The 114,989-nt window shown below is 47.9% G+C and carries 120 protein-coding genes, 1 tRNA gene and 1 pseudogene; 57 read left to right on the top strand and 65 right to left on the bottom strand.

The window, feature by feature from the left end; genetic code table 11:
- Positions 1-576: 576 nt before the first annotated feature.
- A complete protein-coding gene (locus G445_RS09630) occupies positions 577-1,182 on the bottom strand; it encodes a hypothetical protein (RefSeq protein WP_022866238.1) in 606 nt (201 codons plus the stop codon).
- 176 nt (positions 1,183-1,358) lie between these two features.
- Positions 1,359-1,434: transfer RNA gene (locus G445_RS0103795), tRNA-Ala, on the bottom strand.
- A 607-nt stretch (positions 1,435-2,041) separates the two neighbouring features.
- Between G445_RS0103795 and G445_RS0103800 the strand changes: the two genes are divergently transcribed.
- Positions 2,042-2,866: an HAD-IIB family hydrolase gene (locus G445_RS0103800; RefSeq protein ID WP_169511059.1), complete on the top strand. Its 825-nt coding sequence runs from the start codon at positions 2,042-2,044 to the stop codon at positions 2,864-2,866.
- 168 nt (positions 2,867-3,034) lie between these two features.
- A complete protein-coding gene (locus G445_RS09635; RefSeq protein ID WP_022866240.1) occupies positions 3,035-4,390 on the top strand; it encodes an NAD(P)/FAD-dependent oxidoreductase in 1,356 nt (451 codons plus the stop codon).
- A gap of 368 nt (positions 4,391-4,758) precedes the next feature.
- On the opposite strand, the gene G445_RS0103810 is transcribed toward G445_RS09635, so the two are convergent.
- Positions 4,759-5,427, bottom strand: a complete 669-nt coding sequence (locus tag G445_RS0103810) for a metal-dependent transcriptional regulator (RefSeq protein WP_022866241.1) — start codon at positions 5,425-5,427, stop codon at positions 4,759-4,761.
- 241 nt (positions 5,428-5,668) lie between these two features.
- On the opposite strand from G445_RS0103810, the gene G445_RS11460 reads away from it, so the two are divergent.
- Both G445_RS11460 and G445_RS0103825 read left to right on the top strand, forming a co-directional pair.
- The gene (locus G445_RS11460) at positions 5,669-6,148 is read left to right on the top strand and encodes a hypothetical protein (protein WP_156825544.1); all 480 of its coding nucleotides are present in this window, start codon (positions 5,669-5,671) and stop codon (positions 6,146-6,148) included.
- 155 nt (positions 6,149-6,303) lie between these two features.
- Positions 6,304-6,993: an HAD hydrolase family protein gene (locus G445_RS0103825; RefSeq protein WP_407636589.1), complete on the top strand. Its 690-nt coding sequence runs from the start codon at positions 6,304-6,306 to the stop codon at positions 6,991-6,993.
- A 4-nt stretch (positions 6,994-6,997) separates the two neighbouring features.
- Here the strand turns inward: G445_RS0103825 and G445_RS0103830 are convergent, their stop codons facing one another.
- Entirely contained in the window at positions 6,998-7,438 is a 441-nt protein-coding gene (locus tag G445_RS0103830; protein ID WP_022866245.1) for an HIT family protein, read from the bottom strand.
- A gap of 391 nt (positions 7,439-7,829) precedes the next feature.
- On the opposite strand from G445_RS0103830, the gene G445_RS0103835 reads away from it, so the two are divergent.
- The 7 genes from G445_RS0103835 (at position 7,830) to pntB (ending at position 19,167) form a co-directional block, all read left to right on the top strand.
- Positions 7,830-10,742, top strand: a complete 2,913-nt coding sequence (locus G445_RS0103835; RefSeq protein ID WP_026420932.1) for a leucine--tRNA ligase — start codon at positions 7,830-7,832, stop codon at positions 10,740-10,742.
- Between the two features lie 145 nt (positions 10,743-10,887).
- A complete protein-coding gene (locus tag G445_RS0103840; RefSeq protein WP_084676472.1) occupies positions 10,888-11,898 on the top strand; it encodes an aldose 1-epimerase in 1,011 nt (336 codons plus the stop codon).
- 172 nt (positions 11,899-12,070) lie between these two features.
- A complete protein-coding gene (locus G445_RS10805; RefSeq protein ID WP_169511060.1) occupies positions 12,071-12,907 on the top strand; it encodes a ComEA family DNA-binding protein in 837 nt (278 codons plus the stop codon).
- 111 nt (positions 12,908-13,018) lie between these two features.
- Positions 13,019-14,866 (top strand): ComEC/Rec2 family competence protein, encoded by a 1,848-nt coding sequence (locus tag G445_RS10810; protein ID WP_022866249.1) that lies wholly within the window; start codon positions 13,019-13,021, stop codon positions 14,864-14,866.
- A 160-nt stretch (positions 14,867-15,026) separates the two neighbouring features.
- Positions 15,027-16,010: a DNA polymerase III subunit delta gene (gene holA / locus G445_RS0103860; RefSeq protein ID WP_022866251.1), complete on the top strand. Its 984-nt coding sequence runs from the start codon at positions 15,027-15,029 to the stop codon at positions 16,008-16,010.
- A 174-nt stretch (positions 16,011-16,184) separates the two neighbouring features.
- Complete coding sequence (locus G445_RS0103865; RefSeq protein ID WP_022866252.1) at positions 16,185-17,711, top strand: Re/Si-specific NAD(P)(+) transhydrogenase subunit alpha; 1,527 nt, start codon at positions 16,185-16,187, stop codon at positions 17,709-17,711.
- 4 nt (positions 17,712-17,715) lie between these two features.
- Complete coding sequence (gene pntB / locus G445_RS0103870; protein ID WP_022866253.1) at positions 17,716-19,167, top strand: Re/Si-specific NAD(P)(+) transhydrogenase subunit beta; 1,452 nt, start codon at positions 17,716-17,718, stop codon at positions 19,165-19,167.
- A gap of 211 nt (positions 19,168-19,378) precedes the next feature.
- Here pntB and G445_RS0103875 read toward each other — a convergent pair whose 3' ends face one another.
- Entirely contained in the window at positions 19,379-20,770 is a 1,392-nt protein-coding gene (locus tag G445_RS0103875; protein ID WP_022866254.1) for an FtsX-like permease family protein, read from the bottom strand.
- A gap of 2 nt (positions 20,771-20,772) precedes the next feature.
- Complete coding sequence (locus G445_RS0103880; RefSeq protein ID WP_022866255.1) at positions 20,773-21,474, bottom strand: ABC transporter ATP-binding protein; 702 nt, start codon at positions 21,472-21,474, stop codon at positions 20,773-20,775.
- Between the two features lie 173 nt (positions 21,475-21,647).
- Here G445_RS0103880 and G445_RS0103885 point away from each other — a divergent pair, with 173 nt between their 5' ends.
- Positions 21,648-22,499: a sensor histidine kinase gene (locus G445_RS0103885; protein ID WP_245855207.1), complete on the top strand. Its 852-nt coding sequence runs from the start codon at positions 21,648-21,650 to the stop codon at positions 22,497-22,499.
- Positions 22,500-22,578: 79 nt separating this feature from the next.
- Positions 22,579-23,229: a response regulator transcription factor gene (locus tag G445_RS0103890; protein WP_022866257.1), complete on the top strand. Its 651-nt coding sequence runs from the start codon at positions 22,579-22,581 to the stop codon at positions 23,227-23,229.
- A gap of 280 nt (positions 23,230-23,509) precedes the next feature.
- On the opposite strand, the gene rpsT is transcribed toward G445_RS0103890, so the two are convergent.
- From rpsT to G445_RS0103910, 4 genes and pseudogenes are all read right to left on the bottom strand, one after another.
- Positions 23,510-23,770, bottom strand: coding sequence for a 30S ribosomal protein S20 (rpsT, locus tag G445_RS0103895; protein WP_022866258.1), 261 nt, complete (start codon positions 23,768-23,770; stop codon positions 23,510-23,512).
- Between the two features lie 186 nt (positions 23,771-23,956).
- Positions 23,957-24,178, bottom strand: a pseudogene (locus G445_RS09650) (ADP-ribosylglycohydrolase family protein); the annotation flags it as partial.
- Positions 24,179-24,334: 156 nt separating this feature from the next.
- Positions 24,335-24,874: a PH domain-containing protein gene (locus tag G445_RS10815; RefSeq protein WP_102165821.1), complete on the bottom strand. Its 540-nt coding sequence runs from the start codon at positions 24,872-24,874 to the stop codon at positions 24,335-24,337.
- A 262-nt stretch (positions 24,875-25,136) separates the two neighbouring features.
- Positions 25,137-26,114, bottom strand: a complete 978-nt coding sequence (locus G445_RS0103910) for an LLM class flavin-dependent oxidoreductase (RefSeq protein ID WP_022866261.1) — start codon at positions 26,112-26,114, stop codon at positions 25,137-25,139.
- Positions 26,115-26,364: 250 nt separating this feature from the next.
- On the opposite strand from G445_RS0103910, the gene G445_RS0103915 reads away from it, so the two are divergent.
- From G445_RS0103915 to hemW, 6 genes are all read left to right on the top strand, one after another.
- Positions 26,365-27,285, top strand: a complete 921-nt coding sequence (locus G445_RS0103915) for an ABC transporter substrate-binding protein (protein WP_022866262.1) — start codon at positions 26,365-26,367, stop codon at positions 27,283-27,285.
- Positions 27,286-27,296: 11 nt separating this feature from the next.
- Positions 27,297-28,286 carry an amino acid ABC transporter permease gene (locus G445_RS0103920; protein ID WP_022866263.1) on the top strand — a complete coding sequence of 330 codons (990 nt, stop codon included), beginning with the start codon at positions 27,297-27,299 and terminating at the stop codon, positions 28,284-28,286.
- Positions 28,283-29,092, top strand: a complete 810-nt coding sequence (locus tag G445_RS0103925) for an amino acid ABC transporter ATP-binding protein (RefSeq protein WP_022866264.1) — start codon at positions 28,283-28,285, stop codon at positions 29,090-29,092. Before G445_RS0103920 ends, G445_RS0103925 begins: the two co-directional genes overlap by 4 nt.
- Before the next feature lie 465 nt (positions 29,093-29,557).
- Positions 29,558-31,378: a translation elongation factor 4 gene (gene lepA, locus G445_RS0103930; protein ID WP_102165835.1), complete on the top strand. Its 1,821-nt coding sequence runs from the start codon at positions 29,558-29,560 to the stop codon at positions 31,376-31,378.
- Complete coding sequence (trmB, locus tag G445_RS09660) at positions 31,365-32,216, top strand: tRNA (guanine(46)-N(7))-methyltransferase TrmB (protein WP_022866266.1); 852 nt, start codon at positions 31,365-31,367, stop codon at positions 32,214-32,216. Before lepA ends, trmB begins: the two co-directional genes overlap by 14 nt.
- Positions 32,217-32,238: 22 nt before the next feature.
- Positions 32,239-33,438: a radical SAM family heme chaperone HemW gene (gene hemW / locus G445_RS0103940; protein ID WP_022866267.1), complete on the top strand. Its 1,200-nt coding sequence runs from the start codon at positions 32,239-32,241 to the stop codon at positions 33,436-33,438.
- Between the two features lie 338 nt (positions 33,439-33,776).
- On the opposite strand, the gene G445_RS0103945 is transcribed toward hemW, so the two are convergent.
- Positions 33,777-34,523: an SDR family NAD(P)-dependent oxidoreductase gene (locus G445_RS0103945; protein ID WP_022866268.1), complete on the bottom strand. Its 747-nt coding sequence runs from the start codon at positions 34,521-34,523 to the stop codon at positions 33,777-33,779.
- A gap of 170 nt (positions 34,524-34,693) precedes the next feature.
- Between G445_RS0103945 and G445_RS0103950 the strand changes: the two genes are divergently transcribed.
- Positions 34,694-34,948: a hypothetical protein gene (locus G445_RS0103950; RefSeq protein ID WP_156825545.1), complete on the top strand. Its 255-nt coding sequence runs from the start codon at positions 34,694-34,696 to the stop codon at positions 34,946-34,948.
- Positions 34,949-35,100: 152 nt separating this feature from the next.
- On the opposite strand, the gene G445_RS0103955 is transcribed toward G445_RS0103950, so the two are convergent.
- From G445_RS0103955 to G445_RS0104145, 40 genes are all read right to left on the bottom strand, one after another.
- Complete coding sequence (locus G445_RS0103955; protein ID WP_022866270.1) at positions 35,101-36,849, bottom strand: ABC transporter ATP-binding protein; 1,749 nt, start codon at positions 36,847-36,849, stop codon at positions 35,101-35,103.
- Positions 36,850-38,637 (bottom strand): ABC transporter ATP-binding protein, encoded by a 1,788-nt coding sequence (locus G445_RS0103960; RefSeq protein ID WP_022866271.1) that lies wholly within the window; start codon positions 38,635-38,637, stop codon positions 36,850-36,852. It lies immediately after the preceding gene.
- A gap of 117 nt (positions 38,638-38,754) precedes the next feature.
- The gene (locus G445_RS0103965) at positions 38,755-39,717 is read right to left on the bottom strand and encodes a helix-turn-helix domain-containing protein (protein WP_022866272.1); all 963 of its coding nucleotides are present in this window, start codon (positions 39,715-39,717) and stop codon (positions 38,755-38,757) included.
- Entirely contained in the window at positions 39,714-41,183 is a 1,470-nt protein-coding gene (locus G445_RS0103970) for an ABC transporter ATP-binding protein (protein ID WP_022866273.1), read from the bottom strand. Before G445_RS0103970 ends, G445_RS0103965 begins: the two co-directional genes overlap by 4 nt.
- Positions 41,180-41,908, bottom strand: a complete 729-nt coding sequence (locus G445_RS0103975) for an energy-coupling factor transporter transmembrane component T (protein WP_022866274.1) — start codon at positions 41,906-41,908, stop codon at positions 41,180-41,182. The genes G445_RS0103970 and G445_RS0103975 overlap by 4 nt, the downstream gene beginning before the upstream one ends.
- A gap of 6 nt (positions 41,909-41,914) precedes the next feature.
- Positions 41,915-42,505 (bottom strand): MptD family putative ECF transporter S component, encoded by a 591-nt coding sequence (locus G445_RS0103980; protein WP_022866275.1) that lies wholly within the window; start codon positions 42,503-42,505, stop codon positions 41,915-41,917.
- A gap of 135 nt (positions 42,506-42,640) precedes the next feature.
- On the bottom strand, positions 42,641-44,224 hold the full coding sequence (locus tag G445_RS0103985; protein WP_022866276.1) for a recombinase family protein: 1,584 nt from the start codon (positions 44,222-44,224) through the stop codon (positions 42,641-42,643).
- Positions 44,209-45,975, bottom strand: coding sequence for a recombinase family protein (locus tag G445_RS0103990; RefSeq protein ID WP_022866277.1), 1,767 nt, complete (start codon positions 45,973-45,975; stop codon positions 44,209-44,211). The genes G445_RS0103985 and G445_RS0103990 overlap by 16 nt, the downstream gene beginning before the upstream one ends.
- 28 nt (positions 45,976-46,003) lie before the next feature.
- Complete coding sequence (locus G445_RS0103995; protein ID WP_084676473.1) at positions 46,004-46,186, bottom strand: SHOCT domain-containing protein; 183 nt, start codon at positions 46,184-46,186, stop codon at positions 46,004-46,006.
- The gene (locus G445_RS11160) at positions 46,176-46,583 is read right to left on the bottom strand and encodes a helix-turn-helix domain-containing protein (RefSeq protein ID WP_084676480.1); all 408 of its coding nucleotides are present in this window, start codon (positions 46,581-46,583) and stop codon (positions 46,176-46,178) included. Before G445_RS11160 ends, G445_RS0103995 begins: the two co-directional genes overlap by 11 nt.
- A gap of 199 nt (positions 46,584-46,782) precedes the next feature.
- Complete coding sequence (locus G445_RS0104000) at positions 46,783-47,703, bottom strand: GH25 family lysozyme (RefSeq protein WP_022866279.1); 921 nt, start codon at positions 47,701-47,703, stop codon at positions 46,783-46,785.
- A 2-nt stretch (positions 47,704-47,705) separates the two neighbouring features.
- Entirely contained in the window at positions 47,706-48,119 is a 414-nt protein-coding gene (locus tag G445_RS0104005; protein ID WP_022866280.1) for a phage holin family protein, read from the bottom strand.
- Positions 48,120-48,197: 78 nt separating this feature from the next.
- A complete protein-coding gene (locus G445_RS0104010; RefSeq protein ID WP_022866281.1) occupies positions 48,198-49,106 on the bottom strand; it encodes a hypothetical protein in 909 nt (302 codons plus the stop codon).
- Positions 49,078-49,317, bottom strand: coding sequence for a hypothetical protein (locus G445_RS0104015; protein ID WP_022866282.1), 240 nt, complete (start codon positions 49,315-49,317; stop codon positions 49,078-49,080). The genes G445_RS0104010 and G445_RS0104015 overlap by 29 nt, the downstream gene beginning before the upstream one ends.
- Positions 49,314-49,547: a hypothetical protein gene (locus tag G445_RS0104020; protein ID WP_022866283.1), complete on the bottom strand. Its 234-nt coding sequence runs from the start codon at positions 49,545-49,547 to the stop codon at positions 49,314-49,316. Before G445_RS0104020 ends, G445_RS0104015 begins: the two co-directional genes overlap by 4 nt.
- 17 nt (positions 49,548-49,564) lie before the next feature.
- Positions 49,565-51,562, bottom strand: a complete 1,998-nt coding sequence (locus tag G445_RS0104025; protein ID WP_022866284.1) for a phage tail spike protein — start codon at positions 51,560-51,562, stop codon at positions 49,565-49,567.
- The gene (locus G445_RS0104030) at positions 51,562-52,302 is read right to left on the bottom strand and encodes a hypothetical protein (protein ID WP_022866285.1); all 741 of its coding nucleotides are present in this window, start codon (positions 52,300-52,302) and stop codon (positions 51,562-51,564) included. The genes G445_RS0104025 and G445_RS0104030 overlap by 1 nt, the downstream gene beginning before the upstream one ends.
- Positions 52,299-55,217: a phage tail tape measure protein gene (locus G445_RS0104035; RefSeq protein ID WP_022866286.1), complete on the bottom strand. Its 2,919-nt coding sequence runs from the start codon at positions 55,215-55,217 to the stop codon at positions 52,299-52,301. The genes G445_RS0104030 and G445_RS0104035 overlap by 4 nt, the downstream gene beginning before the upstream one ends.
- A gap of 43 nt (positions 55,218-55,260) precedes the next feature.
- Positions 55,261-55,425: a hypothetical protein gene (locus G445_RS11655; protein WP_019190627.1), complete on the bottom strand. Its 165-nt coding sequence runs from the start codon at positions 55,423-55,425 to the stop codon at positions 55,261-55,263.
- Positions 55,426-55,439: 14 nt separating this feature from the next.
- Positions 55,440-55,796, bottom strand: a complete 357-nt coding sequence (locus tag G445_RS0104045) for a hypothetical protein (RefSeq protein ID WP_022866287.1) — start codon at positions 55,794-55,796, stop codon at positions 55,440-55,442.
- 2 nt (positions 55,797-55,798) lie between these two features.
- A complete protein-coding gene (locus G445_RS0104050) occupies positions 55,799-56,398 on the bottom strand; it encodes a major tail protein (RefSeq protein WP_022866288.1) in 600 nt (199 codons plus the stop codon).
- A 6-nt stretch (positions 56,399-56,404) separates the two neighbouring features.
- Positions 56,405-56,722 carry a hypothetical protein gene (locus G445_RS0104055; protein WP_022866289.1) on the bottom strand — a complete coding sequence of 106 codons (318 nt, stop codon included), beginning with the start codon at positions 56,720-56,722 and terminating at the stop codon, positions 56,405-56,407.
- The gene (locus G445_RS0104060) at positions 56,715-57,098 is read right to left on the bottom strand and encodes an HK97 gp10 family phage protein (RefSeq protein WP_019190623.1); all 384 of its coding nucleotides are present in this window, start codon (positions 57,096-57,098) and stop codon (positions 56,715-56,717) included. Before G445_RS0104060 ends, G445_RS0104055 begins: the two co-directional genes overlap by 8 nt.
- A complete protein-coding gene (locus tag G445_RS0104065; RefSeq protein ID WP_022866290.1) occupies positions 57,098-57,430 on the bottom strand; it encodes a phage head closure protein in 333 nt (110 codons plus the stop codon). Before G445_RS0104065 ends, G445_RS0104060 begins: the two co-directional genes overlap by 1 nt.
- Before the next feature lies 1 nt (position 57,431).
- Complete coding sequence (locus G445_RS0104070; protein WP_002563688.1) at positions 57,432-57,695, bottom strand: head-tail connector protein; 264 nt, start codon at positions 57,693-57,695, stop codon at positions 57,432-57,434.
- A gap of 75 nt (positions 57,696-57,770) precedes the next feature.
- Positions 57,771-58,961 (bottom strand): phage major capsid protein, encoded by a 1,191-nt coding sequence (locus G445_RS0104075; protein ID WP_022866291.1) that lies wholly within the window; start codon positions 58,959-58,961, stop codon positions 57,771-57,773.
- Positions 58,962-58,975: 14 nt separating this feature from the next.
- Positions 58,976-59,803: a head maturation protease, ClpP-related gene (locus G445_RS0104080; protein ID WP_022866292.1), complete on the bottom strand. Its 828-nt coding sequence runs from the start codon at positions 59,801-59,803 to the stop codon at positions 58,976-58,978.
- Entirely contained in the window at positions 59,739-61,049 is a 1,311-nt protein-coding gene (locus tag G445_RS0104085; protein WP_022866293.1) for a phage portal protein, read from the bottom strand. Before G445_RS0104085 ends, G445_RS0104080 begins: the two co-directional genes overlap by 65 nt.
- A 14-nt stretch (positions 61,050-61,063) precedes the next feature.
- Positions 61,064-62,665 (bottom strand): terminase large subunit, encoded by a 1,602-nt coding sequence (locus G445_RS0104090; RefSeq protein ID WP_022866294.1) that lies wholly within the window; start codon positions 62,663-62,665, stop codon positions 61,064-61,066.
- A gap of 113 nt (positions 62,666-62,778) precedes the next feature.
- Positions 62,779-62,961, bottom strand: coding sequence for a DUF6900 domain-containing protein (locus tag G445_RS0104095; protein ID WP_026420939.1), 183 nt, complete (start codon positions 62,959-62,961; stop codon positions 62,779-62,781).
- Between the two features lie 93 nt (positions 62,962-63,054).
- Complete coding sequence (locus G445_RS0104100; RefSeq protein ID WP_019133527.1) at positions 63,055-63,315, bottom strand: hypothetical protein; 261 nt, start codon at positions 63,313-63,315, stop codon at positions 63,055-63,057.
- An 11-nt stretch (positions 63,316-63,326) separates the two neighbouring features.
- The gene (locus G445_RS0104105; protein WP_019133526.1) at positions 63,327-63,530 is read right to left on the bottom strand and encodes a hypothetical protein; all 204 of its coding nucleotides are present in this window, start codon (positions 63,528-63,530) and stop codon (positions 63,327-63,329) included.
- Positions 63,527-63,889, bottom strand: coding sequence for a DUF7698 family protein (locus G445_RS0104110; protein WP_022866296.1), 363 nt, complete (start codon positions 63,887-63,889; stop codon positions 63,527-63,529). The genes G445_RS0104105 and G445_RS0104110 overlap by 4 nt, the downstream gene beginning before the upstream one ends.
- Before the next feature lie 107 nt (positions 63,890-63,996).
- Entirely contained in the window at positions 63,997-64,170 is a 174-nt protein-coding gene (locus G445_RS0104115; protein ID WP_002563695.1) for a DUF5049 domain-containing protein, read from the bottom strand.
- Entirely contained in the window at positions 64,155-64,391 is a 237-nt protein-coding gene (locus tag G445_RS0104120; protein WP_022866297.1) for a DUF4314 domain-containing protein, read from the bottom strand. The genes G445_RS0104115 and G445_RS0104120 overlap by 16 nt, the downstream gene beginning before the upstream one ends.
- The gene (locus tag G445_RS0104125; protein ID WP_022866298.1) at positions 64,388-65,032 is read right to left on the bottom strand and encodes a hypothetical protein; all 645 of its coding nucleotides are present in this window, start codon (positions 65,030-65,032) and stop codon (positions 64,388-64,390) included. The genes G445_RS0104120 and G445_RS0104125 overlap by 4 nt, the downstream gene beginning before the upstream one ends.
- A 70-nt stretch (positions 65,033-65,102) precedes the next feature.
- Positions 65,103-66,602 carry a DNA (cytosine-5-)-methyltransferase gene (dcm, locus tag G445_RS0104130; RefSeq protein WP_022866299.1) on the bottom strand — a complete coding sequence of 500 codons (1,500 nt, stop codon included), beginning with the start codon at positions 66,600-66,602 and terminating at the stop codon, positions 65,103-65,105.
- Complete coding sequence (locus tag G445_RS0104135; RefSeq protein WP_022866300.1) at positions 66,595-67,857, bottom strand: site-specific DNA-methyltransferase; 1,263 nt, start codon at positions 67,855-67,857, stop codon at positions 66,595-66,597. The genes dcm and G445_RS0104135 overlap by 8 nt, the downstream gene beginning before the upstream one ends.
- Complete coding sequence (locus G445_RS0104140; protein ID WP_022866301.1) at positions 67,858-68,640, bottom strand: S-adenosylmethionine synthetase N-terminal domain-containing protein; 783 nt, start codon at positions 68,638-68,640, stop codon at positions 67,858-67,860.
- Between the two features lie 9 nt (positions 68,641-68,649).
- Positions 68,650-69,225, bottom strand: a complete 576-nt coding sequence (locus G445_RS0104145; RefSeq protein ID WP_019190608.1) for a hypothetical protein — start codon at positions 69,223-69,225, stop codon at positions 68,650-68,652.
- A gap of 199 nt (positions 69,226-69,424) precedes the next feature.
- On the opposite strand from G445_RS0104145, the gene G445_RS0104150 reads away from it, so the two are divergent.
- Positions 69,425-69,721 carry a type II toxin-antitoxin system RelB/DinJ family antitoxin gene (locus G445_RS0104150; protein WP_019190607.1) on the top strand — a complete coding sequence of 99 codons (297 nt, stop codon included), beginning with the start codon at positions 69,425-69,427 and terminating at the stop codon, positions 69,719-69,721.
- Positions 69,721-70,053: a type II toxin-antitoxin system RelE/ParE family toxin gene (locus tag G445_RS0104155; protein ID WP_019190606.1), complete on the top strand. Its 333-nt coding sequence runs from the start codon at positions 69,721-69,723 to the stop codon at positions 70,051-70,053. Before G445_RS0104150 ends, G445_RS0104155 begins: the two co-directional genes overlap by 1 nt.
- 12 nt (positions 70,054-70,065) lie before the next feature.
- On the opposite strand, the gene G445_RS0104160 is transcribed toward G445_RS0104155, so the two are convergent.
- The 13 genes from G445_RS0104160 to G445_RS0104220 form a co-directional block, all read right to left on the bottom strand.
- Entirely contained in the window at positions 70,066-70,464 is a 399-nt protein-coding gene (locus G445_RS0104160) for an HNH endonuclease (RefSeq protein WP_456151100.1), read from the bottom strand.
- Positions 70,465-70,580: 116 nt separating this feature from the next.
- The gene (locus tag G445_RS0104165; RefSeq protein ID WP_019190604.1) at positions 70,581-71,015 is read right to left on the bottom strand and encodes a DUF1492 domain-containing protein; all 435 of its coding nucleotides are present in this window, start codon (positions 71,013-71,015) and stop codon (positions 70,581-70,583) included.
- A gap of 71 nt (positions 71,016-71,086) precedes the next feature.
- The gene (locus G445_RS0104170) at positions 71,087-72,457 is read right to left on the bottom strand and encodes a DEAD/DEAH box helicase (RefSeq protein ID WP_022866302.1); all 1,371 of its coding nucleotides are present in this window, start codon (positions 72,455-72,457) and stop codon (positions 71,087-71,089) included.
- A complete protein-coding gene (locus G445_RS0104175) occupies positions 72,454-72,828 on the bottom strand; it encodes a VRR-NUC domain-containing protein (RefSeq protein ID WP_019190602.1) in 375 nt (124 codons plus the stop codon). The genes G445_RS0104170 and G445_RS0104175 overlap by 4 nt, the downstream gene beginning before the upstream one ends.
- A gap of 175 nt (positions 72,829-73,003) precedes the next feature.
- Complete coding sequence (locus G445_RS0104180) at positions 73,004-75,208, bottom strand: phage/plasmid primase, P4 family (RefSeq protein WP_022866304.1); 2,205 nt, start codon at positions 75,206-75,208, stop codon at positions 73,004-73,006.
- Entirely contained in the window at positions 75,205-75,606 is a 402-nt protein-coding gene (locus G445_RS0104185; RefSeq protein ID WP_022866305.1) for a DUF7768 domain-containing protein, read from the bottom strand. The genes G445_RS0104180 and G445_RS0104185 overlap by 4 nt, the downstream gene beginning before the upstream one ends.
- Positions 75,606-76,277: a Rha family transcriptional regulator gene (locus G445_RS0104190; RefSeq protein ID WP_022866306.1), complete on the bottom strand. Its 672-nt coding sequence runs from the start codon at positions 76,275-76,277 to the stop codon at positions 75,606-75,608. The genes G445_RS0104185 and G445_RS0104190 overlap by 1 nt, the downstream gene beginning before the upstream one ends.
- Positions 76,278-76,546: 269 nt before the next feature.
- Positions 76,547-78,520: a DNA polymerase gene (locus G445_RS0104195; RefSeq protein ID WP_022866307.1), complete on the bottom strand. Its 1,974-nt coding sequence runs from the start codon at positions 78,518-78,520 to the stop codon at positions 76,547-76,549.
- Between the two features lie 68 nt (positions 78,521-78,588).
- A complete protein-coding gene (locus G445_RS11465) occupies positions 78,589-78,729 on the bottom strand; it encodes a hypothetical protein (RefSeq protein ID WP_022866308.1) in 141 nt (46 codons plus the stop codon).
- Between the two features lie 10 nt (positions 78,730-78,739).
- The gene (locus tag G445_RS0104205) at positions 78,740-79,303 is read right to left on the bottom strand and encodes a DUF2815 family protein (RefSeq protein WP_019133508.1); all 564 of its coding nucleotides are present in this window, start codon (positions 79,301-79,303) and stop codon (positions 78,740-78,742) included.
- Positions 79,304-80,431: a DUF2800 domain-containing protein gene (locus G445_RS0104210; RefSeq protein ID WP_022866309.1), complete on the bottom strand. Its 1,128-nt coding sequence runs from the start codon at positions 80,429-80,431 to the stop codon at positions 79,304-79,306.
- Entirely contained in the window at positions 80,421-80,735 is a 315-nt protein-coding gene (locus tag G445_RS0104215; RefSeq protein WP_019133506.1) for a hypothetical protein, read from the bottom strand. Before G445_RS0104215 ends, G445_RS0104210 begins: the two co-directional genes overlap by 11 nt.
- A gap of 214 nt (positions 80,736-80,949) precedes the next feature.
- Positions 80,950-81,480, bottom strand: coding sequence for an RNA polymerase sigma factor (locus tag G445_RS0104220; protein WP_019133505.1), 531 nt, complete (start codon positions 81,478-81,480; stop codon positions 80,950-80,952).
- Between the two features lie 398 nt (positions 81,481-81,878).
- Between G445_RS0104220 and G445_RS0104225 the strand changes: the two genes are divergently transcribed.
- The 18 genes from G445_RS0104225 to G445_RS0104300 all read left to right on the top strand — a co-directional run bounded on the left by G445_RS0104225 (position 81,879) and on the right by G445_RS0104300 (position 97,517).
- Positions 81,879-83,042, top strand: coding sequence for an ABC-three component system protein (locus tag G445_RS0104225; protein ID WP_040430573.1), 1,164 nt, complete (start codon positions 81,879-81,881; stop codon positions 83,040-83,042).
- 34 nt (positions 83,043-83,076) lie between these two features.
- Positions 83,077-83,253: an ABC-three component system middle component 7 gene (locus G445_RS12055; RefSeq protein ID WP_396334976.1), complete on the top strand. Its 177-nt coding sequence runs from the start codon at positions 83,077-83,079 to the stop codon at positions 83,251-83,253.
- Positions 83,238-84,887, top strand: coding sequence for a DUF2326 domain-containing protein (locus G445_RS0104235; protein WP_019133502.1), 1,650 nt, complete (start codon positions 83,238-83,240; stop codon positions 84,885-84,887). Before G445_RS12055 ends, G445_RS0104235 begins: the two co-directional genes overlap by 16 nt.
- Positions 84,863-85,099, top strand: a complete 237-nt coding sequence (locus G445_RS0104240; RefSeq protein ID WP_317642047.1) for a helix-turn-helix domain-containing protein — start codon at positions 84,863-84,865, stop codon at positions 85,097-85,099. The genes G445_RS0104235 and G445_RS0104240 overlap by 25 nt, the downstream gene beginning before the upstream one ends.
- Complete coding sequence (locus tag G445_RS09665; protein WP_022866312.1) at positions 85,096-86,613, top strand: RNA-binding domain-containing protein; 1,518 nt, start codon at positions 85,096-85,098, stop codon at positions 86,611-86,613. Before G445_RS0104240 ends, G445_RS09665 begins: the two co-directional genes overlap by 4 nt.
- 27 nt (positions 86,614-86,640) lie before the next feature.
- Positions 86,641-88,542, top strand: a complete 1,902-nt coding sequence (locus G445_RS0104250; protein WP_022866313.1) for an HsdM family class I SAM-dependent methyltransferase — start codon at positions 86,641-86,643, stop codon at positions 88,540-88,542.
- Positions 88,536-89,633, top strand: a complete 1,098-nt coding sequence (locus tag G445_RS11660; RefSeq protein ID WP_019133498.1) for a restriction endonuclease subunit S — start codon at positions 88,536-88,538, stop codon at positions 89,631-89,633. The genes G445_RS0104250 and G445_RS11660 overlap by 7 nt, the downstream gene beginning before the upstream one ends.
- The gene (locus G445_RS09675) at positions 89,603-90,121 is read left to right on the top strand and encodes a restriction endonuclease subunit S (RefSeq protein ID WP_084676481.1); all 519 of its coding nucleotides are present in this window, start codon (positions 89,603-89,605) and stop codon (positions 90,119-90,121) included. The genes G445_RS11660 and G445_RS09675 overlap by 31 nt, the downstream gene beginning before the upstream one ends.
- 217 nt (positions 90,122-90,338) lie before the next feature.
- Positions 90,339-90,554, top strand: coding sequence for a hypothetical protein (locus G445_RS0104265; protein WP_022866315.1), 216 nt, complete (start codon positions 90,339-90,341; stop codon positions 90,552-90,554).
- Positions 90,538-90,681 (top strand): hypothetical protein, encoded by a 144-nt coding sequence (locus G445_RS11470; protein WP_156825546.1) that lies wholly within the window; start codon positions 90,538-90,540, stop codon positions 90,679-90,681. The genes G445_RS0104265 and G445_RS11470 overlap by 17 nt, the downstream gene beginning before the upstream one ends.
- A complete protein-coding gene (locus tag G445_RS0104270) occupies positions 90,678-90,932 on the top strand; it encodes an LPXTG cell wall anchor domain-containing protein (protein WP_022866316.1) in 255 nt (84 codons plus the stop codon). Before G445_RS11470 ends, G445_RS0104270 begins: the two co-directional genes overlap by 4 nt.
- A gap of 398 nt (positions 90,933-91,330) precedes the next feature.
- On the top strand, positions 91,331-91,429 hold the full coding sequence (locus tag G445_RS12060) for a 4Fe-4S binding protein (protein WP_084676474.1): 99 nt from the start codon (positions 91,331-91,333) through the stop codon (positions 91,427-91,429).
- Positions 91,430-91,447: 18 nt separating this feature from the next.
- Entirely contained in the window at positions 91,448-92,734 is a 1,287-nt protein-coding gene (locus tag G445_RS0104275) for an ABC transporter permease (protein ID WP_022866317.1), read from the top strand.
- 10 nt (positions 92,735-92,744) lie between these two features.
- Positions 92,745-93,389, top strand: a complete 645-nt coding sequence (locus G445_RS0104280) for an ABC transporter ATP-binding protein (protein ID WP_022866318.1) — start codon at positions 92,745-92,747, stop codon at positions 93,387-93,389.
- 10 nt (positions 93,390-93,399) lie between these two features.
- Positions 93,400-94,779 (top strand): ABC transporter permease, encoded by a 1,380-nt coding sequence (locus G445_RS0104285; RefSeq protein ID WP_022866319.1) that lies wholly within the window; start codon positions 93,400-93,402, stop codon positions 94,777-94,779.
- Between the two features lie 126 nt (positions 94,780-94,905).
- Entirely contained in the window at positions 94,906-95,562 is a 657-nt protein-coding gene (locus G445_RS0104290) for a response regulator transcription factor (protein WP_022866320.1), read from the top strand.
- Complete coding sequence (locus G445_RS0104295; RefSeq protein WP_022866321.1) at positions 95,559-96,899, top strand: HAMP domain-containing sensor histidine kinase; 1,341 nt, start codon at positions 95,559-95,561, stop codon at positions 96,897-96,899. Before G445_RS0104290 ends, G445_RS0104295 begins: the two co-directional genes overlap by 4 nt.
- Before the next feature lie 369 nt (positions 96,900-97,268).
- Positions 97,269-97,517 (top strand): ATP-binding cassette domain-containing protein, encoded by a 249-nt coding sequence (locus tag G445_RS0104300; RefSeq protein ID WP_156825547.1) that lies wholly within the window; start codon positions 97,269-97,271, stop codon positions 97,515-97,517.
- Between the two features lie 45 nt (positions 97,518-97,562).
- Here G445_RS0104300 and G445_RS0104305 read toward each other — a convergent pair whose 3' ends face one another.
- On the bottom strand, positions 97,563-98,405 hold the full coding sequence (locus G445_RS0104305) for a DUF3097 family protein (RefSeq protein WP_022866323.1): 843 nt from the start codon (positions 98,403-98,405) through the stop codon (positions 97,563-97,565).
- A 99-nt stretch (positions 98,406-98,504) separates the two neighbouring features.
- On the opposite strand from G445_RS0104305, the gene hrcA reads away from it, so the two are divergent.
- The 17 genes from hrcA (at position 98,505) to rplT (ending at position 114,823) form a co-directional block, all read left to right on the top strand.
- On the top strand, positions 98,505-99,674 hold the full coding sequence (hrcA, locus tag G445_RS0104310; RefSeq protein WP_306718302.1) for a heat-inducible transcriptional repressor HrcA: 1,170 nt from the start codon (positions 98,505-98,507) through the stop codon (positions 99,672-99,674).
- 262 nt (positions 99,675-99,936) lie between these two features.
- On the top strand, positions 99,937-101,043 hold the full coding sequence (dnaJ, locus tag G445_RS0104315; protein WP_022866325.1) for a molecular chaperone DnaJ: 1,107 nt from the start codon (positions 99,937-99,939) through the stop codon (positions 101,041-101,043).
- Between the two features lie 65 nt (positions 101,044-101,108).
- Positions 101,109-102,083 carry a 16S rRNA (uracil(1498)-N(3))-methyltransferase gene (locus G445_RS09680; RefSeq protein WP_022866326.1) on the top strand — a complete coding sequence of 325 codons (975 nt, stop codon included), beginning with the start codon at positions 101,109-101,111 and terminating at the stop codon, positions 102,081-102,083.
- A gap of 6 nt (positions 102,084-102,089) precedes the next feature.
- A complete protein-coding gene (locus tag G445_RS0104325) occupies positions 102,090-103,070 on the top strand; it encodes a PhoH family protein (protein ID WP_022866327.1) in 981 nt (326 codons plus the stop codon).
- 38 nt (positions 103,071-103,108) lie between these two features.
- Positions 103,109-103,594, top strand: a complete 486-nt coding sequence (gene ybeY, locus G445_RS0104330; protein ID WP_022866328.1) for an rRNA maturation RNase YbeY — start codon at positions 103,109-103,111, stop codon at positions 103,592-103,594.
- A 9-nt stretch (positions 103,595-103,603) separates the two neighbouring features.
- Positions 103,604-104,857 (top strand): hemolysin family protein, encoded by a 1,254-nt coding sequence (locus tag G445_RS0104335; RefSeq protein ID WP_022866329.1) that lies wholly within the window; start codon positions 103,604-103,606, stop codon positions 104,855-104,857.
- Complete coding sequence (gene era, locus G445_RS0104340; RefSeq protein WP_245855204.1) at positions 104,844-105,770, top strand: GTPase Era; 927 nt, start codon at positions 104,844-104,846, stop codon at positions 105,768-105,770. Before G445_RS0104335 ends, era begins: the two co-directional genes overlap by 14 nt.
- Positions 105,771-107,483, top strand: a complete 1,713-nt coding sequence (locus G445_RS09685; protein ID WP_022866331.1) for an alpha/beta hydrolase family protein — start codon at positions 105,771-105,773, stop codon at positions 107,481-107,483.
- 172 nt (positions 107,484-107,655) lie between these two features.
- A complete protein-coding gene (leuA, locus tag G445_RS0104355) occupies positions 107,656-109,410 on the top strand; it encodes a 2-isopropylmalate synthase (RefSeq protein ID WP_022866332.1) in 1,755 nt (584 codons plus the stop codon).
- 138 nt (positions 109,411-109,548) lie between these two features.
- Complete coding sequence (gene recO / locus G445_RS0104360; RefSeq protein ID WP_022866333.1) at positions 109,549-110,280, top strand: DNA repair protein RecO; 732 nt, start codon at positions 109,549-109,551, stop codon at positions 110,278-110,280.
- Complete coding sequence (uppS, locus tag G445_RS09690; RefSeq protein ID WP_022866334.1) at positions 110,277-111,191, top strand: polyprenyl diphosphate synthase; 915 nt, start codon at positions 110,277-110,279, stop codon at positions 111,189-111,191. Before recO ends, uppS begins: the two co-directional genes overlap by 4 nt.
- A 31-nt stretch (positions 111,192-111,222) precedes the next feature.
- Entirely contained in the window at positions 111,223-111,741 is a 519-nt protein-coding gene (locus G445_RS0104370) for a YbhB/YbcL family Raf kinase inhibitor-like protein (RefSeq protein ID WP_022866335.1), read from the top strand.
- 49 nt (positions 111,742-111,790) lie between these two features.
- Positions 111,791-112,327 carry a hypothetical protein gene (locus tag G445_RS0104375; protein ID WP_022866336.1) on the top strand — a complete coding sequence of 179 codons (537 nt, stop codon included), beginning with the start codon at positions 111,791-111,793 and terminating at the stop codon, positions 112,325-112,327.
- 118 nt (positions 112,328-112,445) lie between these two features.
- Entirely contained in the window at positions 112,446-113,189 is a 744-nt protein-coding gene (locus G445_RS0104380) for a HisA/HisF-related TIM barrel protein (RefSeq protein WP_022866337.1), read from the top strand.
- 288 nt (positions 113,190-113,477) lie between these two features.
- A complete protein-coding gene (gene infC / locus G445_RS0104385) occupies positions 113,478-114,146 on the top strand; it encodes a translation initiation factor IF-3 (RefSeq protein ID WP_022866338.1) in 669 nt (222 codons plus the stop codon).
- Positions 114,147-114,215: 69 nt separating this feature from the next.
- Positions 114,216-114,410, top strand: a complete 195-nt coding sequence (gene rpmI, locus G445_RS0104390) for a 50S ribosomal protein L35 (protein ID WP_022866339.1) — start codon at positions 114,216-114,218, stop codon at positions 114,408-114,410.
- A 29-nt stretch (positions 114,411-114,439) separates the two neighbouring features.
- A complete protein-coding gene (rplT, locus tag G445_RS0104395; RefSeq protein WP_022866340.1) occupies positions 114,440-114,823 on the top strand; it encodes a 50S ribosomal protein L20 in 384 nt (127 codons plus the stop codon).
- The last annotated feature ends 166 nt before the right edge of the window (positions 114,824-114,989 follow it).

Genomic DNA, 114,989 nt, shown 5'->3' on the forward strand with positions numbered 1-114,989 from the left:
GTCTTTCAATAATCTGATTAAAAGAATTAAACGTATAGGGTTTGGGTTTACCAATTTCATGAACTATAAAATTCGTGTTCTTTTATATGCGGGGAAACCTAACTGGCGTATCCTTAACAACATTTTCCCTGAATAAAAATACCCTCGGCCACACAAAGCAATGTAAGGGCGGGCACAAGCCTGCCCTTTTAACACCCAAACATGACGGGAATCCTTATAAACACACACCAACACCCCTGCAAACCACCTCTAATGGAAAACACGGAACCAATCCCTCAAACACACCCACTCACAACACCACCAAAACACCACCCCAACAACCCCAAAAACCCCCCCCACCCCACCAAAATCCGAAGAGCCGATTTAGTAGATACCTACACCTTTACCTGAAAAAGAAATGCACTACGGGTTTTCTTCATTGGGCATATGGCAATACTGCCCGTGCGGCAAGGTTTCATTACGGGAGATGCGATAGCGTTAGCTGCGCACCAAGAAGCTGAGGTGTGATGCAGAAAAAACAGATCGCAGATTATAAAAAATCTACGATCTGAAAATGTAGTGATTTTAGAGGCTGAGTTAATTCTCTTGCTGTGGTTGCTGTGAATTTTGTATATTTGCCTGCTGCATTTGATGCAGTTGCATCTGCTGTAATTGCGCTTGCATGAGGCGCGAAGACATTGCTTCATCGTGACGAGTGGCTTCAAGGTCGGCAAACACGCGATTTTGAAGCTCTTTAGCAAATTTTTGAAGTGCGCCTTTTTCTAATATTGAAACAGTTACACTTGTTATTCCTCCTGCGTGATTCACAACGTTTAATGAAGCGGGAAAGCTCATTGCAAGTAAGATAGCCGCAATAATAAGGAGAATAATCACTGTTCCTAGTGGTAATGAACTGATGGAACTTAAGCCGACGATTAAAAGGATAAGTCCGATAAGTAGACGTGCAAGTTTTAATTTAACAGAAGTATTAACAGAGGCAATTGATTTGAGTGGAATCGTATTTTCCTCAGAGCCAAGTGGAATAAGACCTAAAAGTGTGTTTGGTACTTTGTAGACTAGGCGAGTAGAGGAACACATTAATTCACCCCTGAGGTATGGAGTAAGTAAAGAAGGTGAAACTTTTACGCCAGATACATTACTTTCTCCGGGCGCTAGCATAAACGAAGTTGCGTAGTCAGCCATTTTTCTCCCATGTGATAAAGGCGTTGAGTCGAATTGATTTGCGTCTGATTCGAATCAACTTTTCAAGTTTTAAGCAGAATCTATGTGCTATATCTGCAGATTCTTAAAGACGATTGTATAGCTGGGGGGGGGTGAGTCAAGGTTTTGAATAATGTCACCTAAGTAGGATTACTATATGGTGGAGCTAAGGGGATTCGAACCCCTGACCTCTTCCATGCCATGGAAGCGCGCTACCAACTGCGCCATAGCCCCGAAGGACTTCATTAATGTTACAGAGAAAGCACATAAAGCGCAAACTCTCCTGAAAAACCACACAGAGGTTTATGTCACACAGCCGGTAAAATTCTCAGCAGAGCCTCGTCGTCACAAAACAACACCACAAGCCGTCACCTTCCTAAGAAGCCACCACGTCGTCGCCCTTTCGTCGTGCCCTTGGAGCCAACCGGGCAGAATTTAAGATAAAGAAACTCTCGGAACCCACGTGAATAGTAGCTGCAAGGATAGGGGAGAGCAATCCGAAAGCGGCCAGTGCGATACCGGCAACAATAATCCTGAGAATATCGCCTTTATCAATGAGGGATAGCGCAGATGTGCTGTGAGGTTGGAAAAGTGGCTCGTATTTTTCTTCCTGAAAAACCGGGTTTCCATTACTATTGTCTGTGGATAATAAAGAGGATTGTTCGTCTGTATCGACCTGGTGAGCATTTACGTTTCGTCCGGGGTTGGTATGAGAAGTTTTGATGGTAACTCCTTGATAGGGCGATATTGAGAAATGTCGGTATTGCGTTAGGGTGTGTGCGTTACCTAACGAATGCGTACACGTAGTTATTTAATCAGCACATGTGGAAAAAATAGTAAGGTGAGCATAACCATGGAAGAAATGTTGCGTCAGGCACGGAAAAACGTGACTAATTTTGTGTTCGACGTCGATGGAACTCTTACGGATGAAACATCTCGTGTTCTTCCTCAAAATATTGAAGCTCTTCAGAAGATACATGAAGCTGGTTATCCGATTACCCTAGCAACCGGCAGAACCCTTCATGGCGCACGTAATATTTTGGATCGTATAGGTGTGCCCGGTTGGGTTGTGGCGTGCACGGGCGCGGTTGTGTGGGATGGAGAAAAAATTGTTACGGTGCATGCGCTACCCGTCGAAGAATATCGCTTGGCAATAGAATTCGCGAAAAAATACGGTATGGCTATTTTTGCGTCGAGCGCAGAGGGCTACTACGAACAAAGTTTTGGAACCTATATAGATCCAGATATTATATTGAACGCAAATGAAGGTGTTGCTCCGGTAGGTGTTGATTTAGAATCGCTCGATCCGAACACGATTTCTAAACTCTCTTTTGCGGGGGACCTGGAAACTGTAAATAATACGGAGTCGGAGTGGAGCACGCTTTTTGAGGGTGCGGTACGTGGACACGAATTATTTATCGACGTGGTTGCGCCGGATGTCACAAAGTGGCGGGGAATTGCGGACATGCTTGAGGCAAGAGGTTTACACGCCGACGGCGTTGTGGGCGCGGGGGACACGGATAACGATATTTCGTGGCTTAAGAATGTTGGGGCGGGGTTCGCTATGCCTCATGCGCAACCGGGGGTTATTGATGCTTCACGTGGGGTTCTTCCGGATGTTGAAGCGCCGGTAGCGTGGTTGGTTTCTCAAATTTTGGACAGCTAATTTCCTTGTAGGCGAGTTCTCATAATTTCCTTGTAGGCGAATTCTCAAAATGTTTGTGTGCAGTTTTCTTGAGAATAACAAGTAAAATTGCCTCATTCCAGATAAGGCGTGATTTTTTGTAACGCGGAAAATGTAGAAATGTGACATAGGATGCATTAAATTTGAATCATGTCTCAGGAAAAATTTGGTGCGCTTGCGCACGTCGTTATTGTTGGTGGTGGGTTTGCCGGTATTGCGGCTGCCCGGGGTCTGCGTAAGGCTCATGTCCGTGTTACGTTAATTGATCGAAATCCTTACAGTACGTTTAAACCGCTGTTGTACCAGGTTGCAACAGGCGCTCTTAACGCAGGCGATATTAACTATTATTTGCGCGCATTGCGTGCAAAGCAGAAGAATCTTCGTTTTGTTATTGGTGAACTTCAGCATGTTGATACCGAAAATAAGGTTATTGAGCTCGATGATGAGCGCACAATGTCCTACGACTACCTTGTTTTGGCCACCGGCGTAGGTGCTGCTTTCTTCGGCATTCCAGGTGCTGAAGAGCATACACTTCCTATGTATACATCCGACGAAGCTATTGAAGTTCGTTCCCGTTTGTTTGGTTTGCTCGACGGTGTTGACTTTGCAGAACGTGGCGAACCTTTCCGGGTGGTTATTTGTGGCGCTGGCCCGACAGGTGTGGAAACTGCAGGAGCTATTGCCGAATTAAGAAATAAGAGCTTTGAAGATATTTTCCCCGGTGTGGATCGTGATCTCTTTGAGGTTTGCCTTGTTGATATGGCGCCTTGCGTTCTTGGCCCATTCCATGAAGATAGCCAGAAGGCAGCTTTGGAGGCTCTGCGTGCACGTGGCGTAAAGGTGAAACTCAACGAGGCCGTGAAGAAGGTTGAAGAAAACCGTATTCTCATCAAAAATAATGTGACCGGTGAGGAAAAGTGGGAAGACGCTTCTCTTATTGTTTGGTCTTCCGGTGTTGGTGTTCCGCCGGCAGTAAAGAACTGGGGTGTTCCGCAGGGAGCACGCGGGCGAATTCAGGTTGACGAACATCTTCGTGTTCCCGGTGTCGACGGCGTTTTCGCTGCCGGTGACGTCGCTGTTATTGGTGAGAAAGGGCTTCCGCAGTTGGCTCAGCCAGCCAAGCAGGGTGGGGCACACATTGCCAAGGTTATTAAGAACGAACTGGAAAGCGGAGCGCCACTTAAGCCCTTCTCCTACTTCGATAAGGGAACAATGGCAATTGTTGGCGCAGGTAGTGCTGTTGCCGAAGTTCGTCCTTTGAAGCCAATGAGCGGTAAGTTTGCATGGCTCATGTGGAATGCTGTTCATATTCAGCAGCTTCAATCCATTCGCGAAATGCTTGCAACAACCGTTAATTTGTCCACCAAGTACTTTATTGCACCGCATAAGAGCGACCTCATCATGGGTGGAGAAATCAAGCGTTTCTCCAAGCGTGCACGCGACGGTAAAGTGACGGCAACAAAGGCTCTGGACGTTAACGAAATCAAGGCTAATCTGCAAGATTAATATCCTGGCTTAAGCGTGGCTTAAGCGTTGTGGGCTGGTGTGAAACCGAAAGTTTCACACCAGCCCACATTAATCTACGCCAAATCTAAGAATGAAATGGGCCTCTCATTTTGTCGCATCGTCCGATATAGACAATAGGTGGTTTTTAAATTAGCTGGTCTATGTAGTTAAGCGAAGTTCGACGAAAAAATAGTGCGGGAGCTATGTGTCACCATGAAGTATGGAAATACAAATCAAGCTCATCATTGCGCTTTTACAGCGCATCACATTCTCTATTCGTGAGGTACATGTTGAAACACGCGTGTATTCGCGTGGGGATGCACACTATATTTACCTACCACCTCAAAGGAAGGAAAGTAGAAGAGTCTTTAATTATCAACGATGGAAACAAGGATGCTTTCAGCCATGGTTAAGCTAATTGCCGCTTTATTCGTTTCGCTACTGATTTCAATTAGTCCCGGGCCGGAGTGTGTATTTGCAGTAATAATTGTTCCAGGAATCATGCCCTCGCTTGCCAAATAGGATAGTAAGTCCGGGAGCTGGTCTGAAACACGCTCAATACGCATTTTCACATTATCGGGTGCACTAGCTAAATGTATGCCGGGTGCGGTGCTTCGAGGAGTAGCGTCATCTCCGCGAGGAATAATATCTCCGTGGGGATCGCGTTCAGGATGGCCAAGAGCTTCATCTAAACGGGTAATAAATTTCTCCGAAACGGCATGTTCAATAGAACCGGCCTCTTCATGAACCTCATCCCAGCTGTAATTAAGAAAGCGAACAAGTGCTGTTTCAATAACTCGGTGGATTCGAACGATCCGTGCGGCAGCCATGCTTCCCTTGTCTGTAAAAGAAACTGCCCCGTAGGGTTCATGGTAAACAAAACCCATTTTTGCAAGTTTACTTACACCTTCAGACACTGTTGATGCTGAAACACCCAAGGTTTTAGTGAGCTGTCCGGTTGTTACAGGAGCATCATTCCATTCCTTAAGCTTCCATAACGCAGCCAAGTAGTCTTCATGCGAAGAAGAGAGTTGCATGTTTCCCCTTAATAAATATGTGTTATGTGAAGAGTATCAAGGCAGAGTGAATAAAAAGCACTACTGAGCCTACCTCTCTATAATAGGTAAAGTTCGATTCGCGTGGACTTAGATTACACCTTTTGAGCGTAATTTCTAATATTTTCGCCACTATCTTCAAGCGTGTGGTCATCACGCGACACTGTGAATAATTTTTGTTATCATTCAATTATTGTTACTTACCGAGATAAGGATTTGAACAATGAGCGAAAACCCATTAAATGCTCAGCAAAGCTCTAACGCAGGCGGATATCAGCCGCCTGCTTACAATAATCCAGAACCTCCTCAGCCAGGATATAACCCGAATTTTGCTCAACCCCAGCAACCAGTTCCAGGTCAGCAGCAGTGGGCTCCTTCAGCCTACTCAGCACCAGCCACCGGTGGTTATCAGATGCCTGCTACTCCTAAAGCTCCGGGTGTGGGAAGCGCATTTGCAGGTCTTTTTGCCTTTAATTTCGAGAAAAAATTCGGTGTAAACCTTGCTAAACTTCTCATGCTCTTCGCCTATATTTATGGCGGTTGCCGAGTTGTCTACACCATTTTTGTTATGGCCCAAGGTTACGGTGGGGCGGCCTTCTACTTCTCCCAGCTTATTGAAATGGTTGCGGCCATCACCTTCGCAGCAATCGTTGCGGGAATTGCACGTCTCCTCGGAGAACTCGTCGACGCTAAAAAAGAATAAAAACGCGGTAACACACCTCTAAGAACCTTCTGTTTTACCTAAAGGTGTGTACGGACATAGTCACCTCTACATGATTTATGTATTCTGTAGGGGTGACTTTTTATTCTCTTATTGCCTTCGACCTTGACGATACGCTCGCACCCTCAAAATCTCCTATGCCACAGCGCATGGCACGAGCCCTCTCCTCACTCCTTGACACAACCCAGGTGTGCATTATCAGCGGTGGCCAATTCAGCCAGTTTGAGCAACAAGTTCTCAATGCCCTGACAGCCACAGAAAAACAACTAGAAAATCTCCACCTCATGCCAACCTGTGGAACACGGTACTTCATTCGTCGTCGTGAAACATGGGAAAACGTGTACGTACGAAACTTAACCGATGCGGAACGCAACGACGCAACCATCGCCCTACGCGAAGAAGCAGAAAAACTCGGACTGTGGGAAAACAACCCCTGGGGCGAAGTGATTGAAGACCGCGGCTCCCAAATAACCTTCTCCGCGCTCGGGCAAGAAGCACCACTTGAGAAAAAACGCGAATGGGATCCCACGGGGGAAAAGAAAAACATCTTGCGGACAGCTGTAGCGAAACGCTTACCCACGCTCGAAGTTCGCACCGGCGGATCAACATCCGTTGATATTACGCGAAAAGGGGTCGATAAAGCATACGGAATCACTGAGCTATCCACAGTTACCGAAATTCCCATAGCGGACATGTTGTTTATTGGGGACAGGCTCGATCCGGACGGGAACGACTACCCGGTTACGCGCCTCGGAATCGCGACAATACATGTTTCGGGATGGGAAGAAACCGCAGAAATTATCGAAAAATACCTCGCCAAGATGTAAGGGCTTACTGTAGGCTACCCATATTTTCCGGGACAAAAGCGCCCCAACCCTGGTTGCGAAGAGCCTCACGCAACTTTTCAGTGGAAGCATCGAGCTCCTCGCCTGGCACATCGGTGCGCGCCGAAGCAAAATCGAGAACCTTCTGAGAATCAGCCGGAATGACATGCAGATGCGTATGCGGAACATCCAGACCCGCAATAATCAGCATTGCACGAGCAGTCCCAAAAGCTTCAATCTGAGCCTTGCCAATACGTTTTGCGACGACGAAAAGATGCGCTGCAGTTTCGTCGTCGAGATCTGTGAAACGATCAATTTCTACACGCGGAACAACGAGGGTGTGGCCGTCGGCGTGGGGGTTCACATCGGAAAAGGCGACGCAGACATCATCGGCCCACACGAAACGCCCAGGAATAACACCATCAATAATTTTAGAAAAAATGCTCATACGTTTATTTTAACTCCCAGGCTCCCCGAGAGTGCATCTGGCGCGTAAGGTGAGGAGCTCCTCGGGGGCCGATGCGGAAAATGTTGGGGCGCATGTGGTGTTGAAAGTTTTGGGCGGGCGCGGTTCAGAAAACTTTGGGGCGGGAGTGTTGCAGAAAATGTTGTGGCTGGTGTGTGATTTGTGAAGGTGCGGTGGTGAAATTGGGCGGGCGCGCAGCGGTTGCGAATGTGCGGGTGTGAGTGCGGACGGTGTGAGCGTGTGTACCGGAATCGTCGTCGAAAAAAATGTGAGTAAAACATAGCGGTGTGAACGATCATATACGTGGGCAGAAGCGAGAAAAAAACAGGGGCGCGCTAAAATGGTACGCAGGAAAATATAGCAAGGAGTGGCTTTGAACGCTGAGGATACAACCCAGTACCGTTACGACGCGAAACTCGCGGGAGAAATCGAACACAAATGGCAGGCAGAATGGGAAAAGCAGGGGGCTTTTTACGCGGCTAACCCCGTCGGGGAGCTCGCAGGAGATGTGTCTGCACCGAAATTCTTCATTCTTGACATGTTCCCATACCCCTCGGGGCGCGGTTTGCACGTTGGTCACCCTCTCGGATATATTGCGACGGATACCGTGGCGCGCTACCACCGCATGAAGGGCGAAAACGTCCTCTACACCATGGGTTACGACGCTTTCGGCTTGCCCGCTGAACAGTACGCCGTTCAAACCGGCCAGCATCCGCGAATTACCACGGAAGAAAATATTGCGAATATGAGTTCCCAGTTGCATCGTTTGGGGCTTTCGCACGATTCGCGTAGAAGTTTTGCGACGACGGACGAGGATTACGTTCGCTGGACACAATGGATTTTCCTTCAGGTCTACAACTCCTGGTTTGACCCGGATGCGCCACGCAAGGATGGGCGAGGAAACGGGGCTGCCCGGCCTATTGCTGAACTTGAAGAACTCTTTGCGAGCGGTAAAAAGGACACGCCGGACGGCAAACCGTGGGCTGAGATGAGCGCGAAGGAACGTGCCGATCTTCTCTCCGAATACCGTTTGGCATATGTGGCGCAGGCTCCCGTGAACTGGTGTCCAGGTTTGGGAACTGTTCTTGCCAATGAGGAAGTCACGGCTGAAGGTCGCAGTGAACGCGGAAACTTCCCGGTGTTCCGCCGTAACCTCTCCCAGTGGATGATGCGAATTACCGCCTATGCGGATCGCCTTGTTGAAGATTTGGACACTATTGATTGGCCCGATAAAGTCCGCGCCATGCAAACCCACTGGATTGGACGCTCCGAAGGCGCAACAGTGCGTTTCAACGTCCCCGAAAATAATGCACAACTTGAGGTGTACACTACCCGTCCGGATACGCTTTTCGGCGCAACCTTTATGGTTGTTGCTCCAGAACACTGGCTTTTGGGCGGAACTGAGGGCGGAAGCGCGAATGACGTAGCAACTCTTACCGTTCCCGATACCTGGCCAGAAGGAACACGTGAGGAATGGACGGGCGGTTATACAACGCCCCGCGAAGCCGTTGCGGCATATCGCGCGCAGGCAGCGCAAAAATCCGATACAGAGCGCACAGCTGATGCCCACGAAAAAACAGGTGTTTTCTCCGGTCTCTTCGGTATTAACCCGGTTAATGGGGGACAGGTTCCGATTTTCGTCGCCGATTATGTTCTCATGGGATACGGAACGGGTGCCATTATGGCGGTTCCTGCTCACGATGATCGCGATTGGGAATTTGCGAAGAAATACAATCTGGATATTATTCGCACCATCGGCCCAAAGGAAGATCCCTATGGGCACGATCTTGATGAAAGTGCCTACACGGGCGACGGTATTATTGTCGGCAGTGCCAATGAAGAGATTTCCCTCAACGGAATGGACAAGGCCGAGTCGATTGCCGCAATAACCGCGTGGTTAGAAAGCAAGAACGCCGGTTTTGCTACAGTTACACACCGTTTGCGTGACTGGCTCTTCTCGCGTCAACGCTACTGGGGCGAACCGTTCCCAATCCTCTGGGATGAGGACGGTGTTGCACATAGTGTTCCGGAAAACATGCTTCCCGTTTCCCTCCCGGAGATTACAGATTACTCGCCCGTCTCCTTCGACCCCGAGGATGCGGATTCTTCCCCGACTCCGCCCCTGTCCAAGGCAGAAGAGTGGGTGAACGTTACTCTCGATTTAGGAGACGGGCCGAAACAGTATCGTCGTGAAACAAATACGATGCCACAATGGGCCGGTTCTTGCTGGTACGAGTTGCGTTATGCGGACCCTTTGAACGACGAGGCAATGTGCGCACCCGACAACGAATCCTATTGGATGGGGCCACGCCCGGATCAAGGCAACGTTTCAGGTGGCGTAGATTTGTACGTCGGAGGTGTGGAACACGCGGTTCTTCACCTGCTCTACGCACGTTTCTGGCATAAGGTGCTCTTCGATTTGGGTTACGTTAGCTCCTCCGAACCCTTCCACAAACTCTTCAACCAGGGCTACGTTCAGGCGTACGCCTACACGGATTCGCGCGGACAATACGTTCCTGCAGACGAAGTGGAAGAAAAGGACGAAAACGGGGAAACTGTTTTCTACTACAAGGGCGAAAAAGTTAACCGCGAATACGGCAAGATGGGTAAGTCCCTCAAGAATATGGTGACACCCGATGAAATTGCCGACGAATACGGTGCCGATACGTTCCGCGTCTACGAAATGTCTATGGGGCCACTCGATGTTTCACGTCCGTGGGAAACGCGCGCAGTTGTTGGTTCCCAGCGATTCCTCCAGAGGTTGTGGCGCAATATTCTTGACGAAACCACGGGTGAAGTGACGGTGAGCGACGAAGCGCCCGATGCGCAAACGGAAAAGTTGCTTGCGCGAACCATTCACGAGGTTGGTGAAGAATACGAAAATATGCGTATTAACACCGCGATCTCGAAAATGATTGTTCTCAACAACCACCTCACAAAGTACAAAGTTGTTCCGCGCGAAGCTGCCCAGGCGCTTGTGCTGATGGTTAGCCCGGTTGCCCCACATATTGCTGAGGAACTGTGGGCAAAACTTGGGCATACGGATTTGGTGTCCGGCCAGCCTTTCCCGGTTGTCAAGGACGAATCGTTGCTCGTGGACGATACTATTACCTGCATTATTCAGGTGATGGGCAAGGTTCGGGCACGCATGGAGGTTTCCACAGCTATTTCTGCTGAGGAACTCGAAAAGCTCGCTTTGGCTCATGACCGAATCCAGCAATATCTTAACGGGGAACCTCGTAAAGTTATTGTTCGTGCGCCCAAGCTCGTAAATATCGTTCCCTAAGGTTGCACGTATGCACGTATTTATGTTTCGTGCGGATGAATCGACATCTAACGGTGATGCGCACGAAACGTAACTACGAAAAAAGCGTATGTGCCGTCGCCCCAAGGTGTATGCGCAAAGATTTTCATAACTGTTGTGTTTCGTAATGTCTAGAACGGAAGGCAAAAACCTTCCCTACCACGAAAGGAGTGCCGTGGCTCGCACAGTGATTTCTCTTGAAAGATTTGATGGAGAACGCGCGTGGCGGTTAACCTCACCTACGGGGGCAACTGCTCTTGTTGCAGAACGAGGTGCCACGCTACTTTCGTGGACAACACGCGAAAATCGCGAACTTATCGACGGTTACGATACTGCCGAACAGTTGCGTCAACAGCTTGGCGGGAAAAGCCTCATCGAATTGCCGTGGATTGGGCCAAGTGCGCAGAGCACATACACCTTCGAGGATGCCGAAGGCAGTTTAGATGCGAACGGTTTGGGGGACTGCGTACGTGTTGGTTCCTTGTTATTTAGCAGAGAACGAAGTGGTGATGTGCTTGTGTTGAAAGCACAAAAACCGGCCGATGCCGAATATCCGTGGCCTTTAGATATTCGAGTTGTGTTTGCTTTAGGTGAGAGCAACTTTGGGGACGAACATATTTCGATTTCGATTAGTGCGAGGAATCGTGGAGCGTTTACCGCGCCGATAGCTATCGGATGGAATCCTTACCTGCAGTTTGGAAACATGCCTTCCGTGTCAAAAATGGCTGCGAAAGTTATGGCGCGAACACGTTTGGCGACGGATGAAAAAGGACACCCGGCTCCGGGAGATGCGGCCCGAACAGGTGTTACTTCCCCGGTCGAATGGTCCATTATCGGTACGCAAGAAATTGATAGCACATACACGAGCCTTATTCCTAACAATGAGGGAGTTGTTGTAACGGAAATTCTTGATCCGGCACGTGACGCAAAAATATTTGTGACGCAAGAACCTGCAGAAGCTCCCTATGTTCGTTTGTGGACAGGGGATAGGTTGGACGACGGTGCACGGCAAGGGCTTCTGGTGAGCCCGCGAAGTGCAACACCGGATACCTTCTTCCGTTACGACCAAATCGGCCGTATTTCTGTTCCCGCTGGGGGCACCAAGGAACTCACGGCAACAATAACCTACCAGGGGTAACGAACTACCAGGATAAGGAAGTGGACGTATCCGCAACGGATGTGGGCTAAGTTTTTCACTGTGTATGTGAGTTATTCACAGGAAGGGCGACGATATAGGTTATCCACAGTTCGCGATTCTGTGACAACACGAAGCTCCTTCTTTTCCCATAATGGGGAAAGAAGGAGTTGTTATGTCACGAGATATTCCGCCACCACATTCTTTGAGGCGAAGTTATGCCTCAATTGCTTTAGCATCTGGCACAGGTGAAGATGTTGCTGCGCTTCAAGAACGTGGCAAAAAACAACGTTGGGCATGGGATATGCGTTCAGTCCTGGCTTTCGGAACGCTGTGCATCGCGGGAATCCTTGTTGCCCTCTGGTTATCGTGGGGCGGGAAAGGGAGCGAAGCGAATGATGCTGGGATAGACGTAGATAGCGGGCAAGAAACACGGCAAAGTTCACACAGTCAAGATAGCGCTGAAAAAGGTGAAAAAGAAGAAATGCCGGCCGGCGCTACAACAATCACGATCTATATTTCCGGGCAGGTGAATAAACCCGGAGTATATACCGTTGGGAAAGATGCCCGAGTGAATACCGTCGTCGAACAGGCAGGCGGGTTAACAAACGATGCGGCGCAGTATGCGATTAATCTTGCCGCACCCATGAAAGACGGGGAACACGTTCATATCCCGCATAAAAACGATGTTTCGTCCGGATCAATTCCATTCAAGCAGGCTAACTCTGGAGGAGGAAGCGTAGCAGGCGGGGCGCAAGATGGTGGCCAGGGCGGAAATATGAATAGTGGCGGAGGAGAAAAACAAGGAGGTAAAAACGGTAGCAATATTAATATCAATACAGCCTCGCAGGCTGAACTCGAAACATTACCTGGTGTCGGGCCTGCTACTGCGAACGATATCGTGCAGTGGAGGCAAAGCCACGGGCAGTTTAAAACACCAAGCGACCTCATGAAAATTCCCGGAATCGGTAAAGCTAAATTCGAGAAAATACGTAGCAGAATCACTGTATAAATAGCCGATAAGTATCTGTGCCTCAAGGGATTCCTTCGTGATTGGTTGGTGTGCTTTATTGTTCGATAAATGCACCGAGAAAACTATTGACGTTGGAGGGTAACAACGGTTATGCGTCGAAATAATGTTGGATACGGTGTGGAGGGCAAGATTGTGTATAAAGCAAGAAATGCTCATAGTATGCACAATGGCGGTAGGAATAAAGCGGAGGACGGGGAAATATCGCCACAGGGATGGCAGGATATGCGTTTAATTGCGCCAACTTTCTCAATGCTTGCCGCGCTGTGGTCCGTTATGGGTGGCGGTTGGTTCATCATGTGTCGAGTATGGATACTCGCCGGAATCCTATGTTGTGGTATCGCTGTATTCATCAAGATTACCCAGAAGTCGAGTGTTGACCGTAGCAGGTATAAAAACTATAAAAACACAGAAATACTTGGCAAACTTCATCTCGCACTTATTGCATGCTTGATAGCAAGCCTTGCCGGAGGACTGAGCGCGAGAATCGCGCGAAGTTCGTCGTACATTAATATTCCGAAAGAAAAGGTGATGCTCATAGCGCACCTGGACGAACGAGCACAGCCCTCACCGCTCGCCTTCGGTAAAGAACGCTGTGTAACAACCGTGAGTCCCGAGGTTCTTCGCACAGTTTCCGGAAATAATGTTTTCGACCCAAAACGCGGAAAGCGGGGTAATGCTTCAGGAAAAAATGGGATGCAGGGCGATGTTTCGGGTAAATACAGCGTCTCGAACAGTGCGGTGCTGTTCAATCAGAAGGGGAAATCTGACTCAAGGAAAATATTCGGGGAAGGCACGCATAAGGGCAATGTTCCATACGGGCATCGCGCAAGAATCCGCATACCTGTGGACTGCTCGGCTCTCGAAGGACAAGGCGTTCGCGCAACGGGAACCTTAACGCCCTCAACCGGTTGGCGTCACAGTGCCCAGCTGCGCGCAGACTCCTCAATATATGGCGAACCGTCCCCAACAGCGTCGCTGGTGAACACCATATCGCACGCATTAAACAGCCAGTTAGCCTTTTCCCCAGAACACGCGCGTGGCCTCATCCCCGGTGTCGCCCTCGGGGACGATAGCAACGTTGAGGATGACCTTAAACAAGCCATGAAACTCACCTCCCTTACCCACCTCATTGCGGTATCCGGCGGGCACGTTTCCCTTGTATTAACTCTCGTCGTTCTCATCATTGGCAGAAAATCGCCACCCATCACCTTTATCGCGTCCTCACTCGCCCTCGGCGCCCTCGTTATCCTCGTCGGCCCGAGCCCATCGGTTCTCCGCGCCACATTCATGGGTTGCATGGTGATTCTCGCGACCCTTCTGGGCAAACAAAGCCAAGGCGTAAGTAGCCTATGTTGTTCGGTTATGATTGCCTGTTTTGTGAGTCCCTGGCTTGCCATCAGTTACGGTTTTCTACTTTCAGTGTGCGCATGTTTCGGAATTATTGTGTGGGGTTACCCGCTAAGCCTTCACTGCGAAAAACTCATGCCTGCAATGCTCGCGCAGGGAATCGCAATACCGCTTGTTGCGCAACTATCTTGCATACCTGTTCTTCTCCTGTTTACGGAGGTAAGTTCCATCTGGGGTGTCCTTGCGAACGCCCTGGTTGCTCCGGTTGTTGCACCCCTAACGCTCGCGGGCATTATTGGCGCATTATCTGCGCCGGTATCACATTTCTTCGCGTCAATTTTCTTGTGGTGTGCGCAGTGGTGTACGTGGTGGATTGCCTGGGTTGCGCAGTTCTTGGCGGAATTACCAGGTTCAGGGATTTCGCTACTCGTGGCCAGTGTGGTTGATGTTTTCCTGGTGTGCGCAATCTTTTCTCTTGTGAGCTTTCGAGAAAAGTTCACAAGAAAAAGGTTGTTTTTCAGGGACGACGAGGACGTGGCATCACTGTTTCACAACGATAGAACAAGGCGGGGCGAGAACAAAAGGCGATGAACCTTCAGAAAAAAGTGGAAGAAACAATGGGAAAAGTCGAAGAAACAACGAGAAGAAAGGAAGGAAAACATTTGAGGTATCAAGAAGAGACGTGCGTTAAGGAAAGCTAGGAACGGTAATAGATTAAGCGTGAGAAATACGAGCATGAGATACTAGACATATGGCACGAGCACGAAAAAATGAAGTTCCGGCTTCACGCATAAAACCTGCACCCGTCGTCCTTATCGTGGGAAAAGAAGCGGTGTTAGGGGAGCGGATGGCTCGGCGTGTTCTGGACCAGGCAGTTTCGGACAATCCCCAACGGGTCGTGGTGAAAGTAGATGCGCGTAGCTACCAGGCGGGATCTTTGGCAATGCATTCAACCCCCTCACTTTTCGGCGACGTTCCACTCATCTATGCCACGCATTGTGAGGCAATGAATGACGCTTTTCTTGCAGATATGTTGGCGTATTGTGAACACCCGCAACCGGATGTCGTCGTCGTTCTTCTTCACGGGGGAGGAGTGCGTGGAAAGAAACTTCTGGACACTATAGCAAAACATGGGTATCCGCAAACAACCCTAGAACGTGTTACAAAAGATTCCGATAAAGCGGCACTTATACGTGGGGACGTACGTGCAGCGAAACGGAAAATTACGGATGGGGCCGTCGAACATCTTGTTGACGCCTTCGGGCAAGATGTGCGTGAACTCTTATCAACCGTGGCGCAACTTTTAGCCGACGTTGACGGCATGATTACGGAAGATGACGTCCGAGTTTTTTCCGCAGGGCGTAGCGAAGCAACACCCTTTGATGTGGCAGAACTTGCGGTGAATGGAAAAACGGGGGAGGCGCTCGTTGCTGTTCGTCATGCTTTTGCCAACAGAGTTGATCCGGTTCCTCTAGTTTCAGCTATGGCGGTGAAATTGCGGCAACTTGCTCTCGCCCAGGGCGCGACTCGCGGGCGTAGCGATACGGGGATGGCGCCCTGGCAGTTGGATCGTGCTCGCAGGCAGTTGCGTTTCTGGAGCGGGGAAGGACTGGCTCAAGCTATTTGTGCCGTTGCCACTGCGGATGAACAAGTTAAAGGCGCTTCACGCGACCCGCAATATGCCGTTGAACATGCTATTGTCGCCATTGGCGAGGCGCGAAATAAACGTTTTTAGCCGACCCTACGACAATGAAAACTGGTGCGGTACGCCACTAAAAAGTGCGGTAATCTGGGCAACAGCTGAATTATTCCTGAGATAATGCGATAATTGGGGGTGGTTGAAAAGCATGACGCTTTTACCTTATCCATGTGCTATGAAGCACACATAATCCCTCTCTCAGGAGAACAGATGCAGGTAGGAATACCAAAAAATCCCAGAACGGGTAGCCCGCTGGTTGCGGGCACTCCCGATACTGTCACAAAGCTCATTAAGCTTGGCTACACTGTGGCAGTAGAATCCGGAGCAGGTTCTGAATCGGCATACCCGGATTCACAGTATGAAGCTGCTGGAGCCACCATTGTTGGTGCTACGGAAGCATGGCAGGCCGATATTGTGCTTGTACCCGACGCACCAGAAACACAACAACTCGATATGATGAAAAGTGGTTCCACACTGATTTCTCGTATTGAACCAGGAAATAATCCTGATTACGTGGACGCATTAGTAGCGCGCAAGATCACGGCATTGGCGATGGACGCCATTCCGCGTATCTCCCGTGCACAATCCATGGACGTTCGGTCCTCAATGGCGAACATTTCCGGCTATCGAGCGGTTATTGAAGCGGCCTCGCACTTCGGGCGCCTCTTCACCGGCCAGGTGACAGCAGCAGGTAAGGTTCCACCCGCAACAATCTATGTTATTGGTGCAGGTGTTGCCGGACTCGCCGCTCTCGGTACAGCAAACTCCATGGGTGCAATCGTTAAAGCAACAGATGTCCGTTCCGACGTTGCCGAACAGGTCCAGTCCATGGGTGCAGAATTTGTGGAAATCCCTGTTACCCAGGAATCCGCAGACGGTTACGCCCGTGAAATGACGGCAGACCAAGCAGATGCGGCCGGTGTAGTGTATGCACGCGAAGCCCAGGCTGCAGATATTGTTATTACGACGGCATTGATCCCCAATCGCCCCGCGCCCATCCTTATTTCCAAGGAGACCGTGGCGAAAATGAAGCCGGGTAGCGTTATTGTCGATTTGGCGGCAGCCAACGGCGGAAACGTTGAAGGAACAGTTCCTGGTGAAGTTGTTGTGACGGATAATAACGTCACCATTATTGGCTACAAAGATTTGGCGCTTCGCCTCCCCGGCCAAGCATCCCAGCTTTTCGGCCAAAACCTCGTGAACTTCTTGAAGCTCATTACGCCTGAAAAAGATGGGGAACTTGTTCTCGATCTTGAGGACACCATTGTTCGTGGCGTGACGGTCACACAAGAAAGCACAATTATGTGGCCACCGCCGCCCGTCCAGGTTTCCGCAGCACCCGCCACGAAACCGGCCGCACCGGCAGCCGCAGAAGCGGTTGAAGAAAAAGCTCCATCTCCCATGCGTTTCGTGTGGTTCGGCATTGCAGCGCTCATTGCCCTCGCTATTGTCTTTACCGCACCAGCCCACATGGCAGGCCATTTCACGGTGTTCATGCTAGCCTGCGTGGTTGGTTTCTACGTTATTACCAACGTTACCCACGCCCTACATACGCCGTTGATGTCCGTAACAAATGCTATTTCCGGCATTATTGTTGTGGGTGCGGTTCTTCAATTAGCAACAGGTAGCATTGCGGTTCTCGTGATGGCCGCCATCGCTATTGTTATCGCATCCATCAACATCTTTGGTGGATTTACCGTGACGGCACGCATGCTGTCCATGTTCAAGAGGAGCTAAGCACATGTCAACTATTTTTGCATCAAAAGCTGTAGCCCTCGGTGGCATGATGGTCAGTGTTCAGAGCGTGGCATATCTTGTTGCCGCAATTCTCTTCATTCTGGCTCTCGCGGGACTCTCAAAACAGGAAACGGCTGCACGCGGTAATATTCTCGGCGCTATCGGTATGGTGATAGCTCTTATTTCCACCATCGCAGTTGTCTGTATCGTTGCAAAACCCCACCAACTCGGAATCATCGTTGGAATTGTGGGTGGCACGCTACTTATTGGCGCCATTATTGGTATTTGGCGTGCACGTACCGTCGAAATGACAGGGATGCCGGAACTTATCGCCATCCTTCACTCCTTCGTCGGTGCCGCCGCCGTTTTTGTTGGCTACAACTCCTTCCTCGAACAGCCCGGTGCAGATACGCCGGATAATGCGTTCCATATGGGTGAAGTTGGGCTTGCCGTGTTCATCGGTGCCCTCACCTTCACGGGTTCCGTTGTTGCCTACCTGAAACTCGCCGCGAAAATTAAGGGACGCCCCCTCACAATCCCGGGACGCAATATTCTTAACCTTATTGCGATCCTTGGCTCACTTGCCCTGATTGTGTGGTTTGCGTTCACACGTTCCATTGCTGAAGGCTTGGTTCCCCTCGGTATTTTGACGGCAATTGCGCTCCTCCTCGGTGCCCACATGGTTCTCGCCATTGGTGGCGGGGATATGCCCGTCGTCGTATCAATGTTGAATTCGTATTCCGGTTGGGCCGCCGCCATGGCTGGCTTCACCCTCGGAAACGATTTGCTCATTATTACGGGTGCTTTGGTTGGTTCCTCCGGTGCCTACCTCAGCTACATTATGTGCCAGGCAATGAACCGTAGCTTCATTTCCGTTATCCTCGGTGGTTTTGGTTCCGACGGAGCTGTTACTGCCGATGACCGCGATTACGGCGAGCACCGTGAGACGACGGCATCCGACGTTGCAGAAATGCTCTCCAATGCATCCAGCGTCATTATTGCCCCCGGTTACGGCATGGCGGTTGCGCAGGCACAGTACCCGGTTGCTGAGCTCACCAGTAAGCTACGCGAACGTGGTGTTGAGGTTCGTTTCGCAATCCACCCGGTTGCTGGGCGACTCCCAGGCCACATGAACGTGCTTCTTGCGGAAGCTAAAGTTCCTTACGATATTGTCGAAGAAATGGACGATATTAACGACGATTTTGAAAACACCGATGTCGTTCTCGTTATTGGCGCTAATGACACCGTTAACCCCGCAGCAGATGAGCCAGGTTCGCCGATTGCCGGAATGCCGGTTCTTCACGTGTGGGATGCGAAGAATGTTGTGGTCTTTAAGCGAAGCATGGGTAATGCCGGTTATGCCGGTGTTCAAAACCCGTTGTTCTTCAACGAAAACACACAGATGTTGCTCGGCGATGCAAAGACATCCGTTGTTGCGATTAATGCAGCGCTCTAGGTAGCAATTTCGCTGTTATAGATAGCTGTTTCGCTGTCATTATTACATAGAGTGTGCCCGTCAGGTTTTCGGCCTGGCGGGCACACTCTTATGCATAAGCGATACCGTTATCCTTGGGTGTTGGGTGTTTTGCCGTGTTCGGGTTTCGTTGTGTTGTGTTTTTCGTTCTGCTGTGGTTTCCTCGTGTTGTGTTTTTCGTCGTGCTGAGAAATTAATCGTTATCGCGGCCGAGGCTCTTAAGAATTTTTCTCTCAAGAGGCGTCACAAGTAGAATCGCAAGCAAACAGATACAGATACCTCCGCCGAGTGTCCACACAAATGGTTCCACGTTATTCATCAGTGAAGCTGATTTTCGTGAAGCCGACGCGAGAGTCACAGAAATAAGCCTGCCAAGCCCAGCACAAAGAAGTGTTGACGCAAGTAGAGGAACAAAGTTCTGGAAGATACGAATTTTTCCGAAAATATCAGCGGGGAAACCCATAGCTTTTAATGCGCGAGTTTGCGGGAGGCGATCGCATACTTCGGATGCCTGGTTCATAAAGGTGGAGAGTGCTGCAATCATGAAACCAAAGACGATAGTAATAATAACGCCGGTGAGGATATCGTGGTTAAGTATGATGGAAATGGTATCGTCATCCCAGGAAATACTGAAGCTTATGAAGCCACCGATGAAGGACAGAAGAGAGATCGAACCGATAGATCTCCATGATGCCACCGGGCGATAAATAATTCGTCGTGCGGCGATAAGGACCGACGTATGGTGTGTGTACGTTGCTAGACGGGCACATACCTGAAGAATGAAACCGCCCGCGAAAGACAATGCGCCTAAAATAACGGACACGGAAACTACGGAAATAATAACCTGGAAGAGAATTCCTTCTCTCGTAGGCGAGACACCTGTGAAAACAAGGACGAAAAACATGATGAGAACGAGGAGAAGAATAATGAGACGCCAGAAACTCAATGCCTTACCGGAAGATTTTTTTGCCACACCGAGTGGCGAAATATTCACCCTCATTAAGCCGAAAATGCCCGATGTTAGTGCCGTGAGGAAGAGGAAAAGGAGAAGGAGAAGAAGGAAGTGGAGCGGGAGAATCATCTCCCTATAAGAAATAGGTGAGCCACCGAAACTGACGTTATTCCACAACGGAAGAGTGAGGAAATACAGCCCAACACCGGCAGCTGTGCCCAGAATCCACTGGATACAGGTTTCTGCCAGTGAAATAACAATGGTTTGCGATCGAGTTGTGCCAATCAGACGCAAGGAGGCCAGACGCTCAGAACGCCCCTGCGCACCTAAACGTACAGCTTGGGAGGCAAGCGAAAAAATAGGAATGACAAGAAGCGCACCGGCGAAGAGAGCCAAAACGAAATAGACGGTAAACACATCCCAGAGATCGTTTGCATATTGCGCCCTTGTGGCATTCAATTCAGAAGGGAAGTATGCCCAGCGGTAGAACATCCAGATTCCGCCACTGACCGTGAGCGCCATGAAGGAGGAGAGGAGGAAGCTCAATACCGCGCAGGTATCAAGCCACGCATCACCAATTCGTGCGGAGAGGCGGGCAACAGTGAGGCGGCGTGCAAGAGATAGGGTAGTCATGATTACTGGTCTTTCTCGTAAGTGTCCGCGTGGATAACTCCGTCGCGAATCTCGATAATCCTTTCACACCACTGGGCGACTTTCGGATCATGTGTCACCATAACCAGTGTGGCGCCACGCATTTGCGTTGCCATGCTGAGAATTTGGATAACTTCATGTCCCGTGGATTGATCCAGCGCGCCCGTTGGTTCGTCGGCAAACACAACATCGGGTTCGGGAGCGAGCGCACGCGCAATCGCAATACGCTGCATCTGCCCACCGGACATATCCCCAGGACGGCGATCCTTCTGCTCAAAAATCCCCAAACGATCCAACCACTGATCAGCTATTGTGAAGGCTTCCGTCCGTTTCTTTCCTTGCAAAAGCAGGGGAATCGCAACATTTTCTCTTGCCGAAAGCTCGGGAACAAGCTGCCCATCCTGAAACACAAAACCGCATGTGTTGAGGCGCAACTTAGAGCGAATCTTATCGGACGCCTCGGAAATATCCTTCCCATTCAACCAAACATGGCCCGACGTGGGCGGAAGAACCCCGGATAAACAGTGAAGTAGCGTTGATTTGCCGGAACCCGAAGGCCCCATAATTGCAACGGATTGCCCAGAAGCAATATTCAGGGAAATTCCGCGAAGAGCCACAACGTGACCAAAATTTTTCACCAGGTTGCGTGTTTGCAAAGAGGGTGTATGTGTGTGCGTCGTATTCATGCTTCTATTTCACCGTGTTCTGCGTGGGGTTAACAGCGTGGTAACTCGTAACTTAAGGTAGACCTAACTCTACTATTGGGGCTGTACCGCGTTATTTGTAGTTCCCGCTCCTGTAATATGTGAGTGTTGACGGCGTGAGTGTTAACGACGCACGGAGAAGGGAGCCCATGCCCATGTATGAAAAACTGGGATTTGTCATGTTCTTCTTTGCCCTCCTCATCGCGTTTCCCGTCGGAATATATTTTATAGGACGCAAGTACGGCGAACGTCGCGAAAAGGAACGTCAGCGTGAAAAGTCCACGAATTTTTATCGCACAGTTCCTGCGGAGAATTATGGGCAGGTCATCGACCGCCAGCGTGCCATTGCCACAGCGTTTGAGATCGAGAGGCGTCGCATCGAACGCGATTTGCACGACGGCGTTCAACAATATCTTGTTGCGACGACGATGGACATCGGCGAGGCCCTCCTTATTCTTGAAGGGAAGGATGCGCAGGTTTCCCAGCAAGATATTGACGACGTTCGCGAACGTCTCCACAGCGCCCAACAGCGTGCGGCACTTGCGCTCAAGGAGTTGCGTAAAACGGTTGCGGGAATCCACCCTAAAGTTTTATCCGATTTAGGCCTCAAAGTGGCGGTAGAAGATTTGGCTATATCTTTCCCCTTGGAGGTTCGTGTACATGTGCCGTACGATTTGCCGGTAATCCCTGAGGGAGTGGTTGCTGCCGGGTATTTCACCATCGCGGAGGCGTTAACAAATGTGGCGAAATATGCCCCGGAAGCTACCGTCGATATTCTCATTTCTGTTGATGACAATCTGCGGTTGAGCATTGTTGATTCAGGGCCGGGTGGCGCAAAGATGCGAGAAGGTGGCGGGCTCGCAGGGATTCGTGAACGCCTGGAGGCTTTTGGTGGAACGTGTTCGCTGTCCAGCCCGGCCGGTGGCCCAACCGTCGTGTGCGCATCCATTCCGTTAATGCTTCACCGAGGGGAGTTTGGAAGTTCTTTCGCTGTTGAGCGGACGTGAGAAGTGTGTTTGTTATGGGAACGTGAGAAGTGTGTTTGCTCAACAGTTTCGTAAGCGCATTTGAGAAAGGAGTTACGTGATGAAAATTATTGTTGCCGACGATTCTGCGTTGTTTCGTGAGGGGTTGTCCGGGTTGTTGGAGCGGCGCGGGCACTCTATTGTGGGCAGGGCTAAAGATACTGCGGAAATGATGGAGCTTGTCCGCTCGACGCCCGTTGATGTTCTCATCACCGATGTTCGTATGCCGCCCACCATGACGGACGACGGATTACGTGCAGCCATTCAATTACGTGAAGAGTTCCCACACCTTGGGATTATGGTGCTTTCGCAATATATTGCGCCCGCGTATGCACGCAAGCTGTTTTATCCCAATGATGCTCTTGGGGGACTGGGATATGTGTTGAAGGATAGTGTTGCGCAGGTTGCCGATTTTATTCATTCCCTGGAAGTTATTGCTGCTGGTGGCGTGGTGATTAATCAGGATGTTGCTTTGCAGTTGGTGAAAAAAGAGAACTCGAAACTGCGTGATTTAACTGATCGGGAACGTGAGATTTTAGCGCTAATGGCGCAGGGATATTCCAATGCACAGCTGGCGGAGAAACTATTTTTGAGTAATGCGACGATTTCCAAACACGTTGCGAATATTTTTATCAAGCTCGGCATGGACACGGGGGAGGATAATCGGCGTGTTCGCGCGGTTCTTGCATATCTTTCAGAAACGCAAGTCTAGTTTTTCTGAAATGCAAGTTTAAGCCGTAAGGTGTTTGTTAACCGACTCCGAACCCGACTTTCACTACAAAATAAAAACAAAAACCCCACCAAAAACAACACGTTCTGGCCAACAAACCTGTTGACCACCACCAACAGCTACCCCCAGAAAACGGTGACAACACAACAAAAAATCCCGATAAAATCCTCCATTATTGTCCTATAGCCCGATTATCGCTTGGCTTAGCGGACAAAAAATATGGTCGCCACGAACGTGACGACCATAAAATTTTGTGCACTTTTTAGAGTGCGTTCACCTGCTTAGCAAGCTTCGACTGACGGTTAGCCGCCTGATTGCGGTGGATAACGCCTTTCGAAACTGCCTTGTCCAACTTGCGACCTGCGGCCTGAAGAGCTAACTGAGCTGCTTCTTTATCGCCAGCTTCAATAGCTTCGCGAGTCTTGCGGACGTAGGTTTTGAGTTCAGACTTGACAGCCTGGTTACGAATGCGACGCTTCTCGTTGGTGAGAACGCGCTTCTTTTGCTGCTTAATATTAGCCAATGAAATTCTCTTTCGGTCAATCGCTATGCGATGGAATATGGTCGGTGAGGGTGCGTTCTCCGCAGGACTGTGGGCGTGGGGCACCCGTGGTTGTTGCGATAGAACAAGGACCTACCACCCGACCGGTGAAAGTCCAATAGAAAATAATACCAGATATTTGGTGTATTATGCAAGCTTTTGACCCAGCTACTGTTCCCACAAATCTGTAGCTACACGAGAAATAATATCTGCTAGTTCAAGATTGGTGAGGTATTTTTTAGGGATGCCCTTTGTCCCTAAGAAAACTCCCAAAATATTTCCCGCGATTGCTTCGGTGGAATCACTATCGCCACTATGGTTAACGGCCGTAATAAGGGCTCGTTCGCAGTCATGAGAATATTTCATTGCGCAGTACAGGCTAATTGCGAAAGCCTCTTCACCTACAGCGCATCACCTGCGCCACCAGCGAGTAGGCATGCTTGAAAACGATAGAGAGTACCAACTTGTGCGCTCATGCTTCCTCTTTTTCTTGTGGTTTTATTTATGATGATATCCACGAAAATAAGAAAGAGGGGATATTTGAGATTACTGTTGAATTGCCTCTTGTGATGTTGGTGAGGTCGTGATGATAACGGGTGCCTGGCCTTGGCGGGCCTGGATAACGTCGTTAATAAGTTTGTAGACCTTTTCGATGGATGGGACGTCTTTGAGTGTGAGGCTGTGTGCATCGCGGGTTTCGAGAATGAGCTCGCCGGTGGTGTATGTCGTTTCCTCGCTTAAAAGGTGGTATTGCACAGATTTTACGGTTGCCAGGGGAATATCGTGTCCCTGTTTTGTCCATGTTCCCATACGCGTCACAATACGTTTGTTGGTGATGGTGTACGTCGTCGTTCTCCACCTCCACCAGGGAAGAATAATGATCGGAATAGTGGCGATTGCGAAAACGGCGAGGATAATCCACACGGAAAGCGGGCGCCAGGAAGAAGGGAGGAAGATAGCCAGCATAACGGCAGTGATGAGGACAATAATAAACGCAACCGTATTGGGGAGCAGTTCGCTACCTTGCCGACGAAGGTGAACAAGGACATGTTCCCCTTTTCCCAGCAATTTTTTCGAAAAAACCATGCTTATATCGTGCCACACTTCTGAGTGGGGACGCGGATGTTTTAGATGTGTCACACTTTTGGGCGTTTGGTTACGTTTTGCCACACGGTTTCAGGCGCGCATGTTCTGCGTGTTGGGGGGAGCGTGGCGTGTGAGGAAAATTGCTCCTGGCTGGGGGATGTGGCTGGCGGGCCCTGAGGTGGTGGTATCACACTCTTTCGGGTTGTGTGTTGGTGCGGAGTGTTATGTGTTCGCGTGCGCTGGGGTGGAGTGTTGGGGAGGGTTACCTTGTTGTGTATTGTTTGCCGACGATATCCAGTGTTTGCAGGGCGGAATCGTTGGATATCGCCTGAATGCAGAGCATAAGTTCGTCGACTTCAGTGCGCGAGGCAAAATCTTTAAGGTATGTGGCGGTTTCTTCGCCCGTTCCCACGGCTGTGAATGTCAGCTGTTGAAGAATATTGAGGGCTCCATCGGTGTCCATAATGGTGTCCAGATCCGCGTCGCTTATATCGAGATCGCGAATATGGGAACGAATCCGGGCGCGTTTAACAAGCTCGAATTCTGCCTGCGCTTCCTCGTGTGTATTGGCCGCGATGACGTTCAATGCCGCAATTGCGTAGGGTTCGCTGAGTTTTTCGGAAGGGCGAAAATCGTTTTTATACGTGGAGATTGCGCTGTAGAGCATTTTTGGCGCGAAATGGGAGGCGAAAACGTAGGGTAAGCCTAGCTCAGCGGCAAGGCGTGCGCTGTAGAGGGAGGAGCCGAGGAGGTAGAGGGGAATATGTGTGCCCTTGCCCGGATATGCTCCAATTCCCGCGACGCGCGAATGGTTGCCGAGGAAACCTTGTAGTTCGGCAATATCGGATTCAAAATTTTCTTCCGCGTGGAAGGTTCTGCGCAGGCAGTACATTGTTTTTTTATCTGTTCCCGGTGCGCGTCCAATTCCAATATCTATGCGATTGGGGTGAAGTTCTGCGAGGCTTCCGTATTGTTCAGCCACGACGAGGGGCGCGTGGTTGGGTAGCATGACGCCACCTGCTCCAAGCCGGATACGTGAGGTGTGGTTGGCAACGTGGGCGATAAGAATTGCGGGAGCGGATGATGCCACGGTTGGCATATTGTGATGTTCGGTGTACCAAATGCGCTTAAAACCGTAGTGTTCTGCTTTTTTAGCGATTTCTATACTACGACGGAAAGCGTCTTTGGGGGTTTCGTTTTTGTAGAGGTAGGCGAAATCTATGAGCGAGAGGACGGGCATAATGTCTCCTTATGAATGGATATTCACTTGTGATGAACATGGGCGAGAGCCTGCGCTGACCGTCGTATCTTAATGCTCACATATTGAACACAAGATTTGCATAACTATGCATGCTCTTGCATAATTGAATCGTTGTGGTGTGTGAAAGCAAAGCCGAGGGTAAAAACTGACAAACAGTCTGACATATCAATACTACTCGGGGATGCCGAAAAACTCACCTATGTTTTAGCTAATTTATAAGGAGAAGGTCATGAAAAAACTTTCCGTATTGTTGGCAGCCGTTGCTACCGTGGCAACTGCGCTTGCGGGATGCTCAAACCCTGATGAAGCAAAGTCTGGTTCTAATAAAGCGACCGAGAGCAAAGGCGCGGATATTAGCAAGATTGAAAAGGTAGATGCCATTGCCGCCAAGGTTCCCAAGGCAATCAAGGATCGTGGAATTTTGCGTAACGGTTCATCCACCGATTATCCGCCCGCAGAATTCCGCGACAAGGATGGAAAGACCCCAATTGGTTACGATATTGACCTTACACGCGCCCTCGCAAAGGTAATGGGATTGAAGGACGGCACAACAGAACATGCCGAATTCCCGACGATTATTCCCGGACTCGGATCTAAATTCGATATTGGTGCATCCGCCTTCACCGTCAGCAAGGATCGCATCAACGAAACAAACATGATTACTTACCTCAAGGTTGGTTCAACCTATGCGGTCAAGAAGGGTAACCCGAGCAAGTTCGATCCCAAGGATCTTTGTGGCAAGGCAATCGGTGTTCAAACCGGTACCGCTCAGTACGATTCCATGAAGGCAGAAGCTGAAAAATGCAAGGCTGCAGGTAAGCCCGAAATTAAGATCAACCCACACACACTGCACACCGATGCCGTTACCAAGCTCCTCGGTGGCGTGTACGACGCAGTGTACTCAGATTCTGTTGTGACAGATTACTCAATTAAGAAGACTGATGGTCAGCTCGAACAGGTTGGGGACGTTTACGAATCAGCACCTATTGGTATTGCTGTAGCAAAGGGCGATACGGAGCTTGCTAAAGCCGTCGAGGAAGCCATGCAGTACCTCATGGACAAGGGGTACCTCAAGGAAATCCTCGCCAAGTACGGTGCAGAAAAGTCAGCCTTGACGAAGGCCGAGCTTAACCCTGCAGACGTTCAGTAGGGCACGCATTTATGGCTGAACAAAACTTCAGCAACGCTGGGCGCGGAACAGGTGTGATGGATAAATCCAACATCGAATTTATCCATTCAAAACCTGTTCCGCGCCCCGGGCGTTGGATATCTGCCATCATCGTCTTCGTTATCGCGTCGATGGGGGTCAGCGCGGTTGTCACCAATGAAAAATTTGATTGGTACGTCGTATGGCAATGGCTGTTTTCGCAGCGCGTCATGATGGGTGTGATGTTCACACTCATTTTGACAGTGCTCGCAATGGTCTTTGGAACTATCCTTGCCGTCACCATGGCAATTATGCGTCAATCGCTTAACCCGGTACTTCGCGGTGTTTCCTGGTTCTATATTTGGTTCTTCCGCGGAACACCGATTTACACCCAGCTTATTTTCTGGTCCCTTGTACCGGTGTTGTACCCGAATCTTTCCTTAGGTATTCCCTTCGGACCAGAATTTGTCACCTTCGAAACAAAGCTCTACTTCAACACCTTCTGGATGGCGGTTGTGGGCTTGTCTCTCAACGAAGGTGCATACTTGGCTGAAATCATCCGTTCCGGGCTGAACTCTGTTGATCCTGGCCAGCGAGAAGCTGCCGAATCTTTGGGCATGAAACCGGGGCAGGTTATGCGTCGAATCATTCTTCCCCAGGCAATGCGTGTGATTATTCCGCCCCTGGGAAATGAAACAATTTCCATGCTGAAAACAACCTCACTCGCCTCCGTCATCCCGTTCATTCTCGAACTGACCTTCGTAACAAACGATAAGGGAACCCAGCTTTTCAAACCTATTCCGCTTCTTTTGACAGCAGCCATTTGGTATCTCATTATCACCTCCATTTTGATGGTTGTTCAAATTCACCTCGAACGCTACTTCGGGCGCGGTTTCGGTTCCTCGTCGAAAGAAACAGGGAAGAAGGGACGTTTTGGTCGCAAAGGCAACGGACCGGCGAATAATCAACAAACGAAGAACCTCTTTTTGGATGTGACACCATGACACTACAGCACAACGCCGAAACCTCGAAAACGGGTAATATGCTCGACATTCGTGGCGTCCACAAGTTTTTCGACGACCTCCACGTCCTCAATAACGTTGATTTATCGGTGAAAAGTGGTGAAGTCTGCGTTATTCTTGGCCCCTCGGGTTCAGGAAAATCCACGTTGTTGCGCTGTGTTAACGGTTTGGAAAAAATCAGTGCCGGGCGTATCTATCTCGAAGGCGAACTCGTCGGAATGCGCGAAATCGTCGGCAAAGATGGCACCATTAAACTCCACGATCTTCCCGATAAGAAGATTGCGGAACAAAAATCTCGCCTCGGCATGGTGTTCCAGCGCTTCAACCTTTTCCCGCACAAAACAGCGTTGGAAAACGTTATGGAAGCACCCGTCCACGTCAAAGGTTTATCCAAGGGGCAGGCGAAAAAAGAAGCCTTGGCGCTCCTTGATCGAGTTGGCCTGCTTGACCGCAAGGATCACTATCCTTCCCAACTTTCGGGCGGTCAGCAGCAGCGCGTCGCCATTGCCCGCGCGCTCGCCATGCAGCCGGAACTTATGCTTTTCGATGAACCAACCTCGGCCCTCGACCCCGAACTCGTGGGTGAAGTGCTCAACGTTATCCGCGACCTGGCAAAAGAGGGCATGACAATGATGGTTGTTACCCACGAAATCGGTTTCGCCCGCGAAGTTGCCGATCACGTCGTATTTATGGCCGACGGCATCATCGTCGAAGAAGGAACCGCCGACGAGGTAATCAATCACCCCAAAGAACTGCGAACACGGGAATTCTTCGCCTCGGTATTGTAGTTTTTTCATCGACGACGATAACCGGAACAAGGAGTTTTTCTTACACTCATTGTTAACCGGTGTTCTTTAATCTGTGGTGGGCATGGCTCAGCTATGTCCACCACAGTTTTTATGTGACACCGTTTGATCGATTTCGCGTACGTAGCGGTTTGTTGTAGCCGTGGTGTTTGTTGTACCTGTGTTAACTATTCTGAGATAGTGATGATGTTGCTCAAAGGTCTGGCGTGTTCTTATCCAGTTATGTGGAGTTGAGAAGTGAAGCCCGTTACACACATCACTGTGTGAGACGTTTTTGTTGTCCTTGGTTTTAAGGTGTGTTGAATGTAAGCATACGTACCGTGTGGTGTTAGTGTGTTGCGCGTCGAAAAAGTGGGAAGCAAGGCGCGTCCGTATTACAATAAGATGGACTTTACGTAAAAAAGGAGAGACGTGCCCATTTCTTCGGATAAGGAATCGCGCGCCATTATGCCTGGCCATACGGCGCAAGAACGCATTCGCAATTTCTGCATTATTGCACATATTGACCACGGGAAATCCACCCTGGCCGATCGCATGTTGCAACTCACCGGCATTGTGGAACAGCGTGATATGCGTGAACAATACCTGGATCGCATGGATATTGAACGCGAACGCGGCATCACCATTAAATCGCAGGCGGTTCGCCTTCCCTGGACTGTTGACGGGCAGGCATACGCACTCAATATGATTGACACCCCCGGTCACGTCGACTTTTCCTATGAGGTGTCGCGTTCTTTGGCTGCGTGCGAAGGAGCGATTCTTCTTGTGGACGCAACCCAGGGGATTGAAGCGCAAACCCTCGCCAATCTCTATATGGCGATGGAAAACGACCTCATCATTATTCCCGTGCTGAATAAAATCGACCTTCCCTCCGCTCAGCCGGAAAAAATTGCGAACGAAGTCGCATCCCTCCTCGGTATTGAGCCGGAAGAATGTATGGCTGTTTCCGGTAAAACCGGTGAAGGTGTTCCGGAACTCTTGAACCGCATTGTCGCAGAAATTCCCTGCCCGCGAGGCGAAAAAAACGCACCCGCCCGCGCCATGATTTTCGATTCCGTGTACGACATTTACCGCGGAGTTGTCACCTATGTGCGTGTTGTTGACGGGGAGCTTAAAGACCGCGAACGCATTCGCGCCATGGCAACGAACACGGATCATGACCTCTTGGAAATCGGCGTGATTTCGCCCGAACCTAAACCCGCAAAGTCCTTAGCTGCCGGGGAAGTTGGCTACCTTATTACGGGCGTAAAAGATGTGGGGCAATCCCGTGTTGGTGACACAGTGACGACGGCACGCGCAGGAGCGCAAACGCCACTATCCGGGTATCACGATCCCAAACCCATGGTTTTCTCTGGTATTTACCCTACGGACGGCTCAGATTTCCCGAATCTGCGCGATGCTTTAGATAAGCTGAAACTCAACGACGCATCCCTTACCTACGAACCGGAAAACTCTGTGGCTCTTGGTTTCGGTTTCCGCTGCGGTTTCCTCGGTTTATTGCACCTAGAGATTATTCGAGAACGTTTGGAGCGCGAATTTGATTTAGGGATTATTGCGACGGCACCCTCGGTTATTTATCGTGTTGTCACTGATTCCGGGCAAGAAATTACGGTTACAAACCCGTCTGAATTTCCGGAAGGAAAAATTCGTGCCATCTACGAACCCCTTGTGGAAGCAACGATTCTCTGCCCAACAGATTATGTGGGTGCTGTGATGGAGCTCTGCCAGGAACGGCGCGGCAATATGAAGGGCATGGATTACCTGACGGAAGAACGCGTCGAACTCCACTATAGCCTTCCCCTCGCGGAAATCGTCACGGATTTCTTCGACCAGTTGAAATCCCGCACAAAAGGGTATGCCTCCCTTGATTACGAACTGCGCGGTGAACAGGAAGCCGATCTTGTCAAGGTCGATATTCTGCTTAACCGCGAACAGGTTGACGCCTTCTCCTCGATTGTTCACAAGGATAAGGCGTACACCTACGGCAATATGATGGCGAAAAAGTTGCGCGAACTCATTCCGCGCCAACAGTTCGAAATCCCCATCCAGGCTGCGATTGGTTCGCGTGTTATTGCGCGTGAAACGATTAAGGCATTGCGCAAGGACGTGCTCTCTAAATGCTATGGTGGAGATGTGTCGCGTAAACGTAAGCTCCTCGAAAAGCAAAAAGAGGGTAAGAAGCGCATGAAGTCTATCGGTCGTGTGGATGTTCCTCAGGAAGCCTTCGTTGCAGCTCTGACATCGGAGGCGCCCAGTGGCAAAAAATGAGGATAATCCTCGCAAAACCTGGCGTATTCGGAGCTTTTCCCAACGCGGTAGCAGGCTCGGACACAAATACGACGAACTCGTAGCACTTAACCAGGATCTTTTTCTCCGCATGGCACCGGGCGCTTCGGAATCGCTTGTGGCTCCCCGGGCAGAATTCTCGCTCGCTCAAGCATTCGGGCGTGAAGCTCCCCTGATTGTTGAGGTAGGTTCCGGAAGTGGTGAACAGGCGGTATCCTACGCTGAAAAACATCCCGACGTGGACGTCATATGCGTAGAAGCCTGGGCGCCAGGAGCTGCCCGCTGTCTTTCCCGCATTGTCCACAGCGGAGTGACGAATGTTCGCGTCCTTCAAGCAGACGCCGCACAAGCCCTCCCGGTTCTTTTCGGACTCGCAAACGCAGGCGCCAACGACCCCGACGAAGCCTTGGCTTTGGGGCCCGCAATTAACCCGGAGCACCCCAATAGTGCCAACCCACGCGCACAAGAAGTGTGGACATTCTTCCCGGACCCGTGGCGAAAAGCCCGCCACCACAAACGTCGCCTCGTCGCACCTCCGTTTGCAACCACTGTCAGCGGAATACTCGCAGACGGCGGCGTGTGGCGTTTAGCAACCGACTGGGATAATTATGCGTGGCAGATGCGCAACGTCGTCGAAACAACCCCGTGGTTAGAAAACCCGTATGTGGGTGAGCGCCCCGATGTAAACGACGAAGAACCGGAACGTGGAGGTTTCGCGCCCAGATGGGAAGAACGCACGCTCACACGTTTTGAACAGCGCGGAATTGAGGCGGGACGGACCGTCCACGATATACAAGGCGTGCGAAAGCCTCGTGTATAACTCGTGTATAAAGTGAGGGATAGTGGCAGCTTTACCGGATGGTGAACCGGCACCTGCGTCGGGCGAATTACCTCTTTGCGACGTAAGTTCCGGTTTTTCCGCCTATGTTCACGTTCCTTTCTGCGTGCTTCGCTGCGGGTATTGCGATTTTAATACCTACACGAAGCTGAGCTTCGGGCCTGGCGCAGGACGCGATGATTTTGACGCAACAGTTCTTAAAGAAATTGAATTATCACGGAATGTGTTGAATACGGGGAACAACGCTACCGCGCTCAAAACCATCTTTTTTGGTGGCGGAACGCCAACGCTTCTCAATGCAGGCCAGCTCACTGCCATTGTGGATGGTTTACGCCAGGCTTTTGGCATTGAGAAAGATGCCGAAATTACTACGGAATGTAACCCGGAATCCGTGGATTTTCGCGCCTTAGAAACCCTGAAAAATGGCGGTTTTACCCGTATTTCTTTTGGAATGCAGTCCGCCGTCCCCAGTGTTTTACACACCCTTGACCGCAGGCACACACCGGGGCAGGTCGAAAAAGTGACGCGGTGGGCACGCGAACTCGGGTTACACTATTCCGTCGACCTTATTTATGGGGCACCTGGGGAAACGATGGAGGAGTGGGAAACCTCGGTGCGTGCCGCCATTGCCCTCCAACCGGAACACGTCAGCGCTTACGGATTAATGGTGGAACCCGGAACAAAAATGGGCGCCCAGGCGCGACGTGGCGAGATTGAGTTACCTGACCCGGATGTTTTAGCGGATAAATATGAGCGTGCCGACGAGCTATTGGCCGAGGCTGGCTACCGCTGGTACGAAATTTCCAACTGGGCTAAACCTGGGCGAGAGTGCCACCACAATATGCACTATTGGAAGAACGCGAATTGGTGGGGGTACGGACCTGGTGCCCATTCGCACATTAATGGAACACGTTTTTGGAATGTGAAGCATCCTTTGGCGTATGCGGGGCGCGTAAATTCGGGGGTTTCGCCGGCACTTGCTCGTGAAATTCTTAGCCCAACACAACGTTACGACGAAAACATTATGTTGGGGATACGTCTTTTTGAGGGGATCGATATTCCAGAAGGTGTAGCGCAAGAGACTCTCAATGAATTGCGTGACGATGGGTTAATTGATGGTGATGAGTTACGACGGGGGCGCATACGGCTCACGTTACATGGGCGGCTCTTAGCAGATACCGTCACGCGTGCGCTCTGGCAGTAACGTGATTATAGGCGCTGTAACATAAAAATTTACGGTGGTGGTTTCCACTTTGGAATTATTTCTAAATAGAGCTGAATTGAATGGGCTTATCCTGGTTTCTGATGCCGGACTAACGAATATGTAAAAGAATATTCCGTTATGATTCAGATCAAAAGACTTGAATTCATGAAAAGAAACCTCCGCGAGGTTTCTCTTTTTAACGGGGCAAAGACTTTGCTGTAATGGGTTTATAAGGACAAGTAAAGCAAATCTTCCTTTCAATCAAACATATATATGAAAAAGGTCGGCAATAAGCCGACCTTCAAATATCTCAAATGAAAGTTGTTGAACTTAAGACATTAACATCTGGCTAGTCCGTCAACCCGTAAAACTTGTCCGGTCACATAGCTGGCCATATCACTTGCTAGGAAAAGGCAGGCATTGGCGATGTCTTCCGGTTCGCCGATACGACGCAAGGGTATGGTCTCAATTAATGGCTGGATAACTTGATCGGGAAGAGCTTTAACCATGTCCGTATTAGTGATACCCGGGGCAACAGCGTTGACGCGGATACCAAGTGGGGCTAATTCTCTTGCCAGACTGAGAGTCAGACCGTCAACGGCGAATTTACTGGTTGGATAGGCGACACCGGCAGTTGCGGCATCTCGGCTGACCATGGAAGATAGGTTGATAATGACTGCCGAATCCTGATCTTTGATATAGTCGTAGGCCGCACGACAGATATTAAATGTTCCGGTCACATTGAGCGCCATGACCTCGTCAAACATTTCCTGAGTATAGCTGGCGAAAGCCTGATCAGCTGAAACACCGGCATTGTTGACGATGATATCCAAGCGTTTATATGTGGCGATGATCTCGCTCATCATTTTTTGGACTGATTCCAGATCGTTTAATTTGGGCCAAAAACCGGTAACCTGACTATTGGGAAATTTTTGTTTGAGTTCTGCAACGCATGGCTCTACTGTTTCCTGACGCGAACCGGTAATGATAAGAGTGGCTCCATTTTCCAAAAACTTCTCAACAATAGCCCTTCCGATTCCGCGAGTTCCGCCGGTAACTAAGGCGATTTTATTTTTCAGTAGCATAGTGTCCTCCTAATAATGTATTCTTTATTGTGATACTTATGAGATTAGTTTAACGATTAGCAATACTTAAGCCAAATATGTTTTTCTTTCCGGACTATATTAAATTCAGTATTTTCGACGCCAGAATATAAACTAATAGAAGCAACTGTCATGAAAAAAGAATTTTTATCGTGCTGGCAACTTTATCTTTTATGGCTCTTTGCTATATTAGTTATAATCAGATGAAGCCATCAGAATATATTCAAGCTGAAGATGAAATTGCTCTAAAAATCCAATTTGATATAAAAGAGGATATCGGGTTAATCGTTTTGAACTATGTGTTAAATGGTCATGAATTTAGCTCAGGTATAGCGAACACCGATCATTACTTCATAGGTGAGAACAAAACGCCATATTTGATACATTTTAACGGCACAGCCGCTTAGGGTACGAAACGCATACTCAGGGGTACGAAAATGAGCAAGGGGTACGAAAACTAATGCGCTAACCCTAAAACAAAAGGGACTGACTGCAAACATGAGCATGCAGGAGTCCCCTTTTCATAATAATTGGAGTTGCTAAATTAAAATGAATTTGTTCAACTGAGTTGCCAGTTACTTGTCTTATTGAGTATTTTCTGGAAATCTTTATATATTCCTTCTTCTTCTATTAACTGTTCATGCGTTCCCTGCTGTACCAGCTTTCCTTGGTCTATAACTAAAATATTGTCAGCAAACTGTATTGTGTTTAGCCTGTGGGCAATAACGATCAATGTTTTTCCTTTAACCAAGGCGGATATGGCTTGTTGAATGAAATGCTCGTTTTCAGGATCAACACTGGCAGTTGCTTCATCTAATATAACGATAGGTGCATCTTTTAGTATGGCACGAGCAATGGATAAGCGTTGTTTTTCTCCTCCTGAAAGTGTCGATCCGCCTTCGCCAAGCATCGTGTTATAGCCGTTTGGTAAATTCTCAATAAATTCATGACAAGCCGCCTTTTTGGCAGCTTCTTTAATCTCCTCGATGCTGGCTTCCGGTCTGCCGAAACGAATGTTGTTCAATATCGTGTCATGAAACAGATATACATGCTGAAAAACGATCGAAATATATTGCAGCAGAGTATCACAAGTCATTTCTCTGATATCATGTCCATCGATAGAAATAGACCCATGATTGACATCATAGAATCTGGCAAGCAAATTACAGAGTGTTGTTTTACCGGAACCGGAGGGTCCCACGATGGCTAAAGTTGAATTTTCGGGAAGAGAAAAGCTCACATTCTCGATAACATTTTTGTGATCGTAAGCGAAGGATACGTTCTGATAAGAAATGTCAAAATTGTTTAAAACAATGTCTTTTGAATCTTCGTCGATATAGTTTGCCGTCTTAATTGTTTGAAGTTTGTCCAGCGCTGCTCGCATCATTTCCAAGGTGTGAGAAGCATCGGTTACCGTTTCCAAACGAGCAAACATAACAAATGAAAAGATCACTATCATGAGCATGATAGGCAGAGGAATTTCACCGTGAATGGTTTGAAGGCATACCATAAAAGCGATTGCTACGGAGGTCAATTTTAGGCTTAACTGATAAAGACCGTTCGTCCACATGTAATCATTTTCTATTTTGATGTTGATGTCACGTTGATCGGAAAAAGATTTTTGTAGTTCCGCAACGGCGCTTCCTGTTCTCCCATACGATTTAATAACCGTTATTCCACGGATAAATTGGAGTGTTGCGTTAATCATGCTATCATTGGCTTTCTGGCGCACCGCTGTGGTTGCCCGGCTATCTTTCACCAGTTGGCGCTGGAAAAATGCAGAGCATAATACACCCACTAAAGCAACAGTTGCCACTTTCCAGGAGAAAAAAAGGATGCATAGAATCATGGCAAGAGTCTGCAAATAAGCTCCGATAACCGTATCCGTCATCTTCATGGCATACAATTCCAAAGTAGATAAGTCCGTTGTAACTGCTCCCGCAATTTCACCGGTCTTGTGACGGTCAAAAAAGCCAAGGGAAACTCGCTTTAATATATCGCCTATCTCGATGCGCTCCTCGGCTGTTTTTTCATAAGCAATGCTTTCTTGAAAAACAGCCCGCAGATAGGAGAAGAAGAAACGACCTAAAACACAGAAAACCATAAACAAAAGCGCCCATAAAGCTTCCGTTGTGTGCAAACTCCTGAGCCCTGCCGTATCCTGCAGCATAAGGTTCAGAACATAAGCCGCTCCCATCAAGGGAAAAGCAATAAAGAAATTCTCTAATAACGACCAGACGATGCCCCAGTAAAATCTTTTTTTATAAGAACCTGTCCAATCAACGATACGTTTGATCATGGTAAACATTTATTTATCCGCTCCTTTCTCTTGATTGGATGCCGCCCATGCTTTGGCACCAACATGTGCTTCCCACATGGAGCGGTAAAGGGAGCAAGCCTTCAGAAGTTCATTCTGCGTTCCTTCCGCCACTTTTGTGCCTTCCTGCAAAACAACGATTTTGTCGGCATTTTTTATTGTAGAAAGCCTATGGGCAATCACTAACAGCGTCTTGCCACGCGTTAGTTCATTAATCGATTTTTGTAGTTGAAGTTCATTTTCCGGATCAGTAAATGCGGTTGCTTCATCCAAAACAACGATAGGGGCGTCTTTTAGTATTGCCCTGGCAATCGCTATACGCTGTTTTTCACCGCCCGACAGTTTATCTCCCGCTTCTCCAGCCGGCGTGTCCCAACCTTGTTCTAAACGTGAAATAAACTCTTCGCATTGTGCCATATGAGCAGCCTGAAACACCTCTTTTTTTGTTGCGGCCGGATTGCCTACGCGGATATTTTCAAAAAGGGACATATTGAAAAGAAAATTATCCTGAGAAACATAGCTGATGAGTCCTGAGAGCTGTTCAAGTGGTAAAGAGCGTATATCCTTTCCTCCGATACAAATACATCCCTGATTCACATCCCAAAAACGCAAAAGCAATCGAGATAAGGTAGATTTTCCTCCGCCGGAAGGACCTACCAAAGCTACGAAAGATGCCTCGGGTATTTCTAAAGAAAAATCTTTAACGACAGGTGCTTGAGCCTCTTCATAAGAAAATGTGACATCTTCATATGAAATGTCATAACCGGACAGTTCTTTCGACTCTTTTTCTTCCGGAAGCTCTTGCAAGTCTAAGATTTTCTGAACATCCAGCAGAGCGTATTCAATGGATTTATAGCTGTTGACAGCTGTCGTAAAGTATGAAACGGGGCCTACCAGACTTAAGGAAAGGATGATGGTAAGCGTTAGTTCAGCAGGTGTTAGATTTCCTGTAGCATAAAGCAAGATACCTGCTGGAAGAATGCCTAACAGTGTGCTCGGCAGTATCGCCGCTGCAAAATTCATCAGCGGCCAAGTGGAGCGAAACCAATCTAAAGTAAAATCTTTAAAGGACGTGATCGCATTCGTATATTTTTTATAGGATTTACTGGATTGATTAAACGCCTTGACAACCTCAATGCCTTCCACATATTCCACAATCACACTGTCCACTTTTTTAGAAGCTTTCATATAGCTGTCATATTTGCTGTTAAATGTCTTCATGACGATCGCATAGGCGAGCACGCCAAAAGGAATGCAGGCAACAGATGCCAATGCGACTTTCCAATTCCATACCAGCATGAAAATAAATACGATAACAGGAAAAATCAGATTCGATAAGCCTTCCGGTATCAAGTGTGCCAAAGGTAATTCAATCGTTTCTACACGGTCAACAATAATGCTCTTGAGTTCACCGGCGGTTTTTCCTGTTACAGTTCCAAGCGGCAATCGCATTAATTTCTCGGTCAGTCGGCTTCGTATATTTTTGAGAATATGGTAGGCAGCATGATGAGACCGATTCGTTGAGATTGTGTGAAACAAGACTTTAAGGCCATATCCTGCGACGCACAAAAGGAACCAAGGGACAAGTGAATGCACAGAAATTTGACTGCTATCTTGTACTTTTGAAAAAAATACAAGAAGGACTTGATAGATCCCAAAATAAGGCAAAAAACCACAGAAAACGCTTAGCACGGCAAATAGAATAGATAGTATAAACTGTGGTTTCGCACTGTCTGCAAAAGACAGAACAATCGGCAATATTCTTTTTTTGCTTTTCAAAATAAAAACACCTCATTTCTAAACTGTTTTGGTCGAAGAGAATTCAACGTATTCTCTAAAACAGTTTATGAAATAAGGTGTGGTCCGTTCCACCCTCTAATGGGAAAACAGCCCCGTTCAGACAAGAGTTTTTCTATAGTCTCGTGGCGTTAAACCACGAAGGGACTTGAAGGCAGCTGAAAACTTGGATGGGTTTTGGTAGCCTAAATCATTCGCAATTTCAAGTATGCTCTTCGATGAATCTTGTAAGAGCAAAGCCGCTGCATTAACGCGATACTCTTTCATATAGGCATAAATCGATTTTCCATAAATAATTTTGAACGCTTTTTTCATAGATGTGAGCGGCATATCAATGAAACTCGAACATTCGGTTAACGTATAAAATCGGTCAAGATGTGAAGTTAACCTTTTTTCCAAAGATTTGATCTTAGTTACTTGGGCGAAATTTAAAAAGTCGTTTTGTTGTTTTGCCAAAGAAATATCCATACCATCCAAATAAAGAAGAAGTTCTAATACCTTAATTTTCAGATAAGGAACTCTATCTTTTTCAGGAATTTGATAAATTTCGGCTAAGATATGGTTCGTTTGTGGATTGGAACGCATAATAAAGGTTTCATAGCCTTTTGATGTTCTACAGAATTTGTTTTTCAAATTTTCCACATCAACTGGAAATCCGTTTAATAATGTCCTTATCGCTTCAGAACCCTGCGGAAAGAGAATGCTGATTGTGATTCCGTGATAGTGTTTAAGTGGAAAGTAAAACTCTCCGCAATGCTGGGTGCGTACTTCCATCTGCAAATCACCAGCACTGATATAAGTGTACTTTTCCGGATGAATGCTATTTTCTATTCTTCCTTCTTTACAGTAATCAATGGTGAACATCGATTGATGTGGCTTGAAAGCTGAGTAACAAGTTTTGAGATGAAAGTCATTAAAAAGTACAAAGACGCCTTCGAAAAGGGAGTAGCAAGTCATCGTCCCCGAGCCGGTTTCATCATGCAAAAAAAAGATAGAACTGCCATCTTCTCGTTTCTGCATTTGGATATTATCTCCCATATTGCCTAAGGCGTTCATTGTCATGAAACCTCCTCTCTAAAAAAGTTCTGCAATTTCTGTACTGTCGTCGGGTTCAAATCATATTGCTCCTTAATCTGCCCATCTTTCATTTCAACAATATGCTGACAGGCAAGAGCGATGAACTCCGGATCATGAGTAATAATTAAGCATGTTTTTCCTAAAAGAATTATTCTCTTTATAATTTGTGCAAAACGCTGCATGTTTTCCAAATCAAGACCACTGGTCGGCTCATCAAAGATTAAAACATCTCGATTGCTCATCAGAGCGGAGGCTACTGCAACACGCTGCTTTTGCCCTCCTGAAAGAGACATGGGATGTTCATCTTTAAAGCCATCCAGATGGAGTTCTTGGAGCATTGCCTCGGCTGCAGAATGATTTTCTTCTTCCTGAGAAATCAAAAGCTCTTCCATAACCGTTTCTGTAAACAACTGATGATTCACTTCCTGTTGCACAAGATAGATCAGATCACGTCTTTTTTTAGGTGGAAAAGTCTTGTTTTTACAGATCAGTTTGCTTTTATCTTTTTTCACCAGTCCGCAAAGAAGTTTGGCAAAAGTGGACTTGCCGGCACCGTTTGGACCTATGAGAGCTGTTGCCCTTCCCAGAGGAAGTTGAAACTTCGGAATATTCAATACGCTTTGCGTATTGTGGTAGGAAAAATTCACATCGTAAAGCTCTAAAAAATCTTTCGTCGGCGATAATGGATCGGAAGCTCCAAATGAAAGCTGTTTTATGTCCGGAATACGTATCCCATGCGTTTCATAAAACGAACTCGGTAACTCGAAAAAGTTAACGCCTTGATAGTCTCCGATCATCTCGCCGGCATCAAGCAATATCACACGATCCACTAAATTTTTTAAATAATGGATGCGATGCTCGGCAATAACGATTGTTTTTCCCTCATCTTTCCAAAATTGTATCATCCCTTGCAAATTTGCGATAGCGGAAAAATCAAGATTAGCACTTGGCTCATCCATAAGAACAAGATTGGGAGAAAGCACAGCCACAGAGGCACAAGCAATTTTTTGTTTTTCTCCGGAAGAAAGATGAAACAAACTCTTTCCCATCAATTTCTCAATATGCAAAGAGGATACGATTTTGTTAAAGCGCAATCGAATATCTTCTTTTGACATACCTAAATTTTCACAGGCAAAAACCAGTTCACTATCCGTATCTACATTAAAAAACTGGCTGCGGGGATTTTGAAATACGCAGCCAACAATCGGCGCGAGTTCATACAGAGCAAGCGTTTGTGGACTTTTACCAAAAACAGATACACTTCCCAAACTTTTCCCTTCATAGTAATGAGGAATAAGTCCATTTAAAGCTCGTATTATGGTCGTCTTACCACATCCGGACATTCCCGTTAAAAGAACGCATTGACCGTCAGGGATTCTCAGATTGATATTTTTAAGTGTACTTTGGTCAGAGGATGTATAGGAAAAAGAAAAATTTCTTATTTCTATCATAACGAACCTCCGATCTTATAAAAGATAAGTACACACAAGCTAACAAGGCAAAGCATCAGAAAGAGTATATCCTGCAAATGGAATCCAATTTTACAGACATTGGTGCGCCTAATCGGCGCGCCTAAGCCACGTGTTAAAGCAGATGCGGAAAGTTCGTCACCGATTTTTACGCAGGACACCATCAGCGGAACCAGACGATATTCCACAGTTTTCCACGGTTTTGAACCACCTAAAGAGATGCCTCTCATTTTCATTGCATCGGCTATGGCGTGATACTCTTCCAAGATGGTAGGAAAAAAGCGAAAAACAACGGAAAGTGGAATCGTAATCTGGGTAGGAACACGCATGCGTTCCATTGCTGCCATAAACTCGCTGATTTTCGTTGAGCTGAGCAAATAGGCACCCATGGCAAGCCCCGGCATCATGCGAACAAAAATACCGCAAAAAGCCACCAACAGAAAACCTAAAAATCCGGTAACGAGCGGCAAAAGATATATCTGCCCTACATAGGCCGCTATGAATAAAATGGCATATATGGCGGCATATTTCCACTTGCTTTCAATAAGAAACAGTATAAAGGGAACGGATATAAGGAGTATTCGAATCGGAGCCAGCCAATATCCATGTCCTCCTCCCACAACGACAGCAGCGATGGTAAAGACAAGAAGTATTTTTGTTCGAGGATCAAGAAATTCTTTTTTTGATCGCGTTTGAATAGGCTGCATGATGGATTAGACAATCCCGGCGCGTTCGAACTGCTTTTTTAGAAGGGAACGTCCAATCAAAGCACCAAGGATGCCCGCGATAAATATGCCTACAAGTAATGGGATCAAACTCCAGTCCGGAATAAGCTTCATAAGTGCATCTGCATAGGCCTTTCCGTAACCGCCTTGTGCTAAATTTTGATAATAAGCATCACGGCTAATAACAATAGGAATATAGTTGCCGATCAGCCATATTGAAAAAATACCTTTGCTGAGAATTACTTTTTTTGCACTGGAATAATCCGAGGATTTTAATAACAAATCCGCTAAAAGGCCTGCGATAAGTCCGGTGAAGGGTGCATATACGCCCATTCCCATGACCCCGATTAGTAGTCCAAGCAAAAATCCCATAATGGTTATAAGCCCAAACTTTTTCGTTTTGCTCACAAACAACACATACGGAATACCGTCAATAAGCGGCACGATGATGCCTAAAAGCGGAATAAATATTGGCATGTAACCCAGCATTGCTACTGCCATGCAAAGAGCAAACATAATGGCAGTAAAAATACCTGTGGTTATCAAATCTTTTGCTTTAATTCCAGATGATTTTTTCATACGATTAACCTCCATTGAGTTAGAATAAGCTAACTTAGCATGAGTTAGGGTAAGCTAACTTAGCAGATTTAATTAAACCTCTTTAAGGGCATTTCATTCAACCCCGATTAAAATAAAAAGCTCCATTCGGACATTTTATAGAGCCTTGATTTCTGATCCATTTCTGAAGGTTATGCGGATATCTTCTTTGCTGAATACCGTGATATGATCTACAAGAGCACAGAAGCTCTGTTCGTCGAATGTTTGCAGAAGCCTGTCTTGTTTTTGTAGCTGCTTCAGGCAGAACTTGATATCGGCTTTGGTCGCCTGCATCTTTTTGAGCTTTCCTTCGACCTTCGCTAAGGCCGCCTTTTTTTCATTGTAGAAGCGTTCCAGATCTTCGTACTTTGCTTGGTACTCGCTCTGGTCTTGCGGGATGGCAGCATTTTGGCGGATAAGGTCTTCGATCATCTTGGCACAGACATCCATCTCACTTTCCAGCTTTGCTTTTTCGCCTTCCAAGGTATGAGTATCATAAACGCCTCCGACAATCTCTTGAAAGCTATTAAGAATCTCATCTTTATTCTCTATGAGCTTGTTGGTCGCAGAAAGGACGGCAGCTTTTAGCTCTTCATCGGTAAGATGCACGCCGTTTTTGCAGGGGGAGTTTTTCTTGCAGTGCCTGTTGCATTGCCAAATGACCTGCTTGTATTTGTCGTTGGAATGCCAGACTTTTGAACCGAGCCTTGTTCCGCATTCTCCGCAGTAGATCTTGCCGGAGAAAAGTCTCACGCCACTGTGTCTTCCTTTTTCGTTTTTGCGTCTTTCCATCTCGCGTTGTACGAGTTCCCACACCTCCGGTTCAATGATGGCTTCGTGGTTTCCGGAGACGTAGTACTGCGGAATTTCGCCTTCGTTTATCTTGTGCTCTTTGGTAAGAAAGTTCGTGGTAAAGGACTTTTGCAGGAGCGCATCGCCTTTGTATTTTTCGTTGGTAAGGATAGATTTGATGTTGCTTGGGTTCCAGCGAGGTTTTCCTGCAGGTGACGGGATACCGTCTTCGGTCAGAGCCTTTGCAATGAGGTGGTAGGTTTTTCCCTGCAGGTACATCGCATAGATGCGTTTGACGATTTTTGCCTGTTTGGGATTGACAACGAGGTTTCCGTCTTTTCCGCGGTCATAGCCTAAGAAACGTTTGAAGGGCACGGTCACTTTGCCATCGGCAAAGCGCTTTCTTTGTCCCCAGGTGCAGTTTTCGGATATTGAGCGAGATTCTTCCTGAGCAAGACTGCTCATGATGGTAATCAAAAGCTCGCCTTTGGAGTCAAAGGTCCATATATTCTCTTTTTCAAAGAAGCACTCGGTGCCGTGCTCTTTAAGCTTTCGGATGGTGGTTAAGCTGTCCACGGTATTTCTGGCAAAACGCGAGACCGATTTGGTGACGATAAGATCTATTTTTCCGTCAAGGGCATCTTTGACCATGCATTTGAAGCCCTCTCGCTTTTTGGTATTGGTACCGGTGATCCCTTCGTCGGTGTAGACACCCGCAAATTGCCAGTCATTTCTGGCTTTAATGTAATTTGTGTAGTAGTCTACCTGTGCCTCGTAGCTGGTAAACTGCTCATCGGAGTCCGTTGAGACGCGGGCATAGGCTGCCACGCGGCGTTTGCGTGAAGTGGTGAGCGGTGTTTTGGAGAAGGGTTTGATACTGGCGGGGATCGTCGTTACTTGTTTTGCCATTTCTTCTCCTTTCGCATTTGTTTGTACCGCTCAGACGTGTAGAAGTCTTTGATGGAGGTTTGGAACTTGGTGTGCTGCTCCTCTGTCCATTTGTGGCCTTCATGTGTAGGTTGGATCAGCTTGCGAGAAATCTCGTGCCCGTCATAAAAATGAAAGACAAGGTCTTCACGGTTAAGGACGCTGATATGGTCGATCTTCGAAAGAAAAATAGCGTCATCGAATGCATCAAGACCTAAGACCTCTGCGGTAAGTGAGCGCAAGAGGTCATCTCTGAGTCCTCTGGTGTCACAGCCGTTATGCTCGGCGCATCGCCAGTATCTGCGTTTTCCGCTGGGAGATGTTGAACAGTTTTGTGTTTGTGCGCGAAAATTGCATCCGCAATGTTCGCATCGGATTTTAGTTGAAAAGCAGGTGACGTCCGAGCGTTTCATGGCATGAGTGCGCCTATATTCTGAGGCGCGTTTGCGTGCCGCATCATCCCACGATTCTTTTTTGGCGTTATTTTCCCAAGTTTCGGTGATGCTGTGTCCGTCTTTGAAATGGAAAATGAGAACCCCTTGTTTGGGTACCGTGATTTTATCGATTTGCTCATTAAAAACAGCATCATCAAAATCCTCAAGACCGAGCACTTTGGCACAGCAAGTTTTAAGGATTCGATCCGGGATGGCTTTTGCCGAGCATGTACTGTACTTTTTCTTGCTGGAGCCGCATACCCAGCTGATGACTTTATCCCCAAGATTGGAGTGCTTGGCACGGTTGTTTCGGACGTTTCGCATATAGCTTTTCCCGCACAGCTCACATTTGATTTTTCCGGTAAAGCAGTAGATGTTCAGGCTCTTGTTTGCCCGAGGTCCCAGAGCACGTCTTCTTGCCATCTCTTCTTGCACATAGTCGAAAGTTTCCTTGTCGATAATCGCTTCATGGGTGTTTGCGATGAAATACTGAGGAAGCTCACCGCGGTTTTTCTTGCGCTTCTTGGTAATGGGATCTTCGACAAACTCTTTTTGACAGAGCAAATTTCCCGTATAAGTGACATTGGTCAGAACAACCTTAATATTGGAGTCCGTCCAGCGGTTGCCCTTTCTGGTTGTAATGCCTTCCTCTGCAAATTCACGCTCGGTTTCAAGGCGGGATTTTCCATCAAGGAAGTTTTGAAAGATGCGCCGTACGATCTTTGCTTCTTCAGGAACAACAATCAGGGTGTCATCCTTCCAGCGGTAGCCATAGACGTTATTTCGTATATTCGGGTTTCCTTCGGACATGCGTTTTCGGATGGCCCATTTGACGTTGTTAGAGATGCTGATGGTTTCTTCCTGTGCGAAAGAGGCAAGGAGCGTGAGCATCAGCTCACCGTCATCCGAAAGTGAGTTGATTTTTTCCTTTTCAAATCGGACCTCGATGTTGAGGTCTTTTAACTGTCTTACGACTTTTAGGAGGTCGACCGTGTTACGCGCGAATCGGGAGATGGATTTCGTTAAGATGAGGTCTATTTTTCCAGCCTTGCAGTCTTTCATCAGGCGCATAAACTCGGGACGTTTTTCCACTGATGTGCCGCTGATGCCTTCATCGGCATAGACACCGGCATAATCCCACTCGGGGTTCTTCTGTATCAAATCAGAATAAAAACTGATCTGTGCCGCCAGTGAGTGGTGCAGCCTTTGCGTTTCCATAGAGACACGGGCATAGGCGGCGACTTTTTTGCGGTTTGGCAGCGGTGATTTCTTTGCTTCGATTTTTATGATTTCAACCATAGAATCGTCTCCTTTCCGTGTCTATACATCACTCTAAAGAGCTGAAATAGCAAGTAAATAAAGCACCTAAGCCGGGGTGGTATCGCTCGATGAGTGCTTGATCAAGACGAACGAATTCCTCTTTATCGATGATGTTTTGCTTGAGCAAAGAAAAGAGGATGGAGCGGGATACTTCATAGGCAAGCTCGGATGCGAAGGCTTCAGTCTTCATGAGAGCCTCCGAATCGGTCTTGGATATAGCAAGCATGACTGCAATACTTTCTGTGCGCATTGCCATAGGAAGTGAAAGTTTTTCCGCAGCATGGGCAGGTGAATATATAGATTGCCTTTTTATTCAGATCTTCCGGATGCTCTTTCCACCAGCTCATCCGGCAGTGCTCTGAGCAGAATTTTTGCTCTTTCCCTTTTTCCTTGACGGGCATTGGCTTTCCGCAATATTTGCAGTAGCGTAGTGCTGTTAAAGCTTTTGAGGAACCTGTTCTCAGACCTTCTTTTTGGCAAAAGGAAGCCACGGTGCTTTTCGACAAATTTAAGGTGGCAGCAATTACGGCATAACTTGCACCGTTTCGTCTCATGTTGTAAATGCTTTGTTTTTCATCATTTGTCATATCATCCCTCCAGACAGAGGGCAGGTCTTGCTGTCCCTCTAACACTCCCTGAAGAGACGAGGGCGTTATGGACGAATCTTTTTCTGCCTTCTACTGTTCCTCTGGAGGTTTTTGAAGAAGTTGAGCGGACAAAATAAAAAAGCCCGCAAGGGAGTGAAGATTTCTCCTCACGCCTTGCGGGCATATCAATGCATTCAGCTTAGAGCAGTTCGTTTACTCGTTTTTGTACAGCTTCGTAATCGTAGCCTGCTTTCGTCAGGCGGTTTACACGGTCCTTACCGTTTCCCCAGTCGCCGCGGATGACCTCTCGGGCAAGTGTGTCGATGGACTTTTTCGGCTTTATGCCTAAAAGCTCATTTACGCGTGCCTGCACTGCGTCGTAGTCGTAGCCTGCTTTGGTAAGACGGTTTACTCTGACCTCACCGTTTCCCCAAGCACCTGCGATGACTTCGTGGGCCAGCGTATCGACAGACTTTCTTGCAGGAGCGGAGCTTGTGCCTTTGCCATAGCCGTTAAAGCCGCCTTTCCTGATGATGGAGGGATAGTCCACATAGGCAAGATCCATATCGCATCTGCCTGCGATGCCCGGCACCGAGCCGCTCGAAGAATACTGCCAAAGGCCGTATTGACCGCCATAGGTGCAGCGACTGTTCCACTGCGCTACCCAGAAGGCGTAGCGGTTTCTCACATCAGGGGAAACGTAGTTTAGGGCTGCTGAGAGCGAGGTATAGAAGCCCGCAAAGTATCCGCCCGCTTCCATCTCATTGCAAAAGGCTCGAATGAGCGAGTCGCAAAAAGCCCGTCCGCGGGCAAGCTGTGACTTTTCTTCCAAATCAAAGTAGATGGGATAGTCAAACTGCTTGCCGGAGAGCACCTGTTTGCAGACACGTGCTTCTTCGCGTGCCTCTCCGGCGCTTCCCGCATAGGAGTACCAATAGGCTCCCACGTGAAGACCTGCCGCTTTGGCGCAGGCGTAGTTCGTCTCAAACCACTTGTCTTTTTGAGAAAGTGTCGAGCCGTAGCCTGCACGAATAATGACGAAGTTAATCCCGCTTTGTTTTACACGCTTAAAATCAATCGATCCCTGCCAGGTTGATACATCAATTCCTTTTATAGTCATAGTTATTTTTCCTCCTTTTCTGCGCGGTCATGAAGCTGTGCCAAGACCGCCTTGAGTTTGTCCGGGACAGGAAGTCCCAGATGAGTCGCGTTTTCCACAAGCGACAGCCCTTCGTTTGAGAGATAGAAGGAGATGACGGCCGTGCGAAGAATCGCGCCCTGTGTGATGACGTTAGTGTCGATGATGTTGGCAACGGCGACCAGAATGAAGATCACGACCTTTTTGGCGATGCCTTTAAAGCCGACTTCGCTTGAGAGCTTTTTATCGGAGACGGCGCACATAATGCCTGTCACGTAATCGCAGATGACAAAGGCGATCAGCGCATAGAGAAGTCCGTCAAAGCCTCCTAAGTAATAGCCGAGCCAGCCTCCGATGCCGACAAAAATAAGTTGAATGGTTGTCCAGAATTCTTTCATAATAGATTCCTCCTTTGATTTTGAACATGAAAAAAAACCGTCAGTACGGCTTTATGCGAACAAATAGTGGATAGGTGCTTATTCTTGAGTTTCTGTGGCGAGATAGATTATACTTCCTGTTAGTGTATATGTTCTGTTTGGGTCCGGCTTAGGTGGTGTATCTGAAACCGGGGTGTCCTGGGTATTCAGATTCTCAAACTCCTTAAGAACAGGTGCATTGGTTGCAGTGGCAGATGATTGGTTAGGATTTATCATCAGGCAAAGAGCGCCTGTTTCAAGCATGATAAGAGGACGACTATATTCCTCCTCCATGATAAATGCTGTTCCAACGATTGCAGAAGCAGGCTTAATTGGTGAAACGCATAAAGCCAACAGTGGTCCGAAGGAATTATCTGTAAGGGAGCGAATAGAAGCCGTGAAATAAAGGGTAGCGAAAGGGCCCTCAACGATCAGATAACTTTCTTGTTTGAATACTACGGCTGGATTGCTACTTGTCAGAGGAAAAATTTTTCGCTCTTTTCCTTTTCTTAGTACTGCGATCGCATCGCCCGTTGTTTTGGCATCCGCCGCATAGCCTTCTTTGGAAAGCGTTGCATCAAGTGTGAGAACAGATTTAGGAACAGCGTCAATAGCTTCTTGCACTCGATTTTGCATTTCGCTGATCTTCTGGTCGACCGTGTTCAGTTTTTCATTCATACGGCTTTTCAACTCATTGGTAGAGTTTTCGCGCTTTTTTTCATCTTCATTTCGTGAACTTTCTGCATTTTGCCGTAATGCCTCGGCATTCGTTCTTTCTGTTTCAGCATTTTTGCGGGATGTTTCAGCGGATGCTCTTTCTTTTTCCGCCTGAACACGGTTAGCTTCGCCAGATGTCGTGGTTTCAACCTGCTGATTGATGGCGGCAATCGAGTCGTGGATGGCTCCGCGCACGTCTTTGCCGTAGACGGCCGATAAAATTTTACTGAGATAGGTCTTCACGTTGGCCATGTTCTTTTTCCTCCTTCCCGTCCGCTGCGCTGATCTGCTCGCTCATAAGGGCTATGCGCTGACCTTTTTCTTCTGAGAGCAAGGCTTCTATGATGAGGTCAAGTAAAAAGCCGGGAAGCTCATACTTTCCGGCAGTTTGGTTGAGTGCGTATCTCAGTTCGTTTCTCGCTTTTTCAAGGCGCAGGATGAGGGGCAGTTCGTTTTCTTTCATAGCGCACCTCCGAAGAGTTTCACGAAGAAGTCGATGATCTTTCTGAAATTGCGGGCAGCCGCAATGAGCTCAGAGGCATCCTTAACTGAGATTTCTTCGTGCTTGTCGGTGCCTAAGATGATTTCGATGGCTTTCTGCCATTCATCGTCTTTGATTGGAAAGACCGTATCATCCGGCTTTGTTGCTTCTTTTTCGTTTGACTTTTGTTCGATCAGTTCATGTTCTTCCATTGCTGTATCCTCCATGTTTAAAATGTTGCTTCAATCAAAATTCCATTTTTAAACCGCATGCGACATCCGTTTGACCAGCTGGCGACCGTACCGTCGCTGCTCATGGCATTGATTTTTACAAAATGAAAGGCTCCGTTAATGGCTCCGTCAGGCCAGCTGACATTTCTCAGTCGGTTGTAGTGCATGTCGATGTCACATCCGGCATTTAACATCCCGCCGGAGAAGTTTCCGAAAGATGATCTGGCATAGGTCCAAACCATCTCATAGCTGCCGCCACCCGCAGGCTGCGCCGCCCATGTCATATAATCTCCGGTTCGCTCGAGGTCAAAGTTGAGGCCTGCGATGGTGTTGGAGCCGGCAAAGCCGTTTCCGCCGACCAGTCCCAGTTCTTTGTCCTGGTAGTAGATGGAGAGCTTGCCGTAGCCCACACGGACTTTGGTGTCCCCAGAGGCAGCGACAATGCTGCCGTCAATATCGGCTCCTTTGGCGGTGAGGTGCCCATAAGTCGTGAGCTTAAAGTTCGGAGAATCCACCGAGAGCCTTTTGGCACTGAGTGCTCCTGAGCTCATATTCCAGCTGATGTTCCCGGTTCTGTCTTTTAAGGTTCCGGCACGAATCAGATCGGCATTTAGCGTGCCGGTCGTGATGTAGTCGGCCACAATCGCGCCGTTCATCGTGATGGCGGTGCCGTAATATCCGTTGTATCCGGTCTTGGAATAGCCGAGGCCGCCTGCGTTCCATCGCCAGACCTTTTTGGCTGTATTCTTATCCGCTGTGTCCATGATGAGAATCTCGTTTTTGCGGGTCACGACGTGTCCGGTCGTAGCTGCTGTGATAAGAGCGGTGGCGTTATCCTTGGCAAGGCGAAGCGTGTCGGACTGTGTGGGAAGCCGCTCAATGCGCTCGACCAGTTCTTTTTTCTCGCTGATGCTTCGCTCAGAAAGACCTGCCTTCACTTCGGTTCCAAGTACCACCGTAGAGGATTCAGGGTGATCCAAAGCGATCGTAAGCTCCGTCAGCGGAAAGAACCTGTCCATGCCATGAGGCGGCGAGATGACACGAATACGATCTCCGATCTTCATCGCTTCCATATCGGCATGCACAAGATGCAGATCGACAGCGGTGAGTGTCAGGGTGACATCGGCAAACTGGCTGTCTTTAAGATATTTTTCCGCCTTCTTCTTTAAGTTGGCAGGTACAGAGACATTTTCGAAGCTCACGGTTTTGGTGACGATACCGAAGTTTTGAATGGCGGAAGGCGACTCCACATAAGTCTTGCCACCGTTGACGCTCTTGATGGTGGTATATTCCTCAAGCGCGGCAATGCTTGATGTCTCAAGCCTTTTGCCAAGCGGAATCACACGGGTAGCGATGTCTTCTGCCAAAAGCGTGTCGGTGTAGTCAAGGAGGTTTTCTCCGAACTCAATCACCTGTGTGTTGGTGTTATCGGATTCTGCAAGATAGTCCAGATAGCGAATCTCTCCCACATGGCGCACACGAAGAAAGCCGCCCAAGCGTTTGACGAGTTTGTCGGTGATGGCATCCAAGGTGGTCTCCCAGTTGGTGTAGCGGTAAAGCGAGTCGTTGGGGTCGGTAACGGTGACCTGCCCGACCGTGAAGCGCTTATTGTGCGCGCCGTCTTTTGCCATCTGATTGTTGTGCTTGGCAATAAGCATCTCAAGAAAAGCGCGGGGCGAGACGTCATGAAATTCGGAAGGCTCCTGCACGGAGTCCAAAAGAAAGGCCAGTTCTCCTTCGCAGGTGATGCTCTTGGTGCCGTAAAAGTCCCGCTCAACTGATAAAATGCGGCCGTAAAAAAGTGCCACACCGTCACGCTCCACACGGACGGTGGAATCCAGCGCTTTGAGCTTTTCGTAGAGCGGATTGATCTTCGGTACGCGGGCAGAAAATGTGCCGGATTTTCCAAGCGCCAGCTCCAGCACCGGATCAATAAGAACAGCCTCATCATCGCCCGGTATATAGAGCACGTGCTCATCTAAAAACACTTGGTACATTAAAGGCTTCCTCCTCTCACAGATACGGTGACGGTGTAAGTTCCAAAAAAGCGCAGCGTGTCGCCGGATTCAGGAATGACAAGGTCGGCGAAACGATTTGTGCCGGCATGAAGCGTCCACGACTTTCTCAGCTTGATGGAGTAGACGTAGTTTTTTCTGCCTTCGGTTTCTTGGTAGTTTCTGACATGAAACGTCGGCACCATCGGAACGTGCGATCCGGGAACAAGAAGGTCGGTATAAGAGCTTACGCTCACATCCCGATAGTCTCGGATGATGCCGCTTTCAAAGTTAAACGAGTCCCAAAGCCAATCCTCATCGCTTGCGGCAAGCTCCCATTTATACGGATCGCAGGCAATCTCCAGCTCAATTTGTCCCAAAGCGCGGGTGCGCTCAAAGTTTTTTACTTCGGCTCGGCCTTCAAAGTAGTATTCCGGCTCGGAGTCCAAGATGACCTTGACATGCTTTCCATGTATTTCGTCGAGGAAGGCTCGGAGCCTTCCTGCCCAGCTTTCGATCTTTCCGATGCCGCCAAGCGTAAAGGAGAGCGTGCGTCCTTCGTATTCGCATCGTCCCGTCAGAGCCTCTGTGAGATCGAGGCGCTTGGATGATCCGGGAATCTCAACGATGAGTGTTTTAGGCTTTGGCATACCGACCACGTCGGTGTTGGATACGACAAGCCCGTAATTCTTCCACGTGTGTTTGCCGTTTAGAGTGGCTCCAAAGCCTATGTTTTGGTTCATTTCATCCTCCTTCCTACGTAAGCGGCGCGTCTTCCCAAGGCTCCATCCAGTTTTGGTGTGAGTGCTCCGACCAGCGCACCGGAGTCCAGTACGATGTCTTTTTCCGAATTTCCGGCGATGATGGCGAGGTACTTTTCCATGAGTGTTGTGTCCCGGGCGGCAAGCATGCCTTCGAGCTTGTCGTAGAAAGACTTGAGCGGCAAAATCGCCTCCGATCCCGCTTCGCCTCCCGCCATAAGGGCACTTCCGTTCATGCCGAAAAGCGTCGGTCTCGTCATGATGCCGCCTTCCTTGTACCAGTCAATGGAAAGGTGCGGCACTCTGGGCGGCACGATGGAAAAGCCGCCGGAGATCGAAAAATGCGGCAGCTTGATATGCGGAAGCTCGATGTGAAGGCCGGAGAAGAAGCCTTTGATCGTATCGATAATGCCTTTGATGGTGTTTTTGGCCGCTTCGATCGGTGCGGTGATAGCGGACTTGATGCCGTTCCACACGGAGGTGGCCGTGCTCTTGATTCCGTTAAAGATGTTTGTCACGGTAGACTTCACGCCGTTAAACACATTTGAGACGGTTGACTTAATCCCACCTACCACACCGGAAATCATGTTTTTGATGCCGTTCCAGATACTGGATGCCGTGGTGCTGATGGCCGTGAAGACCGAGGAGACCGTGTTGGACACAGCACTTACAGCTCCCGTGACAACAGACTTGATTCCTTCCCAGATGCCGGTGAAAAAGGAGACGATCCCATTCCAGGTGTTCTCAAAGAAGGTCTTGATCGCCGTCCAAACCTCGCTCCAGTTCGTGCCAAACCAGGAGAGCACGGTGTTCGTCACACCTTTGATGGCTTCCCAGACAGACGTGAAGATTCCGGAGATGGCCGTCCAGATGCCGGAGAAGACTTCATTGATGCCGTTCCACAGCTGACTCCAGTTGCCGCTAAAAAGCCCTGCGAAAATATCAAAGATGCCCGTCAGGATGTCGAGGGCTCCTTGTAAAATCGCGGCAATTGCTGAAAAGGCGTTCTCAAATACCGGCGCCAAAAGCTCGGTGAAACCGTTCCAAATGGCAGATACCAGCTCGCCGAAGGACTGAAAGTCAAAACCTAAGGCGTTGATGCGTTCGGTGATACCGGATGCGAAGTTTGAAAAAGCCTCCTTGATGCTGTTCCACGTGCCGATAATGGAATCCCTGAAACCTTCTGAGGTGTTCCACAGATGCACAAAAGCGGCAACCAGTGTGCCGATGATGGCAACGACTGCCACCACGGGAGCAGAGATGCCGCCGATGGCAGCTCCTATTTTGCTCATGAGACCGGACATGCCGCCCATCTTGACCATGAAGCCGGTGACCGCTTTTCCTACGCTTGAAAAGGTCGTGATAAGCGATCCGATCGATGAGGTCAGCTTGCCGATCACAATAAGCGCAGGTCCCAAGGCGGCGATAAAAAGTCCGATTTTGATGATGGTGTTACGCGTTCCTTCGTCCATGCCGTTTAACTTGTCAACGAAGTTTTGAAGCCAGGTGACGAGTTTTCGGATCGTAGGCATTAAGGCATCACCGATGGAGATGGCAAGTTCCTGCAGCTGACTTTTTAAGATGGTGAGCTGTCCGGGAAGGTTGTCCTGCATGGTTTCTGCCATCTTTTCTGCCGAGCCGTCACAGTTGTCGATGGCGGAAGACAGCTTTTCGATGTCGGCAGGGGCAGCGTTCATGAGGGCGAGAAAGCCGCTCATGGCGTGCTTTCCGACTAATGATTCTGCCGCCTGTGCCTTTTCGGACTCGGAAAGTCCCGAGAAGGCCTCCCGGCAGTCGCCCAAGATGCCGGAAAGAGAGCGCATGGAACCGTCCGCATTGGTCGTGGCCACTGTGACCTCACCGATGGATTTTCCTGAAATGGTGAAGTCCTTGCTGAGGTTGGTCATGACGGTACGAAGGGCGGTGCCCGCCTGTGTGGATTTGATCCCGGAGTTTGCCATAAGGCCGATGGCCTCTGCGGTATCTTCAGCGCTAAAGCCCAAGGCGCCTGCAATCGGGGCGCAGTATCTAAAGGTCTCGCCCATCATGGAGACGTTGGTGTTCGCATTGGACGACGCCGCGGCGAGGATATCGGCAAAGTGTCCGGAGTCTTTCGCGGAAAGCCCAAAGGCGGTTAAGGCATCGGTCACGATATCGGAAGTGAGGGCTAAATCTTCTCCGGATGCGGCGGCAAGGTTCATGATGCCGTCAATACCGGAGATCATGTCTTTCGATTTCCAGCCGGCCATCGCCATGTAGTTCATGGCGTTAGCCGCGTCGGTGGCGGAGAACTTCGTCTTTTCGCCCATCTCACGTGCTTTATCGCGCAGGGCCTGAAAGTCCTCTCCGGTAGCTCCGGATATTGCAGAGACCTTCGACATCGCTTCATCAAAGTCACCCGCGGTCTTGACCGCCAGTACGCCAAGTCCTCCCACGGCAAGAGAAACCGGCATGATCTTTTGCCCCGCGCCCGTGATAGCGTCACCCGCTTTAGTGAAAGCGGCTCCTGCCGCATCCATCTTGGAAAAGACTGCGTTGGTGTTGATTGCTTCCTGCTGCAGGCCTTTAAGCTTTTGTTCGGTTTCGACAATCTCACGCTGCAGTGCGTCGTATTTGTCCTGGCCGAGGTCTCCCGACTCCAGCTGTGCCTTGGCTTGTTCCTGGGTTGTCTTTAAGGTATCAAGCTTTTCTTTGGTTGCTGTGATGGCGTTTTTCAGCATTTTTTGCTTTTGCGCCAAAAGCTCCGTGTTTTTCGGATCGAGTTTTAAGAGGCGGTTGACATCTCTTAAGGAGGACTGCGTTGTGCGGATGGTGGAGTTCACTTGTTTTAAGGCTTTATCCAGTCCCGTGGTATCTCCGCCGATTTCCACGGTGATGCCTTTGATGCGTGAGGCCATGCGTCCTCCTTTCTTGAACAATAAAAAAACACCTCATCGGGTGCTAAAAGCGGTCAAAATCTTCTTGTGTGGCAAGCCGCCTGTAACTTGCACTGTCGTTTGCTTTTTCCGTCCACATATCGAGAAGCAGCCCGATGGAGATGAGATCCATGTCCACAATGGGAATGCCGATCTGACAGGCACGAAGCATAAGAAGTGGCGTTGTCATGGGCCGCTCGCTTCTTATCTGCCTTTTTTTGGTGAGACCTCTGTCTTTAAGTTCTCACCCCAAAGGGAGAGGATTTCAGGAAGTACCTGATAGATGGAAAACATCTCAAAGCCGTCCAGCCACTCTTCAATGGAAGCGGGCACGCTTTTGTCTGCGTGCAGCGCCATGATGTAGGCGACGTTTTCAAAAATCTCTAAGTCTTCAACGGGAAAGCCGCCGTCCTTATCTTTCTTGCCCTGATAGCTTTTTTCGAGCTTGGCTAAGTCTTTAAAAATATCCCGTCCGAACTTCGCACGGTAAAGGCGCGGGATAGCAGCAGACGAGCGAAACTTTACGGGTACACCCGAAACGTCAATGGTCTTTTCAATCATGGTTATTTTCCTCCTGCTGGTGTGCCTGCCTGCGGCACGTAGACCGCCTTATACCAGTTCGCATAGGTTGCAGCATCAGTGCTATCTCCGGTCTTGGCTTTGACAAGGCCGTCCGATCTTGGATCTGCGGTAAGAGACAGGGTTTCCGTTCCCGGCTCAATGGTATCTTCTTTGGTTTCCGACTCGATGGAAGGACGAGAGGCCGTGCAGTTATATAAGGCATGGCGGATCGCTTTGATGTCGCCGTCAAACTCAAAAAGCAAAGCGAACTTCACAGACTCTGCTGTGTTGGAGTTTTCCACGAGCACCCCTTTGGCATCGAGGGTCTCCTGCAAAATCTCGGTGCGAAACCACTCAGGGATGAGAGCAATCTCGAGATCCCCGGAGTAGCCGTTGTTGGTGACGGTTCTAAAGTAGACAATGCCGTCGGCATAAAAGGGAGAAGATTCGCCTTCCGCGTCAAGCGACAGCGAAACCGCGCCAGGGATGGGTTTTGGTGTTTCGTACGTAAAGGTGGATACGCCGTTCGAGACGGTTTCTGCCATCTTGGCGGCATAGACGTTTTTAATGTTATATTTGACTTTGTTGTTTTTATTTGCCATGTTTCATCATCCTTTCAACTCAAATGAATAGGAAACCTCGTAGAGGTCTTCTGCGTTGATATAGACTTCGGCCTTGTCGAAAAACTGATCGTGGCGGATAAGAAGGTCTTCGATTCTTTTTTCGAGCGCACGGTCTTTTTTGTCGGTGTAAAGCTCCAGATAAAATCGGTTCACGGGAAAATACACCTGACCGTCTGCCGCAAAGTTATGCGACTCCGGCGTTACGTAGCAGATAAAGGGCGGATCAGGTGCCTGGCCTTCTTCAAAATGGTCGTAAGCAAAGGGAAGCGCGACCTCTTTCAATATTTCTATGATTTCATCCATCTTTGATCATCCTTTCGATCTCTTTCATAAGCTGCTCTTCACCGATTGTCTCGGCAGGCGCGATATGAGGAATTGCCCTCGTCCTGCCGCCATTCCTTTTGGCGTGGCCGTGTTCTAAGAGGTGTGCCAGCTGGTAGCGGTTACGAGAGTAGACCGTCACCTGCAGGGCATGGGAGGACTCGGAGGTTTTCTTTTGCGTCCAGCTTTTTTGATAGTCGCCGTGCTTCTTTGGCGCATGCGCCTTGATTTCTTTTTTGGTGGTCGTTGCCGCTTTGGTGACGGCTTGCTTCATGCCTTCCGTTGTCGTTTTGGCATAGGCGTTGAGTTCTTCCATCACGGCATCAGCAAGGCCGGAGATTTTGACTTTTCGGCTCATCAGGTTCTCTCCTTTACGCAGAAAAACTTGATCGCTCGCTTCCTGAAAGACAGGTGGTCAATTTTTTCGATGTCGTAGGCGCAGCCCTGAAAGACGATGCGAAAGTCTGTCGTGCTCATCGCTGCCGTTTTCGTACACCACCTGACCGTCACCGCCATGTCCGCCTTATCCACTTCAGAAGCTGCGATAAAGACTTCGCGCCCGCCTTCTCCTGAGATGGTGGCGGCACAGGTGTAGTCATCTTTCCACGTTTCGATTTGGTTTCCGATGGCATCACTTTCCACGGTTCTTTTTTGGAAGGTGACGGTGACATTGAGAAGAGCGATATCCATATCAGAAGCTCACCTGCCTTTCTCCGAAAAGAAGAGCGCGAAGCGTCAAGGTGAGCGCATGGTGATCGGCTTCTTCTCGGTGTTCGTAGAGATAGGCCACCGTAAAAAGCACGGCAATGCGCCCGTTTTCAAAAGAAGAGAGGTCTTCGGTGCGTGCCACGTTTTTGACCAACTCGGTGGCAGAGGGTATGAGCGACTCGATGAGTGCGTCATCGTCGTCAAAATCCACGCGGAGATAGTTTTTCACGTCTTCAAGGCTCAGCATGCTTCCTCCTTTCCTGCAAGGAAAAGGCGACTCCCTCGTATAAAGAGAGCCGCCTTATGGCTAAGACGTTTATTTTTACGCACCGGCTTTGAGAATCTGCACGGCCTCGGGCAAGATCAGTTTTCCGTCCACACGTTCTTTGGCAACGTAGCCCACCATGCCGTTTCCGGCAAAAAGCTCTCGAAGTTCCTGAAAACTCCTGGTTCCGCGATCTCCGATGTTGTAATAGGAAAAATCTCCGAAAGCCACGCCTGCTTTTCCCGTCTCCAAAACAGGGCAGAAGGCAGAGGTCTTAACCGGATAGCCGCAAAGACGGTCCGGTTCTCCCGCCTGATAGCTCGGCTGCCAGATGTAGGCCTGATTGTTATCCTTGAGCTTTCGAAGGGCGGCAAGCGTTGCGTCATTTAAGATAAACGCAGCGTTTTTGCGGTATGGGCGCTTCAAAGAGTAGATGAGCGTCAGGATATCGTCAGTTTTAAGCGCGGTACCCGTGAGTGTGACGGAAACCTCTCCTCCGCCGGTTGCGGCAAAGATGCCAAGCGGCTTGTTTTTGCCGTCGCCGTTTAAGAAGGCATCTTCTTCCGCGTTACCGAGTGCTTTGCCGAACTGGTCGATGATGTAGCTTTCCAAATTGAAAGCATTGTCGTAGAGCAGTTCTTCGGTAACCTTGATCGCTACATGAAGCTTATGGGCATCGAGCACCACCTGATCAAAGGTCGCCTCGCCGAAGCTTAAGGCTTGACCTTCCTCGATCCATGCCGCGGCAGGCTTAGTAGCCGCGATATTGATTTTGTGTTCGCCGGACGTGGTGATGGTCGTGGCGAGGCTTCGGAAGATATTCTCTTCGGTCAGCTTGTCAATGAGGCGGCTGTCCCATTCTTCAGGTACCAGATAGCCGCCGTTTTCGTCTTTGCCTTCTTCCAAGATGTTCGAGATGCGCTTAAAGCCGCTTCGCAGGGCAACGAGCATATCCTTGGCATAGGAAGAGGAGGCACGTCCGTGCTTTTCTTCCGTCTCTGTGGAAAGCACGGCCGGTTTTGCCGTAAGCGGCGTACCGAGCGGCTTGCTCATCTTGTCTTCGATGTCCTTTTGACGGCACATGCGCTCAATTTCTGTGCTATAGGCTGCGATCTCGGCTTCCAGCTTGTCGTAAGCCGCTCCGTCTTCAGCGCTAAGCAGTCCGTCTTTGTCTCGATGGGATTCCAGAAAAGCCTTTGCGGCCTCCCAGGTCTTGGCACGTTTGTTCAAAAGTTCAGTAATCGTCATGGTAGGTTTCCTCCTTAAATAAAGTGTTTGATAAGATCAAGGCGTGTTTCCAAGTCCTTGACTTTATAGCGGTGGGTAATCGGTTCTGCCGTTTGGGCAGGCGTTTTTGCCTCACAGGCCGCCGCATAGTCACAGAGCTTTTTATTGATGGCGGCTGCGACCTTGCGGCGTGAAAAGAGCATCGGTGTCTCCGTGAGGCTTTCAGATTCTTTTCCGTTTAGCACGGCACTTTCACCATTTGTAGGATCTTCGTTCTCGCCTTGCGGATAGAGATCCTGCCTTGATGTGATGCGGTCGGCAAAGTGCAGCTCTATTGCCTTTTCCGCGTTCATCCAGGTCTCTTCATCCATGAGTGAAGCGAGCTTTGCATGAGAAAGACCGCTTTTTTGCTTGTAGGCACCGATGATGGATTCTTTGACCTCGGATAACATCCCGATGGCACGCTGCATATCCTGTGTATCTCCGATGGCCACGGTGGATGGGTTATGGATCATGAGCATGGAAACAGGACTCATGAGAATCTCATCTCCAGCCATCGCAATGACTGATGCGGCGGATGCCGCAAGACCGTCAATTTTGACCGTCACCTTGCCTTGATAGTTCAAAAGCAGGTTATAGATCTGAGCGGCCGCAAAGCAGTCGCCTCCCGGTGAGTTGATCCAGACGGTGATGTTGCCTGTGCCGTCATCAAGTTCGGATTTAAAAAGAGCCGGTGTGACTTCATCGTCAAACCAGCTCTCCTCGGCAATCACGCCATCCAGGTATAAAGTTCGTGTTTCATTTTCGTTTGGATCGGGACTTTTGTTTTTCGTCCATCTCCAAAATTTCTTCTGTCGGTTCATCGGTATCCTCCTTGTTTTTCGTATAAGCCGATCCCGCATCGGCAAGCTTCACGACATTGCCGTTTAAGACATGCAAATCGCCGCCATCTTCTTTTGAGAGCAGATCCATATCTTCTAAGCGCCTCACATCGTTGACCGAGAAGATGCCGTTTTGTATGCCGGTGGCATAACCTCGCATGCGGCTCTCATAATCGCCTCGCAAAATCCCGTCCACGTTAAAGCGAATGAGATAGTCTTTCTTTTGTTCGGGCAAAAGAAGCGAACGCTGCATGGACTCCTCAAAGCGCACGAGCCACGGACGCAGGGTGTAGGTCATAAACTCCAAAGATTGGTGCTCGATATTGGAAAAGGTCGCATGTTCGAGATCTCCGATCATATGGGGCGGCACGCGGAAGATGCGGGCAATCTCATCGATTTGAAACTTCCGCGTCTCAAGAAACTGCGCGGCTTCCGGTGAGATGGAAATCGGCGTGTAGCTCATGCCTTCTTCCAAAATGGCGACCTTGTTGGAGTTCTGCGATCCGCCAAAGCCCTGCTCCCAAGACTGTCGGATCTTTTCCGGGTCTTTCACCACGCCTGGCATCGACAAAATACCGGAGGGGTTGGCACCGTTTTTAAAGAATGCCGCACCGTATTCTTCGGTGGCCATTGCCATGCCGAGAGCGTTTTTCGCCATCGCAATCGGGCTGTAGCCGACAAGACCGTCAAAGCCCAAGCCCGGGATATGGAGTACCTCAGAAGGAGAAAGCCTTACCCGTCCGTTTTTAAGCGTTGGAGCATCGCTTTTACTGACCTGATATTCGTAGTAAAGAGTGCCATTTTCATCCCGGTCAACCGTCATTTTGTTGGCCATGAGCGGGTATAGGGCGACAACTTCACCTTTGCCGTTTCGGATAATCTGTGCGTAGGCGTTGCCCCACAAGAGCAGATGGCACATGAGGGTTTCTCGGAAGATAAATGAGGTCATCTCCGGATTCGGCTCATCGTGCAGCAAAAAGTAAAGGGAGATGTCCGTCGCTTTCTCTTTGCCGGCATTTCCTTTGAGGCGAAAGAGATGAAGCGGAAGACCGGCGACCGCCTCAGCTAAAACTCTTACACAGGCATAGACGGCAGTAATCTGCATGGCAGAGCGCTCCGTCACCGCTTTTCCCGATGTGGTGTGCCCGAAGTAAAAGCGAAAGGCAGAGCCGGCGGTTTGATCTTTCGGCTTATCTCTTGAATGAAAAAGTGATTGTAAAAATCCCATAGGCAAAATCTCCTTTACAAAAATAAAATGCCGCGGCTGTCATAGACTGACTCGCTCGTATCGCATCCCATGCGGATCGCTCGGTCGAGTGCCATTACAAGCGCAACGGCACCGTCGACTTTCTCGGTGGATTTGGCTTTGTCGATTTTGATATTTCCAGCAGGATCGGTTCGGATGAAGATGTTATCCATCATCCAGCGAAGGACGGGTTGTCCGCCGTGTGCGAGGCGCTTGGAAAGCACGAGGTTCATCAGTTCTTTGGTGGGAGGCGACATCGAAGCAAAGCCCTGACCGAAAGGAACGACCGTAAAGCCGATGTTCTCTAAGTTCTGCACCATCTGAACGGCTCCCCAGCGGTCAAAGGCGATCTCCCGGATGTTGAAACGCTCGCCTAAGCGCTCGATGAATTTTTCGATAAAGCCGTAGTGGATGACGTTTCCTTCCGTAGTCTGCATCGCACCTTCTTTAATCCAGATGTCATAGGGCACATGGTCACGGCGCACTCTTTGTTCTGCATTTTCTTCGGGAATCCAAAAGTACGGAAGGATAGTGTATTTCTCGTCTTCATCACGGGGCGGAAAGACCAGCACAAAGGCGGTGATGTCGGTGGTGGATGAAAGGTCAAGGCCTCCGTAGCAGATTCTGCCTTCGAGTGCCTTTTCATCCACATCAAAGGCACAGGCGTCCCATTTGTCCATCGGCATCCAGCGGATTGATTGCTTTACCCACTGGTTCAGGCGAAGCTGACGAAACAGGTTCTCCTCCGCGGGGTTTTCTTTAGCCTGCAGGAAGGCGGCTTTCACCTTATCCAGTCCCACCGTGATGCCAAGGGAGGGATTGGCTTTCTTCCAAACCTCAATATCTGACCAGTCATCGCTTTCTTTAGCACCGTAGATTACGGGATAAAAGGTTGGGTCATGCTTTTTGCCGCGCAGGATATCCAGTGCTTTTTGATGCTGCTCATAGCAGATGGAATGGGTATCGGTTCCTGCGGTAGTAATCAGAAAGTAGAGCGGCTGCATGCGGGCATCGCCCGAGCCTTTGGTCATGACATCAAAAAGCCTTCTGTCCGGAGCGGCGTGAAGCTCGTCGTAGACCACGCCGTGAATGTTTAAGCCGTGCTTGGTATAGGCCTCAGAGGAGAGTACCTGATAGAAGCTGTTGGTCGGCTTATAGATGAGCCGCTTTTGTGAGGCTAAAATCTTCACGCGCTTGGCAAGAGCCGGCGACATCTTCACCATATCTTCTGCCACGTTAAAAACAATCGATGCCTGCTGACGGTCGGAGGCACAGCCGTAGACTTCGGCTCGCTGTTCACCGTCCCCGCAGCATAAAAGAAGTGCTACAGCTGCAGCAAGCTCGGATTTTCCCATCTTTTTGGGGATTTCGATGTAAGCGGTGTTGAACTGGCGGTAGCCGTTGGGTTTCAGTACACCGAATAGGTCGCGGATGATCCGTTCCTGCCAGTCGATCAGCTCGAAGGGCTTTTCCGCCCATGTGCCCTTGGTGTGCGTGAGGCACTCGATAAAGGAGACGGCATAGTCGGCTTTTCTCCTGTCATAGTGAGAAGTCTCTGCCATGAACTTGGTCGGCTTATAGTTTTTCAGTTTTCGCATGCCATCCTCCTTTCTGTGGCATAAAAAAAGACCGCTTCTGCGATCTCGTCATCAATCTATTTCTACGAGCAAAAGAGCCTAATCAGCTCTTTTGTCGGAACGTTCGTTCTTTGTTATTTCGTTGCCGCTTTTCCCGCAGCGTAGGCTTCTTCGAGCATCGCTTTCAGTCCCCAGACCGAAACTTCGATGAAGTCGTCGCCGTCGTTATGCCTGGTTTCAAGGTCGCCTCGATCTTCGATTTCCCAGTTGTTTTTCTTTGCGATCGCGAGCAGTGTTTTTTCAATCTTCTTTGTCATGGTTTTTTCCTCCTTTGCCTGTGTTCCTTTTGGCATGTACATATATCACTCTGTTTGGAGGGAATAGCAAGTCATTTATCGAGGTTTTTGACCTTATTTTTCCGTGTTTCTGAGAAGAAATTCATCGTAAGTGATCAGGCCGTTATCGTAGTCTTCATAGGCTTTGTTGCCTTTGAAATTCTCACGTTCCTTTTGCTTTCGCTCTTTGTATCGCTTCAGGTATTCGCTGTAGGCGATCTTTCCTTCGTCGTAGAGCTTCTGTTCCGGCTCCCGTTCGTAGAGCAGGCGCTTCTTTTCCTTTAACTTGGCGGTGGCTTCTAAAAAGCTCTGTCTTTTGGCTTCTTTGTTTGTCATGGCTTGCCTCCTTAGCCTAAAAGCTCATCCAGTTTGCGGTATTCTGCAGCGCGCCGTGCATATTCCTGTTCGAGGCACTGTCTTCTGAATCCGTTTTTGCAGGCTCTGCCTTCACGCTCGATGCGCTGAAGTTCTGCTTTGCGTGCCTTTAGGATGTCGTAGGCATTTGCTGCATCTTCTTGAATGGCGGCTTTATCTTTTTCAAAGGTTGTCATTTTGTCACCTCCATTTTGAAAGCTGGAATCAAGGCGTGCTCATCGCTTCCGAAGTGCGTATAACGTTCTTTTACTCTTACAATGCCGTCCAGTTTGCAGCCGAGTTCCTCAAATTTCGCAATGGTTTCAATCAGGCTTGAAAAAGTGCTGGAAATCGTAAACTCCTTAATTCCAAACTTTTTTAAGTCCCGGATGATTTCTTCAATATCGTGTTCCCAGATAACATCGGCAAAGTTTGGCAGTTCATTTTCAGCTTCCTTGCTGTAAAGGTAGGCCTGGGCAAGTGTGGGATGGCAGCCGACATCGCTCCATTTCATTCCTGTTTTGGCGTTTTCTATGGCCTTTACTTCGTACTTCATCTTGTTTTCCTCCTTTGGCTTTCTGTGCTTCTTGCATGTACATATATCACTCTGTTTGGAAGAAATAGCAAGTTATTTATCGATATAAAAGCACGTATTTCAAGGTTTTATTCGCCCGTTAAGATGAAGTGAATGTAGGCTTTCTTATCTTCTTCGATGAAGTTTACAAGCTCGTAGAAGTCCCGCTCAAAGGCAAGCCGCTGCACAGTATTGACGTCAAACATGTTCGTAAGACCGCTGTCCCTTATGGCAAGGATCTGTTCTTTTACTTTTTCGTCCATTTCTGAATTCTCCTGACTTCATCAATCCCGAAGATGACGTTTAGACCGGAGCCGTTATCCCAATCCACGAGGATGGAGCCGGTATCATCGACTCCGGTGACGGTGCCGCGTGTTCCTGCAGGCGGTGCCTGTACGTCGTCCATGTGAAGAAGCTCCACACGGCAGCCTTTAGGAAAAGTAATCCGCAGCAGTTCCAACGTTTCTTTCGTTGGCATTTTCATTTTTCCGCCTCCTTCTGGTACTTGAAAGCGGAGGAGCCTTGAAGACGGCTGAGCAGGATTTTCCTTGCTTCCTTGTAGGAATCACCGATCATCCCAAGGCGCAGAAGAAAACAGCGAAAGTAGTATTTTTCGTTTTCGACTGCGTGGTCTTTGCCAGTGATGCGCTTGGATTCCTTTGCCGCCTTGCCCAAAAGGGAGATGAAGGCGGTATAGGCGGAAAGCTCTGCAGAACTTGGCATCTCGGAAAACCACGGGAAGCTGATCTTTTCCTCGTCCACCTCAAAGGCGACGCTTTCAATGCCAAGTGCATGCTTGATGATGCTTTCTTTTGACGAAAGAAGCTCGGAGAGCCTTTCGAGGGCCTCATCGGTGAACTTGTTTCTTGGAAGCGAGATCGTCACCGCCATGTTTTCCTGTTCCTCCGGCACAAAGCCGTGTTCCGATAAAGTCAGCAGGATGCTGTTTTCTTTTTCCGTATCATTGATGCTGAGCACGCCATGATTGTCCAGTGTGATGTGCTCGCCAATGTGGTAGCAGAAGGTCGGCGCTTTGGTGCAGGTGGCTTTCTCTTTTGTGAAGTCTTCCAAGGCTTTCACCAGCGGTCGCCTTGCCGAGCCTGTTAAATTGAAGTGGTAATCCATGTCTTTATCCTCCTTTGCAGGTGTTTTCTTGGTATGTCTATACATCACTCTTACCGGGAGGAATAGCAAGTTATTTTTGCAGGTAAATACCACTATTCTTTTTGATTGCGGCAAGTACGAAGATGGCGCACGGAAGCGCGATGCCATTTCCCCAGAGCTTGTAGGCGGCACTGTCCGAGTAGGGATTTTTAAGCCACTTTTTGATCTGCTTGTCGCTTTTTCTCTGGATGGACATCATATCGGTGTAGCGGTCAAAAATCTCACGCCAGAAGGTAAACTGAGCCTTGCTCGGATTTTCTTCTGCAAGACCATCGCACCAGCCGTCCGGAAAGCCCTGAAGCCGGGCACACTCGGTCGGAGTGAGCCTTCTTACGATATAGCCGCTCTCGTTTTCGGTGGCAACGGCACCCGGACCTTTGGCAACCATTGTCGGCTGGCATTCTTTTTCCACGGCAAAGTCGTAGGCGGCGTTTTGCCCCTGATTAAAGGAAGCCCGGTCAAGCCCGTAGGAAAGAACCGCCATTCCGCCTTGATTGCAGACGGGATCGGAGCCTCTCGTATCCAGTGTGCGGGAGGTCTCGGTTATCTGGCTGTTGTCTTTGATGTCCGAAAACATCGCCTTGTTCTTCTTGGAGCAAAGCGAATAGGCGCACGGCAGATCAACCACAAGTGGCTGATTGTTTCCGCCCGTGCCGAAACGGGAGACGATGGTCTGCGCCGTATCATTGGGGCCTGTGTATCTTGCGTCCTGTCCGTGGTTTTCAAAGATCAGCGGAGGATGGTTTGACTGTGCACGCAGGGTTCCCGTGACATCTTCTGAGATGTCCATGCGCGATCCTCCCTGATCGTTTAGAACAAGCCTGCCTGTTTCATAAGCGCCTCTCTTAGGATTTCCGGCAGGTCTTTTCCTTTCGTCTTGGCACGCCTCAAGATCCCCAAGCACGCTCTCGGACTCAAATAATATTTTTCCGGCACTTGTGTCTCCAAAATCTGCGACAAGAAAGATTCTCTTGCGTCTTTGGGGGACTCCGAAGTGCTGAGCATCAAGTACCCGCCAGCTGAGAGAAAAATGATCTGCCACGATCTCTCCGGCGGCATGCCACTTTTGAGGTCGAGGCGCATCAAGCGTATATCCTTTGACGGAGAGGAAGGCTTCAAGGACTTTTTCGAAGTCCGCTCCTTTGTGGGAGGAGAAAGCGCCCGGGACATTTTCCCAGAGCGCGTATTTTGGGTAGTTCCCATTGGTTTTCCACCTCATTTCTTTGATGATTCGTATCGCCTCATAGAAAAGCGACGAACGGGAACCTTCAATCCCGCTTCGTTTTCCGGCGATGGATAAGTCCTGACAGGGACTGCCGAAGGTGATGATGTCAACAGGCGGCAAATTTGCTCCGTCAAGGTTTCGCACATCTCCCATGTGAGCCACGAAAGGCAGTCGTTTGGATGTCACCCGTATGGCAAAAGGCTCGACTTCCGATGCCCAGAGCGGTTTCATCCCGACGGTAAGTCCGGCAAGTTCAAAACCTCCCGATCCGGAAAAGAGGGAGCCGAGCGTTAAGACGTTACTCATCAGTTGCCTCCCGTTCTTTCAGAAGGTCGGCATAAGGGGTGTCTTTGCCGTCTCTGTGACAGATGATGCCGTCCGTTGTTCCTTTCAGCTCGGCATAACGAGCACAGGCCACATCGACGTATTTCGGTTCCAGCTCAATCCCATAGCAGATGCGGCCAAGCTCCTCGCAGGCGATGAGCGTCGATGCGCTGCCTAAAAAGCCGTCCAAAACAAGAGCGTTGGTTTGTGTGGACTGCTTGATGAGGTGCGCGATCAGCGGCACCGGCTTGGAAGAGGGATGCCCGAATCCTTCGGTTTTGGAGTTTTTCACCGAGTCAAAATCAAAGCAGGCTTTCTGCTTCTGGTCACCGTACCATTTGTGTTTTCCGTCTTTTCGCCAGCCGTACAGGATCGGCTCAAAATTAAACTTCCAATCGGTACGCATGAGAGGGGCCCGCTCTTTTCGCCAGATAAGGCCGGCTCCGAGCTTAAAGCCCGCATCATCAAAAGCATCGTAAAAAATACGAGATTTAGATGTGGCATAAAACTCATAGATCGAGGCGTCTTTTGCCATTGCTTCTTTGAAACAGGTAAAAGCCTTCATGAGGAAGTCGTAAGCTTCTTTATCGGTGAGATCATCGTTTTTGATCTTTCCGGACGCGGATTCGAGGTTCACAAAATACGGTGCGTCCGTGCAGACGAGATTCACCTTGGTATCGCCGAGCAGTGCCTTGTATGTCTTGGGATCGGTTGAGTCTCCGCAGATGACGGTGTGCCTCCCGATCGTCCAGATGTCGCCGTGTTTGGTGATGGCGGGCTTTTGAAGCTCTGCGTCTACATCAAAGTCATCTTCGGTGATTTCATCTTCGGAAATGTCCATCAAAGCAGAGAGTTCCTCGTCATCAAAACCTAAAAGGGAGAGGTCAAAGGCATCTCCTGCAAGATCAGATAACTCTACAGAGAGCATTTCCTCATCCCAGCCGGCATTTAAGGCTAAGCGGTTGTCTGCCAAGATGTAGGCGCGCTTTTGTGCATCGGTTAAGTTTTCGGCAAAGACGCACGGGACGGTTTTGTAGCCTTCCTCACGGGCTGCCGCGATACGTCCGTGTCCGACTAAGATGTTAAACTTGTTGTCGATCACGGCCGGTGAGATAAATCCGAATTCCCGAAGCGAGGCGCGAAGCTGTGCGATCTGCTCCGGAAAGTGCGTTCTGGCATTTCTCGCATAGGGAATGAGCTTATCGATTGGAACTTGAGCAAATTTTGTCGTATCCATCTAAATCAGCCCCCATTCCGCAAATTTCTCAAAACCGCCGACTGCGCGAATGTAGTCTCGGGCAATTTCCACAAGCTCCGCATACGGCTTGCCGTCAACAAACGCGTCTCCGATGGCGCAGGAAAGATGAATCGGTTTTCCGCTTTTCTGTGCCAGAAGATGGGCGTAAATATTAAGCGTCACATCGGCTTTGGAGAGATCTTTTCCGTGAAGACCACCGCCGGTGACGGAAGATCCCATATCGGATCCGAGTTTTCGGTTGGTCGCTCCGGTATCCACGTCCGTGCCGCCCGTCCAGTCGCCTAAAGGATTGACGATGGCGTTTGGATAGGCCGCTTGGAGCTTTTTCGTTTCAACATGAGACTGGCAGATGACGAGTTTTTCGCCGTCTAATATATATTTGCCGTCCGTCTGATAGATGGCATAGATACTTTTGGCAATCTCGGAGAGTTTATTTTCTTCTTCTGTGATGGGAAGTCCTAAGAAGATGCCGTTATCTCCGCAGCGCAGCTTCCAGCATTGGTTTTTGACCAAATGTATGTCTTGTGGGACGAGCTTAATATCTACAGCTACATTTCCGGCAAGACGACGCACAGTTTTTTCAAGGTCTGCCTTTGAGATCAGCGTGCTTGTTTCCGCAATGATATGGCAGATGCCGTGACCGATCAGGACTTCGACGGCAATCTTGGGGTTTGTCTCGCTTGCATAAGCAAGGTCAACAATGGCTCCCGCGATGCGGTCTGCAACTTTATCGGGATGTGCAGGATTTACTTTTTCAAACATTTCTTCACCTCATTTCTTTTCTCGGAGCAGACGCTCCATCAGGTCATCCTGAGGATCGCCGTCGAAGGCTTCCGTGCAGTTTTGCTTGATGATGTCGTAGATTTCATACCAGAGAAGGTTTGCCTGCTTCTGAAAGTTGAGCGAGAGCTGCACGAACGGACTGGCAATGGCAGCACCGGTCGTTGGATGTTTGCCTAAGAGCCCATATTTGCTGATAGCAAGCTCGCACTGGATAAAGCGGGCAAAGGCTGTCGAGTAACTTTCAAGGAGACGGCGGTTAATGAGCTTTTCGCAGCCGCGTGCCTGAAGCCACTCCCACGTCTCTTTATAGATTAGGTCAGCGCCTAAAGGCTCCCCGTCCCTTTGTTGAGCAGAAAGGTAGGAAGATGGCTCAGGCATATCCGCTCCTTCAAGTTCCACACCGTCTGTCATGTCTTCGCCGTAGAGTTCTGCGATCGGATATTCCGCACGCGGGAACTCAATGTGTGTCGCTTTTTGTCCTTTGCTGATTTTGTCGGCAAGTGCATCCGGCTTATGACCTGCTTTGATGCGTCTTCCGCCTCGGTTGGTTCCGTCTTTTGCCACGAGGTATTCCTCCTTTCGGTTCGTAAAAATCATCTTTGGGTTTAATAGGGCGTTTGAATTAAAAGTTCTTTACACGACCCTGCCGCACCGTTCCCGGCCGGAAGGCTCACAGAGATTTGACCCGCCCCCACGGTCATTTTTGTATTGCAATCTGCAAAACAATGTAGTACAATCTTTTTAAAGAAGGAGGTGCAGAGCCATGAAAGACGCAACGGTAAGTGCACGTGTTGAATGCGATGTGAAAAATGAAGCAGAAGCGATCCTGCAACAGCTCGGCATTCCCACATCGGTGGTTATCAATTCTTTATATCGGCAGATTATTTACAGGCACGGCGTTCCGTTTTCCTTAACGCTTCCATCCGCGCCGAAGGCGGCAGATGAATTAAGCAAAGCAGAACTTAATGCCAAGCTTGAACACAGCTATGCCCAGTCTATCCGTGGCGAAGGAAGACCGTACGATGAAGTTTTTGATGATCTCGAAGGAGGTATCAGATAGTGGATGCCTATCAGGTCATCATTACGCCTGACGCAGAACATGATCTTACGGAACTTCGAGATTACATTTCCTACGTACTGCTTGTTCCCGACACGGCAAGAAGCTATCTGCAAACGCTCAGAGAAGCGATCGGAAAGCTTTCCTACCAAGCAGGAATCTTCGCACCCATTCCGGATGAGCCGTGGCATTCACGAGGTATTCGGAAAACAAGTGCTAAGAACTTTTACATCTATTACCGCATCGAGGAGAATGCGAAGCGTGTCTACGTTCTTAACGTCATCTATGCCAGAAGAGATCAACTCAATATGATCAAGCGAATGAAAACAGAATAACGAGTTGGAAAGTCACTCCTTCCGGGGTGGCTTTTTGTTATGCCAGCGATCTCCCATAAGTGCCGTGATTCTCGAATGGCACTCATGACAAAGCGCTTCAAGGTTGTCTTCCTTGTGCGTTCCGCCCCAAGAGAGTGGAGTGCGGTGATGCACCTCTGTTGCTTTGGTGTAACGTCCTTCTTTCAGGCATTCCTCACATAAAGGATGCGCCGCAATGTAGCGGTCCCGGATTCTTTTCCAAGCATGACCGTATTTTCTCTTGGTGTTTTTGTCGCGGTTATATTTTTCGTAGTCACGGTTATATTTCTTTTCGTGTTCTTCGCAGAACCGGCCGTCCGTGAGATTCGGACACCCGGGATAAGAACACGGCTTTTTTGGTTTTCTTGGCAATCCGCACCTCCTTTTTGGCATGAAAAAAGCTCCTCGGGGATTTCTCCCTTTGGAGCTTTCGTTTTATATTTTTCCTGACTATATATTACCACGTCAGGGCATGTGGCATGTTGTTGCAAAGTGTTGTAAAACGTGCATTATTCCAGCTCAATCGGACATTTGGGCATCTTAAAGTGCTGCAGGGCACGTCCATGCCATCTCCAGACTGTTGTGCGGTCAGCATGCAGTGTTTCGCCGATTGCTTCCCATGTCATACCATCCATGTAGCGGTACTGAAGCACGAGTCTCTCGTCGATATTTTTCACCGTTGCAATCGCATCTTTGATCTGTTCTTTAAGGTCATAAAGTATCGACAGCTCATCAGCAATGCGTTCTTCGATCTCCCACGCTTTTTCCAGCACGCGGATAAATGGTGCATCGATAGAACGAGTGGTTTGAATGGGATCCTCCCGGTAGCGAAGTCCTGAGACGCTTTCGGACATCTCCCGCAGATTTTTGACTTCCTCAATGGTTGCATTAATTCTCTGGTCAAGGCGGTAGGCTTGGCGCAGATACTCTTTTGGTGTCAGCATTTTTATTCCTCCGTGAAAACAAGTGATGGTTTCCCTCGGATTGACGGAGGTTGACTCTGATTGTCTTAGATTTACTTGGATTGTCCTAAGGTTGCCTTGACCGCATCAATTAAGGCTGCCTGCGTTTTGTCTTTGTTTTTCAGTACCGTGAGGATATGTTCATCAATGGTGTTCTTACATACGATATGAGAAATCACTACGGTGGCAGATGTTTGCCCTTGCCGCCAGAGCCTTGCGTTGGTTTGACTGTATTGTTCCAAGCTCCAAGGAAGCGAAAACCATACAAGCGTTGAGCCGCCGGCTTGAAGGTTAAGCCCGTGTCCTGCTGATGCGGGGTGAATCAGCCCGACAGCGACCTTGCCTTCATTCCATGCTTGGATGGAGTCTGCCTTATCGAGCTTTCGGTAGTTCACCTTGAGCTTCTTGAGCCTATCTTCGATACGCGTTAGGTCGTGCTTGAAGTTATAGGCGACAAGAAGTGGCTTGCCGTTTGCCGCTTCAACCATGTCTTCCAAAACGTCGAGCTTATGATCATGGAGATGAACGACTTTCCCATCATCGGCATAGATCGCACCGTTTGCCATCTGAGTAAGCTTTCCGGTGAGAACGGCGGCATTGGAGGCCGTGATTTCATCTTCTTTGACTGACAGCACCAGTTCCTTTTTCAGCTTCTCATAGTCAGCGTATTCACAGTCGGTCATTTCGACTTCGTGCGTGACGCTGATAAGCTCGGGCATCTTCAGGAAGTCTTTTGCCTTCATGGAAATGGTGATATCTGATATTGCTCGATAGATGGCCGCCTCTGCTTCCGGCTTTGGCTTGTAGGAAAAGATGACCTGCCCGTTTCGAGCGTCCGGGACAAAGTAACGCTCCCGGTAGTGAGAGATGAAGCGTCCGAGCCGTTTTCCCATATCGAGGAGCTTGAACTCCGCCCAAAGATCCATGAGCCCGTTTGCCGCAGGCGTACCTGTAAGTCCCACGATGCGTTTTATCTTGGGACGAACTTTCATGAGAGCCTTGAAGCGTTTGGCCTTATGATTCTTGAAAGAAGAGAGTTCATCGACCACAACCGTGTCAAAGGAAAAAGGAAGTCCTGATTCTTCAATGAGCCAGGAGAGGTTCTCCCGGTTGATGATGGTGATGTCTGCGCCCTGAAGGAGCGCGGCTTTTCTCTCTGTTAGCGTTCCGACGGCGACCGCATAAGTCAGCATGGAGAGGTGATCCCATTTCTTGATCTCGGATGGCCACGTTTCTCTTGCGACTCGAAGTGGGGCTACGATTAAAATGCGGTGAGCTTCAAAGCGATCAAAGAGAAGGTCAAGTATGGCACTAAGGCTGATGACCGTCTTGCCTAAGCCCATATCCAAGAGGACTGCAGAAACATCGTGCTCTTCGATATAGCGGGTGGCGTATTTCTGGTAGTCGTGGGCTATGAACTTCATGTGGCATCACCTCCAATCTTTGTGAGTATTTCTTCGATCTGCTCTTGGTCGCCCAAGACGAAAACCAGAAAGCCTAAATCCCTTAGTTGTCTGTGCCGTACCAGCTGGAGCGGTCTTGGCTTTTTGCCGGGAGCTTTTACCTCGACAAAACCGATATGGCCGTTAGGTAAAAGCACGAGCCGATCCGGCATGCCGTCAAAGCCGGGACAAACAAGTTTTAAACACAATCCACCTTTGGATTTAGCGGCTTTGACAAGTTTTTGTTCGATTGATTTTTCATTCATCACTTTCTCCGTTTCGTTAAACACGTAAGCCGTCAGGCGATAAATCTGATATTTCAAGGCAAGGAGCAATTTTTCCTGCTGCTTCATCAGGGATGGGTATGGAGGGCGATGGAGGCCACGTAACATATCTATATTTTTCAAAATCATCACTACATATAGATGAGTTGATTTTTATTTATGCGATAGATATAAATGGCTTCCATTGCCTTCCATAAAACCACGAAACTTATTGATATAACTGGGTTTTCTCGTGTTTTTGAATTTAGAATCGTCCTCCATTAAGAACACCGTTTTGTTTCAGGTGAAGCCCTATCCATATGTTGCCTTCAGCGGTTTTTTGCCAAGTAAAACCTTGTGCTATCAGAACTCGCTTAAAATCAGCAGAGCTTCTTTTGTATTCACCGATCTCATCACAGTGCTCACGGTACTTCTCATAAAGCTCACCCGCTTTTTGGGTAGCTGTTTTTTCTTCCTCACAGCAATCACTTAAGAAATGGCTGATCCAGTCGTTTTCTTCACGGTAAGCATTCATGGCATCTTTGACGCATTTTGGTGGGACAAGTTTGTAGTCGGCATCAATGTATTTCTTTGCTCCCGCAATCATCCACGAGAGGATTGCCCCGCCGCATTGCTCGGACAGCACCTTGGCATAGTTCTTAATTTCTCCCTTGGCACCCCTGAAATTTGCCTTTAGAGGAATAACGATCAGGCGGTCCCAGGTGCCTTTGTCGATGGTCCCAACTTTGGGCAGATGGTTGGTATAAAGCACCGTCGTATGTGTCGGGATAAAGTTAAAAGGTGCTTCAAATTTTTTCTCAGCATGGATGGGATCTGTGCTGGAGAGATTTTTCAAAGAGCCTGAGTCGAGCCTTTTCCCTTCGGGTAGCTCGGCTGCGAGAATAAGCCTCTTGTTGTGTGTCTCGGCAAGCTCCGCACCTTTGTTCTTGGTCGGCTTTACGGTTAACAGCTCGGCGGAGATGGTACCGGCGTAGTCTCCTAAAACATAGAACTTGGCGTTATTGAAGGTGGATTTACCGTTTCCGCCCTCACCGTACTGGATCACAAGATTCTCATTTAAGACTTCTCCGATGCACTCTACACCGGATTCCAGCTGCAGGTAATCTTCGAGAGCCTTGTCTTTGCAGGTGAAGTCACGAAGGAACCGGAGCCATTCGTCCATACCTTTGTCATTTGGTGACACAGCACAAATTTTGGTGCAGTAGTCCTTCGGATCATGCGTCCGCAGTTTTCCTGTGCGAAGATCCACTGTCCCGTCCGGTGTATTTAAGAGAAAACCGTCTTGATCAAGCCTTTTCACATCGACTTGCACCATCGGTTTCAGCTCAGTGATAGTTGCCTTGATGTTGGAAGATTTCCGGCGGCTTAAGACAAACTTGTAGAAGGCTTCCGCTTTTTCCTGTGTTTCATCACTTTCCGCTTCATTCATCATTTTCCACGCAAGGCAGAGCTGCTTATGGGTAAATCCCTGCAGCGCTTTCTGCACTAAGAGGTCATCGTCTTTCCAGACCTTTCCCGTGAAATAATAGAGACCGAGACCTTTGACATAGATGACCTTGTCAGTAGCCGCTTCGAGAAAGGCTTTTGCCTGTCCGACATCAGTAAAGTCAGACGGGATGAGACTTTCTTCGAATTCCATGCTGTTGTATTCGGCAGGCGAGATATAGTTTTTATCCGCTTTGATGGTGCTGTTGTAAAAACCGACTGCGCTGTTCCAGATGCTGGCGAGCTCTTCTTCGGAAAGGGGCGGTGTGCATTTTTTTGCTTCCTCAAGATAGGCTTCATGCGCTTTATTGTCATCGGTGCCATATTTCTTGAGCACAAGTCCTGCAAAATGGGACATGGTAGTGTTTCGCGCGCCTTCTGTGATTTTGGCATTGGCACGGCTCATAAATTCATCAATGCAAAAAGTACCATCGAAATATTCAACCTGTGGATTCTCAACACCGAAGAAGAAACGTGCTGCATCGAGAGCACCATCATCGAAGGCGGGAAACCTTGCCCGCACTTTTTTCTTAAGGCGGTTATATAGCTTCGCATCGCTTATGGAAGTTTTCAGAGGAAAGTAGATGTGAAACTTGGGACGCGCGGCTTTGCCGTCCTTTTCCTTCATGTTATTTCGAGAATAAACCACAAAAAAGCGCACGTCAGGATAAGCCGCTTGAACATCTTTCGGGGTTTTCCACTCAGCAGGCGGAATATCTGAAGCTAATGGATCGGAAGATACGTTGTCACAGTCCAGCGGCAGACAGTCGGATTCCTGAAAGGTTTTATTGCTCCGGTAACCTTTGATGAGCTTCTTGCGCTGGTTATAGCCATCCTTGTAAATCGCACAGACGTGATCAAAGGCAGCGACATTTTTCAGGTCGTCTGCCGTTTTGATCTCTGCAATAAAGGGATAGCTTGTATTTGTTTTCTTGCCGCGAACATTCGAATAGCTGATTCTCATTCTTCAACCTCCTTCAAGTCCTCGGTGAAATAGCGAACGTTTCGCCTGTGGTATTTGGCATATCCGATCTCTTTGGTCATACCGAGAGAGGGTTTTCCAAATGCCCAAAGCTCGGTGCATTTGTCGATCAGGATTTGTCCGAAGAAAAGCGCCAGCTCACGTTCGCTTTTCTCATCCATGAACTGCGGATACATGAGATGGGGCACGATTGGGATAAAGCCTTGATCAACGGCAAAGCGGGCATAGCGCTTGGCGGCTTCGGTGTTTTTCTCAACATCTCCAGCATAAGGAGAGGCGATATAGACAAGCGGCATATAAGGATAGCGATGCGTCTTAAAGATTGCTTCATAGGCGGTCGGATCCGCGTAGCCTTCTGCGTTTTGATATAGGTTTTCCATCAGCGCACCTCCTTGATTTGTAGTTTCATGGCATACCATTCGAGGTAGCGTTTTCGTTGCTGAAAATCAGGGACGGCAACAAGCAGTCCGACATCGACTTTTTGCAAAATGTTGAGCATGGAGATTTCATCTTGCGAAAGATACGGACGTATGGATGTTCCTTTATCGATGCCGTGTACTTCTCGGTAATGCTTGGCATCCATGCCAAGCACGATGCGGTTAAGCATATTGCATTCGTTCGAGTAGTGATATGGTTTCGGGTTGTCATGGAGAAGCTGGATGTTTTCCGTCAGCAGTGGGAACTCCTGTCTTGCCGATACCAGCGTTTTGATGAAGGTTTCCATTTCGTTGAAACGCTTGATATAGAGTTCTTTGAACCGCATTGCCTTTTTGCCGGTGTATCCCATTGCCAACATGGTGAAACCATCACGAGTTAAGTAGTAACAGGGCAGTTTTCGTCCGGTATTGTCCTTATAACTACTGAGCTCAAAATTGAGCTTAACAAATTGTTCACTCAATCCAGATTTGGATTCAGTGAGTTTTTGAATGTCGCGCAGGATATGGAAGTGTTCTTTCTCGAAAAATTGCGCAATTGCTCTTGAATCGACACGAGCTGTGTCATGGTTGTCTGCGAATACTCCGTATTCGTCTTTTGGAATTAGTTCTTGCATTAAAAACCTCCGTTTCTACAGATGGAGGGAGCACCATTGCTGCCCTCATCACTTCCTGAAGAAACGGAGATGGTTTGGACGAACTTTTTAGAGAAAATAAAAAACATGCCACTGCTCAGATTGCTAAAACCGCAAAAGGAGGTAGCGAAAAGTGACACCCTTGAAAACTCAATAACAAAGTGTTATTGAGCAGCATCGCTCTCATAGAGTGAACGAAACGTTCACTCCCTTAAAACAATCTCGACTACCGTTTTGGTAGCCGAGACTTTTTAATCTTTCTTGTAAAACTCGCACTCATAGCCGTCGGCTTTGAGCGGCAAGCCTTCAGCCCACGGCGGCGTGCGGCTCATCTGTTCACAGACTGCATCAAGGGACATACGAGGATCGGCTTCAATCACGACCTCATCATGGATATGCATAACAATCGAGCAGTTATGAAGTGTCCGCATGGCATAGGCCAAGATGTCACGAGCAGTTGCCTGCACGATATTTTCCACGAACTTTGGACCGTAGGAGTCAATGCGATCCCATTTCTTTCCGGTGATGACACCCTCATAGGTGACGCAGGGAGATCCGAAGCGGTTCTCATCGAGCTTTGGTTTTACATAGGCTAAGGCCCTTCCGGAGGGCAGCATGATGAAGAGCATGCCGGAACGGCAGCGAAAGGTGAGACCGTGTGTCTTGGTGACTTTCTTATGGCGGACAGCTTCAAGGATGGCACGATCCACGTCCCACCAGAATCTGACGATCTTCGGATTGGCAGATCGCCAAGCATCAACGATGGGTTTTAATTCTTCTTCGGAAAGTCCCATCTCAAGCGCGCCCATCGCTTTTAAGGCTCCGACCGAGCCGCCATAGCCACAGGCCAGTGTTGCTATTTTCCCTTTTTGGCGGAGTTCTCCATTGATACCGTGTTTAACGACGGGTAACCCGAACATTCGCGATGCCGTCTCGCAGTAAAGGTCTTTTCCGGCTACAAAGGCATCGAGGGAATCTTGCTGCCCTGCGTACCAGGCGATAACCCTGGCTTCAATGGCTGAGTAGTCGGAAACGATGAACTTATGACCTTCCTTTGGAACAAAAGCGGTCCGTACCAGCTGGGATAAGGTGTCCGGTACATCTTCGTAGAGGAATTTAACAGCTTCAAAATCTCCTACTCTCACCAGCGCTCTGGCAGCGCCAAGATCCGGCAGGTGGTTTCTTGGCAGATTTTGCATCTGGACAAGCCGCCCTGCCCAGCGGCCGGTTCGATTGGCGCCGTAGAACTGGAACATGCCACGAACTCTGCCGTCTTTACAGGCGGCATTTTGCATCGTCTGATATTTCTTAACCGATGATTTGGCGAGCTGACTGCGAAGCACAAGAGCATCCCGCAGCTTAGGCGGTGCGGTTTGAATCAGTTCTGCGACTTGCTTTTTGCCGAGCGACTCCGTGGGCATACCGTTTTGGGCAAGCCAGTCTTTCATCTGAACGACCGAATTAGGGTTTTCCAGATTCGTGATGTTCTTCATTTTGGTGATGAGCTCATCCTTGGAGCGCCTGTCCATCTCAACGGCTGCGCTGGCCAAAGCAAGGTCGACTTTCACGCCGCGGTCGTTAATCTCCTGGTCAATGGCGTATTCGTCCCAGAGAAAATCCGGCACTGGGTAATTTTTGAGCCTCTCTTTTATGGAAAGTTCCACCTCGACATCGCGCTTGTTGTAGGCCTTGAAGGTTTTCCACTTGTCCGGTGCATCAGAGGAAAGATGTCGTTTTCCGGTTTGCCTGTCCGGCATGCAGAAATAGCGAATGAGGTCTTTACCTTCTTTCATCTTTTGATTTTGAAGGCCGAGTACTTTACCGACACCTTCCAGTGATAGAGGAAGACCCAAAGTTGCTGCCCAGACCATCGAACAGCGCCAAGAGGCGGGATTAAGAAATCTTGCCATCTCTGTTGAAAGCGGATGATGGTCATGAAAGGGATCAAGGCTCATGCCCATATCTGATAGATAGCGAGATAAACAAACTCTCTCAAAATTCGCGTTATATGCCCATTTAATAACGGTGTCGTCTGTCAATGCATCCAGAATGACGTTGGGGATTTGTTCGCCTTGTGCAAGGTCGATGACCTGAACTTCACCGCCATCGATCGAGCAGCCGAAGAGCAGAATGTTAAAATCAGGCGCTTCGGCGTACTTATATACGCCTGCTTTGGCCAGTTCAACGGACGAAAATGACTCTATATCAATGCTAAGTGTTTTCAAAATTTCACCTCCTAAATAGGCAGAAAGGCAGACTGCATCTCCAGTCTGCCTCTCCGCATCATTTGCTTTTAACGGGTTGTGGTGTCGTTTTTTTTCTTCTCGCGCTTTTCCAGTCTTGCAATGAGCACGTTGGCAAAGGCGGCACCGAAGGTGAATCCGACAGCCATCGATAAGATGAGCTGGCACATGAAATCAAGTACAGTTGTCATGGCGCACCTCTTAGCTCAAGAAGTCATCGTCATCATCGGTTGCAAAATCCTCTGCAGCAGAAGCATGACCGCCGAGCGGCTCGCCGTCACGGATTTTCTGCAGGTTGTTGAGACCACAGGCGATGCCGCGGTTTCCGTTGGAGTTGAACGCATAAAAATTGATAGATGCTCGGCCGTAAACGCCTGAGTAGACCTCTGAGCTGTCGATGATTTCGTTTCGGTCGGCATCGACGATGCCCGGCTTGGTGGTGGAGTTCGCGTTTACAAAGTAGCTGTTTGCATAGGCTTCATCGTCCGGACGTTCAGCATCTCCGTCACGAAGCGGCGTTTTGATTGCCGCAAGCGCAGGTACCGAGCGGCCGTTTCCTTTCAGCTTGGCTTCACCTTCCTTGTAGGCAGCTTCGATGGCAGCTTTGATTTTTCCTAAAGTGATGGTATCGGACTTGGGGATAATGAGCGAAACGCTGTACTTCGGTGTGCCTCCATTGATGGATTTTGGCTGCCACACATTGGCATAACTCCAGCGAGTGTCTTTTCCTGTGATAACCTTCATCGGGTTTGTAAATTTTGACATTTAATTTTCCTCCTTAAAATCTTCTTTTGCTGAATTCATGGCCGGACGTTTATCGGACTCCGGCACGAGGGTTGGTTTTCCTTGCGGCTTTTCAATAAGAGATGAGAGCAGCTCTTCAAAGCGGTTTTTGCCTAAGAGCTTGGTCATAGCGGTGATGCCGAGGAGCTTTTCCTCATAAGGATTAAAGCCTGCATCGGATACCTTCTTTGCGACGGCATCTTCGTTTACGTATTTACGGTTGCTTCTTCCTGCGACGAGCTTATATCCGTGCCACTCTTTTCCTGCCACTGCACGTGTCAGGGCATAGGCCTTGATGTCTTCCGCCCAGCTTGTAAGTTCATCAAGAAGAGGCAAAATCGCTTCGATGTCCGCATCGGTTAAGGTAGGCGGAAGGGCAAAGTCATATCTTGCCAGCGCGAGATTGGCTTCCGCTCTGGCTCGGCAGTCGGCCTTTGCCTTGCAGAAGCGGCAATGTTCGCCGGCTGTAAAGTCGCCTTTACCTTCGGCGGCAAGTTCCGCCTTTGGTTTGAGTGTGTTCTCTGCCCATTCCAGCAGATCCGATGCTTTCATCTCAAAGACGGATACGTTGTCACGCCGTGGCTGAAAGATAGTCATCGATACGGTCTCAATGTCATAGAGCGCAGAAAACATCTCATAGGCCCCGAGGGCATAGCACATGAGCTGCGGATTATGATCGGCTTCAACGAGCACGCCCTGTCCATATTTGAGATCTGTGATGGAAAGCTTGCCGTCGGCGATGATGAGTGCATCGGCAGTACCAAAACCATCCGGTACATAGGTGGAAAAGTCCACACGCTGTTCCACCAGAACGATTGGATCAGTCGTTGCCTTTTTAGCTTCGGCGACTTGCTCCAGCACGTAGCCAGCATAGGCATCGGTCGCTTCATCCATTTCCTCGTTAAAATAATCAAGATTCTCCGTCGGATCATCGGCTTTCCTGCCTAACGCTTTCAGCACCTTGTACTCGGCAAGAGCGTGCGCCGCGGTGCCTTCTTGTGCATAAGAGCTTGACGTGTCCTCATACTTTGCCGAAAGCAGAGCTGATGGCGGGCAGGCAAGCCAGCGATAGGCACTCGATGCGGAAAGCAGCGCATGTTTATTTGGCATGGAGCACCTCCGCGTCATGAAGCAGAGCTTCGTAATTTTTCGGATCAACTTTAGAGAGCCTGTCCGCGCCGTACTTTTCGATCAGGGCGCGCACTTCTGCGGTGTGACCCGCACGGGAGATGTCCGCTAAGACGGCCCGCACGTCTTCAAGCTTCAGCTCCGGCTTTGGCGTTGCTGCAGGAACCGCCACTTCTTCCGGTGCCGTGCTGAACATCGCTTCCAGCTCGGCAGCGATATCGCTTAGTTGTTCGCTACAGGAATGTAGGTCGTCTATAACAGCTTTCATCTTTTTCATCTGTCCCATAGGGATTGCCTCCTTTCTTTGTCTGAATCAGTTTTCTTGTCAGGTCTTTGGTGATAATTGATATGGCAGAGAGCACTTCGATGAGTTCTTCTCTTGTCACACCCGGCACATTGCTTTGTGGTCTCATGGCTACCTCCTTTCCTTCGGGGCCTGCCGTTTTGCCCCTCTATCCCTCCCTGAAGAAAGGGAGGGACGTTGGACGAAGGTTTAAGGTTTAGGAATAAGAGATGAGATCCAAAAGAAGGTCACGAAGCTCCGGATGCCGGCTTTTCAGCCGAGCAAAAAGCTGACGTTTTCGGTAGTTCAGTGTGGTGCGTTTGATGCCGAGGATTTCTGCCATGTCGCGCTCGGATTGACCGGCGACAACAAGACGGATGATTTGGCGCTCCTCGTCCGTGAGACCTGCGAAAATACGGCTGAGTTCTTCGCGCAATGTTTTACGCGCAAGGACGCCTTCCGGTGAATAAGCTTCCGATGCGGGAAGCACATCGGCGTAGGTAAGCGCGCTGTCTGTTTGTACGGTGTCATGGATGGAGACAAACTTCCCGGCAGAACGAAATGGACAGCCGACGCATATGCCATCGCAACGGTTGATGTTTGCCTTGGTGACGTGGCATTCGCCGTGATACTGCATCTTCATGCGGATACGGGCGCATTCGTTCTCGTAGTCTTTCTTGTGTTCAGGGCTTGTCTCGACCAGACCGAGACCGCGAATATAAATCTTTGATACATTTTGAGCTGCCATTTACAGACCTCCTTCATCTCGAATCCGAGACGGAGAAGGGCAAGGCAAAATGGGCGCAGTAAACAGACCACAAGCCCCGCGGAAATCTCCGCTCGGGGTTGTGACTGCGCTTGCGCATAACGAAGTCAGAAATATTTACTTGCCGGATGAGAACCGTGCGCCACCGTTGATCAGACGATGCAGCCACCCATCAGGACTCGGATGTTCCAAGAAGGAAGCATCCAAGATTTGCCAAATTGAGATTTGCAAATGCCAATATTCTGTTGTTTAATATGAAGATTTTTGGTATAATTTGCTTGTCTCTCAGTGGTCATACTCAATATACGAAATGGTTCATCTCGTATTTGGACACTCTTGGACAACGTTGGACAGTTTGGACAAAATCGGAAAGAGGGGTGATGAAGATGCTGTTCACAGAACTTTTGCATGCCATTCATCCGCACCTCATGAAAGATGCTGAGGTTCCGGACTTTATGAGAGATTTAATTCAAAGGTTTTGCGATATACCAGAGGAAGAATGGAGCACAAAAAAGGATCCATCTTCAGACTCACGGTATAAAGATGCATCCCTATATAAGTTTTATAAGCGTGGTATTTCAAAGAAACTTGCCAAAGCCATGCTCGGTAGGATGACAAAAGATAATTTTGTAAACTCTTTGGCGTATATCAACGAATATGATGAGGACGAGTCCTTACTCAATGCTTTAGCCGAGGACGTCCAGCCATTCACTGACAAAAAAGTCACAAGGGCTAACGTGGCAGAGGTGATCTTTGACCTCATCAAGGAGTCTTTGGAATTTATCGTTAATCCTGAGCTTGAAAATGACCGCAAGATGGCAAAGGCTAATATGACATCCGAGCGGGCAAAGAAAAAATACGGTGCCACGCTCTTGGAAGACTGCAAGCACACTTGCTCAAAGCCTGGTTGTTCCAAACATCTTCAAACAGTGGCGGATGATCATCAAAGCAAAGATGACTACTGCGTTGCTCATATTTCCGGCAATAAAAACTGCTATGAAAACCTGATTCCGCTTTGCCATGACTGCTTTCAGTCTTACAGTCTAAAACATACTCAAGCCGACGAAAAAGAGCTGCAAAAGATAAAACAGCTGCAGGTCCAGACAAATAATGCCCGCACCACGCTTCGCGGAACGGACATAGAAAAAGGCATCAGGCGTGTATTGGAAAACCTTAGTCGAGCCAAAGTCTCCGATTTTGCGGATTTAAACTATAACGCCATTACGGTGACAAAAAAGATAGATCAGGATGCGGATTATTTTCTTTTAGATGAGGTAATGCGAAATGTCACGCGTTACTACCTTTTCATAGAAAAGAACATGAAACAACTGGTCAAGCAGGAAGTCTTCAGCGACGAGCTACTTAGGGCACAAATCAAAGTGTCCTACCAAAAGCTCGCGAAAAAGAATCTGCCGGCGGAGCTGATTTATCAGTTGTTGGCAGAACGCCTGCAAAGCATTACGAAACAGGATGTTCGCTATTGCTACATCGTGATTTCGTATTTTATACAGTCTTGTGAGGTATTCGATGCTCTTACCAAATAAATTATTTTCATACGAAGAGAGTGCATTGCCACTCATGCCTGAGATTTTGAGGATGCTGGATCATCCGAAATCTCCTCGCGAAATCTATCAAAAGCTTTCGCATAAGCATCAGGACACTGTGCGTCTCATCGAAGCTCTCGACTGCCTTTATGCCATGCAAAAGGTAGAGCTTGATGACGAAGGGAGGATCTTTCTGTGCTCCGAGAAATAAGCTGCGAACTGTTCAAAGAAAATAAAAGACAAAGACCACCTGTTATCTTTCATAAAGGACTGAACGTGGTGCTTGGAAGCATTCCCGGAAAAGCCGCATCCATCGGCAAATCCACCATGCTCCTTATTATTGACTTTGTTTTTGGCGGGAATACCTATCTTAAAAGCGAGCCGGTGAGAGAGCTGGGCAACCACACGATTTACTTTGTCTTTTCATTTGCCGGTAAAGATTATCGCTTTGCCAGAAATACAGCAGACGCAAAGCGAGTTTTCAAGGTAGATGAGAATAACGACCCCATTGATTCGATGGAAATCAAAGAATTCACGGACTGGCTTGCGAAAAAATATGACATGGATTTACCCGGTCTTTCCTTCAGAAATACGGTAAGTCGCTTTTTTAGGATCTATGGCAAGAACAACCTCAATGAGTTCAGACCGCTTCAAATGCGCGGTGGAAATGAATCACAAAAAGATGCCATCCATGTTTTGGTGGCACTCTACAACATGTATTCTTCCATTCTGGCTTTTGAAGAACAGCTTCATCTGGTGGAAGATAAGATTGATGCATTCAAAGCAGCCAGAAAATATGAGTTCATACCCTCTGCCGTAGACGGAATGGGAAAGTATCAAGAAAACATCGTAGCCATTCGTGAACTGGAAGAAAAAAGAGATGAGCTTTGTAATTCAGGGAGTCGTCCCATCAACGAGGCGGAAGTGGAAGAAGCAAATCGTGCCAACGAAATAGAACGTGCATATACCGATATCCGGCGCGTCGTCAAAGGCAAACAAGACGATCTGCATTTGCTTGAACTAAATCTACAGCGCGGTATTTATCCGACAGAAGCGGATCTGAAAAGTCTTGCCGAGTTCTTCCCGGAAGCAAATTTTAATAAGCTCATGGATATCGAGTCTTTCCATAGCAAGATCCAAGGCATTCTTCAAGAGGAATTGGAAAGTGCAAAACAAAAGATTACGGTCGAACTTGCCTCTTTGCAGGAACAGGAAGAAAGCATTCGAAATGCAATGTCTGAAATTCGGCCATCCATGACTTTTACTCAGGAATTCCTGACAGCCTACAGTGTATTGGAACAAAGAATCAATAAACTGCAGGACGAAAATAATGCCTTTGATCAGCGGAACAAACTCCAAGAAGAGAAGAAACAGGCAAATAACCGCTACCAAGAACAAATGAAATTCGTCCTTAAAGAAATTGAAGCCACAATTAACCGGAAGATGGAAGAAATCAATGACTACATAACAGATGATCAGTACAATGCTCCACATCTGACAATCTCAAAGTTTGACAGCTATGACTTTGAGACGCCAAAGGACAGTGGCACAAGTACAAATTATCGCGGGATGATGATCTATGACCTCGCCGTTTTAGATACGACAGTGCTGCCGGCGATTGCGCATGACTCCATCCTCTTTGATCCTATGCCACGTCCTGACATGAGCCGGATGATTGAAATCTATAACAAAGAAAAAGAGAAACAAATCTTTATAGCTATCGATAAGACGTTGAACTGCTCCGAAGAAGCACAAAGCATCATTGCAAAACAGACGGTCATCAAACTTGAGAACAATGAGCAGGCTCTCTTCGGAGACAAATGGAGCAGAAAGGCAAATCGATGAAAATCATATACAACAAGCTGTGGAAACTTTTAATCGATAAGAACATGAACAAAGTCCAGTTAAGAGATGCCGCAGATATCAGTAGTAATTCGGTAGCCAAACTCGGGAAAAACGAGCATGTACGCATGGATGTGCTGCTGAAAATCGCTGAGGCACTGGACTGCAAGGTGGAAGACCTGTTTGAGACCATACGAGAGGAGGATGAACGGTGAGACTGCCTGAAACATTACAAAAACTCATTCGCGCAGGAGAAAACATCAGCGTTGAGTTTAAACGCTCAAGAACGGATATTACAAAAGATGTTTACGAAACCGTCTGCGCTTTTTCCAACCGTGATGGCGGACATATTTTTCTCGGAGTAAAAGACGATGGAACAGTCGCAGGTGTTGAGCCGGATCGTATTATGCAAATCAAAAAAGATTTTGTGACGACGATTAACAATGAGTCGAAAATGTTTCCGCCGCTTTATCTCACGCCGGAAGAGTATGAAGAGGATGGCAAAACGATCCTTTATATTTACGTTCCTTCTGGAAAGACGGTTTATCGCAGTGCCGGGCGTATTTACGACCGCAATAACGACTCCGATATCGATATCACCGACAACGCTGATTTGGTTTTTAAGCTTTATGCGAGAAAGCAAAACACTTATTTCGTGAACAAGGTGTATCCGGCGATTCCTATTACTGCTTTGCGCAAGGATCTTTTGGAGCGAGCAAGACGAATGACTCGTGTTAATACTGAGCATCACGCATGGCTGGATATGAGTGATGAAGAGATGCTTCGAAGCTGCGGACTCATCTTGAAAGATCCGGATACCAATCAAGAAGGTCTGACGCTTGCTGCAATTTTGCTCTTTGGCAGCGATAACCGCATTATGTCGGTGCTCCCCCAGCACAAGACCGACGCTATCTTTCGCGTCTTTAATGTCGATCGCTACGATGACCGCGATGTCGTGATTACAAACCTCATTGAAAGCTATGACCGGCTCATTGCTTTTGGACAGAAACACTTAAACGATCTCTTTGTCATGGAAGGAATTCAGCGTATCAGCGCCAGAGATAAGATTTTACGTGAGATTGTCTCCAACCTCCTCATGCATCGAGATTTTTCCAGCGGCTATGTGGCGAAGCTCGTGATTGAGGCAGATAAGATCACGACGGAAAACGCCAATCTGGCACATGGCCACGGCAACCTCAACCTGAAGACGTTTAAGCCTTTTGCTAAAAACCCGCCGATTGCGAAAGTCTTCCGCGAGATCGGGCTTGCCGACGAATTGGGCAGTGGTATGCGCAATACTTATAAATACACTAAGCTCTATTCCGGCGGGCAGCCTACCTTCACGGAAAGCGATGTCTTTACCATCACCATTCCGCTTTCTGAGGCAGCGACGGCAAGTGTGGGACCGACTTCCAACAAATCAACTACGCAAGTCAGTACGGAAGTTGGTACGCAAGTCAGTACGGAAGTCTATTCTCAGGTGAAACTATCAACAGAAGAAATCCAAAAACTACTGGACTATTGCAAAGAGCCACGCAGCCGGCAAGAAATGCAGACATTCTGCGGTATTAAAACAGCAGAGTACTTTAGAAAAAACATCATTCGACCGCTGGTAGATATCGGGTTATTGCGCTTGACCATTCCGGATAAGCCGACCAGCAGCAAACAGAGATATGCAACAACAGCTAACGGATTACTGTTTGCAAAGTCTGAAAACAGATCCATCTAAGTGCCCGAGAGGAGGAAATAAAAGTCCATGCCAAGAGAAAAGAACACAGATATTTATGTGGCTGAACTTCTGCGTGAAGCAGAGATCAAAGCGACTGCAGAAATCAGCGGCATTAAAGATATTGATGAAGCGTTAAAAACAGCGTCCAAACGTGGCACGGGAAAACTCGGTAGCCCGGAGTTTATTGCGCAAGTGAAAGACTTTGTGCTGATTATCGAAGATAAACGAGATACCAATTTTCATATCAAATGGAATGAGGATCAGAGTACTTTGGATCGCTCGGTGGATGCGACGGTAAATTACGCTGTCAATGGGGCAGTTCACTATGGCGAACACGTTGCCAAACATACACCTTTTAAGAAGATTTTTGCCGTCGGGGTTTCCGGTGATGAGGTTCACCACCTGATCCAGCCGGTTTTTTGTGATGGAAAAACCATCTCGATTCTCGATCCAGTTGAAACTTTCATCAATTTCAATGAGCAAAACATCGACGCTTATTATAACGAGCAGGTGAAAGGTATTCGTGCCGATGAGGAACTGGAACTGGAAGAGATCGTCAAACTCGCTGCCGAGCTGCATGAATATCTGCGCGACTATGCACAGCTTGGCGAAACCGAAAAGCCCCTGGTAGTCTCGGCGCTTCTTTTGGCATTGCAAGATCCCAGCTTCAAATTGGATGATCTGATCGGCGATGAGGTCAAAACGGATGGAGATATTGTCTGGGAAGCTCTCTCAAACCACTTAAAACGTATCCGGGTAAAACCCGATGTAAAACGTGAGATGATTCTGGATCAATTCACCATTATCAAGAACAGACAGTCACTCAATAAAAAGCGCGATGACTTGGGTATGACACCGCTTAAGTACTTTGGCATTTACCTACAGAAAAATATCCTGCAAGCGCTGCGTGCGAATGTAAAAGAAGATATCCTCGGACGCTTCTATTCTGAGTTTATGAGTTACTCCGGCGGTGACGGGCAGTCTCTCGGCGTTGTACTCACACCGAGCCATATTTGCGAACTCTTTTGTGACTTGCTGGATGTGAAACCGACCGACACTCTATTCGATCCCTGTACGGGAACGTCCAGCTTCCTCATCGCTGGAATGCACAGGATGCTCAAAAATGCGAAGGACGAACACCAGCGAAGCGAAATCAAGGAAAAGCAAATCCACGGCATCGAGTTGCGTGAAGACATGTTCACCATCGCTACAACTAACATGATTTTACGTGGAGACGGCAGATCAAACTTGGAATGCGACGACTTCTTTAATCGCTCCGCAGAAGAAATCCAGCGAACCATTGCGCCCAGCGTCGGCATGATGAATCCGCCGTACTCGCAAGGGAAAAATGATGCCACATCCAAGTTGCGAGAGATCTCCTTTGTGGAACACCTTTTAGATTGCATGGCCGAAGGCGGACGGGTGGCGGTCATCGTTCCGCAATCCACCATGATTGGCAAAAACGGTGAAGATAAAAAGACGAAGCGGCGCATCTTAAAAAATCACACGCTGGAAGCCGTGATTACCTTGAATAAAAACACCTTTTACCGCGTCGGTGTAAATCCCAGTATTGCTGTCTTTACGGCTCATAAACCACAGCCCAAAGATCGGTTGGTGAAGTTTTTTAATTTTGAAGATGACGGTTTCGTGGTACGAAAACACGTCGGACTGGTGGAGACAGAGACCGCCAAGGATAAAAAACAGCGCCTGCTGGATTGCTTCCGGGGAAAACGGGAAGCTCCGACCAAGTTCATGGTGGAAACCACTATTGAAGCGGATGATGAATGGCTGCACTCTTTCTACTACTTTAATGACGAGATCCCGACGGAGAAAGATTTTCAGAAAACCATCGCAGATTACCTGACCTTCGAGTTCGACATGATCACTCACGGAAGAGGCTACCTCTTCGAGGAGGTGAGCACATGCTGAGCTTGCAGGATAGAGAATGGAAGAACTTTTTTATCGAAGATGAGCTTACAATTAAGTCTGGGAAGCGACTCACAAAAGCTGATATGAAACCAGGCAAGATACCGTTTGTTGGCGCGTCTGATTCCAATAATGGAATTACGGCGTTTGTATCTAATGAAAACGAGAGCACTGATCAGAACATCCTTGGCGTTAATTATAACGGCAGTGTTGTAGAAACTTTTTATCATCCTTATAAAGCCACTTTTTCTGATGACGTGAAGCGTATTGGTATCAAAAAAACTGATTCGAACGACAAATATACACTTCTTTTTCTTAAGCAGTGCATTTTGCAACAAAAATCAAAATATGCATACGGATACAAATTCAATGCTGAACGAATGAAAAGACAAAAAATCCTTCTCCCCATCACTCTCGATGGTGTACCCGATTGGCAATTCATGTCTGACTACATGAAGGAGCAGGAAAAACGCATGCTGGAGAAAGTCCTGCCCTACTTCAAGGATCGACTACTGGATGACTTGCTTGCTTTAGGCGCCATGCCTGACACCACATGGGGAGGCGTTAGACTGGGCGATCTTTTTAACATCACTATTGGGAAGACGCTGGACGGCAACAAAATTGACAAAGAGAATGGTCGCATTCCTTATGTCACGCGCAAAGAGACGAACAACGGTGTTGACGGATTTACCGAAGGACATGATGAGGCTTATCTTTGGGATAAAGTACCTGTCATTACCATCGGCAATGAGACGGCAAAACCCTTTGTGCAGACCACACCATTTTATACGGGAACAAAGGTCAACATCTTGTCGCCGAAGCGAGCACTTTCCGCCGGAGCTTTAAAATTTATTGCCCGCTGCTTTGAATCGAATCGCGAGAGGTATTCCTACTCCTATACGGCAAACTCCACGCGTCTTGCCGAACAGCGCATCATGCTTCCTCTTACGGACAGCGGAGCACTGAACCATGCTTACATGGAGCAGACCATCGCAAAACTTGAATCAGATTCCTTGTCATATGTTACAGAAATTATGCAAAATCGGTATGAAAAACTGGTATCGTGCATAAACATTCAGGGGGGGGGGTACTGACCGATAGAGATTGGAAGGCTTTCGGGTACGAAGAGATGTTCAAAAACATAGGTCGCGGAAAGCGATTAAAGAAAGACGATCATATAATAGGAAAGATGCCTTACGTTTCCTCTACTGCTCAGAACAACGGTGTTGATGGTTTCGTCGGCAACGATGAAAAAGTGCGTGTGTATCAGAACTGCTTAACAGTAGCAAATAGTGGATCTGTAGGAACAGCTTTTTATCAGCCATTTGAATTTGTAGCAAGTGATCACGTGACAGCATTAGGAAATAGCAAATTGAATGAATATAGCTATCAATTTTTAGCAACATTAGTTTCTCGTTTGCAAGAAAAATACAGCTTTAATCGGGAAATTAATGACGAACGAATTCGTAGAGAGCAAATACTTCTCCCGGTTTCCTTGGACGGTGATCCAGACTGGCAATTTATGTCAGATTATATGCGGGCACAGGAGGCTTTGCAGATTTTGAATGCACTGAAACGATGAGCAATCTGAACCTTTTAACGATTCCTTAAACAATTTAACGATTCCCTAAACCTTTTAACGATTACTCGCTCAGGGGTACGAAAATCGGAAACAGGCACACCAACATGAGGTACAGAAAAGCTCTAAAATCATACAAAAACTGCCACGAAAAGCAGCAGAGGAAGTTCTGCAGAAAGGCGAAAATCCCTGTAAATCAAGGGATTTCGAGGATAAACACATGACTTACGCACCAGCGTTAAATTGTATCAAATACAGTGTCGGAATAGATTCTGCCTATGGTACGGGTGGTTTGCAACGCCGTGTGGCGGTGTTGAATAGTGGTGTGTTGGCTGGTGTGACTCTTGTGGTGGGTTCTGTGTTGGTTATGCCGATTTCTATGATTGCTTCTGGTGATAATAGTGTTGTTGCCGGTGTGGATGAATACGCGAAGTAAAAAGAAGGCTTCGGGCGATTCGAATAATTCTGGTGATGTAGGTATGGGCGATAGTGATGGCGTAAGTGGTGATGTGGATGATTCTGATGTGAGTTCTCGGGTTGCGTCCTTGTTAATGGCGATATGATTGTATATGCTATTTACACAAAAGATTCTGTGCCGAGTCCGAATCCAACTCCAAATCCTCCTACGCCGGAATTGAAGCCGCAGCCTGAGACACCAGCTCCTAAGCCGCAGCCTGAAAAGCGTATTGGTATGCTTCCTAAAACAGGCGAATCAGCATCGTTTGCAGGCTTGCTCGCAGCAGTGCTTGGCTTCTCGATTGTGGGACTTGCAATTTTTCGTAAGAAGAAAATGATGGAAGAAAACAATAAGTAGGCACTGCTTGTTTTAAGTAACTAGCATTGTTTATTGAAAGGTGGCTCGAGCTATATGTTAGAGCCATCTTTTTGTATGTAATCTTGTGAGTGTTATTTGAGATAAGCTTTCTTATTTCAATAAGAAATAATATGTTGCTCCGAGCTAAGGTTTCAGGATTCCTATAAATAGTTTCAGAGTTCAAGGGCAAGTTTTCATTGTATCCACCACGTGATGAAACTAAACAAGTTGTTACTAATCGCGTAAGAACGACCTTAATCATAACATTAATATCATTATACCATAGTTTGAAAAAATAAAAGATTATATTTCATCTACGTTTCATAAAAGGTGCGTAGATTGAAAGTAGCTATGAAATGCTATTGTGTCAAAAATAAAGTAGGAATGATTTATGAGAATTGAAAATTGAGAATTGCAATTATCTGGAGTGTATCAGATGTGGACGATGTAAAAAGGCTTGTCCAGTGGATGCAATTAGTTGTGGAGTAAGAAAATAGAGAGGAGTAGTTAGGAAAGTGATAAAAAATGCGACAGCATATGTTTTAAGAAAAAAGAATAGAACGGTGATAGTTTTTATTATTTTGACAGTAGTTCTTTCATGTTTATACGCTTGTCTGAATATTTTGAAATCAGGAGCCAGTTTGGAGAAGTCTTTATATAAATCTTCTAATTCATCTTCAACCATAGCCAGAAAAGATAGGCAGGGATATTTTGACAAAAATGAGTTAAAAGGTATAAACGATATAAAGGAAATTGAAGAGATAATTACTCAATATGAAGGCTTGGCAAGATTGTCAAATACCAATGCAGTTGACAGCGGACAACAAATTACCAGAGATGATATTCCAAGCTATTTAAAAAATATTGTATCAATACAAGCTACAAGCAATGTAAAAAGAAATGTTTTGTTTAATAGTGGAGTTTTTACAATAAAAGAGGGAAGAAATATTGAAAAAAATGATAAAAATAAGATATTAGTTCATGAGGAGTTTGTCGAAAAAAATAAATTAAAATTAAGCGATAAAATTAATTTAGAATTTGTGAATCCAAATCAAAATGATAAAAGTAATAAGCAAACTGAATTTGAAATTGTTGGAATTTTTTCGGGAAAGAAACAGGAGACACAAACAGGATTGTCTTCAGACTTGACTGAAAATATGATGTTTACGGATTATGATTCAGCACAAAAGGCTTTGAATCTTGAAGGAAATAAACTACTTGTAAATAAGATGCCATTCTTTACAAGTACTCCTGAAAAGATGGACGAGGCAATAAATAAAGTTAAAAAGATTAATGTAGATTGGGAAAAAACTTATACTGTTGATAAGGGTTCAAACTCATTTAAAGAAGCTTTAGAGTCATTGAGCGGCGTTAAACACATAATAAAAATAATGACTTTTGCAATTATGATTGGTGGTTCTGTAGTCCTTTCATTGATATTGATCTTATGGTTAAGAGAAAGGATTTATGAAATCGGAATTTTGTTATCCATAGGGGTAAGTAAATTAAAAATTATAGGTCAATTCATAGTGGAATTAATATTTATATCTATTCCTGCATTGTTCGTATCATTGATATTTGGAAATTTGGTAGTAAATCAAATTATTGGAGGATTGATTAGTTCCGAGGATACTACATCAATTACATCTAATTTTATAAGTAGCGGATACAATACAAACGGTTTAATAACTTTTGCACAAAGTTATGGGGCCTTGGCGCTAATTATACTTTTATCGGTAGTCTTTGCATCAGGATTGATTTTAATAAAGAAACCGAAAGAAATTTTATCACAAATTAGCTAGGAAGAAATAAATGAACACTTTAGAAATTAAAAATGTAACATATAGTTATGCGAATTCAAAAGAAAAAGTTTTATCATTAATAAATCAAGGATTTGAACTTGGCAAATTTTATGCGATTATCGGTAAATCAGGAACGGGAAAGTCAACTTTACTTTCACTATTAGCGGGATTGGATAAGCCAAATAGCGGAGAAATTTTGTTCAATAACGAAAATATAGAAAAAGCAGGTTACAGTAATCATAGAAAGAATAATATATCTTTAGTATTCCAAAACTATAATCTTATAGATTATCTATCACCATTAGAAAATATCAGATTGGTAAATAGTAAAGCCTCTGAAGATATCTTACTTGAATTGGGACTTGATAGAACTCAAGTTAGAAGAAATGTAATGAAACTATCAGGTGGACAACAACAAAGAGTTGCTATTGCAAGAGCTTTAGTATCAGAAGCACCTGTTATTTTGGCAGACGAACCTACAGGCAACCTGGATGAAACTACTGCAGGAGAAATAATAGAAGTATTGAAAAAACTTGCAAAAGAGAGAAATAAATGCGTAATAGTAGTAACTCATAGTAAAGAAGTTGCAAGTGCAGCCGACACAATACTTAAGCTTAATAATAAGAGATTAAAAGAAGTAGCAAAAAGTAATTAGGGGGTAAGTAATGTTTAAAAATGCTTTTGCGTACGTAACCAGAAAGAGTTTAAAATCATTAATCATACTTTCAATTATCTTATCAATGTCAGTTCTTAGCTTGATAAGTTTATCTATGAAAGATGCTACAAATAAGGCGTCAAAAGAAACTTTTGGAAATATTTCAAACAGTTTTACAATGGAAATAAATAGAAGAGTAAATCAAGGAACTCCCAGAGGTGGCGGTAATGTAAGAGGTCAAGATATCAAGAAAATTGTTGATTCAGGACATGTAGATAATTTTGTTAAGAGAATCAACAGTGTTGCCAACCTTGATGACAATTTAGATATAGTTCAAGCACCGGGAGTTGCTCAAAATGAATCTGCCGAAAGAGCTAAAAACTTCAAAAGAGCAGTTATGTTAACAGGTGTAAACAGTTCTCAAAAAGAAACAAAATTTGTTTCCGGAGCATATAAATTAGTTGAAGGTGAACATTTAAACAGCGAAGATAAAAACAAAATTTTAATGCATAAAGACTTAGCTGCAAAAAATAATTTAAAAGTTGGGGATAAGATTAAATTAAAATCCAATTTATATGATGCAGATAATGAAAAGAGAGCAAATGAAACTGTAGAAGTAGAAATTAAGGGTCTTTTTGATGGACATGGTGAAGGCGGAGTAACTTATTCACAAGAACTTTATGAAAATACTTTAATTACAGGTGTTCATACAGCCGCCAAACTTTATGGAAATACTGAAGATACAGCAACTTACCAAGATGCAACATTTTTTGTAAAAGGGAATAGAAATGTAGATCAAGTAATAAAAGATCTTCAAAAACTCGATATTAACTGGAGCTCATATAATTTAATTAAGAGTTCTTCAAACTTCCCTGCATTACAAGAATCAATTTCAGGTATATATTCAATTGCAAATCAATTATTTGCAGGTTCTCTAATATTTGCAGGTTTAGTAGTTACACTATTATTATTCCTGTGGATGAATGCCAGAAAGAAAGAAATTGCAGTATTGTTATCAGTAGGAATTTCTAAAACTAAGATATTCGGACAATTTGCCATTGAATTACTTTTCGTTGCAATACCGGCATTCATAGGTTCGTATTTCCTAGCCGAATATACAGGAAATTTGCTTGGAAACAGTATTTTACAAAACGTTACGGGAAGTATTGCAAAACAAATTGCTAGACAGTCAGCATCAACTAAATTAGGAGGCGGAGCTGAAGTTGACGGATTTAATAAGACATTAACAAGTTTAGATGTCAGCATTAATCCAAAAGCCTTTCTTTATGTAGTATTGTTCATGTCAATTGTGCTTGCAATTGCATTGGTAATATCTTCTTCAAATATTTTAAGAAAGAAACCAAAAGAATTATTAATTGATACAAATTAGTTTTTATCATAGGGGGTACTTCGTAATACTCTAATACGATAGCAAAAATTATCGGTGTATATACATCGATAATTTTTGTTTTTTGGAAAAATAGTATTAGTAATTTTTTATATAAAAGGTGGGCTTATGAGAATATTAGTTGTCGAAGACGATCAAATTATCAGAGATGGAATCTGTGAGTATTTATCTGCATTCGGTTATGACATTATTGAAGCGAAAGACGGACAGGAAGCCTTAATAAAATTTAATGACAATGAGATTAATTTAGTAATTTTAGATATACAAATTCCTTTCATAAACGGGTTGGAAGTCTTAAAAGAAATCAGAAAAAAAAGTAATTTGCCTGTGTTGATGCTTACAGCATTTAATGATGAGGAATATAAGATAAATGCTTTTTCAAGTTTGGCGGACGGTTATATGGAAAAGCCGTTTTCACTACCTGTCTTAAAAGTCAGGATAGATTCTTTAATTAAAAGGCATTACGAAAGTCATGAGAAACTTGAATATAACAATACTGAAGTTAATTTCACAAGTTATACAGCCAAGTACAACGGCAAGGATGTGGATATAAATGCAAAAGAACTTGAGGTATTGAAATATTTATTGGAAAACGAAGGACATGCTTTGACCAGAGCACAGATAATAGATAATGTGTGGAAAGAAACGGATGAAATTCCTTTTGACAGGGTTATAGATGTCTATATAAAAAAGTTGAGAAAAAAACTTGGTTTGGATTGTATTGTAACAATCAGAAATGTTGGTTATAAATTGGACAGAAAATGAAGAATTTAAAAATATTTCCAAAAATGTTTTTGCAGACATTCGGAATTCTCGGAACTGTAATTGTATTAATACATTTATTGGTGTATTTTATTTTTCCGATAACTTATTTAGAGACGAGAAAGCAGGAACTTTATTCAAAAGCCGATGAAATCTCAAATAATATTAAGGGAAAAGATTTAAAATTTGTAGAACAGTCTTTGGAGTTTTTTTCTAAAAATAGCGATATAAAGGCGGTAATAAAAGGAGAAAACAGAGACGGTGAAGTACAAATAGGTGATAACATCAACGTAAATACAAAGAGTGGAGATAATTCTTTAATCATTGAAGAAAAAGAAGTAGAATTGAAGAACGGTAAAAAAATCTCCGTACAATACATCTCTACTGCAGACATGAAAAAGAATGCCAAAGAACTCAGCTTTAAATTCTTGCCATATTCATTGGCTGTATCTTTTATTTTTTCAATCATAGTTTCGCTTATTTATGCAAAGGCGATAACTAACAATATAAAAGAAATAAAAAATGCTACTAAAAAAATGATGCATTTGGATAGAACAGCCTATTTAAAAATTAATTCTACAAATGAAGTTGGAGAATTAAAGGAACAGATTAATGATTTGTATAGCACTCTGCTAAAGCTGATAGACGATTTAGAGCTTAAAAACGAAGAAATAGTAAAATTAGAAAAATTAAAATATGATTTCTTTAGGGGAACATCTCATGAATTAAAAACTCCTCTTGCAAGTTTAAAAATAATATTGGAAAATATGAAATACAATATCGGAAAATATAAGAATAGAGATTTATATATCGAAAATTGTATTGACATAGTCGATCATTTGACAAGAAGTATTTCACAGATGCTGTCAGTTTCTTCCTTTGAACATTTGAAAAATGATGAAGAAATAATAGTTGTTAATGATATATTAGAAGATGTCTTGAAGCAATATATCTTACTTGCAAATAACAGAAATATAAAAGTCAACAATAATCTGAAAAATGAAAAAATCTATATAGGAATGACTGCACTTAAAATTGTACTGTCCAATTTAATAAACAATGCAGTTAAATATTCCGATGAAAATGGTGTAATTAACATTGGAAAAAAAGATGATTGGTTATATATAGAGAATTCATACGGTAACAATAAAATTTCGAATATGGATAAAATATTTGATGTTAAATTTGATTTAAATAAGGAAAATAGCAATGGATTAGGATTATATATAGTAAGTAATATTCTGAATAATTACAATATAGAATATGAAGCATTGCAGGATGAAGAATTCTTTATCTTTAAGATAAAATGCCTTCTTAAACAAGATATAATTTTGCAATAATTATTGAAAAATAGAGACTTATTATTAGCCATGGAAGTAAAGGCTTTTTTCTTATTGAAAGTGAACAGAAAATAATTGATGCAAGAAAACAGGATTTGAACACGCTAATAAAAATATTGTTAGTAAAACTATACGAGTTAGTCTTTTCGGATGCAGAGATTGTTTAAATATTTGATCGAATAGAAACTCAAAAAGTTTAATAAAACTCAATTATATAAGCAGTAGATGAATATGATGGTTATTTAGATTATTGATACAATGGAGGAAATAAATGTGGAAGCATCTAAATGTTCAATGTTAGAAATATTTAGAATTCAATATATTCCTCTTTTTTATAATATGTATAGTAGATGATTGTTTCCGGTGTGGATGAATACGCGAGGTAAAAAGAAGGCTTCGGGTGATTCGGATAATTCTGGTGATGCAGGTATGGGCGATAGTGATGGCGTAAGTGGTGATGTGGATGATTCTGATGTGAGTTCTCGGGTCGTGTCCTTGTTGGGGGAGTTGAGTGTTCCTGTAGGGCGACGTGTCACGACGTTGTCTGGCGGGGAGTGTCAAAGGACGGCGTTGGCGCGCGCATTAGTCAATGATCCGGAGATTATTATCCTCGGATAACACGGTTATTGTCGTCGTAAAAAGTAATTAGCGCGTAGGTTTAGGTTAACGCGTGCCCGAAGCCGTAACAAAATCAATAAGTTCTTCCATTCGCCCCAAAAGAGCAGGTTCAATATCTTTATAGCTTTGAACTTTACTGAGAATCCTAGCCCAAGCTTTGCCAATATCCTCCGGCGTATGATGTGGCCACCCCATACGCTTGAGCGTCCCCACCTTAATATCTTCACCGAGAGGAACCGTAGGCCAGGCGCGCAAGCCAAGACAAGCCGGTTTTACCGCCTGCCACACATCAACATAGGGATGCCCGAGAACAAGCACGCCCTCACCGGCAACGCTCTGAGCAATCCGTGATTCCTTCGAACCCGGAACAAGATGATCCACAAGAACACCGGCACGGCAAGAATTCGAGGGATGAAAATCGGCAAGAACTTGCGGAAGATTATCTACGCCCAAAAGCTCTTCCACCACAACACCTTCCAAAGCTAAATCCTCACCCCACACTTTTTGAATAAGCTCAGCATCATGCTTACCCTCCACCCAAATACGTGAAGCCTTCGCAACACGAGCACGATGCTCAACATGGAAAGAACCCGAAGCCGTGACTTTACGGCGTTGAGGCGCGTTAACAGAAACGGGCGGAAGAATATTAACGGGCACACCCTCAATCCAATAGCCTTTACCCAACGGAAAAGAACGCCGAACCCCGCCACGTCCTTCCAACTCCATCTGCCATTTCCCGGCAACGCGCCCAAAACTCATCACTTCACCCACAAAACCGGATTGAACATCCTCAATAAGTAGGCCCTGGGCAATATGAATATCTCGTGATTGACGCCGCCGATCGTAAGGGTCATGCGTTAACACATCATTACCGTAAAAATCGAACACGCGGACTCCTTATATTTCGCTCTTGGTGTGTATGCAGTACGAGACAAGCTTAGACGTTTACACTAGAAGAGTCATAGAATTAGCACTCAGGGTATGTGAGTGCTGAACTTCGTCCGTTTATCGTCGTCGTACAACCACCACAAACGGGTGACGGCGAAACAGAAGGTCAAGAACTTCAAGATTTCCACACAGAAAGGGGGAAAGATGGCAGCGAAGGAACGCAGAGCGCGCGTCCTTGAAGCCATTGTGCGTGATTACGTGACAACACGTGAACCTGTGGGGTCGAAAACACTGGTGGAACGCTACAATTTGGGCGTTTCCCCAGCAACCGTTCGTAACGATATGGCCATCCTTGAAGCCGCCGGATATATTACGCAACCACACACCTCCGCCGGACGTATTCCCACCGATGCAGGATATCGTGCCTATGTGGATACCTTGCCCGAATTAACGCCACTCAAACGCGCGGAGAAACTTGCGATTCAACGTTTTCTTGCCGAATCTCTCGATTTAGATGACGCCCTGGCGCGGGCCGGCAGGCTCCTTTCTCAGCTCACCCACCAAGTTGCGGTGATCCAATATCCTTCCCTGGAAAAAGTGCGTTTGCGGCATATGGACGTTATTTCCTTGGCTCCCGGGCGTGCGCTCCTCGTTCTCATTACCAGCGTTGGACGTGTGGAACAGCGGTTGTTGCGTGTTTTCCCCGAGGTGTGTTTCGACGATATCGAGGACATGCTTCGCGAAATTAATATGCGAGGGGCGGGGGAGCCTCTACGGGAGCTAGCGCTGGTGATAGCGGATATTGCGAGGAGACACACGGTAGAACGCCATGACAATATCGATGCAGGGACTCAGGAACGCCGCGCGCCGGATGTAGCCCATATTGCCAGCCAAATTGCGACGGCGGTTGAGGACTGTGTGAAAGACGATGCTGAGGAACGCATAACGCTCACGGGAACAGCGAACCTTTCCCGGCACGCCGTTGACTTTGCTCATTCAATCGCGCCGGTGCTGGACGCTCTGGAAGAGCAGGTGGTTATTTTACGTCTCCTCTCCGATATGCATAGTCGCACCGCTGTCACCATCGGTTCTGAAAATGAGCACGAGAATCTCAGCGAGGCCTCTGTTATCTCAACCGTTTATTCAGATTCCGGGCACGGAGTGGCGCGTATCGGTATTGTGGGGCCAACGCGCATGGACTACGCGGCGAATATTGCTGCCACACAGGCGGTATCCAATTATTTATCGGGACTGTTGTCCTCAACATAATGCAGGTGCCAATAATGAATAGAGTCCGCGCAATACCTCACCACCCCGAAAATATGCTCTCGTATTGCACTATCCACATATTTTTACGATTGTTGTCACCATAACGTCGTTATGTGAGGAAAAGTGTTGTGCTCTCACCATATCTTTGTAGAATATGGTGAATGTGCCAGATTTGTTGGCAGATGGATTGATGTGCCACACATTGATTCGCTACCCAATCCGTTCATTTGTCCATTAACTAGTGAAAGAGTAAGAACCCGCCTTGGCTGATTACTATGAAACACTTGGCGTTGCGAAAGACGCAAGCCAACAAGAAATCCGGAAAGCCTACCTGAAGCTTTCGCGCAAACTCCACCCCGATCACGCCGGCCCAGAAGCTGAAGAACAGTATAAAGCAGTGAATGAAGCCTACACGGTTCTCAGCAATGAAGAAACCCGCAGAAAATACGATATGGGTGGGCCAAGCATGGGCATGGGTGGCCCGGGCGGATTCGGCTTCGACATGGGAGATATTTTCTCCAGTTTCTTTGGTGGCTCGATGGGTGGCGGAGGCCCGGTACCCCGCGGAGAACGCGGTAAGGACATTCTCATTCGTCTCAGCATCACCTTAGAAGAAGCCGTTTTTGGGACGACGAAAGAGCTGACAGAAACCTTCTTTGTTCGTTGTGCGACATGTACCGGCAATGGTTGCACTCCCGGAACCTCGCCCGTAACCTGCCACAACTGCCAGGGGCAAGGAAGCGTTCAGCGCGTGACGAATTCTCTCTTTGGGCAAATGGTTACTCACGCGCCCTGCCCAACGTGCGAAGGGCATGGAACCGTGATCGCCAGCCCGTGTAAGGCATGTCGCGGGCAAGGGCGCACCCGCGAAGAAAAAACTCTTAGCGTCAAGATTCCAGCCGGTGTAGATACAGGGATGCGTGTGCGCCTGGCTGGTAGAGGAGACGCGGGAAGCTTCGGAGCGCCAGAAGGCGATGTCTACGTGGAAATTCAGGTTGCCGAGCATCCTATTTTCCATCGTGTGGGCGATGAGCTTCAGGGCGAGATCCAAATTCCTATGACGAGTGCAGCTCTCGGCACAACCGCAACAATCCCCACCCTCGATGGCGATAAAGAGATAACAATCCCCACCGGAACATCATCCGGCTATACGCTAACCCTCAAGGGCCTTGGCGCCACGCAGGTTAATGGGCGTGGACGCGGGGACATGAAAATACGAGTCGCCGTAAAAACCCCAACAAACCTCGATGATCGCCAGGAAAAGCTGTTGCGCGAACTAGCGGAGCTTCGCGGTGAAACCGTCTCCGATGTGGTGCTTACGGAAGAAAAACCGGGCTTTTTTGAAAAAATGCGTGAGAAGTTCAAGTAAATAATGGACGAGCGCACAGTGTGGATGGGAGCCGAGATAATGGGTCGGAAAAATTGGGGTGCAAGGTGACACTTCCACTTTTCTTTACGACGACGGCGGCTTGTGCGGGCAGGCCCGCACAAGCCGGGAGCCAGCTTACCCTTGACGGAGATGAAGCACGTCATGCGGTGAATGCTCGCAGGATTACTGTTGGTGAACACGTCCTTCTATCCGATGGTGCCGGTTTCTGGGCTGAATGCGAAGTAACACATACAGAAAAAAAGCTCCTTGAAGCACGTGTTGTTCATAGCGGAAAAGACCAGAAACCTCACCCATCCATTACGATTGTTCAAGCTCTCGCAAAGGGAGGAAGAGATGAACAGGCGGTAGAAACCTGCACGGAATTCGGCGCCATGCGTTTCATTCCCTGGCAGTCCTCACGCAGTATTGCGTCGTGGAAAGGTAAAGAGCACAAGGGTAAGGCTCGCTGGGAGGCAACTGCGAAGGCCGCGGCGAAACAAGCCCGTCGTACATTCATCCCGCGTGTTGAGAACGTAGTCTCAACACGCGGCCTACCCGCTCTTCTCGATCACCACACGATATTTATATGCCACGAAGAGGCACAGCTCAAACTTGCCCACATCCCCTTTTCTGCCCTTTTTGCCGAGTCTTCACAAGAACAACCCGCGCAGATAGCCATTATTGTTGGTCCTGAAGGCGGAATTTCCCCCGAAGAGCTCGATTTCTTCACGCAGGCGGGAGCCACCCCGGTTCTATTAGGCAACCATGTTTTGCGTAGTGCAACCGCAGGAGCTTACGCAATAGCAACAATTTTTTCACGTATAGACAACAACACAACAGATAATGGGGTGCAAAAGACAGCGAAACCCGAAACAACCGCAACATCACAACGCGCATACCACACAACAGACACTAACGCGGTGGCATGTTCGCATATAGGCTCGGATCAACACGAAACCACCACACATCAAACACACAGCGATACAGAAGATTGCGAACTGGTAACTTATCGCAACAATCCAGGTAAACGGCTACGATAGGACGTAATGACGCAACAAAACATTTCTCAGCGAATCCTCACAGTCCCTGAGCACGTTTCTCTGCTACGCCTTCTCGGGCATCGCGATGAAGTGCTCAGAACCCTAGAAAAAGGCCTGGAACCGGCGAATATTCACGTGTTAGATCACAGGATTACAATTTCTGGTGATCAGCAAGATGTTGATGTGGCAGCAACGCTTATAGGGGAGCTTATTGATGTAGTTGCCGACGGCGAAACCCTTACCAGTGATACGGTTGGGCGCGCCATCACCATTGCAAAAAAGGGCTTGATGAACCCCACAACGCTCATCCAAGCGGACATATTATCGGCTCGCGGGAAAACAATTCGCCCGAAAACACTGGGTCAAAAAGCCTATGTTGACGCAATTTCAGAACACACCATTACCTTCGGAATCGGCCCGGCGGGAACAGGGAAAACATATTTGGCTGTAGCAAAAGCCGTTCAGGCGCTGAACTCGCGCCAGGTCAAACGCATTATTTTAACCCGCCCGGCCGTAGAGGCAGGCGAGTCCCTCGGCTTCCTGCCCGGAACCCTCAACGATAAAATCGATCCTTACCTTCGCCCACTATACGACGCCATGTACGATATGCTCGACCCCGAATCTATCCCGAAACTCATGGCCGCCGGAACAATTGAAGTTGCACCCCTTGCCTATATGCGCGGGCGAACCCTCAACGACGCCTTCGTTATTCTCGACGAAGCCCAAAATACCACCCCCGAACAAATGAAAATGTTCCTTACCCGCCTCGGTTTTAACTCCACAATGGTCGTGACGGGCGACAGCACCCAGGTGGATTTGCCTGGAAATAAAACTTCCGGGCTGAAACTGGTTCGCCGTATTTTGCGCGACGTCCCAGGTATTCGTTTTTGCGAACTCGATAGTGCCGATGTGGTTCGCCACCGCCTTGTGGGTGATATTATCGACGCTTATTCGCGCTGGGATAATCGTCAGGACAGTTACAGGTAGAGTTTGTGACGATGAGAAACGAAAGATAGGGCACAATCATGATTGAAGTGAACGACGAATCGGGTTTCAGCCCCGCGCCTGACCTGCAAGAAATTTCAGACCTTGCCCGGTACGCCTTAGATTATATGCGTGTCCACCCCCAGGCGGACCTTTCCGTCGTCCTTGTTGATGAGGACACCATGTCAGATTTACATGTGAAATGGATGGATATTGAAGGGCCAACCGACGTAATGTCCTTCCCGATGGACGAAATTCGCCCACCACATGTCGGTGAAGAATCACGTCCGGGAATGTTGGGAGATATTATTGTGTGCCCGAGTGTTGCCCAGCGTCAGGCACATAATATGGGACATTCGACGGCAGAAGAAATTCTCCTTCTCGTCACACACGGAATCCTGCATCTTCTCGGTTACGATCACGCCGAACCGGAAGAAAAAGAAACGATGTTTGCCCTTCAACGAAAAATTCTCCTCGTATTTCTTGCCGAACGTGGTGGGGGAGACCCTCGCCCGACGGAGGTGTAAGTAGCGCATATGCCTACAGTTATTCTCTACACGGTTGCGGCGCTCAGCCTCTTTTTCTCGCTGTGGTGCACAATTATCACTTCCGCACTCGGACGCATGACGCGCACCGAAGCAGCAGAATATTTCACGCAACACGGCAAACGTGGCGCGAAAATCATGGATATTATGAACCGGCGTCCGGCAGCCACCGTTGGTTTAGCCTGCCTTCGTATTATTAGCATGGCAACCTACGGAATCACCTTAAGCCTCGCCCTTCTCCACGATCTGCCCCGATGGTGGCAAGTTATCACGATTTACTCTTCCCTCACCACGATTTCTGCACTCCTTTTCGCGGCATTTCGTCCCTTAAGTTTCGGGATTTCTCGCCACATTCGCGTTATTTCACGTACCGCCTGGTGGGTTGCCCCGCTGTCACGATTTTTCGCCATTATTACGGCTGAACGTGATGTTACCCCGGAAGAAACGGAAGCCCGCCAGGAAAATCAGCTTGCGGTTATGCTCGAACGAATGAGTGAGTCCGAAGCAATTGAGGATAACGAACGCGATATTTTGCAGTCCTTGTTTGACATGGGTGAAACGCGCGTGCGTGAAGTGATGGTTCCCCGAACAGATATTATTGCGATTAAACAGGACGCAAGTCTAGATAAAGCCCTCTCACTATTCACCAGGTCCGGCTATTCTCGTGTTCCCGTGTACAAAGATTCCATCGACCACATTTCGGGAATTCTCTATGTGAAAGATGTTATCCGGCGTATTCACCGCCGTAATGCCGATAACGTCTCCATCTCGGATCTTATGCGTAAACCTGTTTTTATTCCCGAAACAAAACTTGTGGACGATGTGTTACGCGAGATGCAGGCCGATCAGGTTCATATTGATATTGTTGTGGACGAATACGGTGGGATTGCGGGACTTGTTACGATTGAGGATTTGGTGGAGGAACTCGTCGGCGAAATTTCCGATGAACACGACCGTTCCGAATCCGAAATAGAGGAAATCGAACCGGGTGTGTACCGTATTCCCGCACGAACCCCAGTTGATGACGTGGGTAAACTTTTTGGTATGGAATGGGACGACGACGATGTGGACACGGTTGGGGGGCTACTCACAAAACACCTCGGGCGTGTGCCAATCGCGGAATCTCGTGCCATTATTGAAGGAATCGATATTGAAGCGGACCGTTTTGAAGGGCGACGGCGACGTTTGGCAACCGTGATTGCGAAACGTGCACCGAAAGAACGAGACGAGCGTGAAGGAGAATAACATGTTGGGTGAGGTTCCTGAACATTACCGGGCGGGTTTTGCTAGTATTGTTGGTCGCCCAAATGCAGGTAAATCAACCCTGACGAATGCCATGGTTGGCAGGAAGGTTGCGATTACGAGCGACCGTCCCGAAACCACACGCCGCATTATTCGCGCCATTGTGAGCACAGATGAAGGGCAAGCAATTCTTGTTGACACGCCCGGTATGCACCGCCCGCGAACTCTCCTCGGGGAGCGCCTCGGTGATATGGTGCGCGATTCCCTCTCCGATGTGGACGTTATCGTCATGTGTTTCCCGGCGAATGAAAAAGTAGGGCCGGGTGACCGCTACCTTCTTGATCTTGCGCTCAAATCGCGGGTTCCAATTATTGCTGCGATAACCAAAATCGATACGATCAACAAAGAAGAACTGGCGGAAAAAATTGTTGAAATTTCAGCCGTTCATGATTTTTCCGAGATTGTGCCGGTGTGCGCGCCTAAAAATAATCAGGTTGATATTTTAACCTCCACGATTATTCGCCATTTCCCGCTTTCTCCGCCACTTTATCCTTTGGATGCCGTCTCGGATCAGAGTGAAGAAACTTTGATTTCTGAGCTGATTCGTGAGGCGGGGTTGGAAAAGTTGCGTCAGGAACTTCCGCATTCCCTTGCCGTCACCATTGACGAAATGCAAGAAACCACAACTCCCCAAAAAACGCCACTTTTGAAAATACACGCCTCTATTCACGTGGAACGCGACTCCCAAAAGGGCATTATTATTGGCAAAAAAGGCGCCCGCCTTCGCGAAATAGGAAGTCAGGCACGCCACGCTATTGAGAACTTTTTAGGTGTCCGGGTGTATCTTATGCTCCACGTTAAAATCTCTAAGGATTGGCAACGTAACCCGAAAATGTTGGATCGTTTGGGGTTCTAAGTGGCGTTACAACGTTATTTCCATATTTTTTCGAGTTGGCGTTCTTCTGCAAACCCGTCGCGTCAACAAAGAGTTTTTTCTACGACGACAAATTCGGAACGTAGCGATTCTGTTCCCACGAATAATGGGAGCGAGCCCGCGCCCACGAAGAATGGTGATGGCGACGAAATGCTCCTTACAGAAAACGGGAGTGAACCGTCGTCAACCCTGAAAAAAACACGTATGCGTCCCTTGACGTTTATGCTCGTGTGGTTGCTGACCATACTTTTCCTGGGTGTGATCGGGATCAATATGGGGCCACATTGGGATCCGAAACCTATTAACCAGCGCGTCATATCGCAAACGAAGAACACAAAAATAGGTTCCTGTTTAGAATCTGGGTGTACGCCAACACAAACGTATGAAACGGAACGCGAAATGCGTGAGGTTCGTTTACGCGACGGGGTAACCGTTCCTGTTGAGGTGACAAAACCTTTGAGCGGGGAAGGAAAACGCCCCGGAATGTTATTTATTCACGGGACGGGGACTGATAAACCCAGTGCTTTTAGGCGTGAAGCTAATTTGATTGCCTCAACCGGGATTATTACTTATGTTCCGCAAAAACGGATTGATAACTACTCGACCCTTCATCGTGATTACCTAGCGCTTGCTCGGGATGTGAACGATGTTTTTAACCAGATGATTGTGGCATCTGATATTGATGCTGATAAGTCTGGGATTTATTCGGTATCGGAAGGATGTTTTGTTTCCCCGATTGTGGCGGCAACGAATCCTGCAATTAAATATGTTGCGTTTATTAGCGCGCCCGTGCTACCGATTCGTAGCCAGGGAAGTTATGCTGCGCAAACATATATGCAAAGTATTCACGCTCCTGAGCGGTTCAGCAATAATTTGAAGAAAATTTTGGGACAGAATTTTGGGGCAGGGAACCTGGAATATTTTGATTTCAATCCTTCTCTCTATCAGCAAGAAATACATGTTCCCGTGATGATGCTGTACGGAACGGGCGATAAGTCCATGCCGGTGGAGCAGGGGCCGGTTGCGATGCGTGAGGATTTACGCAAGGCCGGTAACGAGAACCTGACCATTCGCTACTATGAGGGGCGCGATCACGGACTTCAAGATAAGAAGAAGAAAATTTCCGGGCAGGCGATGCAGGACGTTTCCGATTGGGTGAATACACTACCTGAAAGTTCCCATGCTGAGCCGAGAATTGCCGGCGATCAACCGGATCAGGGCTTCGCTGTTCCGCCAATTGTGGCAGAATCGTTGATGCCTATCCCGTATCTTCTCATGCTGTATGCAACAGTTCCCGTGTTGTTGGTGTTGGCTTTGGTGATGAGTATTGTTGCGTGTTTGAGGCGAAAAGGACGTACGGTTTCCGATATTCTTCGTATGCTTTCGCCGAGCATGGCTTCAGGCGCAGTACTTCTTGCCACCCTTCTTGCCTACGTGTGGTACATCAAACAGGTTGCGTACACCGCCCTCAATTATCTGCAAAATGACCTCATTATTCGGGGTGGTTTTATTGCTGTTACTCTCCTGGCATGTTGTGCCGTTGGGGCAGGAATACGGGCGTTGTGGAAGAGCCGTGAGATGTGGGCGGATATATCTTTGCCCGTGAAAATGGCGATGATATTGAATTTTGCGTGGCAAATCGGCGCTCTCGCTATCCTCACATACCTCAACGTTTTCCCGACGTTAATGAGATGATAGGTCTGCTTCAAGATATTTTGAGAAATAAAGGGTTAGAATGGAACACATGCGAAAGGTTTTGCTTCTCCTTACCTGCCGTCGCGAGTCTTAGAGACAGGCTCCTCGCGGCGGGGTTTCTCGTGCCGGTCATACAACCGAAAATTTTTACCCTAGAAAAAGAGAAGATGTTATGAAGACCTCAGGAGTAGCCAATCGTCAACAGCCTTCGGGAATGCCCTATCAGAAGTATCGTCATTTCCTCGACACAAACCCCGTCAGCCTTCCCGATCGTACCTGGCCTAATAACCGGATTACTCACGCGCCACGCTGGTTGTCTACCGATTTGCGCGACGGAAATCAGGCGCTGATTGAACCTATGGACCCGAAGCGTAAACGTGCAATGTTTGACCTTCTGGTCAAGATGGGGTTCAAAGAAATTGAAATTGGTTTCCCGGCCGCTTCTCAAGCCGATTGGGATTTTGTTCGTAGCCTCGTCGAAACAGATGCTGTTCCCGAAGACGTCACGGTTTCTGTTCTTACGCAGTCTCGCCCGGATCTTATTCATAAAACCGTGGACTCCATGAAGGGGTTCCACCGCGCAACTCTTCATTTGTATAACGCAACCTCTCCGGTATTCCGCGATGTGGTGTTCCATTCCGATCGTGCCGGTATTAAACAGCTCGCCATTCAGGGCACCCAGGAAGCAACCGCCTATATGGAGAAGGTGCTCGGGGATGAAACGATTGCTGGCTTCGAGTATTCGCCGGAAATTTTTGTGGACACCGAGCTGGATTACGCTTTGGAGGTTTGCGAGGCCGTCATGGATGTGTGGCAGCCTGGAGCGGACCGCGAAATCGTGTTGAATCTGCCGACAACTGTTGAACGTTCCACACCGAATGTGTATGCGGATCAGATTGAGTATATGTCCCGGAACTTGTCTCGTCGTGAATTTATTGCGTTGTCTGCACATAACCATAATGATCGTGGAACCGGTACGGCGACGGCTGAACTTGCGATGCTTGCCGGCGCGGATCGTTTGGAAGGTTGCCTGTTTGGGCAGGGGGAGCGTACCGGAAACCTTGATTTGGTGACGGTTGGCATGAATTTGTTCTCTCAGGGAATCGATCCTCAACTTGATTTTTCCAATATGGATGAAATCATTGAAATTTCTGAACATTGCAACCAGATGGATGTGCATCCGCGCCTGCCTTATGCTGGCCGTCTGGTGTACACCTCATTCTCGGGGTCCCATCAGGATGCGATTAAGAAGGGCTGGGAGAGGCGTCGCGAAGATGTGAAAAAAGCAGGGGGCGACGAAACCAAGGTCCCCTGGACAGTTCCGTATCTTCCTATTGATCCGAAAGATGTTGGGCGTAATTACGATGCGGTTGTGCGTGTTAACTCTCAGTCCGGTAAGGGCGGAGTTGCATATCTCATGCAGGCGACGCGCCACATGGAGTTGCCACGCCGTATGCAGGTTGAGCTTTCGCATCTTGTAAAGAACTGGACGGCTGAGACAGGTAAGGAAGTTACCGCCGAGCTTCTGTGGGATTTGTTTAAGAACGAATACCTGCCTTCTTCTCAAACAAAAGAACGTTGGGGACGTTACCGTTTGCGCGCCTTTGAATTTACGAATACAAAGGCTGGCGTCACACATATGACAGCCCACGTGACAAGTCAAGCTGACGATGTGGAACATGTTGTTTCGGGTGAAGGTAACGGGCCGATTCACGCATTTATTGAAATCATGGGACACATGGGCGAAAACGTTAAGGTGTTGGATTATAGCGAACATGCGTTGAGTGAAGGTAAGGATGCACCGGCAGCCGCATATATTGAATGTGATGTTGACGGGCAGATTCTGTGGGGTTGCGGTATCCACACCTCAACAACTCGTGCAGGTTTGAAGGCCATTATTTCTGCTATTAACCGCGCACATCGTTAAGGTTAGAGGCAGTGAAGCTGTGCTGTAACATCAGGGTTTATGCAAGTTTTTACGTAACCCATAAGGTATAAGCCGTGAAACTTGATTCTGACATCGTGGTGTACGCAAGTTTTTGCGTGACGTAGAGAGGAGTTCGCCGTGAAGCTCTACTCTGATACCGCAGCCGTTTTGCGTACCCACGATTTAGGTGAAGCCGATCGCATCATAACGTTTATTACGCACAGACATGGAATTGTGCGTGCGGTTGCCAAAGGCGTGCGCCGAACAAAATCTCGGTTCGGCGCACGCCTTGAGCCTTTCTCACTCGTGAATGTGCAACTATATCGGGGTAAAAGCCTGGACATCGTGACGGAAGTCGAGGGTTTACACCATTTCGGCAGGGTTATTTCTGCCAACTACGAGGCCTACACCTGCGCTTATGCCATGGCAGAAACCGCGGAAAAACTCGGTGCCGAGCAGGAAGAAGATCGCCCCGCGTATCGCTTGTTTGCGGGCGCATTGGCGTCTTTAGCTCGCCAGGAACACGCGCCCGAGCTAATTATGTATTCGTATTTTTTGCGCGCTCTTGCTTTAGCCGGGTGGGCTATAGCCCTGGATTCTTGCGCACTGTGTGGCGGAACGTCACATCTTCAGGCTTTTCACGTCCAATCGGGCGGTATGGTGTGCGAAAATTGCGCTTCTCAAAATTCTTCCTATCTTAATGAAGAATCCGTCATGCTTTTGCGCGGGCTCGCACACGGAAAATGGGAAGATGTGGATAATGCCAGCCCCATGAGCATCCACATCGTCACCACTCTTGTGAAACAATATGTCCAGTGGCATATGGAACGCCGTATTCGTTCCCTCGATCTTGTGGAGGAAAGTTCATGAACCCTGAGGCACCCCGTCAACCTCACGCCAACACTACCCGAGAATGTCCTGATAGTTCCGTCCACACTGATAACGTCGTGCTGGCTGCAGAGCATTCTGACACGTCTGCTCAACCCCATCACGAAACACCCACGCCGGAACACCGCCCCGGCCTCACCCCGCCTCACCTTCGCAAGATTCCCGACCACGTTGCCATTGTGATGGACGGTAACGGCCGCTGGGCTAATAAACGCGGAAAACCGCGCACCGAAGGGCACAAAATGGGGGAGCGTTCCCTCATGGATGTCATTGCCGGCGCGCGAGAAGTGGGCATTAAAGAACTCTCCGTCTACGCTTTTTCCACAGAAAATTGGCGACGTAGCCCGCGTGAAGTCGCCTTCCTCATGGGTTTTTCCCGCGATATTATCCGTACTAACCGCAACCAACTCCACAGCTGGAACGTCCAAGTCCGCTGGTGTGGGCGTGAGGGGCGCCTGTGGTCCTCAGTTTTGAAAGAAATACGTGAGGCCGTCGCGCTCACACAACACAATACCGGGCTGGTTCTTAATCTCTGCATTAACTATGGCGGCCACAGCGAAATCGTAGACGCTACACGTGCCATAGCGGAAAAGGTTGCGAGGGGCGAGCTACAACCGTCGAAAATCACGGAAAAAACTGTTGCCGAGCATCTGTATTCGCCCGCGATGCGTCCAGTAGACCTGCTTATTCGCACGGGCGGCGAACTGCGGACGTCGAATTTCCTCATGTGGGAATCTGCGTATGCGGAGTTGTATTTTTCGCCGTTGCCGTGGCCGGAATTTGAGCGTGGCGCACTGTGGACTGCGTGTGTTGATTATGAAAATCGTGATCGGCGTTTCGGTGGTGCGGTAGATAAAGTTGATAAGATGAATAAGGTTGCTGGTGAAGAGTGACGCCACTGGGCGTTATAGAGAAAGGACAACCATGCGAGAATACGAACCCTATAAGGATTTACCCGCAGGTCAGGTTGATCTTCACCTGCGAAGCACAGATTTTGCGGACGGCGCATCGCTTCCCGAAACCGCGACGGGCGCGGGAACTCGCCCATTAGGTGCCGATAAAAATCCGCAACTTTCCTGGGATAAAGCGCCGGAAGGCACCAAAAGCCTCCTTATTTCCTGCTATGATCCCGATGCGCCTACGCCTTCCGGGTATTGGCATTGGGTTGCGATTAATGTTGATCCCGAAACTACGAGTATTGCTGCCGGTGGAAGTAACGATATGCCCGAGGGTACGCTTACGTTGAAGAACGACGGGGGAGCGCCAACTTTCCAGGGAGCAACTCCACCCCAGGGGCATGGCCCACACCGCTATATTTTCGCGGTTCTTGCGTTGGATACCGTTCTTGAGCTGGACCGTGAAACACGCCCCGCAATCGCGTATTTCCTTTCCCGTCCACACGTGTTAGGGCGCGGTTTGCTCACGGGAACTTGGGAAAACTAAAAGTTTACTCGGGCGAATACGGAACATAAACAATAAACAGGACCTCAATATGACAGAAATTCGTCGTTACTCTATCCTCACACCCTTCAACAACGTCAAAGTTGTTGCCGGAATTTGCGCACTTCATTCCTTGGATGTGCAGGTGTGCATGACATCTGCAGGCGTCATCGTATTCCGTAACCTGCCCGTACCCGTGTACGACGAATGGGATATTCGCCAAATTACGGGAGAACTTCCCGATGATGAACCGCAATCTCCGAGCGATAACGGCGCTCTTGTTGCCGCTCTCCTCTCTAGCCTCAGCCCGTATGGGGTGGTTTTAATGGACGTGAATGTGGACGATAGCGAGGAAGGTTTTGAACCGGGGGTATCGGGAATGGTTCGCGCTCGCCGTTTCCTGGAAGGGGAGCCGGGTGAAGAAATTGCGTCCGGTTTGTTGCTCAATGGTTTGGATCTAGATGTTGAGAATATTGTTGTGGGCGAGGGTCTCCCTGAAGATTTAGACATTATTTCGACGGCGGATGTGACTCGTGAAGACATCGAGCAAATTGCCGGAATGCTTGGAGAAGAACCCACAGATAAGTAAAAGCGAGTAATCACTGAGGGTGCATCCCACAGATAAGTAAAGGCAACCCACACCGTCAAACACCTAGCGGTACAGGTTGAGAGAGCAACTCACAGACAAGTAAAGGCAACGCATCGCAATGGATACAACCACCACATTCCCATCCCTTCAGTTGCTTCCCGCAGTTGACGTCCATCAGGGGAAGGCTGTCCGCCTCACCAGGGGCGCTATTGACGGCGGAAATTTTGGGCAGGCAGCCGATGTGGTTCGGGAATTTCTTGATCTTGGGGCCGCATGGGTTCATCTTGTTGACCTTGATGCTGCCTTTCAGCGCGGATACAATACGGAGCTTTTGGCTCAAATTGTTGCCGAGGTCGATATTTCGGTAGAGCTTTCCGGCGGGATACGTAACTTCGCGGATGTGAAACGTTCAGTGGATGCGGGTGCGCGCAGGGTTGTTTTGAGCGCCACCGCCTTGAGCGACCCTCACGGTATCCGCAAAATTTTGGATACCTACGGACCCATGATTGCCGTGGGGATTGATATTAACGGCGACGAAATTATTGCTCGTGGTAGCGGTGAACACGTGGGTAACGTGTGGGAGTTGTTGGATTCCGGGCTTCTTGAGGGAGCCGGCCATCTTGTTGTTACAGATACGATTCGCGACGGGGCACTAGCTGGCGCGGCTTTAGATGTGCTCACTCGGGTTTCTTCCCAAACGGATATTCCCCTCACTGCTTCCGGCGGTATTGCTTCGCTTGAGGACATTAGGGAACTTCGTGGACTTTCTCCTAAGGTCGATAGCGCGATTATAGGCAAAGCCTTTTATGTAGGGCAGATTAATTTTGTGGATGCTCTTCGAGTTGCCGGGCCACAGCATTAGATAAATATTTTTCACACTTCCATAGCCTCGGAAGTCTGTTAGCTCGACATTTGTTAACTCGGCATATGTTACGTAAGGGGTCTCACAGAAGATAAGCGAGTTGTGCCTTGCAATAAGATGCAGGCGTATGTAAACTATTATGCGACTAACCGGCATCCCGCCGGTAACGCAAGTGGAGAAATCCCACCTAGCCACCCGCCTTATTAAGGTTGGAAGAAATCGCTTCCGGGGTAGCGGGTCTTTATGCAATGACTTTTAGTCGTATGCCTCGGGAGTACTCCGTGCGTTATGTCCACGTTGAGGAACAGAGGAACTGCAATTAACAACGAACCATGTGTAAATGATCGCATTCACGTCCCGAAAGTGCGTCTGGTAGGTCCAGGTGGCGAACAGGTCGGTGTTGTGCGTACAGAAGATGCACTGCGTCTTGCTGTTGAAGCCAACCTTGATTTAGTTGAGGTGGCACCCAATTCCAACCCGCCAGTAGCAAAGCTGATGGACTACGGAAAGTTTAAATACGAATCCGCACAAAAAGCCCGTGAAGCACGCCGAAACCAGTCCAATGCACAAATCAAGTCCATTCGTATCGGACTCAAAATTGATGAGCATGATTACGATACAAAAAAGAATCAGGCACTTCGCTTCCTGAACTCTGGGGATAAAGTGAAGTTCGATTTACGTTTCCGTGGCCGTGAACAGTCCCGCCCAGAAATGGGTGTGCGTCTGCTCAAAGGATTAGCAGAAGAACTCGCTGAAGTTTCCACCGTGGAAGCAGCCCCACGTGCTGATGGTCGTAACATGTCCATGGTTTTGGCGCCCACCCGTCGTAAAACCGAAGCGAAATCGGATCAACGCAGGCGCCGCGAAGCAGAACGCGCACAACGCAAAGCAAAAGCTCAAAAGCGCGCAGATGCACAACGCGGAACAGAAACAGGGACAGAAGAACCACAAAACTAGGGCCCGCGGGAGGTCTATCCGCGCTGGCAAACCAGCAATGCCGTAGGCATAAGATAAGGAAAAGAATCAATGGCAAAGATGAAAACGCACTCCGGTGCTAAAAAGCGTTTCCGTGTAACCGGTAGCGGCAAGCTCATGCGTGAACAGCGCAACAAGCGCCACTTGCTCGAGCACAAGTCCTCACGACGCAAGCGTCGCCTTTCCCGCGACGAAGTCGTTGATAAGGCAAATATCCCAACGGTCAACCGTTTGCTCGGCCGCTAAACCACATTTTTATTTAAAAGGAGAAACACATGGCACGCGTGAAGCGCTCAGTTAACGCCAAGAAGAAGCGTCGCACAGTACTCGATCGCGCCTCAGGTTACCGCGGTCAGCGTTCCCGCCTTTACCGTAAGGCGAAGGAACAGGTCACACATTCATTCGTTTACAGCTACCAGGATCGTAAGAAGCGCAAGAACAACTTCCGCAAGCTCTGGATCCAGCGCATCAACGCTGCTGTTCGCGCAGAAGGCATGACCTACAACCGCTTTATCCAAGGCCTCAACCTCGCAGGAATCGAAGTTGATCGCCGTCAGCTCGCCGAAATGGCCGTGAACGACGCCGCAGGCTTCGTCGCAGTTGTTGAAGCAGCCAAGAAGGCCCTTCCCGAAGATGTGAACGCACCCCGCAACGCCTAGTTCCAGGCGAGGTGACGTTACCATTCTCTTGTTTCGGCTCGGAAGCAGGGCGCGCAACAAATTCTCACCTTTAACCGCGTGAAAGTGGCGTAACGTCACAGTTTCACTTTCACCATAAAGGCGACGTTACGCAAAACCCCTGCTTTTTCACCAAGGCGACGTTACC

Source organism: Actinotignum urinale DSM 15805, assembly GCF_000420445.1.
GTDB lineage: Bacteria > Actinomycetota > Actinomycetes > Actinomycetales > Actinomycetaceae > Actinotignum > Actinotignum urinale.

Excerpts from the sequence above, each read along its gene's own strand:
- G445_RS0104120 (WP_022866297.1), bottom strand. The coding sequence starts at position 64,391 with ATGAAAATGCCAACGAAAGAAACGTTGGAACTGCTGCGGATTACTTTT.
- G445_RS0104335 (WP_022866329.1), top strand. The coding sequence starts at position 103,604 with ATGCCTACAGTTATTCTCTACACGGTTGCGGCGCTCAGCCTCTTTTTC.
- G445_RS0104210 (WP_022866309.1), bottom strand. The coding sequence starts at position 80,431 with ATGCCAAATAAACATGCGCTGCTTTCCGCATCGAGTGCCTATCGCTGG.
- G445_RS0104280 (WP_022866318.1), top strand. The coding sequence starts at position 92,745 with ATGAACACTTTAGAAATTAAAAATGTAACATATAGTTATGCGAATTCA.
- G445_RS0104080 (WP_022866292.1), bottom strand. The coding sequence starts at position 59,803 with ATGAACCGACAGAAGAAATTTTGGAGATGGACGAAAAACAAAAGTCCC.
- G445_RS0104270 (WP_022866316.1), top strand. The coding sequence starts at position 90,678 with ATGATTGTATATGCTATTTACACAAAAGATTCTGTGCCGAGTCCGAAT.
- G445_RS10815 (WP_102165821.1), bottom strand. The coding sequence starts at position 24,874 with ATGGTTTTTTCGAAAAAATTGCTGGGAAAAGGGGAACATGTCCTTGTT.
- G445_RS0104085 (WP_022866293.1), bottom strand. The coding sequence starts at position 61,049 with ATGGGATTTTTACAATCACTTTTTCATTCAAGAGATAAGCCGAAAGAT.
- G445_RS0104295 (WP_022866321.1), top strand. The coding sequence starts at position 95,559 with ATGAAGAATTTAAAAATATTTCCAAAAATGTTTTTGCAGACATTCGGA.
- infC (WP_022866338.1), top strand. The coding sequence starts at position 113,478 with ATGTCCACGTTGAGGAACAGAGGAACTGCAATTAACAACGAACCATGT.
- G445_RS0104325 (WP_022866327.1), top strand. The coding sequence starts at position 102,090 with ATGACGCAACAAAACATTTCTCAGCGAATCCTCACAGTCCCTGAGCAC.
- G445_RS0103865 (WP_022866252.1), top strand. The coding sequence starts at position 16,185 with ATGCAGGTAGGAATACCAAAAAATCCCAGAACGGGTAGCCCGCTGGTT.
- G445_RS0103840 (WP_084676472.1), top strand. The coding sequence starts at position 10,888 with ATGTCTAGAACGGAAGGCAAAAACCTTCCCTACCACGAAAGGAGTGCC.
- G445_RS0104170 (WP_022866302.1), bottom strand. The coding sequence starts at position 72,457 with ATGAAGTTCATAGCCCACGACTACCAGAAATACGCCACCCGCTATATC.
- G445_RS0103990 (WP_022866277.1), bottom strand. The coding sequence starts at position 45,975 with ATGGTTGAAATCATAAAAATCGAAGCAAAGAAATCACCGCTGCCAAAC.
- G445_RS0104125 (WP_022866298.1), bottom strand. The coding sequence starts at position 65,032 with ATGGATTACCACTTCAATTTAACAGGCTCGGCAAGGCGACCGCTGGTG.
- G445_RS0103875 (WP_022866254.1), bottom strand. The coding sequence starts at position 20,770 with ATGACTACCCTATCTCTTGCACGCCGCCTCACTGTTGCCCGCCTCTCC.
- G445_RS0104160 (WP_456151100.1), bottom strand. The coding sequence starts at position 70,464 with ATGCCAAAAAGGAGGTGCGGATTGCCAAGAAAACCAAAAAAGCCGTGT.
- G445_RS0104090 (WP_022866294.1), bottom strand. The coding sequence starts at position 62,665 with ATGCGAAAACTGAAAAACTATAAGCCGACCAAGTTCATGGCAGAGACT.
- holA (WP_022866251.1), top strand. The coding sequence starts at position 15,027 with ATGGCACGAGCACGAAAAAATGAAGTTCCGGCTTCACGCATAAAACCT.
- G445_RS0103955 (WP_022866270.1), bottom strand. The coding sequence starts at position 36,849 with ATGTTTACCATGATCAAACGTATCGTTGATTGGACAGGTTCTTATAAA.
- G445_RS0104045 (WP_022866287.1), bottom strand. The coding sequence starts at position 55,796 with ATGATTGAAAAGACCATTGACGTTTCGGGTGTACCCGTAAAGTTTCGC.
- rpmI (WP_022866339.1), top strand. The coding sequence starts at position 114,216 with ATGGCAAAGATGAAAACGCACTCCGGTGCTAAAAAGCGTTTCCGTGTA.
- G445_RS11160 (WP_084676480.1), bottom strand. The coding sequence starts at position 46,583 with ATGACAAATGATGAAAAACAAAGCATTTACAACATGAGACGAAACGGT.
- G445_RS0104240 (WP_317642047.1), top strand. The coding sequence starts at position 84,863 with ATGGAGCAGAAAGGCAAATCGATGAAAATCATATACAACAAGCTGTGG.
- G445_RS0103920 (WP_022866263.1), top strand. The coding sequence starts at position 27,297 with ATGGCTGAACAAAACTTCAGCAACGCTGGGCGCGGAACAGGTGTGATG.
- G445_RS0103880 (WP_022866255.1), bottom strand. The coding sequence starts at position 21,474 with ATGAATACGACGCACACACATACACCCTCTTTGCAAACACGCAACCTG.
- G445_RS0103925 (WP_022866264.1), top strand. The coding sequence starts at position 28,283 with ATGACACTACAGCACAACGCCGAAACCTCGAAAACGGGTAATATGCTC.
- G445_RS0103985 (WP_022866276.1), bottom strand. The coding sequence starts at position 44,224 with ATGGCAAAACAAGTAACGACGATCCCCGCCAGTATCAAACCCTTCTCC.
- G445_RS0104075 (WP_022866291.1), bottom strand. The coding sequence starts at position 58,961 with ATGACGATTACTGAACTTTTGAACAAACGTGCCAAGACCTGGGAGGCC.
- G445_RS0103915 (WP_022866262.1), top strand. The coding sequence starts at position 26,365 with ATGAAAAAACTTTCCGTATTGTTGGCAGCCGTTGCTACCGTGGCAACT.
- G445_RS0104010 (WP_022866281.1), bottom strand. The coding sequence starts at position 49,106 with ATGGCCAACGTGAAGACCTATCTCAGTAAAATTTTATCGGCCGTCTAC.
- G445_RS0104140 (WP_022866301.1), bottom strand. The coding sequence starts at position 68,640 with ATGTTTGAAAAAGTAAATCCTGCACATCCCGATAAAGTTGCAGACCGC.
- G445_RS0103975 (WP_022866274.1), bottom strand. The coding sequence starts at position 41,908 with ATGCAGCCTATTCAAACGCGATCAAAAAAAGAATTTCTTGATCCTCGA.
- G445_RS0104060 (WP_019190623.1), bottom strand. The coding sequence starts at position 57,098 with ATGAGCCGAAAAGTCAAAATCTCCGGCCTTGCTGATGCCGTGATGGAA.
- G445_RS0104370 (WP_022866335.1), top strand. The coding sequence starts at position 111,223 with ATGCGAGAATACGAACCCTATAAGGATTTACCCGCAGGTCAGGTTGAT.
- G445_RS0104220 (WP_019133505.1), bottom strand. The coding sequence starts at position 81,480 with ATGGCAGCTCAAAATGTATCAAAGATTTATATTCGCGGTCTCGGTCTG.
- G445_RS0104215 (WP_019133506.1), bottom strand. The coding sequence starts at position 80,735 with ATGGGACAGATGAAAAAGATGAAAGCTGTTATAGACGACCTACATTCC.
- G445_RS0104110 (WP_022866296.1), bottom strand. The coding sequence starts at position 63,889 with ATGAAGTACGAAGTAAAGGCCATAGAAAACGCCAAAACAGGAATGAAA.
- G445_RS0103910 (WP_022866261.1), bottom strand. The coding sequence starts at position 26,114 with ATGCCCGTCCTCTCGCTCATAGATTTCGCCTACCTCTACAAAAACGAA.
- G445_RS0104175 (WP_019190602.1), bottom strand. The coding sequence starts at position 72,828 with ATGAAGCAGCAGGAAAAATTGCTCCTTGCCTTGAAATATCAGATTTAT.
- G445_RS0104095 (WP_026420939.1), bottom strand. The coding sequence starts at position 62,961 with ATGACAAAGAAGATTGAAAAAACACTGCTCGCGATCGCAAAGAAAAAC.
- G445_RS0104025 (WP_022866284.1), bottom strand. The coding sequence starts at position 51,562 with ATGTACCAAGTGTTTTTAGATGAGCACGTGCTCTATATACCGGGCGAT.
- G445_RS11460 (WP_156825544.1), top strand. The coding sequence starts at position 5,669 with ATGAGCGAAAACCCATTAAATGCTCAGCAAAGCTCTAACGCAGGCGGA.
- G445_RS0104105 (WP_019133526.1), bottom strand. The coding sequence starts at position 63,530 with ATGACAACCTTTGAAAAAGATAAAGCCGCCATTCAAGAAGATGCAGCA.
- rplT (WP_022866340.1), top strand. The coding sequence starts at position 114,440 with ATGGCACGCGTGAAGCGCTCAGTTAACGCCAAGAAGAAGCGTCGCACA.
- G445_RS0104250 (WP_022866313.1), top strand. The coding sequence starts at position 86,641 with ATGCCAAGAGAAAAGAACACAGATATTTATGTGGCTGAACTTCTGCGT.
- G445_RS0104205 (WP_019133508.1), bottom strand. The coding sequence starts at position 79,303 with ATGTCAAAATTTACAAACCCGATGAAGGTTATCACAGGAAAAGACACT.
- pntB (WP_022866253.1), top strand. The coding sequence starts at position 17,716 with ATGTCAACTATTTTTGCATCAAAAGCTGTAGCCCTCGGTGGCATGATG.
- G445_RS11470 (WP_156825546.1), top strand. The coding sequence starts at position 90,538 with ATGAATACGCGAAGTAAAAAGAAGGCTTCGGGCGATTCGAATAATTCT.
- G445_RS0103825 (WP_407636589.1), top strand. The coding sequence starts at position 6,304 with ATGCCACAGCGCATGGCACGAGCCCTCTCCTCACTCCTTGACACAACC.
- G445_RS0104165 (WP_019190604.1), bottom strand. The coding sequence starts at position 71,015 with ATGCTGACACCAAAAGAGTATCTGCGCCAAGCCTACCGCCTTGACCAG.
- G445_RS0104015 (WP_022866282.1), bottom strand. The coding sequence starts at position 49,317 with ATGAAAGAAAACGAACTGCCCCTCATCCTGCGCCTTGAAAAAGCGAGA.
- leuA (WP_022866332.1), top strand. The coding sequence starts at position 107,656 with ATGAAGACCTCAGGAGTAGCCAATCGTCAACAGCCTTCGGGAATGCCC.
- G445_RS0104185 (WP_022866305.1), bottom strand. The coding sequence starts at position 75,606 with ATGGAAAACCTATATCAAAACGCAGAAGGCTACGCGGATCCGACCGCC.
- G445_RS0104065 (WP_022866290.1), bottom strand. The coding sequence starts at position 57,430 with ATGGATATCGCTCTTCTCAATGTCACCGTCACCTTCCAAAAAAGAACC.
- G445_RS0104035 (WP_022866286.1), bottom strand. The coding sequence starts at position 55,217 with ATGGCCTCACGCATCAAAGGCATCACCGTGGAAATCGGCGGAGATACC.
- G445_RS0104290 (WP_022866320.1), top strand. The coding sequence starts at position 94,906 with ATGAGAATATTAGTTGTCGAAGACGATCAAATTATCAGAGATGGAATC.
- G445_RS0104020 (WP_022866283.1), bottom strand. The coding sequence starts at position 49,547 with ATGGAAGAACATGAACTGATCGAACAAAAGTCAAACGAAAAAGAAGCA.
- G445_RS11655 (WP_019190627.1), bottom strand. The coding sequence starts at position 55,425 with ATGACAACGCCACTTCTTATGCTTCGTGCCTGTCAGATCGGCATTCCC.
- G445_RS0104225 (WP_040430573.1), top strand. The coding sequence starts at position 81,879 with ATGAAGATGCTGTTCACAGAACTTTTGCATGCCATTCATCCGCACCTC.
- G445_RS10805 (WP_169511060.1), top strand. The coding sequence starts at position 12,071 with ATGTCACGAGATATTCCGCCACCACATTCTTTGAGGCGAAGTTATGCC.
- G445_RS0104285 (WP_022866319.1), top strand. The coding sequence starts at position 93,400 with ATGTTTAAAAATGCTTTTGCGTACGTAACCAGAAAGAGTTTAAAATCA.
- G445_RS0104135 (WP_022866300.1), bottom strand. The coding sequence starts at position 67,857 with ATGGATACGACAAAATTTGCTCAAGTTCCAATCGATAAGCTCATTCCC.
- G445_RS0104375 (WP_022866336.1), top strand. The coding sequence starts at position 111,791 with ATGACAGAAATTCGTCGTTACTCTATCCTCACACCCTTCAACAACGTC.
- G445_RS0104180 (WP_022866304.1), bottom strand. The coding sequence starts at position 75,208 with ATGAGAATCAGCTATTCGAATGTTCGCGGCAAGAAAACAAATACAAGC.
- G445_RS12055 (WP_396334976.1), top strand. The coding sequence starts at position 83,077 with ATGCCTGAGATTTTGAGGATGCTGGATCATCCGAAATCTCCTCGCGAA.
- G445_RS0103945 (WP_022866268.1), bottom strand. The coding sequence starts at position 34,523 with ATGCTACTGAAAAATAAAATCGCCTTAGTTACCGGCGGAACTCGCGGA.
- G445_RS0103890 (WP_022866257.1), top strand. The coding sequence starts at position 22,579 with ATGAAAATTATTGTTGCCGACGATTCTGCGTTGTTTCGTGAGGGGTTG.
- G445_RS0103810 (WP_022866241.1), bottom strand. The coding sequence starts at position 5,427 with ATGCAACTCTCTTCTTCGCATGAAGACTACTTGGCTGCGTTATGGAAG.
- G445_RS0103970 (WP_022866273.1), bottom strand. The coding sequence starts at position 41,183 with ATGATAGAAATAAGAAATTTTTCTTTTTCCTATACATCCTCTGACCAA.
- G445_RS0104265 (WP_022866315.1), top strand. The coding sequence starts at position 90,339 with ATGACTTACGCACCAGCGTTAAATTGTATCAAATACAGTGTCGGAATA.
- G445_RS0104380 (WP_022866337.1), top strand. The coding sequence starts at position 112,446 with ATGGATACAACCACCACATTCCCATCCCTTCAGTTGCTTCCCGCAGTT.
- lepA (WP_102165835.1), top strand. The coding sequence starts at position 29,558 with ATGCCTGGCCATACGGCGCAAGAACGCATTCGCAATTTCTGCATTATT.
- G445_RS0104005 (WP_022866280.1), bottom strand. The coding sequence starts at position 48,119 with ATGAAAGAATTCTGGACAACCATTCAACTTATTTTTGTCGGCATCGGA.
- G445_RS11660 (WP_019133498.1), top strand. The coding sequence starts at position 88,536 with ATGCTGAGCTTGCAGGATAGAGAATGGAAGAACTTTTTTATCGAAGAT.
- G445_RS09630 (WP_022866238.1), bottom strand. The coding sequence starts at position 1,182 with ATGGCTGACTACGCAACTTCGTTTATGCTAGCGCCCGGAGAAAGTAAT.
- ybeY (WP_022866328.1), top strand. The coding sequence starts at position 103,109 with ATGATTGAAGTGAACGACGAATCGGGTTTCAGCCCCGCGCCTGACCTG.
- G445_RS0103830 (WP_022866245.1), bottom strand. The coding sequence starts at position 7,438 with ATGAGCATTTTTTCTAAAATTATTGATGGTGTTATTCCTGGGCGTTTC.
- G445_RS0104150 (WP_019190607.1), top strand. The coding sequence starts at position 69,425 with ATGAAAGACGCAACGGTAAGTGCACGTGTTGAATGCGATGTGAAAAAT.
- G445_RS0103995 (WP_084676473.1), bottom strand. The coding sequence starts at position 46,186 with ATGAAGACTGAAGCCTTCGCATCCGAGCTTGCCTATGAAGTATCCCGC.
- G445_RS0104030 (WP_022866285.1), bottom strand. The coding sequence starts at position 52,302 with ATGAACCAAAACATAGGCTTTGGAGCCACTCTAAACGGCAAACACACG.
- G445_RS10810 (WP_022866249.1), top strand. The coding sequence starts at position 13,019 with ATGCGTCGAAATAATGTTGGATACGGTGTGGAGGGCAAGATTGTGTAT.
- G445_RS0104050 (WP_022866288.1), bottom strand. The coding sequence starts at position 56,398 with ATGGCAAATAAAAACAACAAAGTCAAATATAACATTAAAAACGTCTAT.
- G445_RS11465 (WP_022866308.1), bottom strand. The coding sequence starts at position 78,729 with ATGACAACTGTACTTGATTTCATGTGCCAGCTCATCTTATCGATGGCT.
- G445_RS0104000 (WP_022866279.1), bottom strand. The coding sequence starts at position 47,703 with ATGACTATAAAAGGAATTGATGTATCAACCTGGCAGGGATCGATTGAT.
- G445_RS0104300 (WP_156825547.1), top strand. The coding sequence starts at position 97,269 with ATGAATACGCGAGGTAAAAAGAAGGCTTCGGGTGATTCGGATAATTCT.
- G445_RS0103885 (WP_245855207.1), top strand. The coding sequence starts at position 21,648 with ATGTATGAAAAACTGGGATTTGTCATGTTCTTCTTTGCCCTCCTCATC.
- G445_RS0104115 (WP_002563695.1), bottom strand. The coding sequence starts at position 64,170 with ATGGACGAAAAAGTAAAAGAACAGATCCTTGCCATAAGGGACAGCGGT.
- G445_RS0104070 (WP_002563688.1), bottom strand. The coding sequence starts at position 57,695 with ATGCTGAGCCTTGAAGACGTGAAAAACTATCTCCGCGTGGATTTTGAC.
- dcm (WP_022866299.1), bottom strand. The coding sequence starts at position 66,602 with ATGAGTAACGTCTTAACGCTCGGCTCCCTCTTTTCCGGATCGGGAGGT.
- uppS (WP_022866334.1), top strand. The coding sequence starts at position 110,277 with ATGAACCCTGAGGCACCCCGTCAACCTCACGCCAACACTACCCGAGAA.
- G445_RS0104190 (WP_022866306.1), bottom strand. The coding sequence starts at position 76,277 with ATGCAAGAACTAATTCCAAAAGACGAATACGGAGTATTCGCAGACAAC.
- G445_RS0103980 (WP_022866275.1), bottom strand. The coding sequence starts at position 42,505 with ATGAAAAAATCATCTGGAATTAAAGCAAAAGATTTGATAACCACAGGT.
- G445_RS0103965 (WP_022866272.1), bottom strand. The coding sequence starts at position 39,717 with ATGACAATGAACGCCTTAGGCAATATGGGAGATAATATCCAAATGCAG.
- G445_RS0104055 (WP_022866289.1), bottom strand. The coding sequence starts at position 56,722 with ATGGATGAAATCATAGAAATATTGAAAGAGGTCGCGCTTCCCTTTGCT.
- G445_RS0104100 (WP_019133527.1), bottom strand. The coding sequence starts at position 63,315 with ATGACAAACAAAGAAGCCAAAAGACAGAGCTTTTTAGAAGCCACCGCC.
- G445_RS09635 (WP_022866240.1), top strand. The coding sequence starts at position 3,035 with ATGTCTCAGGAAAAATTTGGTGCGCTTGCGCACGTCGTTATTGTTGGT.